Annotated in this window: 100 protein-coding genes, 22 tRNA genes, 2 rRNA genes, 1 riboswitch and 1 other annotated feature; of the genes, 33 read left to right on the top strand and 91 right to left on the bottom strand. The window is 41.1% G+C overall.

The features are described from left to right. Positions 1-103: 103 nt before the first annotated feature. From murC to LC091_RS04145, 5 genes are all read right to left on the bottom strand, one after another. Complete coding sequence (murC, locus tag LC091_RS04125) at positions 104-1,414, bottom strand: UDP-N-acetylmuramate--L-alanine ligase (RefSeq protein ID WP_226680523.1); 1,311 nt, start codon at positions 1,412-1,414, stop codon at positions 104-106. A gap of 322 nt (positions 1,415-1,736) precedes the next feature. Then, a complete protein-coding gene (locus tag LC091_RS04130) occupies positions 1,737-2,822 on the bottom strand; it encodes a nicotinate phosphoribosyltransferase (protein ID WP_226680525.1) in 1,086 nt (361 codons plus the stop codon). Between the two features lie 129 nt (positions 2,823-2,951). Next, entirely contained in the window at positions 2,952-5,384 is a 2,433-nt protein-coding gene (locus tag LC091_RS04135; protein ID WP_226680529.1) for a DNA translocase FtsK, read from the bottom strand. Positions 5,385-5,487: 103 nt separating this feature from the next. Further along, positions 5,488-6,099, bottom strand: a complete 612-nt coding sequence (gene ytpR / locus LC091_RS04140; RefSeq protein ID WP_226680668.1) for a YtpR family tRNA-binding protein — start codon at positions 6,097-6,099, stop codon at positions 5,488-5,490. 183 nt (positions 6,100-6,282) lie between these two features. Continuing rightward, positions 6,283-7,092 (bottom strand): DUF1444 domain-containing protein, encoded by an 810-nt coding sequence (locus tag LC091_RS04145; protein ID WP_226680532.1) that lies wholly within the window; start codon positions 7,090-7,092, stop codon positions 6,283-6,285. Between the two features lie 655 nt (positions 7,093-7,747). Between LC091_RS04145 and LC091_RS04150 the strand changes: the two genes are divergently transcribed. Further along, positions 7,748-12,133: a S8 family peptidase gene (locus tag LC091_RS04150; protein ID WP_226680533.1), complete on the top strand. Its 4,386-nt coding sequence runs from the start codon at positions 7,748-7,750 to the stop codon at positions 12,131-12,133. 56 nt (positions 12,134-12,189) lie between these two features. Here LC091_RS04150 and LC091_RS04155 read toward each other — a convergent pair whose 3' ends face one another. Together LC091_RS04155 and LC091_RS04160 are read right to left on the bottom strand one after the other, a co-directional pair. After that, positions 12,190-12,501 (bottom strand): thioredoxin family protein, encoded by a 312-nt coding sequence (locus LC091_RS04155; RefSeq protein ID WP_226680535.1) that lies wholly within the window; start codon positions 12,499-12,501, stop codon positions 12,190-12,192. Between the two features lie 5 nt (positions 12,502-12,506). Further along, complete coding sequence (locus tag LC091_RS04160) at positions 12,507-13,520, bottom strand: PTS transporter subunit IIC (protein WP_226680537.1); 1,014 nt, start codon at positions 13,518-13,520, stop codon at positions 12,507-12,509. A 203-nt stretch (positions 13,521-13,723) separates the two neighbouring features. On the opposite strand from LC091_RS04160, the gene LC091_RS04165 reads away from it, so the two are divergent. Further along, a complete protein-coding gene (locus LC091_RS04165) occupies positions 13,724-15,886 on the top strand; it encodes a methyl-accepting chemotaxis protein (protein ID WP_226680538.1) in 2,163 nt (720 codons plus the stop codon). Positions 15,887-16,299: 413 nt separating this feature from the next. Here LC091_RS04165 and LC091_RS04170 read toward each other — a convergent pair whose 3' ends face one another. Continuing rightward, entirely contained in the window at positions 16,300-16,818 is a 519-nt protein-coding gene (locus tag LC091_RS04170) for a hypothetical protein (RefSeq protein WP_226680541.1), read from the bottom strand. Between the two features lie 170 nt (positions 16,819-16,988). On the opposite strand from LC091_RS04170, the gene LC091_RS04175 reads away from it, so the two are divergent. Further along, positions 16,989-17,429 (top strand): YtoQ family protein, encoded by a 441-nt coding sequence (locus tag LC091_RS04175; protein WP_226680543.1) that lies wholly within the window; start codon positions 16,989-16,991, stop codon positions 17,427-17,429. Positions 17,430-17,437: 8 nt separating this feature from the next. On the opposite strand, the gene LC091_RS04180 is transcribed toward LC091_RS04175, so the two are convergent. Then, complete coding sequence (locus LC091_RS04180) at positions 17,438-17,977, bottom strand: DUF84 family protein (protein ID WP_226680545.1); 540 nt, start codon at positions 17,975-17,977, stop codon at positions 17,438-17,440. A gap of 449 nt (positions 17,978-18,426) precedes the next feature. Further along, entirely contained in the window at positions 18,427-19,497 is a 1,071-nt protein-coding gene (locus tag LC091_RS04185; RefSeq protein ID WP_226680547.1) for a M42 family metallopeptidase, read from the bottom strand. Between the two features lie 246 nt (positions 19,498-19,743). Between LC091_RS04185 and LC091_RS04190 the strand changes: the two genes are divergently transcribed. Beyond that, positions 19,744-20,055, top strand: coding sequence for a PepSY domain-containing protein (locus LC091_RS04190; protein ID WP_226680550.1), 312 nt, complete (start codon positions 19,744-19,746; stop codon positions 20,053-20,055). 37 nt (positions 20,056-20,092) lie between these two features. On the opposite strand, the gene LC091_RS04195 is transcribed toward LC091_RS04190, so the two are convergent. Further along, positions 20,093-20,941 (bottom strand): YtnP family quorum-quenching lactonase, encoded by an 849-nt coding sequence (locus LC091_RS04195; RefSeq protein ID WP_226680552.1) that lies wholly within the window; start codon positions 20,939-20,941, stop codon positions 20,093-20,095. Positions 20,942-21,308: 367 nt separating this feature from the next. Then, entirely contained in the window at positions 21,309-21,950 is a 642-nt protein-coding gene (trmB, locus tag LC091_RS04200) for a tRNA (guanosine(46)-N7)-methyltransferase TrmB (RefSeq protein WP_226680554.1), read from the bottom strand. A 143-nt stretch (positions 21,951-22,093) separates the two neighbouring features. On the opposite strand from trmB, the gene LC091_RS04205 reads away from it, so the two are divergent. Further along, on the top strand, positions 22,094-22,372 hold the full coding sequence (locus tag LC091_RS04205) for a YtzH-like family protein (RefSeq protein WP_226680556.1): 279 nt from the start codon (positions 22,094-22,096) through the stop codon (positions 22,370-22,372). Here LC091_RS04205 and LC091_RS04210 read toward each other — a convergent pair. From LC091_RS04210 to thpR, 6 genes are all read right to left on the bottom strand, one after another. Then, entirely contained in the window at positions 22,367-23,167 is an 801-nt protein-coding gene (locus tag LC091_RS04210; RefSeq protein WP_226680669.1) for a phosphotransferase family protein, read from the bottom strand. The two genes, LC091_RS04205 and LC091_RS04210, sit on opposite strands and share 6 nt — an antisense overlap. Before the next feature lie 170 nt (positions 23,168-23,337). Next, positions 23,338-25,488, bottom strand: coding sequence for a type I pullulanase (pulA, locus tag LC091_RS04215; RefSeq protein ID WP_226680558.1), 2,151 nt, complete (start codon positions 25,486-25,488; stop codon positions 23,338-23,340). 102 nt (positions 25,489-25,590) lie between these two features. Continuing rightward, on the bottom strand, positions 25,591-26,532 hold the full coding sequence (locus LC091_RS04220; protein WP_226680560.1) for an NERD domain-containing protein: 942 nt from the start codon (positions 26,530-26,532) through the stop codon (positions 25,591-25,593). A gap of 16 nt (positions 26,533-26,548) precedes the next feature. Beyond that, positions 26,549-27,238: an LrgB family protein gene (locus tag LC091_RS04225; RefSeq protein WP_226680562.1), complete on the bottom strand. Its 690-nt coding sequence runs from the start codon at positions 27,236-27,238 to the stop codon at positions 26,549-26,551. After that, the gene (locus tag LC091_RS04230) at positions 27,228-27,614 is read right to left on the bottom strand and encodes a CidA/LrgA family protein (protein WP_226680566.1); all 387 of its coding nucleotides are present in this window, start codon (positions 27,612-27,614) and stop codon (positions 27,228-27,230) included. Before LC091_RS04230 ends, LC091_RS04225 begins: the two co-directional genes overlap by 11 nt. Positions 27,615-27,638: 24 nt before the next feature. Beyond that, complete coding sequence (thpR, locus tag LC091_RS04235; protein WP_226680568.1) at positions 27,639-28,196, bottom strand: RNA 2',3'-cyclic phosphodiesterase; 558 nt, start codon at positions 28,194-28,196, stop codon at positions 27,639-27,641. A 182-nt stretch (positions 28,197-28,378) separates the two neighbouring features. On the opposite strand from thpR, the gene cysK reads away from it, so the two are divergent. Further along, positions 28,379-29,317, top strand: a complete 939-nt coding sequence (gene cysK, locus LC091_RS04240) for a cysteine synthase A (protein ID WP_226680671.1) — start codon at positions 28,379-28,381, stop codon at positions 29,315-29,317. Positions 29,318-29,624: 307 nt separating this feature from the next. On the opposite strand, the gene LC091_RS04245 is transcribed toward cysK, so the two are convergent. The 4 genes from LC091_RS04245 to LC091_RS04260 form a co-directional block, all read right to left on the bottom strand. Continuing rightward, entirely contained in the window at positions 29,625-30,803 is a 1,179-nt protein-coding gene (locus LC091_RS04245; protein ID WP_226680570.1) for an MFS transporter, read from the bottom strand. Between the two features lie 108 nt (positions 30,804-30,911). After that, a complete protein-coding gene (gene pepV / locus LC091_RS04250; RefSeq protein ID WP_226680573.1) occupies positions 30,912-32,327 on the bottom strand; it encodes a dipeptidase PepV in 1,416 nt (471 codons plus the stop codon). 7 nt (positions 32,328-32,334) lie between these two features. Further along, on the bottom strand, positions 32,335-33,471 hold the full coding sequence (locus tag LC091_RS04255; protein ID WP_226680575.1) for an ABC transporter permease: 1,137 nt from the start codon (positions 33,469-33,471) through the stop codon (positions 32,335-32,337). Beyond that, entirely contained in the window at positions 33,468-34,181 is a 714-nt protein-coding gene (locus tag LC091_RS04260) for an ABC transporter ATP-binding protein (RefSeq protein ID WP_226680577.1), read from the bottom strand. Before LC091_RS04260 ends, LC091_RS04255 begins: the two co-directional genes overlap by 4 nt. Before the next feature lie 297 nt (positions 34,182-34,478). Here LC091_RS04260 and LC091_RS04265 point away from each other — a divergent pair, with 297 nt between their 5' ends. Next, positions 34,479-34,700 carry a DeoR family transcriptional regulator gene (locus LC091_RS04265; protein WP_010195377.1) on the top strand — a complete coding sequence of 74 codons (222 nt, stop codon included), beginning with the start codon at positions 34,479-34,481 and terminating at the stop codon, positions 34,698-34,700. A gap of 70 nt (positions 34,701-34,770) precedes the next feature. On the opposite strand, the gene LC091_RS04270 is transcribed toward LC091_RS04265, so the two are convergent. The 3 genes from LC091_RS04270 to LC091_RS04280 form a co-directional block, all read right to left on the bottom strand. After that, complete coding sequence (locus tag LC091_RS04270; protein ID WP_226680579.1) at positions 34,771-35,481, bottom strand: pseudouridine synthase; 711 nt, start codon at positions 35,479-35,481, stop codon at positions 34,771-34,773. Between the two features lie 51 nt (positions 35,482-35,532). Next, on the bottom strand, positions 35,533-37,146 hold the full coding sequence (locus LC091_RS04275; RefSeq protein ID WP_226680581.1) for a putative polysaccharide biosynthesis protein: 1,614 nt from the start codon (positions 37,144-37,146) through the stop codon (positions 35,533-35,535). Between the two features lie 77 nt (positions 37,147-37,223). After that, positions 37,224-37,604 carry a hypothetical protein gene (locus tag LC091_RS04280; protein ID WP_226680583.1) on the bottom strand — a complete coding sequence of 127 codons (381 nt, stop codon included), beginning with the start codon at positions 37,602-37,604 and terminating at the stop codon, positions 37,224-37,226. A 128-nt stretch (positions 37,605-37,732) separates the two neighbouring features. Between LC091_RS04280 and LC091_RS04285 the strand changes: the two genes are divergently transcribed. Next, on the top strand, positions 37,733-39,010 hold the full coding sequence (locus LC091_RS04285; RefSeq protein WP_226680675.1) for a BaiN/RdsA family NAD(P)/FAD-dependent oxidoreductase: 1,278 nt from the start codon (positions 37,733-37,735) through the stop codon (positions 39,008-39,010). Here LC091_RS04285 and LC091_RS20330 read toward each other — a convergent pair. After that, positions 38,996-39,118 carry a hypothetical protein gene (locus LC091_RS20330; RefSeq protein WP_264179224.1) on the bottom strand — a complete coding sequence of 41 codons (123 nt, stop codon included), beginning with the start codon at positions 39,116-39,118 and terminating at the stop codon, positions 38,996-38,998. The genes LC091_RS04285 and LC091_RS20330 overlap by 15 nt on opposite strands. A 158-nt stretch (positions 39,119-39,276) precedes the next feature. Next, positions 39,277-39,456 (bottom strand): sporulation protein Cse60, encoded by a 180-nt coding sequence (locus tag LC091_RS04290; protein WP_010195371.1) that lies wholly within the window; start codon positions 39,454-39,456, stop codon positions 39,277-39,279. A 214-nt stretch (positions 39,457-39,670) separates the two neighbouring features. Between LC091_RS04290 and LC091_RS04295 the strand changes: the two genes are divergently transcribed. Further along, positions 39,671-40,159 carry a hypothetical protein gene (locus LC091_RS04295; protein ID WP_226680584.1) on the top strand — a complete coding sequence of 163 codons (489 nt, stop codon included), beginning with the start codon at positions 39,671-39,673 and terminating at the stop codon, positions 40,157-40,159. 78 nt (positions 40,160-40,237) lie between these two features. Here LC091_RS04295 and LC091_RS04300 read toward each other — a convergent pair whose 3' ends face one another. The 9 genes from LC091_RS04300 to LC091_RS04340 all read right to left on the bottom strand — a co-directional run bounded on the left by LC091_RS04300 (position 40,238) and on the right by LC091_RS04340 (position 50,147). Further along, the gene (locus tag LC091_RS04300) at positions 40,238-40,876 is read right to left on the bottom strand and encodes a hypothetical protein (RefSeq protein ID WP_226680586.1); all 639 of its coding nucleotides are present in this window, start codon (positions 40,874-40,876) and stop codon (positions 40,238-40,240) included. A gap of 67 nt (positions 40,877-40,943) precedes the next feature. Then, entirely contained in the window at positions 40,944-41,882 is a 939-nt protein-coding gene (locus LC091_RS04305) for a nuclease-related domain-containing protein (protein ID WP_226680676.1), read from the bottom strand. A 472-nt stretch (positions 41,883-42,354) separates the two neighbouring features. Beyond that, on the bottom strand, positions 42,355-42,660 hold the full coding sequence (locus LC091_RS04310; RefSeq protein ID WP_226680588.1) for a rhodanese-like domain-containing protein: 306 nt from the start codon (positions 42,658-42,660) through the stop codon (positions 42,355-42,357). A gap of 122 nt (positions 42,661-42,782) precedes the next feature. Next, positions 42,783-45,200, bottom strand: coding sequence for a leucine--tRNA ligase (gene leuS, locus LC091_RS04315; protein ID WP_226680590.1), 2,418 nt, complete (start codon positions 45,198-45,200; stop codon positions 42,783-42,785). Between the two features lie 280 nt (positions 45,201-45,480). Then, positions 45,481-45,729: a binding site (T-box leader), on the bottom strand. 100 nt (positions 45,730-45,829) lie between these two features. Beyond that, positions 45,830-45,970 carry a hypothetical protein gene (locus tag LC091_RS04320; protein WP_226680592.1) on the bottom strand — a complete coding sequence of 47 codons (141 nt, stop codon included), beginning with the start codon at positions 45,968-45,970 and terminating at the stop codon, positions 45,830-45,832. A gap of 52 nt (positions 45,971-46,022) precedes the next feature. Beyond that, a complete protein-coding gene (locus tag LC091_RS04325) occupies positions 46,023-46,214 on the bottom strand; it encodes a hypothetical protein (RefSeq protein WP_226680593.1) in 192 nt (63 codons plus the stop codon). A 179-nt stretch (positions 46,215-46,393) separates the two neighbouring features. Further along, on the bottom strand, positions 46,394-47,170 hold the full coding sequence (locus LC091_RS04330) for a 3-hydroxybutyrate dehydrogenase (RefSeq protein ID WP_226680596.1): 777 nt from the start codon (positions 47,168-47,170) through the stop codon (positions 46,394-46,396). Positions 47,171-47,199: 29 nt separating this feature from the next. Next, positions 47,200-48,522 carry a GntP family permease gene (locus LC091_RS04335; protein ID WP_226680597.1) on the bottom strand — a complete coding sequence of 441 codons (1,323 nt, stop codon included), beginning with the start codon at positions 48,520-48,522 and terminating at the stop codon, positions 47,200-47,202. Positions 48,523-48,776: 254 nt separating this feature from the next. Then, the gene (locus tag LC091_RS04340; RefSeq protein ID WP_226680599.1) at positions 48,777-50,147 is read right to left on the bottom strand and encodes a sigma-54 interaction domain-containing protein; all 1,371 of its coding nucleotides are present in this window, start codon (positions 50,145-50,147) and stop codon (positions 48,777-48,779) included. A 134-nt stretch (positions 50,148-50,281) separates the two neighbouring features. Between LC091_RS04340 and LC091_RS04345 the strand changes: the two genes are divergently transcribed. Further along, positions 50,282-52,048: a dihydroorotate dehydrogenase gene (locus LC091_RS04345; RefSeq protein ID WP_226680600.1), complete on the top strand. Its 1,767-nt coding sequence runs from the start codon at positions 50,282-50,284 to the stop codon at positions 52,046-52,048. A gap of 58 nt (positions 52,049-52,106) precedes the next feature. On the opposite strand, the gene LC091_RS04350 is transcribed toward LC091_RS04345, so the two are convergent. From LC091_RS04350 to LC091_RS04370, 5 genes are all read right to left on the bottom strand, one after another. Further along, positions 52,107-52,487, bottom strand: a complete 381-nt coding sequence (locus LC091_RS04350) for a VOC family protein (protein ID WP_226680602.1) — start codon at positions 52,485-52,487, stop codon at positions 52,107-52,109. Between the two features lie 556 nt (positions 52,488-53,043). Continuing rightward, the gene (htpG, locus tag LC091_RS04355; RefSeq protein ID WP_226680604.1) at positions 53,044-54,924 is read right to left on the bottom strand and encodes a molecular chaperone HtpG; all 1,881 of its coding nucleotides are present in this window, start codon (positions 54,922-54,924) and stop codon (positions 53,044-53,046) included. Positions 54,925-55,092: 168 nt separating this feature from the next. Beyond that, positions 55,093-56,292: an MDR family MFS transporter gene (locus LC091_RS04360; RefSeq protein WP_226680678.1), complete on the bottom strand. Its 1,200-nt coding sequence runs from the start codon at positions 56,290-56,292 to the stop codon at positions 55,093-55,095. A gap of 392 nt (positions 56,293-56,684) precedes the next feature. Continuing rightward, positions 56,685-56,849 (bottom strand): glycogen biosynthesis protein GlgD, encoded by a 165-nt coding sequence (locus LC091_RS04365; RefSeq protein ID WP_148966909.1) that lies wholly within the window; start codon positions 56,847-56,849, stop codon positions 56,685-56,687. Positions 56,850-56,864: 15 nt separating this feature from the next. Further along, positions 56,865-57,128 (bottom strand): YtzC family protein, encoded by a 264-nt coding sequence (locus LC091_RS04370; RefSeq protein ID WP_010195299.1) that lies wholly within the window; start codon positions 57,126-57,128, stop codon positions 56,865-56,867. A gap of 155 nt (positions 57,129-57,283) precedes the next feature. On the opposite strand from LC091_RS04370, the gene LC091_RS04375 reads away from it, so the two are divergent. Then, positions 57,284-58,252: a TIGR01212 family radical SAM protein gene (locus LC091_RS04375; RefSeq protein ID WP_226680605.1), complete on the top strand. Its 969-nt coding sequence runs from the start codon at positions 57,284-57,286 to the stop codon at positions 58,250-58,252. Further along, complete coding sequence (locus LC091_RS04380; protein ID WP_226680607.1) at positions 58,249-58,821, top strand: class I SAM-dependent methyltransferase; 573 nt, start codon at positions 58,249-58,251, stop codon at positions 58,819-58,821. The genes LC091_RS04375 and LC091_RS04380 overlap by 4 nt, the downstream gene beginning before the upstream one ends. A gap of 97 nt (positions 58,822-58,918) precedes the next feature. On the opposite strand, the gene LC091_RS04385 is transcribed toward LC091_RS04380, so the two are convergent. Next, positions 58,919-59,989 (bottom strand): tetraprenyl-beta-curcumene synthase family protein, encoded by a 1,071-nt coding sequence (locus LC091_RS04385; RefSeq protein ID WP_226680608.1) that lies wholly within the window; start codon positions 59,987-59,989, stop codon positions 58,919-58,921. A gap of 2 nt (positions 59,990-59,991) precedes the next feature. Beyond that, positions 59,992-60,783, bottom strand: coding sequence for an alpha/beta hydrolase (locus LC091_RS04390; protein ID WP_226680610.1), 792 nt, complete (start codon positions 60,781-60,783; stop codon positions 59,992-59,994). Between the two features lie 81 nt (positions 60,784-60,864). On the opposite strand from LC091_RS04390, the gene LC091_RS04395 reads away from it, so the two are divergent. The 5 genes from LC091_RS04395 (at position 60,865) to abc-f (ending at position 65,698) form a co-directional block, all read left to right on the top strand. After that, entirely contained in the window at positions 60,865-61,383 is a 519-nt protein-coding gene (locus LC091_RS04395; RefSeq protein WP_226680612.1) for a gamma carbonic anhydrase, read from the top strand. 320 nt (positions 61,384-61,703) lie between these two features. Next, a complete protein-coding gene (locus LC091_RS04400; RefSeq protein ID WP_404819656.1) occupies positions 61,704-62,246 on the top strand; it encodes a phosphatase PAP2 family protein in 543 nt (180 codons plus the stop codon). 17 nt (positions 62,247-62,263) lie between these two features. Then, positions 62,264-63,406, top strand: a complete 1,143-nt coding sequence (locus tag LC091_RS04405) for a glycosyltransferase family 4 protein (protein WP_226680614.1) — start codon at positions 62,264-62,266, stop codon at positions 63,404-63,406. Positions 63,407-63,528: 122 nt separating this feature from the next. Next, positions 63,529-63,660, top strand: a complete 132-nt coding sequence (locus LC091_RS20335) for an RAxF-45 family protein (RefSeq protein WP_263290307.1) — start codon at positions 63,529-63,531, stop codon at positions 63,658-63,660. A gap of 151 nt (positions 63,661-63,811) precedes the next feature. Beyond that, the gene (gene abc-f / locus LC091_RS04410; RefSeq protein WP_226680615.1) at positions 63,812-65,698 is read left to right on the top strand and encodes a ribosomal protection-like ABC-F family protein; all 1,887 of its coding nucleotides are present in this window, start codon (positions 63,812-63,814) and stop codon (positions 65,696-65,698) included. Positions 65,699-65,765: 67 nt separating this feature from the next. On the opposite strand, the gene metK is transcribed toward abc-f, so the two are convergent. Continuing rightward, positions 65,766-66,965 (bottom strand): methionine adenosyltransferase, encoded by a 1,200-nt coding sequence (gene metK / locus LC091_RS04415; RefSeq protein WP_148987974.1) that lies wholly within the window; start codon positions 66,963-66,965, stop codon positions 65,766-65,768. Positions 66,966-67,142: 177 nt separating this feature from the next. Then, a riboswitch (SAM riboswitch) is annotated at positions 67,143-67,309 on the bottom strand. 409 nt (positions 67,310-67,718) lie between these two features. Here metK and pckA point away from each other — a divergent pair. Further along, a complete protein-coding gene (gene pckA, locus LC091_RS04420) occupies positions 67,719-69,305 on the top strand; it encodes a phosphoenolpyruvate carboxykinase (ATP) (RefSeq protein WP_226680683.1) in 1,587 nt (528 codons plus the stop codon). A 656-nt stretch (positions 69,306-69,961) separates the two neighbouring features. Here the strand turns inward: pckA and LC091_RS04425 are convergent. Next, entirely contained in the window at positions 69,962-70,774 is an 813-nt protein-coding gene (locus tag LC091_RS04425; RefSeq protein WP_226680616.1) for an alpha/beta hydrolase family protein, read from the bottom strand. 81 nt (positions 70,775-70,855) lie between these two features. On the opposite strand from LC091_RS04425, the gene LC091_RS04430 reads away from it, so the two are divergent. From LC091_RS04430 to LC091_RS04440, 3 genes are read left to right on the top strand one after another with little or no spacing between them, the layout of a single operon-like run. Continuing rightward, positions 70,856-71,851, top strand: a complete 996-nt coding sequence (locus LC091_RS04430) for an ABC transporter substrate-binding protein (protein ID WP_226680618.1) — start codon at positions 70,856-70,858, stop codon at positions 71,849-71,851. Positions 71,852-71,862: 11 nt separating this feature from the next. Further along, on the top strand, positions 71,863-72,642 hold the full coding sequence (locus LC091_RS04435) for an ABC transporter ATP-binding protein (protein ID WP_226680619.1): 780 nt from the start codon (positions 71,863-71,865) through the stop codon (positions 72,640-72,642). Next, complete coding sequence (locus LC091_RS04440) at positions 72,620-73,426, top strand: ABC transporter permease (protein WP_226680621.1); 807 nt, start codon at positions 72,620-72,622, stop codon at positions 73,424-73,426. The genes LC091_RS04435 and LC091_RS04440 overlap by 23 nt, the downstream gene beginning before the upstream one ends. A 17-nt stretch (positions 73,427-73,443) precedes the next feature. On the opposite strand, the gene ytkD is transcribed toward LC091_RS04440, so the two are convergent. The 3 genes from ytkD to LC091_RS04455 all read right to left on the bottom strand — a co-directional run bounded on the left by ytkD (position 73,444) and on the right by LC091_RS04455 (position 74,815). Further along, positions 73,444-73,917, bottom strand: a complete 474-nt coding sequence (gene ytkD, locus LC091_RS04445; protein WP_226680623.1) for an RNA deprotection pyrophosphohydrolase — start codon at positions 73,915-73,917, stop codon at positions 73,444-73,446. A gap of 105 nt (positions 73,918-74,022) precedes the next feature. Then, positions 74,023-74,343 carry a hypothetical protein gene (locus LC091_RS04450; RefSeq protein ID WP_060666887.1) on the bottom strand — a complete coding sequence of 107 codons (321 nt, stop codon included), beginning with the start codon at positions 74,341-74,343 and terminating at the stop codon, positions 74,023-74,025. 73 nt (positions 74,344-74,416) lie between these two features. Further along, positions 74,417-74,815, bottom strand: coding sequence for a phage holin family protein (locus LC091_RS04455; protein WP_226680624.1), 399 nt, complete (start codon positions 74,813-74,815; stop codon positions 74,417-74,419). A gap of 147 nt (positions 74,816-74,962) precedes the next feature. On the opposite strand from LC091_RS04455, the gene LC091_RS04460 reads away from it, so the two are divergent. Next, entirely contained in the window at positions 74,963-75,199 is a 237-nt protein-coding gene (locus LC091_RS04460) for a hypothetical protein (RefSeq protein WP_226680626.1), read from the top strand. A 64-nt stretch (positions 75,200-75,263) separates the two neighbouring features. Here the strand turns inward: LC091_RS04460 and LC091_RS04465 are convergent, their stop codons facing one another. Continuing rightward, entirely contained in the window at positions 75,264-75,704 is a 441-nt protein-coding gene (locus LC091_RS04465; RefSeq protein ID WP_226680627.1) for a Dps family protein, read from the bottom strand. Positions 75,705-75,863: 159 nt separating this feature from the next. On the opposite strand from LC091_RS04465, the gene ytzI reads away from it, so the two are divergent. Next, entirely contained in the window at positions 75,864-76,019 is a 156-nt protein-coding gene (gene ytzI / locus LC091_RS04470) for a YtzI protein (RefSeq protein ID WP_226680629.1), read from the top strand. Positions 76,020-76,146: 127 nt separating this feature from the next. Here ytzI and LC091_RS04475 read toward each other — a convergent pair whose 3' ends face one another. Together LC091_RS04475 and LC091_RS04480 are read right to left on the bottom strand one after the other, a co-directional pair. Then, entirely contained in the window at positions 76,147-77,151 is a 1,005-nt protein-coding gene (locus LC091_RS04475; protein WP_226680630.1) for a TIGR03943 family putative permease subunit, read from the bottom strand. 18 nt (positions 77,152-77,169) lie between these two features. Continuing rightward, positions 77,170-78,180 (bottom strand): permease, encoded by a 1,011-nt coding sequence (locus LC091_RS04480; protein WP_010195251.1) that lies wholly within the window; start codon positions 78,178-78,180, stop codon positions 77,170-77,172. Positions 78,181-78,405: 225 nt separating this feature from the next. Between LC091_RS04480 and LC091_RS04485 the strand changes: the two genes are divergently transcribed. Further along, positions 78,406-79,578: an FAD-dependent oxidoreductase gene (locus tag LC091_RS04485; protein ID WP_226680632.1), complete on the top strand. Its 1,173-nt coding sequence runs from the start codon at positions 78,406-78,408 to the stop codon at positions 79,576-79,578. Between the two features lie 32 nt (positions 79,579-79,610). Here LC091_RS04485 and LC091_RS04490 read toward each other — a convergent pair whose 3' ends face one another. Then, complete coding sequence (locus tag LC091_RS04490) at positions 79,611-80,084, bottom strand: S-ribosylhomocysteine lyase (protein ID WP_010195244.1); 474 nt, start codon at positions 80,082-80,084, stop codon at positions 79,611-79,613. A gap of 139 nt (positions 80,085-80,223) precedes the next feature. On the opposite strand from LC091_RS04490, the gene yidD reads away from it, so the two are divergent. Continuing rightward, entirely contained in the window at positions 80,224-80,451 is a 228-nt protein-coding gene (gene yidD, locus LC091_RS04495) for a membrane protein insertion efficiency factor YidD (RefSeq protein WP_226680634.1), read from the top strand. Here yidD and LC091_RS04500 read toward each other — a convergent pair. Continuing rightward, positions 80,448-81,014, bottom strand: a complete 567-nt coding sequence (locus LC091_RS04500; protein ID WP_226680636.1) for a beta-class carbonic anhydrase — start codon at positions 81,012-81,014, stop codon at positions 80,448-80,450. The genes yidD and LC091_RS04500 overlap by 4 nt on opposite strands. Positions 81,015-81,182: 168 nt before the next feature. On the opposite strand from LC091_RS04500, the gene LC091_RS04505 reads away from it, so the two are divergent. Next, positions 81,183-82,367, top strand: a complete 1,185-nt coding sequence (locus LC091_RS04505) for a GTP-binding protein (RefSeq protein WP_226680638.1) — start codon at positions 81,183-81,185, stop codon at positions 82,365-82,367. Between the two features lie 92 nt (positions 82,368-82,459). Continuing rightward, entirely contained in the window at positions 82,460-83,584 is a 1,125-nt protein-coding gene (locus tag LC091_RS04510) for a metal ABC transporter solute-binding protein, Zn/Mn family (RefSeq protein ID WP_226680639.1), read from the top strand. A gap of 48 nt (positions 83,585-83,632) precedes the next feature. On the opposite strand, the gene LC091_RS04515 is transcribed toward LC091_RS04510, so the two are convergent. Next, on the bottom strand, positions 83,633-84,598 hold the full coding sequence (locus LC091_RS04515) for a CobW family GTP-binding protein (protein ID WP_226680641.1): 966 nt from the start codon (positions 84,596-84,598) through the stop codon (positions 83,633-83,635). Positions 84,599-84,850: 252 nt separating this feature from the next. On the opposite strand from LC091_RS04515, the gene LC091_RS04520 reads away from it, so the two are divergent. Together LC091_RS04520 and LC091_RS04525 are read left to right on the top strand one after the other, a co-directional pair. Continuing rightward, positions 84,851-86,203, top strand: coding sequence for a cytochrome ubiquinol oxidase subunit I (locus tag LC091_RS04520; protein WP_226680642.1), 1,353 nt, complete (start codon positions 84,851-84,853; stop codon positions 86,201-86,203). 14 nt (positions 86,204-86,217) lie between these two features. Further along, the gene (locus tag LC091_RS04525) at positions 86,218-87,246 is read left to right on the top strand and encodes a cytochrome d ubiquinol oxidase subunit II (protein ID WP_226680644.1); all 1,029 of its coding nucleotides are present in this window, start codon (positions 86,218-86,220) and stop codon (positions 87,244-87,246) included. Positions 87,247-87,274: 28 nt separating this feature from the next. On the opposite strand, the gene LC091_RS04530 is transcribed toward LC091_RS04525, so the two are convergent. Further along, positions 87,275-87,559 carry a DUF2325 domain-containing protein gene (locus LC091_RS04530; protein WP_010195229.1) on the bottom strand — a complete coding sequence of 95 codons (285 nt, stop codon included), beginning with the start codon at positions 87,557-87,559 and terminating at the stop codon, positions 87,275-87,277. 186 nt (positions 87,560-87,745) lie between these two features. Here LC091_RS04530 and LC091_RS04535 point away from each other — a divergent pair, with 186 nt between their 5' ends. Beyond that, positions 87,746-87,901, top strand: coding sequence for a DUF1540 domain-containing protein (locus tag LC091_RS04535; protein ID WP_226680646.1), 156 nt, complete (start codon positions 87,746-87,748; stop codon positions 87,899-87,901). A 96-nt stretch (positions 87,902-87,997) separates the two neighbouring features. On the opposite strand, the gene menC is transcribed toward LC091_RS04535, so the two are convergent. The 6 genes from menC to LC091_RS04565 form a co-directional block, all read right to left on the bottom strand. Then, a complete protein-coding gene (menC, locus tag LC091_RS04540; protein ID WP_226680648.1) occupies positions 87,998-89,110 on the bottom strand; it encodes an o-succinylbenzoate synthase in 1,113 nt (370 codons plus the stop codon). After that, complete coding sequence (locus LC091_RS04545) at positions 89,097-90,593, bottom strand: o-succinylbenzoate--CoA ligase (RefSeq protein ID WP_226680649.1); 1,497 nt, start codon at positions 90,591-90,593, stop codon at positions 89,097-89,099. The genes menC and LC091_RS04545 overlap by 14 nt, the downstream gene beginning before the upstream one ends. Before the next feature lie 97 nt (positions 90,594-90,690). Then, complete coding sequence (gene menB, locus LC091_RS04550) at positions 90,691-91,512, bottom strand: 1,4-dihydroxy-2-naphthoyl-CoA synthase (RefSeq protein WP_148988000.1); 822 nt, start codon at positions 91,510-91,512, stop codon at positions 90,691-90,693. A gap of 24 nt (positions 91,513-91,536) precedes the next feature. After that, a complete protein-coding gene (menH, locus tag LC091_RS04555) occupies positions 91,537-92,346 on the bottom strand; it encodes a 2-succinyl-6-hydroxy-2,4-cyclohexadiene-1-carboxylate synthase (protein ID WP_226680685.1) in 810 nt (269 codons plus the stop codon). Then, a complete protein-coding gene (gene menD, locus LC091_RS04560) occupies positions 92,346-94,109 on the bottom strand; it encodes a 2-succinyl-5-enolpyruvyl-6-hydroxy-3-cyclohexene-1-carboxylic-acid synthase (RefSeq protein ID WP_226680651.1) in 1,764 nt (587 codons plus the stop codon). Before menD ends, menH begins: the two co-directional genes overlap by 1 nt. Next, positions 94,106-95,512, bottom strand: coding sequence for an isochorismate synthase (locus tag LC091_RS04565; protein WP_226680653.1), 1,407 nt, complete (start codon positions 95,510-95,512; stop codon positions 94,106-94,108). Before LC091_RS04565 ends, menD begins: the two co-directional genes overlap by 4 nt. Before the next feature lie 261 nt (positions 95,513-95,773). On the opposite strand from LC091_RS04565, the gene LC091_RS04570 reads away from it, so the two are divergent. After that, a complete protein-coding gene (locus tag LC091_RS04570) occupies positions 95,774-96,715 on the top strand; it encodes a 1,4-dihydroxy-2-naphthoate polyprenyltransferase (protein WP_226680654.1) in 942 nt (313 codons plus the stop codon). A gap of 97 nt (positions 96,716-96,812) precedes the next feature. Further along, positions 96,813-97,556 (top strand): TraR/DksA C4-type zinc finger protein, encoded by a 744-nt coding sequence (locus LC091_RS04575; protein WP_226680656.1) that lies wholly within the window; start codon positions 96,813-96,815, stop codon positions 97,554-97,556. Between the two features lie 49 nt (positions 97,557-97,605). On the opposite strand, the gene LC091_RS04580 is transcribed toward LC091_RS04575, so the two are convergent. Further along, positions 97,606-98,031 carry a DUF1801 domain-containing protein gene (locus LC091_RS04580; RefSeq protein WP_226680658.1) on the bottom strand — a complete coding sequence of 142 codons (426 nt, stop codon included), beginning with the start codon at positions 98,029-98,031 and terminating at the stop codon, positions 97,606-97,608. Between the two features lie 147 nt (positions 98,032-98,178). Between LC091_RS04580 and LC091_RS04585 the strand changes: the two genes are divergently transcribed. Next, positions 98,179-98,916, top strand: coding sequence for a lipase family protein (locus LC091_RS04585; RefSeq protein WP_226680660.1), 738 nt, complete (start codon positions 98,179-98,181; stop codon positions 98,914-98,916). A 393-nt stretch (positions 98,917-99,309) separates the two neighbouring features. Here LC091_RS04585 and LC091_RS04590 read toward each other — a convergent pair whose 3' ends face one another. From LC091_RS04590 to LC091_RS04730, 29 genes are all read right to left on the bottom strand, one after another. Further along, a complete protein-coding gene (locus LC091_RS04590; RefSeq protein ID WP_226680661.1) occupies positions 99,310-101,715 on the bottom strand; it encodes a glycogen/starch/alpha-glucan phosphorylase in 2,406 nt (801 codons plus the stop codon). Next, positions 101,705-103,156 carry a glycogen synthase GlgA gene (gene glgA / locus LC091_RS04595; protein ID WP_226680663.1) on the bottom strand — a complete coding sequence of 484 codons (1,452 nt, stop codon included), beginning with the start codon at positions 103,154-103,156 and terminating at the stop codon, positions 101,705-101,707. Before glgA ends, LC091_RS04590 begins: the two co-directional genes overlap by 11 nt. After that, entirely contained in the window at positions 103,153-104,169 is a 1,017-nt protein-coding gene (locus tag LC091_RS04600) for a GlgC family sugar phosphate nucleotidyltransferase (RefSeq protein WP_226680664.1), read from the bottom strand. Before LC091_RS04600 ends, glgA begins: the two co-directional genes overlap by 4 nt. Positions 104,170-104,205: 36 nt before the next feature. Then, positions 104,206-105,363, bottom strand: coding sequence for a glucose-1-phosphate adenylyltransferase (locus tag LC091_RS04605; RefSeq protein ID WP_226680666.1), 1,158 nt, complete (start codon positions 105,361-105,363; stop codon positions 104,206-104,208). 4 nt (positions 105,364-105,367) lie between these two features. Continuing rightward, positions 105,368-107,251: a 1,4-alpha-glucan branching enzyme gene (gene glgB / locus LC091_RS04610; RefSeq protein WP_226680686.1), complete on the bottom strand. Its 1,884-nt coding sequence runs from the start codon at positions 107,249-107,251 to the stop codon at positions 105,368-105,370. A 529-nt stretch (positions 107,252-107,780) separates the two neighbouring features. Further along, a tRNA-Glu gene (locus tag LC091_RS04615) sits at positions 107,781-107,852 on the bottom strand. Positions 107,853-107,860: 8 nt separating this feature from the next. After that, a tRNA-Ser gene (locus LC091_RS04620) sits at positions 107,861-107,951 on the bottom strand. Between the two features lie 5 nt (positions 107,952-107,956). Next, positions 107,957-108,031, bottom strand: a tRNA-Asn gene (locus tag LC091_RS04625). 20 nt (positions 108,032-108,051) lie between these two features. Beyond that, positions 108,052-108,128, bottom strand: a tRNA-Ile gene (locus LC091_RS04630). 7 nt (positions 108,129-108,135) lie between these two features. After that, positions 108,136-108,209 (bottom strand) — tRNA-Gly (locus LC091_RS04635). A gap of 7 nt (positions 108,210-108,216) precedes the next feature. After that, a tRNA-His gene (locus LC091_RS04640) sits at positions 108,217-108,289 on the bottom strand. Positions 108,290-108,314: 25 nt separating this feature from the next. Next, positions 108,315-108,390: transfer RNA gene (locus tag LC091_RS04645), tRNA-Thr, on the bottom strand. A 15-nt stretch (positions 108,391-108,405) separates the two neighbouring features. Next, positions 108,406-108,478 (bottom strand) — tRNA-Phe (locus tag LC091_RS04650). A 9-nt stretch (positions 108,479-108,487) separates the two neighbouring features. Beyond that, positions 108,488-108,563: transfer RNA gene (locus tag LC091_RS04655), tRNA-Asp, on the bottom strand. Between the two features lie 3 nt (positions 108,564-108,566). After that, positions 108,567-108,643, bottom strand: a tRNA-Met gene (locus tag LC091_RS04660). Between the two features lie 185 nt (positions 108,644-108,828). Further along, positions 108,829-108,921, bottom strand: a tRNA-Ser gene (locus LC091_RS04665). Positions 108,922-108,936: 15 nt separating this feature from the next. After that, positions 108,937-109,013: transfer RNA gene (locus tag LC091_RS04670), tRNA-Ile, on the bottom strand. A gap of 4 nt (positions 109,014-109,017) precedes the next feature. After that, positions 109,018-109,094, bottom strand: a tRNA-Met gene (locus LC091_RS04675). 34 nt (positions 109,095-109,128) lie between these two features. Then, positions 109,129-109,201 (bottom strand) — tRNA-Ala (locus LC091_RS04680). Positions 109,202-109,226: 25 nt separating this feature from the next. Continuing rightward, positions 109,227-109,303 (bottom strand) — tRNA-Pro (locus LC091_RS04685). Positions 109,304-109,307: 4 nt separating this feature from the next. Next, positions 109,308-109,384: transfer RNA gene (locus tag LC091_RS04690), tRNA-Arg, on the bottom strand. Positions 109,385-109,420: 36 nt separating this feature from the next. Beyond that, positions 109,421-109,509, bottom strand: a tRNA-Leu gene (locus LC091_RS04695). A gap of 14 nt (positions 109,510-109,523) precedes the next feature. After that, positions 109,524-109,598, bottom strand: a tRNA-Gly gene (locus LC091_RS04700). A 16-nt stretch (positions 109,599-109,614) separates the two neighbouring features. Then, positions 109,615-109,695 (bottom strand) — tRNA-Leu (locus tag LC091_RS04705). An 8-nt stretch (positions 109,696-109,703) separates the two neighbouring features. Next, positions 109,704-109,779, bottom strand: a tRNA-Lys gene (locus LC091_RS04710). A 5-nt stretch (positions 109,780-109,784) separates the two neighbouring features. Further along, positions 109,785-109,860 (bottom strand) — tRNA-Thr (locus LC091_RS04715). Between the two features lie 38 nt (positions 109,861-109,898). Next, positions 109,899-109,974: transfer RNA gene (locus tag LC091_RS04720), tRNA-Val, on the bottom strand. Positions 109,975-109,982: 8 nt separating this feature from the next. Further along, a 5S ribosomal RNA gene (rrf, locus tag LC091_RS04725) occupies positions 109,983-110,099 on the bottom strand. A gap of 124 nt (positions 110,100-110,223) precedes the next feature. Further along, positions 110,224-110,392 (bottom strand): 23S ribosomal RNA (locus LC091_RS04730); the annotation flags it as partial.

Here is a 110,392-nt window from a genome sequence, read left to right on the forward strand (position 1 = left end):
TCTCTACTAATTTTCACCCTACAGAGGTCTTCATATCTATTCGCCAATATTAAAAAACCGGCTTCCCCTCTATCTAAAGGAAAGCCGGTTCTTATAAACACTACTATTCCACTTCATGCTGAAGGGATTTCTCGTACGCTTCTTGGAACTTCGTAACATCCCCGGCTCCCATGAAAATAATGACGCTATTCTCATGCTTAGACAATAAGGCCGTTCCTTCTTCCGTCAGGATTTCTGCACGGTCAATTTTCTCCAATAGATCATTGATTGTGAGCTTCCCTTGATTTTCGCGGGCAGAACCGAAAATATCACATAGGAACACATGATCAGCTCCGCTTAGACTTTCCGCAAATTCATTTAAGAAGGTTTGAGTTCTTGTAAAAGTATGCGGTTGGAATACGGCAATTACATCGCGATCAGGATACTTTTGGTTCGCTGCATCAATAGTAGCACGGATCTCAGTTGGGTGATGTGCATAATCATCAATCAATACTTGAGAGCCTATTACTTTTTCAGAAAATCTCCGTTTAACTCCTTCGAATGTAAGCAACTGGCTTTGAATCACATCTACTGGAATCTCCTCATAATGACATAATGCGATTACAGCCAAGGAGTTCATGATGTTGTGGTCACCATATCCATTGATTTTAAATGTAGCATAATGGTTGTTACGTACATATACATCAAATGTGGTACCTTCTGTCGACTTTTCCACGTGACGCGCTTGAAAATCATTTTCTTCGCCAAAACCGTAGTATATCACTGGAACTTTTGCATGAATTTTTTGCAGGTACTCATCATCTCCACAAGCGATGATTCCTTTTTTCACTTGCATAGCCATCTCCTGGAATGCGGAAAATACATCATCGATACTGCCGAAATAATCCGGGTGATCGAAGTCAATGTTTGTCATGATTGTATAATCAGGATGATAGGACAAGAAGTGTCTTTTGTACTCACATGCTTCGAATACAAAATATTCACTATCCTCTACTCCTTTACCCGTTCCATCTCCAATAAGATAGGAAGTAGGCTTTGCCCCTTGAATGACATGAGAGAGCAATCCAGTTGTAGAAGTCTTACCGTGTGCTCCTGTAACGGCAATACTGGTGTATTTCTCCATAAACTGACCTAGGAATTTCGGGTAGCGTATAACCGGTACATTAAGTGCTTTTGCCGCTTCTATCTCCTCATGTGTGTCAGGAAATGCATTACCGGCAATAACCGTCATATCTTCCGTTATATTGTCCTTATCAAAAGGAAGGATGGTGATTCCTTTTTCTTCGAGACCTTTTTGTGTAAAGAACCTCTTCTCAATATCTGAACCTTGTACTTGACAGTGCATATCGTCCAAAATTCCGGCAAGGGCACTCATTCCTGATCCTTTTATACCAACAAAATGATAAATGGTCATGAAAAAACCTCCAACATTTATCTATATATAATTCGCTTATTTTGGTAAACGAACTGAATAATAGTTTTTATTTTTGTACCAAACGTAGTTTTCTCCGCATAGATAATCCATTATATGATTAGCGTCTAAAAATGCTAATTCGTTTATTCCCTTAAGTTTAAGGATTCAAACCATATGTAGAAAAGACTTTTCTTAACAACGACCTATTATAGCACTAATTCAGTATTTACTCTACCTAGCCGTCATGAATCGGAAGATCACAGGAAAAAACTGATAGACCTTTCCCCTACCAGTTTCGCCATATATCACATACTGCTATACTTCAATCCACTTTTTCTAGTCGTTCATTAAAGCGGTATTTTCTTCCGGCCTTGGCTTGCAGTTCCCCGTTTAACACAACATTATCTCCCGTAAAACCAATATGGATCTTCAGCAGGCTTCCTCCCACACCATAAATATCCACTGGCACATTCTGCTCTTCGAATTCTCTGATGCGTTGCTCACTGAAACCACCGCTTACCACAATCTTCACATGTTGGAATCCTTCTTTATCCAATGCTTCACGCAGTGCGAAAACAAGCGGGGCATTTACACCACGTGGGTCAAAGGTCCCCAGTACATCTTGATGGCGGATAAAATGCTGATCAATCATGGTTCTGGATGTATCGACTCGGACTCCCTTTAGCTTATCACCGAATTCTCTTGCCACTCGCAATGCATCTGTTATGACATCGTTGTTGTAGTCTACCAAGACCAATAAGTCATCCTCAGGGAATTTCGCATGGTAAGCTTTAGAAGCCTCTACAACATCCCCATTAAATAGCTGGATGAGGGCATGCGGCATCGTACCCATCCCTTTTTTCCCCCACCATTCATTCATTGCATGAGTTGCTTGGGCTGTGGAACCTCCGATATGAGCTGCATATCCGTCTCCAGCTTGTTGTGTATAATGATCATCACGATCTCCCATGAAAATGACTGGCTTTTGCCCTGCAGCTTTCACTACATTATACACATTCGTAGATACCGACGTTCTTCTGGCCAGAATACCATCAATAACTCCTTCTAAGAACCCAAAATTCTGATATGGGCCAGTTATTGTTAGTACCGTTTCAAACGGCGCAATTTTGTCTCCATCTTTTAAAGAATAAATTTCAAGAGATTCCGGATCATCAGCAAAAGTCTTAATCAATGCAATTACTTCATCCGTTCCGCATAACACCGCATGATCTTTTTGAAAAAATTGCATTGTCACAATGTTATCTGGTTTAAACTCTCTCACGATTTCTCGTGTTTTTAAGAAATATACAGCTGAAAACCATCCTTCTTTAACACGCTCGTCAAATTTAAACGTGCGATTGGTCAGCCTTTTTATTTTACCTTGCAGCTTTAACTCAATTTCTTTCATCCTCTTAAAAGCTCCTTAAGACCCTGTTTTCGGGTTACTGTCTTGCCGGATATTCCGACTCCTATTGTTTACTAGTATTAATAATAATAGAAGATTGTATCCATTTACAACAACTTCAGTTAAGGAGCATTAAAAGTCAGAATCTTGCATACTGACAAGCTCCTCTTCTGAAACAAGTACATCTCTTGGTTTACTGCCCTTTGGACCCGATATCACACCTTGGTCCTCCATCATTTCCATTAAGCGGGCAGCCCGGTTATAGCCGATACGGAATCTTCTTTGCAAACTGGAAGTGGAAGCTCCGCCTTGATCAATTACAAATTGACACGCCTCTAAAAAGAGCTCATCTTCATCTTGGATGGTGCTCTCTTTTAGCAATTCGCTCTGCTCAAACAAATAATTAGGTTTTTGTTCTTTTCGAACATGGTCAACCGCTCTCTCTATCTCTTCATCTGATACAAAGTTCCCTTGTACCCTGATAGGTTTTGGTGCACCGTTTTCAAGCAACAGCATATCCCCGCGTCCCAGAAGGCGCTCAGCACCACCAATATCAATGATTGTTCTTGAATCAACTTGAGAAGAAACAGAGAATGCAATCCGTGTAGGGATATTTGCCTTGATCAGTCCTGTAATAACATCAACGGACGGACGCTGTGTGGCAATCAGTAAGTGCATTCCGCAGGCACGTGCTTTTTGAGCAATTCGACAAATGGCTTCCTCCACATCACTTGGAGCAACCATCATCAGGTCAGCCAATTCATCAATGATGATGACCATATATGGTAATGTCTCTTGGTTATGCTTTTTCGCCGTTTCATTGTACTTTCCAATATCTCTAACCCCTGCATGAACGAACAATTCATAACGGCGTTCCATCTCTTCCACTGCCCATTTCAACGCAGCCGTTGCTGCCTTTACATCTGTGATAACCGGGCTGACAAGGTGGGGAATATGGTTGTAAGGCGTTAGTTCTACCATCTTTGGATCAATCAATAAAAGTTTCACTTCATCTGGTGTACTTTTGTACAACAAACTCATAATGATAGAGTTCACACAAACACTTTTTCCGGATCCCGTTGCACCGGCAATCAATCCGTGCGGCATTTTCTGCAAATCCAACACCACAGGTTGACCTGAGATATCCAGTCCTAAAGCTACCGTCAATGGTGAACTATTTTGTATAAAAGATGGGTGGCGAATAATTTCTCTAATAAATACCGGCTTGCTTACACGATTCGGCACTTCAATTCCTATCGTGTTTTTCCCTGGTATAGGTGCCTCCATCCGTATATCACGTGCTGATAGACTCAGTTTAATGTCATCACTTAAGTTGGTGATTTTGTTCACTTTCACCCCAGGCTCTGGTTGCACTTCAAATTGGGTAACAGATGGCCCTTGTGTTGCTTTTACCACTTTGGCACCGACTCTGAAATGATGTAAGGTTTCATCCAACAATTGCTTTTGCGCTTCTACCCAGTCCTGATCTCCCTGAGAATGCTGTGGCGGGATGGCAAGCAACGTGATAGGCGGCTTTCTGTAATAGGGTTGTGGCGCTTCTTCTTTAGATAATAGTTGCTGTTTTCTTTCTAATGAACGTTTATCCTGTTTAAGCATAATGACATTAAACGGTATGTTCTGTTTAGAAGGATTCTCCTTTTTTCTGTTCACTTCTGTGTTTTGTTTTTCTTTCGGCTTTTCTACAGGCTCGCAATACTCCAAAGTTGCTGCGGATTCCTGTTCATATTCAGAAGCATTATCTTTTACTTCATTTTCTTCAACATTTTCTTCTAATACTTCAACAGCCTCTCTTTCCTCAAATTCTTCTTTTTCTCCTATTTCTTCTATTTCTTCTATTTCTTCTATTTCTTCGTCTTCCAATTGTTCTTCATTTATAGCTCTGTCAATCAATGAGGTTATGGGATTTTCGTTTTCTGAGCTGTCTACTGAAATATCGTTCTCTTCTATTAATTCATCACTAAAGGCCTGTACCTTTGACACATCTTTGTTTGTAAGTTCTTCAAAACTTGCACTAGTGTAGCTTTCAAGTGGATTTAATTCAGCTATCTCACTAGCGTTTGATTCTCTACTGAGCAACTCAATCTCCGGAATATACTCTTCCTTTTTCTGTATAAGTGGACGTTGTTTATAGCCATAGATAGGAGACACCACTTCAGTAGGGTGAAAAGGTTGTTTATTTTTATTTGTTACTTTTTCAAAAGCTTTGACTGTGCTTTTCTTCTTGGCCGGTTCTTGCTTTTTCAATGGCTCTTCCGTTGCTTTTTTATGTTCTACTTTTATAGGTTCAGGCTTGTTTTGTTTTGTTGGTTTACTAGGTTGTTGAGCTTTCGACTTTTGTCTTTTTTCCTGTCTCGGTTTCTGTTCTTGTTTGCCTTCATCTGGTATAAGCGGAAAGCGAAATTTCCCAGTAGGGTATTGATAAGCAATTTTTGCAGTTGGTTGTTTTTGCTTATTTTCCGGTTTCTTAGCGTAATCTTGCTCAATGGCTTTTTCTTCCTCGTCACTTAGCTGAGCAAACAGCTTTTTCAACCAGTTCACATTCATCACACACTTTCTTTGTTGTTGGTAACCTGTTCTTTTAACAGGTTCGGTAGGAAAAAAACCACTAGAGGGCATCTAGTGGTGAAAATGGAAAGACATCTTGGAATTAACCTGAAAACGGTTGTCCTGCTTCATATTTCCCAGCTTCTAAAACAAGAATGCCTTTTTCTGCCGGGGCATTCGGAAGGTCGAGTTCTTTCGCAGAACAAATCATTCCTGAGGATGCAACGCCTCTCAGTTCTGCATCTCTAATGACAAGTCCGCTTGGCATAACTGCTCCAACCTTTGCCACTACGACATATTGTCCGCTATCTACATTTGGTGCACCACAAACAATCTGAAGTACTTCTGTTCCTACATCTACTTTACATACACTTAGTTTATCTGCATTTGGATGTTTTTCTTTTTCCGTCACGTGGCCGACGACGAATTTGGGACTTAGATCGGGATTAAGTGTTTCCTTTACCCCGTTTTCGTTCAAAGCCTTATTAAGTTCTTCAATTAATTCTTCTGTAAGATTGACTGGACCTTTAAAGTCGTTTACTGCTAAATATTTCGATGCGTTGAAAAGGTTGTATCCTGCTAATTCTTTTGTTTCTTTATCTATAATCTTCGCAACGTCCCCGGTTTTTTCTACCATTCGATTGTTTAAATTGATTTCTTTTATGTAGATTAGTAGTGTGTCGCCTATGCCTTCTTGGTTATAGTACACGTTAATGGTCATGTTTTTCTTCCTTTCTTTTTAGGGATAGCTTTGACTTCCAGTTTCCTTGCGTTCCAGGTGTTCGCTTATCCAGAGGACGGTGCTTGAGCCTCCTCACTTCGTTGCGGGGTCTCAACCAACCTTTTCTCCCCCGCTGGAGTCTCACACCTTGCACTTCAGTCAACTGGAGAAATTTTTTTATTTATTCTTCTTGTTGTCTTTTCCTAGGATGAATATTGGTTCTAGTTCTCCTTCTTCATATAGGAAGGATAGCGCAGTGATTGGTATTTTGCCGTTTACGAAAAAGCTCATGGTCAGTTCGGCAAGAATATCATAGCCTACTTCGTTTTTAATATCGGAAAGTATCAAAACGTCCTGATGAGGAACAGATACAGTCATTGTTCCGGATACTTGATTTTTAAACGAATCTAAGAAAGAATCATTTAGTATTCTGCTTGCATCATATCCATCATTGGAACGGACAAAATAAAAGGTATTCCCTGCAACCACATCTTCTTTCATATTTGTCGGAAGCGACCTCACATTAAACATGGCCATTTCTTTGATCGTATTCTTGGTTAAGTTCTCTCTTTGAAGAAGTTGCTCATCAATCAATTTATAGGACTTTCCTAAATCCACCGCATAGTAAATTCTAGTTTCCGCTGTATGGTCATCATAAACCAACGGAATGTCATTACTTGTCGTAGGGAAGGAAGTAGAGCGGATAACAGGATAGATATGTCGTTCCGCACCATTCAATTGAACAGGCATTTTCATGCTTGTTAGAGCTTCCTTGACATAATACACGTATTCTTCAATTGCATTTAGATCATTTGCTTGTTCGTATTTTGAAAGCACACCTTGGAGTGCAATAGAGATTCCCTTTTGTGTTTCCTTGTCTTCAACCCTTAAGGATTCTTTTTCTCGATCATATGTAAATACCCAGTTTGGATGGGATAATTTTTCTTCCATCAATCTTTTAATTTTAAGTACTGTCATTTTTTCCATGAGAAACAATCCTTTCTCTTATTGCTTACCCTTTATTGTACAACAAATCAATGAAAGAATGTAATTGTCGAAGTCTGTTTTGTAAAAAGAAGGCGATACCTATCAGAGCATTGCTTATTTTTTCTTCATATTGACTTCATACCCCTTTCTACCTGTACTTCATCCACCAAAAGGCCTTACATACTCTAGGACCGCCTGAAACTTAGTGCTCAAATTGGCATCCTTTATTCTTTTAGGAATAGAGAGGCTAGTAGATTTTGCTTGTTTTTGGGGGGTGTGTAAAATAATGGAGCCCACTAGGACGTTTCCACTATTAACCATAATTCAGATAAATATGGGGATAAATTTGGAAAAACCCTATCACATAGAATTATTTTACAATTTTACTTTGTTTTGTAACTTGATATCCAACCTCTACCAATCTCCTATATTAAAAAAACTGTCTCAAACTAACGGACTATTTTTTGAATATTCTGATACTTTTCTTTCTTTTTCGACACTATTCTTCTACACACTTTATTAATCTTTAATTGTCACCGAGATACTCCTACATAGTGCAAGAATCTACCTTCCCTAGTGGCAGGTAGACACTTTCTAAATGAAAAGGGGGGAAATTCATCGGTTTTTTGTATTTCATTTTAAAGGGGGATGTTGAATGAGTAGGAAGAACAAACGTAATTTTGCTAGAGTATTCAGTATCATTATGTGTTTATTACTGATCGCCCCAAGCTTTATCCCTGGCACCGCTTCTGCACAAGGGAACAAAGCTTCCGTCTCTTTGGGTGAATCTAAAGAAGTGATGGCAAGTAAAATACCAGATCGATTATCTACACAGTTTGCAAATGATGGGGAAAAAGTTACCTTCCTTATCAAATTTAAAGAACAGGTAGATACTCAGGCAGTAGCAGCTAAGGCTGTGGAAGCAGCCAAGTCGCAAAAAGCTTCTGCTGGACAAGAAAAACTGATGAAACGTAATGCTGTTGTCTCTGAATTAAGAGCAACATCAATCGAAACCCAAGCAAATGTAAAAGAGTATCTTGAAAAAGCGGTAGCAGATGGAAAAGCAAAGGACATCCAATCATTCTACGTAGTAAACGGTATGGCCGTTACTGCTACGAAAGAAGTAATGGAAGAGCTTGCTAGATTCCCAGAAATCGAAAAGCTTCTACCAAACGAAGTACGTCAGTTGGATCCTGCTGCAGAAGCAGCTGCGACAACTGAAATTGCAGTAGAGGAAAAGCCTGCTGCTGGTCTTGAGAACATCGAGTGGGGCGTTGCTCAAATCGGTGCACCTCAAGCATGGGAAATGGGTGTTGACGGTCAAGGTACTGTCGTTGCCAGCATTGATACCGGTGTCCAGTGGGATCACCCGGCATTAATGGAAAAATATCGCGGCTATAATGCTGGAACTGGTAATGCAAGCCATGAATACAACTGGTTTGATGCAACTCCTGCAAACCAATCTACTCCTTACGATGATGACGGTCACGGTACGCACGTAACAGGTACGATGGTTGGTTCAGAGTCGAACGGATCCAATCAAGTTGGGGTTGCTCCTGGAGCAAAATGGATTGGCGTTAAAGCATTTACTCCATCCGGTGGTACGGACGTTGCCCTTCTTGCAGCTGGTGAGTGGATTCTAGCTCCGAAAGATGCTAGCGGAACTCCAAACCCTGCGATGGCTCCGGACGTTGTTAACAACTCATGGGGCGGCGGACCTGGCTTAGATGAGTGGTATCGTCCAATGGTTCAAGCATGGGTTGCAGCTGATATCTTCCCTGCATTCGCAGCTGGAAATACGCGCATCGGAAACCCTGGTGGTCCTGGATCTGTTTCCACTCCTGGTAACTATCCGGAATCTTTTGCAACTGGTGCAACGGATGTGAACATGAACCTTGCTAGCTTCTCTTTACAAGGTCCATCTCCTTACGATGAAATCAAGCCTGAAGTATCCGCACCTGGAGTTGGAGTTCGTTCTTCCTTCCCTGGAAACAGCTATGGTGCTGCTAGTGGAACTTCCATGGCAAGCCCGCACGTAGCTGGTGTGGTTGCGTTACTAAAGCAGGTTAACTCTAACCTGACTGTAGCAGACATTGAGGAAATCTTAATGACAACTGCAACGGAAAGAACAGATTCCAATTTCCCTGACTCTCCAAACAACGGATATGGACATGGTATTATCAATGCATTTGATGCTGTATCTTCCATCATTTCCGGTCTTGGAAAAATCAAAGGGCAAGTTGCAAAAGATGGAGAGGATAGCGAAGCTCCAACTTTCGAACATACAGCACCTGCTGAAACGTATGCTGGCATGAACCTGCCTTTAAGCATTCATGTTCAGGATAATGTAAGTATTTCTTCTGTAACATTGCAATATCAAAATGTTGCTGATGAGTGGGTAGATCTTGCTGCAGAGCGTGCTTCTGGCTCATACAATGACGCTACTTACACAGTTAGCATCCCTGGTGATGACATTGGTGAACCTTCTGTATCTTACCGCTTTCACATTGTTGACTTTGGTGGCAATGAAGTAACATCTGATACGTACGAGGTTAGCGTTCAACCAGGTATTTCCGTTGGATATTCCACAGACTTTGAAACAGATCCTGTGGGTTGGTATTCTTTCGGAGCAGAAAACACATGGCAATGGGGTGTACCATCTGCTGGTCCGGCTGAGGCAAACTCCGGTGAAAAAGTATATGGAACAAACCTTGAAGGAAACTACGGTAACCGTGCAAACATGACACTTGTGATGCCTCCTATCGACCTACCTGAAGATAGTGGTGCATATCTTCAGTTCATGAACTGGTTCAACCTGGAGACTCGTTACGATTTCGGTCATGTATTCGTTTCTACAGACCAAGAGAACTGGACTCAACTTCTGCGTTTCGATGGTATCAGCGAAAGCTGGACTGCTAGGGAAGTTGACCTTTCTGCATATGCTGGTCAACGTATTTACATCGGTTTCAACGTTACAACAGACGGTAGTGTTGTACGTACAGGTTGGTACATTGACGATGTAGCATTATCTGCAGAATCTAATGCAACAGAGTCTGCTTCCACTCAGCTTGAAGTTACGAAAGAAGAGAAAGTGGAAGTAAAAGAGGAACAAGTAAATCCTGATAAAATCCATCCGGTTGCTACTCCTGAAAAAGAAGAAGCAGTGAAAGAAGATGCTAACCCTGCGGCACTTCCATTACATGCACAAGTCACTGTATTGGAAACAAACCGTTCTGTAAACACAAATCCTGCGAACGGACAATACGAGTTGTTACATGCAGCAGGCACATTCACTGTACAAGCTGCAGCTTATGGCTTCCATCCAGCTCAACAAACGGTTGACATCCCTGCAGACGGTGAGGCGACTGCAAACTTCGTATTAGAAGAAATTGCACAAGGAACCGTTAGTGGTACTGTAACAAACAGCGCTACAGGGGAACCTGTTGGCAACGCAACATTGATGCTCGTTGAGGATGCTGCTATTGCACCTGTAACAACAGATGAAAACGGAAACTTCTCTATTACTGCTTATGAAGGCGACTACACACTTCGTGTCATGGCTCCTTCTTATTACAGTGAAAATGTGGAGATTTCCATTGAAGGAGACGCTACAACAGAACTTGACATCGAATTACGCCCATTCATCGGATATCCTGGTGAAATCGGCTATGACGATGGTACTGCTGAGAATGCCCGTGCATTCTATGATGCCGGAAATGGTTGGGCAGTAAAAATGTCTCTACCTGAAGGTCAAAACAGTGCACTTGTTACCGGTGGATTATTCCGATTCTGGGATACTACATGGCCAACTCCTGGTGGTACAGACTTTAAAGTAGAGGTTTGGGATGCATCTGGCACTGATGGAGCTCCTGGTTCAAAGCTTGCTGGACCATTTGATGGAACGGCACTTCGTACAGGAGAATGGACAACAGTTGACTTAGCTGAGCATGGAATAATCGTAGAACAAGACTTCTACATGGTTTACATTCAGTCTCAACCAAATCCAAATGCTCCTGGACTTGGAACTGACGAAGATGGACCAAACGCTGGACGCAGCTGGCAATATGTAGGTGGAGCATGGTCTCCTTCTCCTGAAGAAGAAGGAAACTACATGATCCGCGCTTTGGTGAATTTTGAAGTAACACCACCTACTATTACTTCTCCTGCCGATGGAACTTACACAAATGAATCTACTGTAACGGTGGAAGGTAACGCATCCCCGACAACAACGGTTCATGTATTGAATAACGGCGAAGAAGTTGCAACTGCTACAGCTTCTGAAGAAGGAACGTTTGCAGTGGATATCGAGCTTGCTAACGGCGAAAACGTGTTAACGGCTAAATCTTCCACTGAAACAGGCGAGACAGAAGAATCTGCACCTGTAACAATTGTTCTTGATCAAGCTAAACCTGAGCTTGCCATTACAAGCCCTGAAGATGGTTCCAAAACGAACCGCGAAACGGTTACCGTAACAGGTACAGTATCCGATGAGAACCTTGATTTTGTAAAAGTCAACGGAAAGAAAGCTACTGTTGAAGATGGCACTTACTCTTTAAGAGTAATGCTTGAAAACGGAGAAAATAACATTCGCGTTGTTGCTCAGGACTTAGCTGGAAACCGTAAGAGACAAGATGTAACGGTATACGCTAACTATGATGCGCCTGAAATTACAAACCTAAAACCAGAGGAAGATAAGCACTTAAGCGCCGGTGAATCTGTAAAGATTGAGTTTAGCAGTGAAGAAGGCCTTCGTGCAACATTCTCTATCCGTATGCCATTAACAAATGCTTCCATGATGATGCAAGGAAACGACGTAAACAATGAAGTAAGCAATGCGGTTGAACTTCCATTGATGGAACAATCTCCTGGCTATTATGTAGGATATTGGACTGCTACTTCCAGCGTCGTGGCAAGTGGAGCAGAAATCGAGGTTAAAGTATCTGATGACTTCGGTAATGTAACTCGTGCCATTGCAGATGGTAAGCTGTTCATCAATGATGAAAATGATGGTAGTAAAAAAGGGAAAAAGAAAAAGAACTAAGTAGATAAAAGGAGCAGGCACCCACGGGACACCGTGATCGCCTGCTCCTTTATGAATTATAAGGAAGCAACAAATGCTTCAATTTCTTCTTGTGTTTTGCGGTCCTTACTTACAAATCGTCCTGCTTCTTCTCCATTTTTAAAACCAACAAAGCTTGGAATTCCAAATACGCTTAATTCAGCGCAAAGGTCAATAAATTCGTCTCTATCCACGTAAATAAACGTATATTCATTAAACTTCTCCATGATTTGGGGCAAGACTGGTTCAATGACACGGCAGTCCGGACACCAATCTGCAGAAAACATGAACACAACATCTCTTTCATTTTTTAATTGATTAAATTGCTCCATTGATTGTAGCTTTTCCATATTCGTTACCCTCCAATATTTATTTTCATATCGCCTTCTTTAATGAAAGCTTTCTTTCTCATCCATTCTGATATTGCTAAACTTACCACAGCAGGTCCCACAATGTGAAGTAACAAGACTTTTATAAGAACTGACACAGAGAACCCCATAGCAGTAAAAGTCATAATCTGACCGACCAATCCGCTTGTCCCCATTCCAGCCCCCTCTTTTACATTCGTCATTTGAAATATTGTCGTCCCTAGTGGTGCAAATACTATACCTGCAATAGTTGGTGGTATGATAATCATCGGATTTTTGATAACATTTGGTACTTGAAGCATGGAAGTACCTATACCTAATGCTAATAGCCCTGACATTTTATTTTCACGGTAACTGCTAACAGCAAATCCAACCATTTGAGCTGCACATCCAATCGTAGCCGCTCCCGCTGCAATTCCTTCAAGTCCCAACATCAAAGCAATTGCCGCACTTGATATAGGTGCTGTCAAAGCCCACCCCATCAGAACTGCCACCAAAATCCCCATTACAATAGGCTGCTGTTCAGTGGCCCACATGATTAAAGATCCCAGTGAATTCATCCCAGCATTAATCGGAGGTCCAATAAAGGTTGCAACAAGAAATCCTGTCAGTATTGTTATGAAAGGCGTAACTAGAATATCGACTTTTGTTTCTCTTGAAACCATCTTTCCCACTTCTGTAGCCAATAATGCTGCAACAAAACTTCCGGCAGGTCCGCCTAATTGAGCACCGGCAGCTCCTGCAATAAGGGCAGAAAACAGCACCAGTGGAGGTGCCTTTAAACCATAGGCTACAGCCGCCCCTATCGCCGGACCCATCAAACTCATTGCTAAAATACCCATGTCTGTAAAGAGCGTCCAACCTGCTTGATCCCCGATTGTTTTAATAATAAGACCGATAATTAGCGAGGAGAACAGCCCGAGCGCCATAAAGCTTAGACCATCAATAAAGTAAACTCTTGGCGATAGCGATACTCCTTTTTTATGTAGAAAAGATTTCATATTCTCACTCTTTCCTTATATATTTCCTACCAGCTTTACATTAATAATACCGAATCATGGTCGATATATACTAGTAGGTATTCAAGATTTTGTTAAAAGGTTGTTGTGAATTTTGTAGATATATGTCTATAATTACTTTAAAATATCAGACTTTTAACAAAATATATAAAATTCGAAAGTCTTTTACGCTTTAGGGGGGTAACATGAAAACAATTAGAGGTAGAGTTAGATTTATTTTATTGACTGCCATTACAGGACTCATCATTGTACTATTATTCAATTTCTTTTTCTACTTTACGCAATCTGCTGAGAAAGAGCAAGAAGCAGCGTTGTTTGAAGCGGTAAATGGAAGCAAAGAAATAAAGTTTGCTTTTTCAGATACTCGGAAGAATGAGCAAGAATTTTTAAGAATACCAAGTGACGAAACATCCGTTGCAATAAAAGAAAACTTGGAAAACATTAAGCTGGATGCAGCTAGTTTGCAACAACAGTTCGGAGAATATGAGGAAATTGCCACTCGTTTTGAACAAATTGAATCGGCAGCTACTAACTATTTGAACGAATTTGTCCCACTTGAAGAATTATATAAAGAAATGGGATATACAGAATTTACAGGATTGCAGGGAGAAATGAACGGAAATGTTCGTAATCTGGTTATTAATGTGCGCGGGGCCAATCGCGAAGAATTAAATGCCACGTTGATGAACCTTCGACTTTATGAACAGCAATACTTGGCCACAAAACAAGAAGCAAGATATAGAGATTTCATGAAAAGTGCCGAAACGTTCAAAGAACAACTGGCGGAAACCGATTTGCCAGATTCACAAAAGAATGGTCTGTTGGAACTTTACAACCCATATGTTCAGGCTATGACAGACTTATATAATAACTACAATTCCTCTTACGGCTTTGTGAGGAATTTTGAAGAAATAAGTAATGGCGTTGAGCAGAGTGTGAATGAGGTGGAAGCTGCGGTAACAGATTTGCAGTCTACTATACAAGCAGAAGCCAACAAGAAGTTGCAGACGATCATGCTGCTAACTTTAATCATAAGTGTCCTTTTATTAATATTCTTAAGCACCACTGGCTATTTCTTAAATAGAAAAATAGCCTCCTCCATCCGCTCGTTAAAAGATGGTGCATCAAAAATCGGAGAAGGCAATTTTGCGTATAGGGTACCAATCACCACGAAAGATGAGATGGCTGACTTAGCGGTAACCTTTAATGCGATGGCCGAGAAGGTTCAAGTTTCCCTATTAAAAGTGATGGAAGCGACAGATAAGTTGCAGTCTTCCTCACAAAACCTTGCCGCCATTTCAGAAGAGACGACTGCCCAATCCACAGAAGTGAACGAAGCCATTAAACAAGTGGCTATAGGGTCAAGCGAACAGGCACTTCATCTCGATGAAAGCACAGATATCTTGAAGCGAGTAAAAGCCGCAGTAGAACTGGCAAACCAATTGAGCATTGACATTAAGACAAAGGCCGATCATGCAAGAACAATGGGAGAAGATGGCCTAACTGTGGTAAAGGATTTATATAACTCGTCCGAACAATTCCTTGAGCTTGCCAACCATCTTACGGAGCGAGTGCAACAAGCTACAAAGCAATCCCAACAAATTAATTCCATTGTTGGCACCATCCAGGAAATTGCAGAAAACACGGACCTGCTTGCACTGAATGCTGCAATTGAATCTGCTCGTGCAGGTGATGCTGGTAGAGGTTTTGCAGTGGTGGCCCAAGAGGTTCGAAAATTGGCCGAACGTTCCAAACATGAAGCATTGTCCATTAAAAAGCTAGTAACAGAAATGGGCAAACAAATGGGCAAGCTTTCAGACGATGCACTACAATTTAATGAATACAGAGATCTCCAACAGGAATCCGTTAATCAAACGAAAACATCTTTTGAAAAAATTGCAGGCAATGTAATGGAGATCAACCATAAAGTAGATGATGTGCAGGAAGCAATTGTTCATGTAACTGAATCAAACAAACAGCTTGAAGAAAAATTATCAGAAGTACATTATATTTCTGAAGAGGCAGCCGCTACTTCTGAACAGGTAAGTGCATCAAGCGAACATCAAATAATCGCAATTGAGCAAGTCAACGAAGCTGCAATCTCCCTATCGGATATTGCCAATGAACTTCAAGAAGAGGTTAGTCAGTTTACAGTAGAAGATGATAAGGCAACTCCTATAGAAGAAACAGAATATGTGGATGAACAACTTGATTCAGAAGAAATAAAAGATGAACCTTCATCTAACTATACAGATGACGAAGAAAGCCCAGAAAAAAAATGGATACACGATGAAGTTGCTGCCTCAATCGAACAAACCGCAGCCACGGGAGAACAAGAGAATAAATAAAATAAAAAAGGTTTGCCTTCTTGTTGGAGGCAAACCCTTTTTAGTAGGAACGCTACCTAAACCCACGCCCCTAGCACCAAGGGCTTCATATTGGCGATGAGGACCTCTCTTCTCCTGATTTTTCTTCACCAAGGTCTTCATAACGGTTATGAGCACCTCTCTCCTCCTGATTTCTCCTCACAGAGGTCTTCATAACGGCAATGAGGACTTCTCTCCTCCTGATTTCTGGTCACTAAGGTCTTCATAACGGCGATGATGACCTCTCTCCTCCTGATTTTTCGTCATTGAGGTCTTCATAACGCGATGGCGATCAAGAATTATTCTGAAAACTATCCACAATTTGATTATTTTATAATTTACTAAACAAAAAAAAAGAATACTCCAGGTTTCCCCTTCGTATTCTTTACTTACAATTATTTAATTTTGACAGAAGAGATAATCTCCATCATACTCTTCGTACTCGCTTCCATATTGCCCGTATCTGTTACCGTTGTCATCTTCACTCCACCTAAGCCTACAGTCACTTCATATAACTCTTCCTCTTCCCCATCAACTGGAGAAATCAACAAGTAACCTAAACGGTTATCCTCTGTAACTGTATGATCTACCAATAATTCAGAAAGGTTCACCTTTGTAGAATCATATAATACCTCTGAATCTTTTGGTTCGAAAGGGTTTACAAATAAAAGGTAGGTTTGCTCGTCCTGTGTAAGAACAATATTGTTTTCCGATTGGGAATCAATGGAAAACCCAGTGGGCAAGTGATATGCAAATATATCTGTATCCTCAGAAGTCTCTGGTGGTTGTGCTTTAAATGTTTCCTCAAAAGTATCAACAGATTTTTGTGTGGCGTCTTCAATTGAGACAGAACAACCTGTTAAGAATAGTAATGATAAAAATAAAATAGAAATAATAGCTCTTCCAAAAGTCAAACTCTCCACTCCCTTTAGTACAATAAGACTAGAAAACACACACTAAACTTATCATACCTATAAATCTTTACCCGTGACAAGGATAAGTTGGAATTATCACTTAATTCCCCTATTTTATGATAGACTAGGAAATAGGGGAATTACAAGAGGTACTATTTGGAGGGATTGTCATGAAATTTACTGTTTACCTTGCTGGTGAAATCCATACTAGTTGGCGAGAAGAATTAATAGACAAAGCACAAGCACTGGATCTTCCATTACAGTTCGTTGGACCGATGACGGACCATGAGCGTTCAGACAACATAGGAGAAGCGATCATGGGAACGCAGCCAAGTTCCATTGCGAAGGACGAAGCAGCTTCTCAAATTAATAATCTTCGTACAGAACTTTTAATGAAAAAGTCTGATCTTGTCATTGCATTATTCGGAGAGAAATATAAGCAGTGGAACACGGCAATGGATGCAAGTGCAGCTATCAGTCTTCAAAAGCCACTTATCTTAATTCGTCCGGAAAACCTTCATCATCCATTAAAAGAGTTATCCAATAAAGCAAATGTCACGGTTGAAACGGTTAATCAAGCTCTAAAAGTACTTACATATGTATTAGATTAAAAGCAGGCCTAAGCCTGCTTTTTCCCATTCAATCTCCATTGCCCAATCAACAGCTTACTAACATGCTGGAACATTTCCATCCTTGAAACAGCCCCATCTGTAAAGATTCCCAATGCACCTTCCTGTTTCCTGATGTCTTTTCGCTGACAGTACTCATCCATTAAGTCACCGAGCTCTTTACCTGCTATGAGCTCCTCTTTAAAAGCTTCAGGCAAAGGAATCCTAGCACCACCAGCTATGTACTCCCTACCGTCTTTAGAAACGAGCGCCCCCCAATTACAGACCATTACTCCAGAGGTTGGTGAAGCCCCCAGAACCACGCCACCTTCAAGGCCAATTGCAAAGTCTGCATCTACATTACTCGCTAACGCATTCCTCGCTCGTTGCATTGCTCCACTAACAGTTTCTTCATCTGATAATGGCTGATTACTTACCCCCGAATCTACATCTAATGCGACGATCTCACAGTTTTCAAATCCAAGATTAATCAGTTCCTGTTGAACCGCCTTATATTTAGCAGGGTTCCTTGATCCCACTATCACTTTCATCTTTCTCGCACCTTTCCATTTGACTATAGTAGTTTGGTTAGACTCCGCTGTTTCCTTTCCGCAAATGGCTTCGCTTTCCGCGGGGCGACCTTGAGCCTCCTTGGCAAGCATGCGGGGTCTCAACATTGTCGCTACTCCCCCACAGGAGTCTTCGCCATTTGCTCCAATCTACAGCTAGAAATTCAAAAAAGCTATAATGTTTTTTCTAGGTTGGATAATCTTCCTTAACCTTTTGAAAATGAAATACCTTGTTGATTGCAGTGGAAGGCGCGCAGACGCCCGCGGGAGGAAGTGACAGGTGAGACCCCACAGGCTGCAAGCCGAGGAGGCTCACGGACCGCCCGCAGGCAAGCGAAGCGCCTGGAACGGAAATCAACCGTTTTATATACTTCCATCTCTTTTAAAAAGAAAAACGATGAGGATTCCCCATCGCTTCTCAACATTTATTATTATCTGCTTCTAATAGAGTCTACTGTAGATTGATCCGCAGATTTTACAAGTTTGACAATGAGCTCTCTTGCTGCAGCATAATCATCTACATGGACCATGGAAGCATGTGTGTGGATATAGCGGGAACAAATTCCCACCACCGCTGACGGTACTCCTTCATTGGATGTGTGAACACGACCTGCGTCTGTACCACCTTGAGAGATGAAATACTGGTAAGGTATGCTGTTTGACTCTGCAGTATCCAATACGAAATCTCGCATACCAGTGTGTGTCACCATGGAACGGTCATAAATGCGCAGTAATGCACCCTTGCCTAAATGGCCGAACTCTTTTTTATCGCCAGTCATATCGTTTGCAGGTGAAGCATCCAGTGCAAAGAAGATATCAGGCTTGATCATGTTCGCTGCCGTCTGTGCTCCACGTAGACCTACTTCTTCTTGAACAGTAGCTCCTGAGTAAAGGACATTTGGTAATGTCTCACCTTTAAGATCTTTCATAAGTTCAACAGCTAGTCCGCATCCATAACGGTTATCCCAGGCTTTAGCCAGAATCTTCTTCTCATTTGCCATTGGTGTGAACGGGCAGATAGGAACAATCTGTTGACCTGGTTTAATGCCGATGTTTATCGCGTCTTCTTTGTTGTCGGCTCCGATATCGATTAACATATTTTTAATGTCCATTGGCTTGGCACGTTTCGCTTCATCCAAAAGATGTGGAGGAATCGATCCAATAACACCAACAACTGGACCATTGTCTGTCATTACTTGCACACGTTGAGCTAGTAAGACTTGGCTCCACCAACCACCAAGAGTTTGGAATCTTAACATCCCGTTTTCTGTAATGGAAGTGACCATAAAGCCGACTTCATCCATGTGGCCTGCGACCATGACAGTAGGGCCGGTTTCGTCGCCTCTTTTCACTCCGAAAATACCACCAAGGCGATCTTGTACCACTTCATCCGAGTACTTTTCCAATTCACTGCGCATAAAGCGGCGAACATCATGCTCAAATCCAGGTGCACCTTGCAACTCCGTTAACGTTTTAAATAAAGTCAATGTTTCCTGATTCAACTAAGTCAGCTCCTTTTTTTCCAAACCTATATGTAGAAATATTCATTATACTTCGTTAGATTATCGAAATATTTTAACTATATTGTATCGAACTTTCTCTATTGTTTCCAGCTTTAGCATGACATTTATTTGTTTTACAAGTTATACTATTAGTAGGATAGGCAGAATCAATTCAACTCATCAGCTACTCCCATTTGAAAAGGCTTACGTAAAATTAGAGTATGATATATGGAAGGATGATACGATATGAAATGGAAAGCACTTCTCATCGGTGCTGGAATTGGTGCAGCAGCCGCATATCTTTTTACTGAAGCATCGAAGAAGCAAGCCATCAAACCTGAAAAAGCTTTAAAAATTGCCAAGGAAGCTTTTAAAAAGCGTGGCCCTGTTGATGGCTCCTGGATTCAGATGGTGCCTGAAACGATTATACGAAATGATATGTCCTACTCCATCTACAGAGGCGGCATTTCCCGTAGAATAGAGGACGTATTGGAGCAATATGAATTTATTGTCGATAAGAATACGGGAGTCATATTGGATGTTAATCAATTAAAATGAACTCATGCCTGGCAGCTAAAAAACTGCCAGGCCTTTTTTAGCTTTCTCGTTCTACTTTTTCTTGTATTTCATAAGATTCAGTCCATTTTACTGCGCGGTAAAATGCATCATGATAAAAGGTAAACCACGAATTACGTCTTATTCCCTCTTTAATCCACTTCTCTTTTGCTTCTATTGACGTCATTGGATAATCATCATAAGCCAGGACCCATAAAGATGGGGAATGGGCGTGTGTGGGCATTAGATCTGCCATATGAATAAGGCATTCTTCCCCTTGTATCATTTCAATGATGGCATGTCCATCACTATGTCCACCAGTATGTATCATTTTTATCCCATTGATGATGGTTATCTCTTCTTGAAAGGTTTTTACCTGTTCTTCAATGCCTTGCCAATTCATTTCCCAATACGTATTTCTTGAACGAATATTAGGGTTTCTCATTTCATTCCATTCTGTCTCAGAGACATAAATGGTTGCATTGGGAAATACAGTTACATATTTATTTTGTGCTGTGTCCCATTTTGTAAGGCCGCATACATGGTCAAAATGCAGATGAGTCATGATGATGGTATCTATGTCTTCTGGTGTTAAACCAAGTTTTTGGAGGTCTTCTTCTACAGACGACTCTTCTGTTGCTCCGAAATTGCGTCTTTGCTTGTCGGAAAGCTTTCCTTTACCAAGTCCTGCCTCGATCAGAATATTGCGTTCACCCGTTTGGACAAGGATTGGATCCGTTCTTAGCTCTATTTGATTTTTATCATTTACAGGATACCTTTTGGACCACAGGGCCTTTGGTACCACCCCAAACATTGCCCCACCATCTAGGTGCGTTACTCCCCCGTTCAACCAAGTCAGCTTCCACTCACCAAATGTTAGCGTTTCCATTTCTGCCATCTCCCTCTTTGTTTCATACTGTAAAGTATGATCTTATTGTAACAAAAAAAGCGCCCTCTCCGCGAATTTCTTTATGATGGTATCATGATGACAATTTCATTCCATCTTTCAGCTTGAGATTGTCTTCATCCACCCTATGATGACAATTTCATCCCATTTTTCAGTTTGAGATTGTCTTCATCCACCCTATGATGACAATTTCATCCCATTTTTCAGTTTGAGATTGTCTTCATCCACCCTATGATGACAATTTTATCGCATTTTCCAGTTTGAGCTTGTCTTCATTTTTCTGGTTGTTTCATACTCTTAACCGTAAAAAAAAGCGCCCTCTCACTAACGGAAAAGGACGCTTCGGCAATTATTCTGGGTATTTAACCTCACAACGATAGATAGGGAATCCCTTGCTAGAGAATTTCTCTTCATATTCAGTCATAATATTGCCTTCAAACTCACTATTATGAAGATCTAGGCTAACATACTTTAACAGTAACCCGTACTCAGAAAAGCTCATCAACGAATACTCAAAAAGACCACGGTTATCTGTTTTAAAGTGGATTTCACCTTGTGGAACTAAAACTTCTTTATACAGGTCCAAGAACCCTTTGTACGTTAATCTTCTCTTTTCATGTCGAGTTTTCGGCCACGGATCAGAGAAGTTCAAATAAACTCTGTCCACTTCGCCGGCATCAAAGTATTCCGCTAGCTTTTGGGCATTTACATTCAACAGTTTCACGTTAGGAATATTTGCTGCTACTGCTTTTTCTAAAGCTTTTACAATAACACTTTCAAACAATTCTATGCCGATATAATTGATGTTCGGATTTGCTTTTGCCATTTCCGTAACAAATGTTCCTTTTCCCGTTCCCACTTCAATGTGGATTGGGTTATCGTTACCAAAAAGTTCACTCCACTTTCCTTTATGGTTTTCAGGATTTGGAATTGCATAAAAAGAATTATCGGCAATAAAATCTGCTGCCCATGGTTTGTTTCTAAATCTCATGTCGTTTGGTCACCTCGGTGTTTTATTTGTTTATAGTCGATGACAGAAAAAAACCGATCGCGATGGACCGATTCTTTTGTCGTGTATAAGAATGATAAATAAACAAAGGCTAGTACATATATAAAATAAAGGAGTGCTGACACATGCCGTTAAATTATCATGATCAAATACATCTTCTAAAGGATATTTTGGCGGATCATCAAATTGATTGTTGCGGTTCTGTTGCTGAATATGAGCAGTTGGAGCGAGTCATCAAATCATTAATGGTCAATAATGAGATTGATCAGAATGTAAAAAACATTCTACAGGACATCTATTCCTATAGCCAGGGTGGCATCAATTCTAGTAATGATCATGATCATAATCAACTACATCAATCTAAATTCACCAATTGGATCGATAGCATCGACCAATACTCATAGTTCAACCGGTAAAAGTCTTTCTAGATAATTCAACCAGTTTTGTTTCTCTTTTTCAATATCTTTATGGTGATACCATTGTACGGATAGAATGGTCTGCGCTATCACGTACCAATGCATACGGTGGCGCAAATCGTCAGTCAATGGTATCCCGTATGTGGAAAGCCAGTCATTCCACTCTTGTTCTGGGATATACCAATATAATAACATGCATAAGTCAATGGCCGGGTCTGCTATAACTGCTCCGTCCCAATCAATTAAGAAGAGTTCCTGATTATCGGAAAGCAACCAATTGTTATGATTCAAATCACAATGACAGACAACTTTATCTTTGAATTGGACATTTTTTATTTCCTTTGTCAGAAAATCAAGTGATTTTTGAATCACATCCATAGAAAAGAGATCTAATGCCATGCCATTTTTTATATCTTCCAATATAGTTGATGGCTCCACAGGTTCTTTCCCCAATCGAGTAAGCATATCTAGCAACTCTTTGGAGTGGTGAATCTTGTGTAGAAGCTGAGCCACTCTTTCCATATTCATATCGTTTGGTTTGAGCTCTCTAGCACTTATCCAATGCTGGGCCGTAATAACATCTCCATTTTCCAGGCGTTTTGTCCAGACCAATTTCGGGACAATCCCCTCTGCTGAAAGAACAGCCAAAAATGGCGATGAATTTCTTTTAAGGAAGAGCTTTTTCCCTTCATTTTGAGCGAAATACGCATCTCCCGTCAAACCACCCGCAGGACTGATTTTCCACTCATCACCTAATAAATGTTCCAACCATTTCACCTTCAATTTCAACACAACTTTTCATTATCAAATATTAGAAAAGCGCAAGCGCTATACAAGAATTTTTCATATTCATATCTTTTTTAAGCAAAAAAACAGCTATTGAACAATTTCACAATAGCTATCTTTTAAATTTTATCGTTATTTCCCAATTAAATCAAGTCCTTGTGTAACAATTAATATTGTGCCAATACAACCGTGCAGATAGGTGGCACTTGTATTTCTTTGTTAACTTTACGAATTGGCGAATCTCCTGCTATACTGCCTTCAACAAGAACTTCCCACTCTCCTGACAATGGAAGCGATACGTTTTCCGTATTCGCCCCGTTATGGAAAACAATTAGGAAATGGTTGTACTTTCCATACTGTTTCACGTCACTAAGATGATACATGAGCATACTTCCTTTTTCATAAGGAAAGCGCACATGTTTTTTTATTTCCGTAACTGTCGATAAGCGAAAAGCTTTATGTGCTTTTCGAAGCGAGATCAGACCACTAACAAAATCCACATTCTCTGCATAAAGCTTTTTTCTTTCCCAATCCAAACTATTGACGGAATCTGGGGACTTATAGCTGTTTTCCTCCCCGCCTTTTGTACGGAAAAACTCTTGACCTGCATGAAGAAACGGTATGCCTTGAGACAAGAGAACGACGGAAGTGGCAAGGCGATGACGCTTTATTCTTGTTGCTTCCTCTTCATGATTATTGCAGACTGCCATTTTGTCCCACATGGTGTGGTTATCATGGGATTCAACATAGTTGATCGATTGCGTAGGCTCCAGAAACAGTCCTTTATTGGTTGGATCGATTTGTACACTACCTGCAAGCGATTGTTTCAATAACGTTGTTTTATGGGTATTGCCAAGCGCAAACCCTCTGTCAAACAAATTAAACGTACTACCTTTTATGGAATCACGAACCATATCATTAAAGAATGAGATCCCCGGCATCTTCTTTGCATTTAGAATCATTGCCTTACGATCGGCAGCTAACGGGGTATTTAATTCCCACCCTTCCCCAAGGATAATCGCTCCTGGTTTAATGATGGATACCTCCTCTTTTACTGCGTTCATTGTTTGAACGTCCAATATTCCCATCAAGTCAAACCGAAAACCATCGACATCATATTCCTGCAACCAATAGCGTATGGAATCCAGGATAAACTTACGTACCATTCTCCGTTCAGAGGCGATGTCATTTCCTACTCCAGTCCCATTAGAAGGCATACCATGCTCATCATGACGAAAGTAATAACCAGGCACTATTTTTTCAAAAGAGGAGTCTTCTCGAACATACACGTGATTATAGACGACATCCATAATCACCCTCAGGTTTTTATGGTGCAAGCTGTTAATTAGATTTTTAAGTTCCAAAATCCTTGAGTAAGGATCAGCCGCATCGAGCGCATAACTTCCTTCAGGCACATTGAAAAGAAGTGGATTATAGCCCCAGTTATAGTCCCTGTCAGGTTCTTCCTCGTCCACTCCACCAAAATCATTTAGTGGTAATAACTCAATATGCGTCACGCCGAGACTTTGGAGATAAGAAACGCCTGTGATTCCAATATCGGACTCTTCTACTTGATCTTCTGTAAAAGCGGCATATTTGCCTTTATGTAACATACCGCTTTTTGGGTGAGAGGAAAAGTCACGTACATGCAACTCGTAAATAATGGCATCCGTTGCATCCATAAATGGAAGCATGGATACTTTTGGAATGTTTATTCTCTCTTTATCAATAATCACAGCCGCCTCACTATTTAAAGTAGAGGCAATCGCATAAGGATCGACCGCTTCCCTCCATACAAGGTTCACGCAAACAAGGTAGGTGTAATGAAAACCTTCTAAATCTCCTTGCACCGTAATTCGCCATATCCCCTTTTCCTCAAGGATGAGGCTATAGAAGATGCCCTCTTTACTTTTGGGAGCTATCAGTTTTATTTTCACTGCAGATGCTGTGGGTGCCCAAAGGGTAAAGGTAGTTTCCCCTTTATGGTATTGCGCTCCAAGATCATCCTTTTCATAAAAGAAGGCATCATCAAATGCTTCCGTGCGAATAACTGCCCCTATTTGTAAATCTGTCTTTCGGCCATGTTCATCTAGGATCATATATTTGGAACCGATGGTGATCGGCGTATTTGTTTTACATATATATTTAACAGAATTCTGGAGTGATTTTCTATCTATAATCTCAAGTGGGTAGGTAGATTCTTGGTGTGTAAGGGTAAAGAAAGATGATTCTCCGTTATAACTTCCGCTGGGTAAAAGAATAGTGATTTTATCCATTTCATCTAAATAGGCGTCAAATTCTCTTTTGATGAAAATCATGCATTTCCCTCCCTGTCTTCAATAATGCGCTTCCAATAGACCATTATATATATTATTCAGGTAAAGTGCTGAGCTTGACATATATATTCATACAATTTTCCATTATTGCCATTCTGGTCTGTCTATATAAGTGGACTGGCAATGAGAAAGCAAAGCCCCGGCCGCTTTTAACTGACTATGTTTCAAAGGGAGTTTATTAGCCCGCATTTTCTCAAACCATTTTCCATATGTACGTTTATCTACCACTTGTACATCTGTCGGCCCATCTGTTATGTCAATATATCCTTTTGGATGCAACAAAAGTTTGGTAACAGGCAAGCTTACATTATAGAGAGGAAGGATATTTTTAATTATGGACCCCATCCGGTTCAAACTGATTGTGGGATTTACTATTTTTCTTTCCTTTTCCTTCTCACGGATGGACCAGAAACGCTCGTTATTTCCTAAAACCACACTCTCTTCTTGTTCTTCCATATAAAAAAGAGCCATGATTTCGTTTGGGGTAACTAGAATAATTTCAAGTTCTACAGGCGCCTGTTTTACTAGAAAGATAGGTTTATACATGACAAAAAATGTATCTGGAAACCTTTGCAAAAAGTACTTCAATAACGTTTCACGTTTATAATTCTTCTGCAGATAGGACATTTCCCGGATGGTGGAACTTGCCCATTTTAGCTGGAGTGGAAGAATCGAATCAAGAAATTGTTGTTTTCTCTCCTCAGGTGTCTTATTGCCTGTTATACTTGGTAGTTCCCACTCTTCATCAAGCTTGGAATCAATGGGAAGAAGTTTACCTGTAAACAACTCTTCTTCTTGTTCCTTTTTCTTGAAAGACTTCATAAGGCTAATTAGTTTACTGTCTTTTGAGGAGGTATCTTCCGTCTGAGCAATATGGGAAGGACCTTGTGTCCCAACCGGGTTTCTCAACATCTCTTCATACGTCTTCCATTGTTGCTTTTTCAACCTGATATATTGATTAGGATAGCGATATATATCGGCTTCATAACGTGTGATATAATCTTGTAATTTTATTAATTGTGCCAATGGCGGTCACTCTTTTCTATAATAAATAATGAATAGCAACAGGCAGTATCAATGCATAAAGTAAGGCGGAAAGGGTCATGCTGATGGAACTGAATGCCGCTTCTTCTTCCCCATATTCCATCGCTTTAGCAGTCCCAATCCCATGTGCAGCACTGCCAAGTCCTACTCCTACCCCTAAGTAATGGGTTATCCCAAGAAGCCTCATTAAGCTGGGACCGAACAGTGCACCGAAGATACCGCTTAATATTACAAGTGCTGCCGCTAAGCTTGGTATTCCACCGGTAAGACCTGCAATTTCCATTGCAATGGGGGATGTCACAGACTTTGGAAGAAACGAAGAGGAGTACATAGAAGGCAGGTTCGCCACCTTTACATAAATAAATCCAGTAACTATGCCGACAACTATTCCAGAAGTTAATCCTGCAATTAACGGAACCCGATAACGTAGAATTTTTGCACGTTGATGGTAAAGTGGGTATGCAAGCGCGACAACCGCAGGGCCGAGAAGTTCCTGGATCCACCAGCCTCCCAGCATATATGTATCATAAGATATATCAGTCAAAAGCAAACCGATAATAATTAATAGAGTTGTAGTGGCAACAGGGTTGAATAATGGCATACGAAATCGATTATAAACATGCCGCATTGCGAGAAAAACTAGATAGGTGATAAGGATGAACAAGAAACCAGTCCAACTAATCATCATCCATCACTCCCGTCGCCTCTGTCTTATTATCGACGGATGCAGCCATTTTTTGAGCAACCAACCCTGAACTTATCAGAACCATAATGGTTCCTACTAAAAGGGCAAGCAACATGATTAGCCCTTCCGCTCTTGATAAAAAACCAAAATGATTCATGACACCTACTGTAGCAGGGACAAAAAACAACGGGAGATATAATAGCAACACATTCGCTCCCCCTTGCAAATACCTTTCCTTCACTACTCCTGTCAAAAGCAGGATAAGCAACAAAACCATTCCGATAATGCTACCTGGAACCGGGATATCAAAAGTATTTTGTAAAACTACCCCAATTTGATAAAACAAATAAAATACTGCTAATTGAATTAATAGTTTCATTCCCCTCATTTTCTAATCCTACTCCTATACTAATGAAAAAATTTCCTTTTCTTCATATTTTGGCAATCTGTTAAGATGTGTTTCATATAAGATGATTTCGTTCACACGAAAAGTCTCTTTCTGCGAACTGTGTGCAGGAAGGAGGCTATGGTCAATTGATCCCGGTCCCTTCCACTTCCTTGCTATGGTGATATGCGGATGAAATGGTCGTGAATCGAGCTGCAATCCAACCATTTCACATGCGTCATATACCGACTTTCGAAGCTGATTCAGGCCCATGGATTTTTCAATACCGTACCAAAAAATCCGTGGTGACTGAGGGTTCCCAAATGTGCCAAGCTCACTTAACGTGAGCGAAAAACGTTGATGATTTGTTGTAATTTCAGCGAGCAGAGTTGTCAACTTATCTTTTTGACCTACTTCCAAATCACCTAAAAATGCGAGCGTGATATGAAGGTCATCCGGATGCACCCACCTTGTAAACGGAAAGTGACTTTTTAATTCTTTCATATATAAATGAAACGCTTCCTTTAACGGTTGTGGAAGAGGTACAGCAATAAAATAATGAGTTTGTGTTGTCATTTTCTCACCCTTCTTATTTTACCAGATATCTTCTATTGTCTTGCATATTATCTTAGCACCAAACAGACGATATAGTTAGTTTTATATTAATCCCATCATAAGCCATGTGCTTAGTCCGTTTTAATATTTTATGATACAATACGGATTATTAGAGTCATGAAAGAGAAAGGTTGTGCGTAGTCGTGAAAGTTGTTTCAAATATGGCTGACTTAATTGGAGATACTCCACTTGTCAAGTTGAACCGCATTGTGCCTGAAGGAGCGGCAACAGTATATCTAAAATTGGAATTCCAAAATCCTAGCGGCAGCGTAAAAGACCGAGCTGCGTTTAATATGATTATCCAAGCGGAAAAAGATGGCCTTATCAAACCTGGAGCAACCATCATTGAACCAACTAGCGGTAATACTGGGATTGGTTTGGCGATGAATGCCGCAGCAAGGGGATATAAAGCCATTTTAATCATGCCAGATACCATGTCAAAAGAGCGGATTAATTTACTAAAAGCATATGGTGCAGAGGTAGTATTAACACCAGGTGATGAAAAAATGCCAGGTGCAATCAAAAAAGCGCAGGAATTGGTGAAAGAAATTCCAAACAGTTTTATGCCGATGCAGTTTGAAAACCACGCCAACTCCGATGCACACAGAAAGTCTACAGCACTCGAAATCATGAATGGGATGGAACAAATCGGCAAGCCATTATCCGCTTTCGTTGCCACTGCCGGTACAGGAGGAACTATTACTGGGACAGGAGAAGAGTTGAAAAAGCATTATAAAGGATTAACTGTTCATGTCGTGGAACCTGCGGGATCACCTGTTCTTTCCGGTGGGAAACCTGGGAAGCATAAGCTTGTTGGAACCAGTCCTGGGTTCATTCCAGATATCTTGAATCAGGAAGTATATGATGAGATTTTCAAGATTAAAGATGAGGATGCATATGAGACTACTCGTAAGCTTGCTCGTCATGAGGGCATATTGGTTGGACCATCTTCAGGTGCTGCTTGTTATTCTGCGATTGAGGTGGCTAAAAGGTTAACTCCTGATGATGTTGTTGTATGTATCGCGTGCGATACGGGGGAAAGATATTTGTCTACGGACCTTTTTGATTTTGAAAATGAATAAACGAAAAGACCCTTGGCTGCAGTAGCTGAGGGTCTTTCGCTACAGAGTTTTTAAACACCGCTGTGGCTTTCCACAAATGGCTTCGCCTTCCTAGGGGCGCTGCTGGAGCCTCCTCGGCTACGCCTGTGGGGTCTCCACCTAGCGCTATCTCCCTCAGGAGTCTTCGCCTTTTGCTCCAATCCACAGCTAGAAATCACTCTATATTTCTGTTTTTCAGAGTCTGTCTTCGCCTGTAGGGTCTCAAGTCTACCGCTACCTCCCGCCGGAGTCGAGTGCCTTCCGCTCCAATCCACTCATTTTTATAAACTTATGATGCTTGTGCGAGTTGTTTTTTCTCGGCTTGGTTGATCATCATGATGAAGAAGAGTCCGCACATTGTAAGGAGGCCGAAGAACAAATAGACATGTGCAACGGAATAATACTCTGCAATAAAGCCGCCAAAGAACGTACAGAACCAACTTCCCAGCCCGTTACCGACAGCAGTGTATAAAGAAACCGCTGTAGCACGAGCAGAGGTTGGAGCAATATCCCGAACAAACTGGAGTGCTGCAGGAATGAAAAGCCCAACAGAGAATCCTTGTGCAATGGTCGTCGCGTATACCACATACAACGGCGGCTCGAAGAAATAAAGCACCCAACGTATCATCGCAATCGAAGCAGCACTAATCATGATTGTGTGAAGTCCAAAGCGGGCGATCCACTTTCCTGCCACCCTCATAAATGGCGCCTCACTTCCGGCAGCGAGCAAGAAGGCTATTCCGACACCTGTCACCGTTCCACCGATATCAGTTATGAATAATCCAAAATAAAAATTATTAGCAAAAACCGGACCGAAAATTAGGAAAGTCGTCACAAGGAACATCACAAATTTAGGCAACTTCATGAGCGTTCCAATACCATCCCGAACATTTACACTGATTGCTTGACTTTCTTTCGGCAGGAAGCTCGATACCACCGTACCTAGCAATAAAGCTATCGCAAAAGTAAAGAAAATTACTTTTAAGGAAAAGAAATCAGAAAGCCACCCTGCCACGAGGACGGCGACTGCAAAACCTATCGCTCCCCATAATCTGATGGAACCGTAATTCCCTTTTGTCCTCTGAACATAATTAAGGGTGATGCTGTCTGAAATGGGAACAAGGGCACTCTGCGTAACAGCCAACAGAAACGCCACGGCAAGAAGTGCTCCATAGCTTTCCATAAAGGAAAAGGCGATCCCTGTTACCGCTGTGAGAAACAGCGTCCAGAGGAGAATTTGTTTTGGTCTTTGGGTATAGTCACTAAAGACTCCCCACAAAGGCTGCACGAATATCATTACAACAGGACTAATCGACATAATCATCCCAATTTGTGATCCGCTTAATCCCACATCTTCTTTTAAATATACGGTCAGCAATGGGAATAGAGCCCCAAAGCTGAAAAATGTTAAAAAGTAAAAACTGTAAAAATAGCGAGTTGTTTTGTCTTTCATAGAGGCAGTACTCATGATAAATCCTTCTTTCTTCTCGTCAAGTAAAGGAAAAAGTAAAAGGCTACCGCCCCCTTGGGGAAGTAACCTTTACATTCTACCATATTTATACTTCGGATAAATATGTTATTTCGCTAATTCATAGATAGCTTGTGCATAGATGGCAGTCGCCTTGATGAGATCCTCAATGAAAATATGCTCATCTTTTTGATGCGCTACATCCTCCCTGCCAGGGAAAAGCGGACCAAAGGCCACCCCAGCTTCAAGCGATCTCGCATATGTTCCACCACCGATGGACAATAACTCTGCCTTCTCCCCCGTTTGTTCCTCATAAACCTTTTGAAGAGACTGGATAAGCTCGTGATCCTGTGGCACATGATGCGCGGGAGAAACATTGAATTTATTCACGTCAAAGCAATACGCCTCTGCCTCTTTACGCAACTGCGCTTCCACTTCCTTTGTATCGCATGTAACAGGAAAGCGAATGTTTACCCCTAAAGTGCCGACAGATGCTTCACGGTCATAACGGTAAACACCTGTGTTGATGGTGAGGTCTTCTGTAACCTCGTCATGGAAGTTAATGTTTAGCTTCTTCCCGCGGGAATCAAATGCCAGCTTTTCACTAATAAAACCAACATAGGATGCGCCACTTGCATCGAGTCCTACAGAATGGAGGAAGTTCGCTAAGTGGTATCCTGCATTTGTACCATTATCCGGTTCCATTGCGTGAGCAGAAACACCTTTAATGTTAAGGAACAGAGCACTTCCTTCCTTCGTAAAGCCACCCTCAATTCCTTTTTCTGAAATGTAATCATTAAAAGCGTGAGTGATTGTGTCCATTCCCTCAGCTACTTCAAGTGAGGCTTTAGCATGATCTGGCACCATATTCAATCGGCGGCCTGATTCAAACGTCAACAAAGTGTTCTTTGAAGATACCATCTCCTCTTTGAAATTAAGCCGGAGTTGGATATCCCCTATTCCTTTTTCCGCATAGATAATCGGAAAATCTGCGTCAGGCGCAAACCCCATTGTAGGCATTTCTTCATGTTTAAAATAATGGTCAACACACTGCCAGTTGCTTTCCTCGTCTGTACCGATAATGATGCGCACACGTTTAGATAAAGGTAGATCCAGGTCTTTGACTATTTTTAGAGCATAATAAGCCGCCATGGTTGGGCCTTTATCATCCATCGCTCCACGTGCAAAGATTTTCCCATCACGAATGGTGGCACTGAACGGTTCATCTGTCCAGCCATCCCCCTCTGGCACTACATCCACATGACAAAGGATCCCAACAAGTTCTTCTCCTTTGCCGTGTTCGATATGACCAGCATAATGGTCAACATTTTTTGTAAGAAAGCCATCCGCTTCCCCTTTATGTAATAAAAATTGAAGTGCCTCTTCTATTCCTTTTCCAAAAGGAGCTTCCGGGCTTGCTTCTTCTTCATTCAAGACACTATTAATTTGTAAGAATTCCTGTGTATCTTTTATTAAGGTATCTTTTCTTTTCTCCACTTCTTCTAACCAATTGATATTTCCCATTTAATCATCACCTCATTAGAAAATGAAATAGCGTATTCATCATAAGCACAAAACCGACCAATCCGACAGCCGGATAATACAGCCATCTTGTTACCAGATCTTGATAGTGCTCTTGAATCAGCTTCTTTCCCTTATGCATATTCAAAAAGGGATGTCCCACCAATTCATCATATACTATATTTAACCATTCTTTTAGAAAAAAGAAAAACGCCATAAACAAGCCAAATGTCATCCACAACGGTAGATACCCCATGACAGCAACCGTGATACCGATAATTTGCAAGTACGAAAATATATGACGGGAATTCCGCAACAGGTATTTAAAGAATAATTCCGTCAAGGCACTGTGCGGACTCCTGTCTTCAATTATCCTTTGCGAACGTCTGAAGAATAAAGGCTTGGTCCGCTCTGAAGAACGCGGAACATGCACATATTCTGACGCATAGAAAATCATCCCAACATATTTTTGCCGGATCTTTTCATTATGTGCCATATCCACCATAAAACTCTCCGTTCGCAAGTAAAGGATAAAAAAGACGATCAACCCGAGCAGAAGGAGAACAGTCGATACGATCCACATATATTGATCAACCGTCAGGTAAACAAGTAGTCCTAGAAATAGAAACAATGTAAAAGTAATAACCTTCCGCTTCCACCCTGACCAATGCAAATCTATCAATTTTCCCAGCATGGTAATGAATAGAAACAGCACAAGATAAAACGTTATCCATTCCAATAACGGCAGTTTATACGGACTGATTGCCTCTATTAACAAATATGTAAGAATAGCAATTAGAACGGCTTTTATAATATTCAATCCCGTGCTCGCTATCACACCCCACTTTTTCAACCCTAGCAATAAATCTCTTCGGTGGATAAAAAAGTACATATCCGCCCGTTGATAAAATACTCGAATGGTCCCCGTCCAAGCAAGATAATAGATAGCAAAAAGCGTTAATCCGTATGGCATTTCCTGAAGCAATTCAATGAAACTCGGAAACATATCATAAATCATGGCGGCAACGAATAATAATGTAAGGAAAATATAGACCAAGATCGTCCAATCAATAACAGCTTTGGTGTTTTTCCACTGATACTGACGCTCTTGTTTAAGTCGCTCCTTGTATAAGTGGAATGCCGTCATTTTTCCTGTTCCCTTGCAGATAAGGTGTAGAAACAATCTAGCAGGGAAGCACGTGGAAGTTGGCAATTTGATTGTATGTCATGTAGGGTCCCTTCTGCTTTCTTGCGCCCGTCAGCCAATAGAATGAACCTGTCACAAATCTTTTCCGCCGTATCCAGAACATGGGTACACAACAAGATGCCGACACCCCTAGCCTGTTCCTGATGAAAAAGCTCTAGAAGCTGCTTAGTAGCAATCGGATCAAGCCCAATAAAAGGTTCATCCACAATGTATAAAGAAGGCTTAGACATGATGGCAAAAATCAACATCGCTTTTTGCTGCATCCCTTTTGAGAAGGTAGCCGGAGACTCATGAATGACTTCTTCCAGACTGAACAAATTCAATAGTTCCTCCACTCGTTCTTTCCACACCTTTTCATCTATCTCTAGTAAAGATGCCATCAAATCTATATGCTCCCATAACGTCATATCATAATAAAATACTGGTTTCTCAGGAATATAGGCATATGATTTATCAGGAGGAAGTGATATCTCTCCTTCAAAAAAAGGATTTAACCCAAGCAAGGTCTTGATAGTCGTACTTTTACCAGCACCGTTTGGGCCAATCAATCCTACCATTTCACCTTTAGAAACCGTAAAATCAATATTCTGCACAACAGACATATCATCATCATATCCTGCTTTTTCTAAAAGTAATGTTAGTAGTTCCATATCGGCTCTCTCCTCTCATCTGTCTAATACGATGCTTTAGGTCAAAAGTTTCATATTTTTCTAACAATTACTAGCAGAAAGTTGTCGAGTAGTGTAAAATAATGTATATAGATTCATAATCTATTCTTTTTCTCTTAACACATCCAAGACTAAATGTTAATATTGTGTAAATTGCATCATTATTCTAGAATTTTTTCCACAAAATCGTGTACAATATAAACTAACTTAATACCTAACACCTATCATCAAGAATTTAGCGAGTAGTACCATGTTAAATACCGGATAAGGAGTGGTTTTTTGAAGCCTTCAACTAACCGTATGCTAACCCGTATTAAAGCCGTCTACATGTTTATTCATGAAAAGGGAACTGTCTCCACACAGCAGTTGGTCGATGAATTTGGGATCACACCCCGAACCGTCCAACGTGACTTAAATGTGCTGGCATTTAATGACCTGGTTCAAAGTCCAACGAAAGGTAAGTGGACTACTACGCAGAAAAAAGTTAGGTTGACTTCATAAGACTACATATAAAATTAATCAGATAACAATAAAGCCCCATTCCTTTTATTCGGAATGGGGCTCTTCATTTTTATCTTCGCTGCAATAGTTCCAATTCTTCATCTGTCAGTTCCCGGTACTCACCAAGTTCAAGGTCTTCATCAAGTTTTAGTTCTCCCATGCTCAGACGTTTCAAGTAAGTTACTGTCTTCCCAACCGCTTGGAACATCCTTTTCACCTGATGGAATTTGCCTTCAACGATGGTGATCTCAATTTGTGATTCAGGACCTGCTTCAAGAATTTTCAGCTCAGCAGGCAATGTTTCGTAACCATCATCAAGCGTGACACCTTGTCGGAATGCTACAATATCCTCTTCCGACACTTCGCCATCAATTTTGGCATAATACGTTTTCGGTACATGCTTTTTCGGCGACAGCAATTGGTGCGCAAGCTGCCCGTCATTTGTTAAAAGAAGTAAGCCCTCTGTATCTTTATCCAATCGTCCAACCGGAAATGGCTCAAAGATTTTATCCTCTTCCTGCAAGATATCAACCACCGTTTCTTGACGGTGATCTTCTGTTGCAGATAACAGTCCAGGAGGCTTGTGCATCATCAGATAAATGAACTCACGGTACTCCACGACATCATCATGTACCGTTACTTCCTGCACCTCCGGATCCACATGCACCTTCGCATCCTTTATTACATTTCCATCCACTTTTACCACACCGGTTTTCAGAAGCTTTTTCACTTCTTTTCGCGTGCCAAACCCGCTATTGGCAAGCATTTTATCCAATCTCATATTTCGTGCCGCTCCTTTCATAGGGAAAGAGGCCCCTCTGACACGAGACCTCTATTCTCTTTCTTTTCTATTTAAAAACGAAAAACGATTTCCGAACAAATACATTAACAGGTTACTTCTGTAGCTGAGTAAGAAGTAGATGCCCGCTCCGACTAATCCACTGACACCCACAACTATAATGGCTTGTAGACGGCCTTCGCTGTAAGGGACAACGCCTTCTAATAGTTGAAGAACTACTAGTACTGCAGCAATCATGATGACGTTGAAGATGGTCATGAGAAAACCACGTCTTAGCACCATGGAGTAATCAAATTCAGTAAATTTCTTAATAGCCCATAGATTTATCACAACACTGGCTGTATAGCCAATTGCCGTTGCAATGATAGAACCTTCCGCACCCATCAACAAAATAAGCGGATAATTTAGGACCAGTTTCAATAGCAATCCAATCGCAAGTCCTACAACCGTATATTTCTGTTTGTTAATTCCTTGCAATACCGAGGCAGTAACGGTGAAAATTGCCAATGGTATTGCGGTCGGCGCATACCAAGTCAATAATTGCCCACCTAATTCATCATAGGAAAAGAATGCTGCATATGCTGGTCCTCCGAGTAGGGATAATCCTATACAAGCCGGTACAGTCAAGAAAAGCAATATTTGCAAAGTCACACTAAGCTGTTTTTGCAAACTTTGTTGCTGACCATTTGTAAACGACTTTGTTATAGCAGGAAGGAGACTCAGTGCAAAAGCAGTTGCAAGAGTAATTGGAATCATTATCAACTTCTGACCATAGTTGTTGATAATTCCAAATGCGGTGTCTGCGTAGGTTGCAGTAAATCCTGCTAACACCATTGCATCATTAAAAGAAAATGTATCTATTAATTGATAAAGGGGCATGGCCAATCCCACGAAAACGAATGGCATGGCATAGGAAATCAGTTCCTTATACATATCTTTATAAGAAAGATCCACTGTCTCCGGGTCTTTTTCCAGCATAGAGTCCAAATTCTTTTTCCGACTAAACCAGTACCAAACTAATACGACAAGACCTCCAACGGCCCCAATAAAAGCAGCAAATGTTGCAAAGCCAATCGCAACAGTCATATCCCCTTTTAAAACTTCGAGTATGAAATATAGACTTCCCAATAGGAAAACAATTCTTACTAGCTGTTCCACAACTTGAGAAATTGCCGTTGGGCCCATGGATTCATACCCTTGAAAAAACCCACGAATCAAACTCATGATAGGAACTACCAGCAAAGCCACGCTAACCATTCTAACGACAAAAGTAATATCTTCATAACTATGTTTACCTTCTTCTATGATCAGAGGAGAAAGGTATGGTGCCAATAGAAACAACGTTAAAAACGAAACAACTCCTGTAATACTCATGACCAAAATACCAGAACGGAAAAGTTTCCTGCCAACACTATACTCTCCTAAAGCATTATACTTTGCGACAAACTTGGAGACTGCGAGCGGAACACCGAGTGTGGCAATACTTAAGAAAACAGAATATAACACATACGCATACGAATAAAGAGCTCCTCCATCATTACCAACCATAGCATGAAACGGAAAGATATAAACTAGACCAAGTACCCGTGACAGCATCGTTCCAACTGTCAAAATCAAGGTACCTCTCAATATATTAGATGTTGACATAAAATCCCTACCTACTATTTGTAACTTTTTGTCTAACCTTTGTATTTTAGCACACTTCTTATTGCAGAAGCACTATTTTACCATCCCGCCAGTAAACTTCTAGTTAGTGAAATCTTTGGAAAAGATAGATATGGCGTATCCTCTTTCAGATTCTCCATATGCTCTGCTGTGATGACTACAGTAAATTCGCTATACGCATCCGCATCCAGTAAGAGGACACCTGCTTCTTTTTGACTGAAGATAAGTCCGAATTCTTCTTGATTGTTTAGTTGGATACAAAGAACATAGGCTTCCATTTCCTTTTCATAAAGCCATGTATAAGAAAACTTATGTATATTAGTGGTCATTTCTATGGGAAGGGTCGGGACCGAGAGCAACAGGACGGGGATTCCATTTTCCTCTGTCCAGCCACCGTCATACGGAATGTGTGCTTCTGAAAGATTTGGTGAATATGTCATGGGATACCCCTTTTCTTTAAATTGTAATCTACTTGAAAATCATACGGAATGTTGCTCTTTTTGTCCAACAAGAGAATAGAGGGTATAATAGGCAACATGTAAGCAAAATATAGTTGGTTGGTGAAAAAATGAAATACGATGTAATTATTATAGGCGGCGGTCCATCAGGGCTTATGGCCTCCATCGCTGCAGCAGAACAAAAAGCAAGAGTATTACTTATAGATAAAGGAAACAAACTTGGGCGGAAGCTTGCCATTTCAGGAGGCGGTCGCTGTAATGTGACGAACAGGCTACCTGTAGACGAAATCATCAAACATATCCCTGGTAACGGGAGATTCCTATATAGTGCATTTTCTGAGTTTAATAATGAAGATATCATCAAATTTTTTGAAAAGCTTGGGATACAGTTGAAGGAAGAAGATCACGGCCGAATGTTCCCTGTTTCCGACAAAGCACAAAGTGTGGTTGACGCCTTGTTGAATAGAATGAAAGAGTTGCGTGTGGAGATGCGGACCAATACTTCTGTAGAGACGGTGGAATATGATGAGGAGCGTACACGTGGCGTATTATTGAAAACGGGAGAATTTTTGGAATGCAGCTGTGTGGTAATTGCAGTTGGCGGGAAATCCGTGCCACATACCGGCTCCACCGGGGATGGATACCCTTGGGCACGTAAAGCTGGACATACCATTACAGATTTATTCCCGACAGAGGTTCCGTTGAATTCACAAGAAAAATTCATCCGCGAGAAAAGATTGCAAGGGCTGTCCCTGCGCGATGTAGCTCTGAGCGTGTTAAATCCTAAAGGGAAAGTGGTAAAAACGCATCAAATGGATATGATTTTCACCCACTTCGGTGTATCTGGTCCTGCAGTATTGCGATGCAGTCAGTATGTTGTAAAGACGATGAAGAAATTCGGTGTGGATAGAGTAACGATGAATTTGGATGTTATGCCTTCCTTGAATGAAGAAGAAGTATTTCAGCAACTTAATAAAGCATTGAAGGATGAACCAAAAAAAGCCATCAAGAATGTTCTTAAAGGGCTTGTACCTGAAAGATATTTATTGTTTTTGTTAGAAGTTTGCGGGATCGATGAACAGGAAATCGGCGCAACTTTAGCTCACGAGAAAATAAGGGAACTTGCGAAAATGTGCAAACAGTTCCGTTTTGAGGTATCCGGCACCCTTTCCATTGAAAAGGCATTTGTAACAGGAGGAGGCGTTTCGGTAAAAGAAGTTCACCCGAAAGAGATGTCCTCCAAAATGAAAGACGGATTATACTTTTGCGGAGAAGTACTTGATATCCATGGATATACTGGTGGTTATAATATCACCTCGGCCTTGGTGACAGGAAGACTTGCAGGCCTGAACGCCGGGAAAAAGGCGGCAAGCCTACGTCGTTACTAGTAATACGAAAGACATTATAAATGCTAGTCCTACTCCATACATGCCAAACTCGTTGATAAATGATTTACTTTCTTCTTGAAGTACCTCGTTTTGTGTGTGGTGGTTCATCGTGAATACATCCTTTCTGTCTTTTAGTTTCTGTTTATATGACCTGTTACTAATTAGACGTATGGTGTTACGAAAATGTTTCAATTATTTATAATTTGTTTCGGATAATTATCTATACCCCAAAAAAAGAACCTGATAAACGTCTTTTTAAGATGTTTTCAGGTTCTAAATATTACCATTGCAGAGAAGCAATAGATCTGTTCTTCTTCGTCATTAATACACCCGACCTGATACTTGATGTCGATTACATCCCTGTCTGACAACCCTTTAAGAAAATCATTAACCGCATCCTCAAGGTCCCGCTCATGCTCCTCATCAAACACCCTGATCTGCACCAACCATCACACCCACTTTCCATGGTTAATAGAGCTTGTTTTTTATTACTATGTATAGGTCGAATATTTTGGTTTTATACTTGACTTTTCGTGAAAATGAAGGAAAAGAGCAGAAAAAAACCCTTTTGGGGTCAGACCCCCAAAGGGTTTTTCCTCTTTCCGTTGAATATAATAGGGTTGGAGATTAAATGGATATATGGGTTAGGATGTGATTGTATTGATTCAGTTTGTTCGGAGGAAGCCTGTGGTGGTTGGCGGGTTGTTGATTCTATGTTTGGCAATTGCACTTGCGTATCATGGTATGAGTTGGGAAAAGACGAAGAAGTATAATGAGGAGCTTGATGCTTATTTTTTTGCAGATGATAATGGGGAATACCTGAACATAACGGTTCGTTTGGAAGACACCTTACGAGATGAGCGAAATTATCTTGTTATTGATAATCCATATGATGATTTGTATATTGATTACCGTAGCTTGATTTCTTCCAACATTACTCTAGACTCTGAACGTTCCTCTCGCGGCAGCATAGTGTTTGAGATAAATGATTACGAGGATCGCACTTATTCGCTTCGCTTTATTAGGCATACAATTGAAGAGACTGAGTATGATAAAGCCGTGCCACTACTCTACATATACTCAGAAAAAGATTGGATGGTAATGCAGGATACTTCATCTATTCCTGTAAGACATATTGAGCAAGAATAACGGGTAGCCCAAATAAATGGTTTTTTCATGAAAGATGAAAGGAGCTTTGCTTTTAAATTAGCAAGGCTCCTTCTATGTTTAAAATCCAAGCAACTGCATGCTTCCAATGTATATGGAAATTGCTGCTATTATCAGTGAAATTTTGTTGAATTTAAAGAAAGCGATAGGTGGTCTTTCATCACGGAGATCCCCGACTACTTCCTTTATAAAGTCCTTATCAACGAAGTTTTGGAACTCTACCTCTAAGCCGCTTGTTTCAAGATCCTTCCACTTTATTTTGATGGTTTGATCAGAATCATCTAGATGATACATCGTGATATAGTTGCTGCTCATATAATCTTCATTTGCTTTGATATCTTTTTTAAAGGAATATCTTTTGTCGTCAAGGTTTCTCTCTAAAACATCCATCGCATCTTGTGGGTCATATTTTTTTATATGTATTTCGTCTTTTTTTCTTTGCATGATCATCATGATAAATGGTACAAGGATGGGAATTAGGGCGATATAAAGTGAGTTAATATCCCAATATTTATTAGAAGTCGTGTACACCAAAAGTCCAAGCGTTATGACCCCTGTCATTAGAATTCCTTGAAATCTATTACCCGTGGAAATTGATGAAACTCCTTTTTGTTGGTAACTTGTAACTGCATCCATGATGAGTAATACCCCTATCATAAGAAGTAAAAGTGGAAACATGTTTTGGTCAATGTAGTCCATGGTTGGGGTGGCCTCCTTACTAGCTGATGGTCTGTGTATTAATATACGGATGAGTTTGGGAATTGTTTCAAGTTTTTGTTAGGAGTGGGGTGAGGTTGTAGGTGCGGGATTTGGTTCCTCCTACAAATTCAATGTTAAGGTTTTTCAGTAGTCTGATAATGGTCAATCTATTTTCTATTCCTAAATACTTCTTTAACTCTCTCATAGTGATGAACGGACTTATTAACAGGGCATAATCCACTAGTGCGGCTCTATGTGCGTCATCATATTTCCCTCCACAATAAAGGCACTCCCATGTACCGTAAATTCTTTTCATAATTTTATGGGGACTACAACAGGGACATAATACACCTTTTATAATATCTGAAGGCAAAACCCCATACTGAAGAATGGGAGAAGAGTTATCTTGTGTATGATCTTTAAGTAATTGTTTTATTAGCTTTTTTATAAACTTTTTGTCCAGTGGCTCGGAGGTATGTCGTTTTAGTAGCATATTTACTTTAGCAGAGAGGGCGGGGCTTTTTACTACATTTCTATCAACTACGCTAGGAGAGGAAAGGACTTTCGTAATAACTTTAGGGTTAGTTAGTACTGCTAGCTTTTCACAGGGAACATCAGGCAATTGCCTCGTTCTTAGCCATGACTGTAATTTGGAGCATTGATTAGAAGCTTGCAAGATAGGGTCTGGATATACTTTAAGTGGATTATCATCTACTTCTTGTAAAAGTTGATAGTTTTTCGGATCAAAGTAGAGAGTTCCTTTAAAAAATTTCACTTCTAATACTAAAAAGAAATTTGAAAATAAGATGAGGGTATCCATTTGAAAGAAGGTATCCCTAAACGGTAGTCTTAGTCCGTGGAATATGTAGTAGGGGTGCTCTGTTTCTGGGAGAAGTTTTAAGTAGTAGTCTAAAGATTGTTCACCGTAGATTCCTGCTTCTTTTCTACCTAATTCATTTAGAAAGTCTTGGTTTTTTTCATGATTAGGTCGAACTCGCCTTTTCATTCCTCTCAAAATATGCACTCTTAAGGGGATGCATCTTGCTTTTTTTATCAAAAAATCACCTCTTTTATAGGATAAGAGTATCATTTGACATCTTTCTACAAATCTCCTTCTTTTCTGCAAAATTTTTTTGGTAATTTCATCTTTTTATTAAATAGCAAGGGCGCCCATCTTACATAATATGGATTATTGATAATTTGAAGAGGTTTTTTGACTAATTGGAGGAGTTTTTCGTATAATTGGATAGTTTTTTTGACTAATTCAGCTCGTTTTTTGACTATTTCCTTTTTGAGCTTTAATTTCGCTTCACCACGAGAAATAACTCACTCGTTAGACAGCTATTACTAGCAGCAACCCTTAATTACCTACTTTTGAAAAAGACAGAACCTTAACCCCAGTCACTTTCAAAAAAACAAAAACCACCAACCAGCGGCCTATTTCTCGCCCACTGGTCAGTGGTCTCACAAAAATCAAATTATTCTACTTCGCCTTCCCACTCTAACATTCCGCCTTCCATGTTGCGGACTTTGTAGCCTTGGTCTTGCAGGTAGTGGCATACGTTTTCGCTGCGGCGTCCGGAGCGGCAGATAACGATGTATTCTTTGTCTTTGTCGAGCTTGTCTAGATTTTCTGGAATATCACCCATGCGGATGTGTTCTGCTTGTTTGATTTTGCCCATTTCGATTTCTTCGTCTTCGCGGACGTCGACTAGGTAAAGCTCTTCGCCAGCGTCAAGTTTCTTTTTTAGCTCATCAGTCGTAATTGTTTGGATTTCTGACATGTATGAAAACCTCGCTTCTATGTAGTGTAATGCTATTACCCTCTATTTTAACAAAAAGAAAACAAGACTGCCAATCGGACGTCGGCAGTCTTGCAATCTCATGCTAATTTTCCGTATAACTCTTAGTTCGCAACGATGTTCACAAGTTTACCTGGAACAGCGATTACTTTGCGTACTGTTTTGCCTTCAATGCTTTCTTTTACAGCGTCATCGGCAAGTGCAATTTCTTCCATTTTTTCGCGGGTAGCGTCGGATGGAACATAAAGTTTCGCTTTAAGCTTTCCGTTTACTTGGACAACGATTTCGACTTCATCTTCTACTAGTTTGGATTCATCGAATGTTGGCCACGCAGCATATGTGATGGTTTCTTCATTCCCTAGTTTCTCCCAAAGCTCCTCAGCGATATGCGGGCAGACTGGGGAAAGCATTTTAACGAAACCTTCCACGTAATCTTTGGCAATGGTGTCTGCTTTGTAAGCTTCATTGATGAAGACCATCATTTGAGAGATAGCTGTGTTGAAACGTAAACCTTCGTAGTCTTCCGTCACTTTTTTCACGGTAGCATGGTACGTTTTCTCAAGTGTGTCCTCTTCTGTTACTTCCACAACCTTAGAGCTAAGCTTGCCGTTTTCTTCCACAAACAATCTCCACACACGGTCAAGGAAGCGGCGGGATCCGTCTAGTCCGTTGGTGGACCAAGCAATGGATGCTTCAAGTGGTCCCATGAACATTTCGTAAAGACGAAGCGTGTCAGCACCATGGGATTCCACGATATGATCAGGGTTTACGACGTTCCCTTTGGATTTACTCATTTTTTCGTTATTTTCTCCAAGGATCATTCCTTGGTTGAAAAGTTTTTGGAATGGCTCTTTTGTTGGAACCACACCGATATCGTATAAGAATTTGTGCCAGAAGCGTGCGTATAGCAAGTGAAGTACGGCGTGCTCTGCTCCACCGATGTAGATGTCAACCGGCAACCATTCTTTTAGTTTTTCAGGATCAGCAAGTTGTTCGCTGTTTTTCGGATCGATATAGCGCAAGTAGTACCAGCAGCTTCCGCCCCATTGTGGCATCGTGTTTGTTTCACGGCGGCCCTTTTTACCCGTTTCAGGGTCTACGACATTTACCCAATCTTCAATGGCTGCAAGTGGGGATTCTCCTGTACCGGATGGACGGATTTCTGTTGTTTTTGGTAATACAAGCGGAAGCTGATCTTCCGGTACAGCTGTGGTTGTGCCATCTTCCCAATGGATGATTGGAATCGGCTCGCCCCAGTAGCGCTGACGGCTGAACAACCAGTCACGAAGGCGGTAAGATACTTTCTTTTCGCCTTTTTCATTGGCAGCTAACCATTCGATCATGTTGGAGATTGCTTCTTCTTTTCCAAGACCGTTCAAGAAGTCGGAGTTAACGTGTTCTCCGTCACCTGTGTAGGCTTCTTTTGTAACATCGCCACCTGCAACTACTTCTACGATTGGAAGCTCGAATTTAGTTGCGAATTCCCAGTCGCGCTCATCATGTGCAGGTACGGCCATAATTGCTCCAGTACCATAGCTCATCAACACATAATCCGCGATCCAGATTGGCAATTTCTCGCCGTTAGCAGGATTTACTGCGAATGCACCAGTGAACTCACCAGATTTTTCTTTGGAAAGCTCCGTACGTTCAAGGTCGCTTTTGCTTTGAACTTTTGTGATATACGTTTCAACTGCTTCACGTTGTTTATCTGTTGTAATTTTTTTCACTAACGGATGCTCAGGAGCCAACACTGCATAAGTTGCACCGAAAAGTGTGTCTGGGCGTGTCGTGAAAACAGTGAAGTTCTCATCCGTACCGTCGATGTTGAAATGTACATTCGCACCTTCCGAACGTCCGATCCAGTTGCGCTGCATATCCTTTAAGCTTTCCGGCCAATCCAATTCGTTCAAGTCTTCCAACAGGCGATCTGCGTATTCTGTGATTCTTAGGATCCACTGTCGCATTGGACGGCGTTCTACCGGATGTCCGCCCCGCTCAGATTTTCCGTCAATTACTTCTTCGTTTGCTAAAACCGTACCGAGTGCAGGGCACCAGTTCACAGGTACTTCATCGACATATGCCAAACCTTTTTCGTACAGCTTCAAGAAAATCCATTGAGTCCATTTATAGTATTCAGGATCTGTTGTGTTTACTTCGCGATCCCAGTCATAAGAGAAACCTAGGGACTTTATTTGTCTACGGAATGTATTGATATTTTGTTCTGTGAATTCTGCAGGATCGTTACCAGTGTCTAAAGCATATTGCTCTGCAGGTAGACCGAATGCATCCCATCCCATTGGATGAAGGACGTTTTGTCCTTGCATACGCTTCATGCGGGAAAGGATATCTGTTGCTGTGTAACCTTCTGGGTGACCTACGTGCAAGCCTGCGCCAGATGGGTAAGGGAACATGTCTAGTGCATAGAACTTTTCTTTCCCTTTTTCTTCATGTGTTTTGAATGTTTTGTTTTCTTCCCAATACTTTTGCCATTTTTGTTCAATGGACTGATGTTGAAATGACATCTTTTCTTCCTCCTGTTAACTCAAATGAATTGGCTGTTTCTCTTAAATAATTTGTTTGTTAATTTGAAGATTGATCGTTACTTTCCGCTGCAGGCACTCGCTTATCCAGAGGGCGACCTTGAGCCTCCTCGTGCTTCGCCCTGCGGGGTCTCAACATTGTCGCTACTCCCCCGCAGGAGTCGAGTGCCTTCCGCTCCAATCCACTCAAATGTTTTACTTTAGAGTAAGCAGTAATTTTTTTTGAAACAGCCGATAAAATACAAAAAACCCCTCATCCCAATAAAGGGACGAGAGGTTTGAATATACTTAACCTACCGCGGTACCACCCAGATTACTATCACAATATAATTGTGATAATCACTCGAATCCTTAACGCGGATGATACGGCGAAATATTACTGCCTTCAAATATGAAGGGTTCACACTTGCTACTCCAAGGTGAGTTCATGTCCGATCGTTTGTTGACTTCCACCACCCGTCAACTCTCTATGCTCGTTTCGTCCATTACTAATCCTTTTCAACGTATAAGTTTTAGTTGTTAGTTTGTATTTTAATGAATTTACTAAAAAACTGCAAGGGGTATTTTCACTAATAATCATTATGGACGTTTTTCTAAAATGTATTCAATCTTTAGCAGCAAATTGATGTTGCTTCTTCGCAACAATTTTCAAGTTCTGCTTCCTTGCAGCAAGCCTGATTTTGTTCTTCCTTTATCTCTACAATATCCACTCCACAACAAGTTAAATCTTTTTTCTTTAAAAATGAAAACATATCTTTTCCTCCTCTGTCATTAAATCAATTTTTATTGATTAAAAAATCATAATTAATTTTGTGGGCAGCATGAATCATGCTGGTGGTTATGATTCTGAGTAAAAACTTTGGCATAGAAGTTTTGAAGTTTGCTTAGAATGCTTTTTCCTCTGACCTTGGAAGTAATGCTAAGTTGAATGTCATTTTGCAAACTAGCTAGTTTCTGTTCGTTCAATTTGGAAAGTGTATAAAGATGTGTATTCATGTTTAGTCCTCCTATAAATCAAATTTTATTGATTAACTAATTTTATTATATGCACGGAGGAAAAATTATGCAACTAATAAATCAAAAATATTTGATTTATTATTCGACATTTCATATAAAAAGCCCCAGGCCCTCTCATTAATAGGAGAGAGAAACCTGAGACTCAGCTTCACAAAAAACTATTGAACAGTGTAGCCACCATCGATCACGACTGCTTGACCTGTAACCCCCCCAGCCGCATCGCTGCTTAAAAACATGGCATAATCGGCAATTTCCTTCACTTCCAATAGCCTGCGCTGCGGAACCAATGGGTAGATGACTTCTTCCAACACCTTTTCCAATGGTACCTTTCTTGTTTCGGCAAGATCTTTCAGCTGTCCTCGGACAAGCGGTGTATCCACGTATCCAGGACATAGTGCATTCACGGTGATTCCATCTGCCGCTCCCTCTAAGGCAGAGACCTTTGTCAGACCGATCACTCCGTGTTTTGCGCTGTTATATGCTGCTTTTCCTGCAAATCCAACCAAACCATTGATGGAAGCCATATTCAAAATTCTTCCGAATCCTTGGGCTTTCATCACTGGAAAAGCATGCTTTGTCGCGACAAAAGGAGCTACAAGCATTACCCGGGTAAGGAGCTCAAATTTTTCAGTCGGGAAGTCCTCCAACATGGAAACATATTGTAATCCTGCATTGTTGATCAATACATCCAGCCGTCCGAATTCAGAAACCGTGGCATCAATAACAGATTTTAACTCTTCCTCTGACGTGACATCACACTTTAGTCCTCTGGCAGTCAATCCAAGGCGGTTCAATCCTTCTCCTGCCTCTACTACATTCTCTTCATGCAAATCAGTTAGCATGACCTTTGCCCCAGCTTCGGCAAATTGTTTTCCTATTTCGTATCCTATTCCTTGAGCTGCTCCCGTGATGAGTACAACTTTATCTTTAACCACTGCTCTAAACTCCTTTCAGGAAAAAATTATTAGATTCCTAGTCCCATAGAGAACAATGCGATAGCAATAGCCAAACCAATCAACGGAACGATGACTGTCAATGCTGCAACTGGGCCATAAGCCGCCTGATGCGTTTCCCCACAGATTGCTCGAACAGTTGTTACTACATATCCGTTATGCGGTAATGAATCAAGCGCACCAGATGAAATGGCGACGGTACGGTGAAGCGCTTCAGGATTGACGCCCATATCCATGTAATGTGGCGCAATCAATGGCAAAGCGATAACCTGACCACCAGAAGCAGATCCTGTCATACCTGCGATTACGCTGACTGCAATTGCCGCCCCTATAAGCGGGCTTCCCGGGATGTTTGTCATGGCCTCAACGACCGTGCCAAATGCAGGCACCGCCTTGGCAACTCCGCCAAATCCTACTACTGCCGCCGTGTTACCAATAGCAATCAAAGCACCCATCGTCCCTTCGGAAATGGCGTTCCAGAAGTTTTTGAAGTACTTTCTTCCAAGCACATAAGTTGTGATGATACCACCTAGTAAAGCGATAATTAGAGCAGATTGCTTCAAATCATCATGGAAAATATACGAGATTACTAGTACCACAACTAGTGGAATAAAACTCAAAAACGGATTTGGCAATGGTCTTTCACTATCCATTGTCGGATCGCTATCTCTCGAAACAAACGTTTCTCCGCGTCCAACTGCCTTTGAAATCATACGTTTCAACCACCAGTAACCGAAAATCATCATAAACACGGCCACTAGTGCACTTACTTCCGCTCCAGCATACGGACTTGTGTCCAAATATTCAATCGGAATCCAGTTTTGGATCTCTGGAGACCCTGCAGAAGTCATTGTAAACGTTACAGAACCAAATGCCAGTGCAGCCGGAATGAAACGACGCGGCAGGTTTGCCTGTTTGAACAAGCTAATTGCCATAGGATAAACAGAGAAGGCAACAACGAACAAGCTTACTCCCCCGTAAGTCAAGATGGCACAAGCTGCAACAATAGCCAGAACAGCAAATTTCATGCCCAGCTTATCTACAACCAATCTGGAAACGGAATCTGCCGCTCCGCTATCCTCCATTACTTTTCCAAAAATGGCACCAAGTAAGAACATTAAGTACCAGGAAGTCACAAAGGACGAGAAACCGCCCATATAACTGCTGACAAAGTTCACTTCCCCTTCAGCGACCAGTTGTGGAAATAACGGCATTCCACTTAATAGAGCTACAAATAGTGCTGACAATGGACCTACTACTAGAAGGTTCATGCCTCTCATCGTTAAAAAAATTAATAATGCCAAACCACCGATAAGACCAATCATACTCCACATCTTTCTTTCCCCCTTTTTCTCCTTTTGGTAAACGCTTACAAAATAACGTAAACTTTTTACCAATAATCTTTACGTTCCATATTTATCAATGCAAGAAGCGTGCCAACTTGCAAGTTTAATTGTTTCAATATTTTGAACAAAAGGTTATTCCGGGAATCTGGACAAAAACAGACGAACTGCCATAAAACAAAGGAGTCCAGATATCTGGAACGAATTCCGAATATCTGGACTCTAAAACAACCTTGCTTAATTGGCTATTGTATCCCAAACTTCTTTAACTTTTCATAAAGGCTTGATTTACTGATGCCAAGTTGCTTTGCCGTCACCAATTTATCATTTTGACACTTTTCCAGTGTTTGAATAATAGCCTGTTTTTCCGCATCCTCTAACGTTTCTTTCAATGGTTTAGAGCCAATTGGAATGGAATAGGAATCCCTCAAGTAGTCAGGAAGCACTTCCACTGTCAGCTTTTCACCGGTAGATAAATGTACAGCTGCCTGGATGACATTCTCAAGTTCCCTTATATTGCCCGGCCAACGGTAACGCGACAGTGCATAAAGGGCATCCTCTGTTACGGATGTGATTCTCCTGCCTGTCCGCTTACAGATTTTCTGAATAAAATGTTCGACAAGAAGCGGAATATCTTCTGTTCTCTCCCTTAATGATGGAATCTGAAAAGGTATTACATGGATGCGATAATATAGATCATCCCTGAAACGCTTTTCTTCCATCATTTTTTCTAAGGGGCGATTGGTCGCTGCAATGACCCGCACATTTACTTGTATTGGCTTTACAGCACCGACCGGCTCCACTTCTCCTTCTTGCAACGCACGCAGCAGTTTGATTTGCATCGGCAAAGACATATCCCCGATTTCATCAAGAAATAATGTCCCTCCATCGGCAAGCATAAACTTCCCCTTTTTCCCGCCTTTTTTTGCTCCTGTAAAGGCTCCTTCTTCGTAACCGAACAACTCGGATTCTAGGAGATGCTCTGGGATAGCTGCACAGTTCAATTTGATAAAAGGCATTTGACTTCGGTTGCTTAGCTGATGGATACTATGCGCAAACAGCTCCTTTCCTGTTCCGCTCTCTCCGCGAATCAGAATGGATACGTCACTTGCAGCAATCTGCTTTACCTTTTCTTTTAAAAGTTTGATAAGCTTAGAGTTTCCGATGATATCCTCTAACGTGTATCTCACACCTGTTTGCTGCTCGTACTCCTGCAGATAGTTTCGCATTCTGCCAAGCATGCTTTTCACATGACTGTTCATTTTGTCCCATTCACTTGTGTCTCTGAAAATTACCGTCCCGTATGCACCGATTACTTCCCCGCTTTTATTAAAAATTGGTACACGATTAGCAATCATATAGTTTCCTTTTATATATTGAAGGTCGGCAAGCTCTTCCTTTCCCGTCTTAACAACTTCATGCATACGTGTGTTTTCAATGACTTCTGTAACATGTTTGCCTATGACTTCTTTATTGTCCACCCCTATAAAATCACAATAACTATCATTCATGTAAATAATGTTACCTTCATGATTGACCACCACAATCCACTCGAACGCATTTGCAATGATGGTATCCATCATCTCATCTGTAAGTAAGCTTTCTTTTACTCCCATCTATACCCCTCCTGCTTATCTGAAATAAATATATCACAAAAATCAGATACTGATGAGAGCGTTTTCATAAATATATAGTTTGCAAGTTTGTTACAATAATAGTAACGAATGTTTTTGAATGTGAGGTCTAGCATATGCCAGATTGGTCTTATCATGGAATCTTCAAGCCGATATTAATGAAACTGCCTCCTGTTGTTTCAAGGGAGTTTATTCATCGCGGCATGAATACGATCGCTTCTCTTCCTTTGGGTGTAGGAGGAACGATTATCAACTTTCTTGGAAGGGAAGAATGCTCCCCTTATCTTCAAACCGAACTGATGGATGTTCCTTTTCGAAACCCTGTTGGCCTGTCAGGAAAACTGGACCCAAACCTTAGCGGAACTCGCGCATTTTCCAACCTTGGCTTCGGGTTTATAGAAGTGGGTCCGGTGACGTGGGAACCCACACATAGCAATGAGACTCTATTTGTGCAAGAAAAAACAGAAACCATTCATTTCCCACAAGAAACGATTGGATTCCAGAAAGCTTTAGAAAAAATTAAAAATACTCCTGTAAAACAGCCTCTCTTTGTCCGGGTACTAGGTACAACAGAGGAATTGGAAAAGATGGCAAATGGGTTCGAACATCTGGTTGCAGGTTTTATTGTGGAATCACCCGATGTTAAAAGTTTAGGACATAAGGATAAACCCATTCTCCTTTCTTTAAAGAAAGTCGGATCACTTCCTCTATCTGACCTTGTCCACTTCTCCGGTCTAGTTATAGAAGAAACGAATGGGAAGGAAAATCTCCTGAAAGAGATACAACTTCTGAGAAAGATGGGATGGGAGAAAACCATCATCAGTTCAGGAGGAATTAACACTCCCACTGATGCTCTAGAAATGAGTGATGCTGGAGCTGACCTGCTCCTTTTAAAAGAAGGGTATGTATTTTCCGGACCGGGACTAACCAAGCGGATTAATGAGGCATTATTGGATAGAAAAGAAGTTGCTCCCCACATACAAGAAGGATGGTTTGCTTATTGGCTGTTTGGAATGTTTATATTTCTTGGAGGAATTTTAGCTCTTCTTTTCAGTATCACTTCTATCATTTTACCTTATGACGAACATTTCCTTGGGGTGAAAAAAGAAGAAATCTGGTTGTTCAATGAACGAATCATGTTATTTATGGCACATGACCGAATGACCCTTGCAGGAACGATGATTTCGGGTGGAATTGTGTATATGCAACTGGCAAGATACGGGGTCAAAAGAGGGTTAAAATGGGCTAAGCAGGCTATTGATATTGCTGCTATACTAGGCTTTCTCGGTATCTTCGCTTTCATTGGTTATGGATATTTTGACTGGTTGCACCTATTATTCTGGTTGGTTTTGTTGCCTGTATATCTCTATGGTTTTTGGAAAACCAAACATATTTCTGGAACCCCTGCCTCTCCTAACCGTCAAAACGACAATGCTTGGAAGCTTGGTATTTATGGACAATTGGCCTTTGTCCTATTAGGGTTTTCTTTTGTTCTTGGGGGAATCATCATTTCTTATATTGGTGTATCAAATGTTTTTGTTTCTACTGACATCCAATATATTTGTATGCCGCCTGAGATGCTTGAGAGTTTCAATCAAAATTTAATACCTGTATTAGCTCATGACCGGGCAGGATTTGGGAGTGCTCTTTTAAGTGTCGGCTTATTGGTATTGACTCTTTCCCTTTGGGGCTACCAACAAGGGAACAGATGGGTATGGTGGACTTTTCTTATTGGAGGGCTGCCGGCTTTCATTGCGGGAATCTATGTTCATTTTGCTATAGGCTATACCACGTTCGTCCACTTGGTTCCAGCTTATATCGCTTTAGGGTTATATATTGTGGGATTAGTATTGTCGTGTAAGTATTTACTTAAAAATAAATAAGTCTTTTAGTGCTTGCCGATGAAGTTATTAACTTCATCGGCTTAATTTTTTCATAAGGTTAGCAATTACAAATCATGACCACGTTACCGTCTGGATCTTTGATATTAAACCAAGCCGTTTCTCCTACCCGTTCAATCTCCCGAACAATTTCAATGCCTTTTGCTTGGATATATTGATAAGCTTCATTGATGTCTGGTGCATAAAAATTGAACAAAGGTGCGTCTGTTGGCATATATTTAAACCCTGGATCAAAGGTATGATCATCAAGGGTCAAGGAGCTACTTCCAACTAAGGGGATATTGTAGACAGGAGATTGTACTGAATCTAGATTAAGGTCCAACCCTAGTAATTCAGAGTACCACTGGGCGGATTTTTTTAGATTAGATACGTGAATGAAAACACCATTCATTTGATTTTTGATCGGTAACGTTTTTTGCATGTTTTTTCTCCCTCCTTTTTATGTTCACTCGTTTACTATTCGGTATTTTAAGGAAAAGTCCTTTGAAAATAAATTTGGAATGTTGGAAGCAAATGAGAAAAAACGAGTAAGAAACATTAGTTTGTGGGTAATCGCCGCTGTTGATTTCCGCAAATGGCTTCGCTTTCCGCGGGACGGTGCTTGAGCCTCCTCACTTCGTTGCGGGGTCTCAACCTACCGTTACTCCCCCGCTGGAGTCTTCGCCTTTTGCTCCAATCCACAGCTATAAATTTCAAGGATGATACGTTAATACTTTCACGGTTAACTCGTTTAGACTCCCATTTATAAATCCATTGTTAATTGAAGAAACTTTGTTGATTGGAGTGGAAGGCGCGCAGACGCCCGTGGGAGGAAGGGACAGGTGAGACCCCGGAAGGCGAAGTCTGAGGAGGCTCACGGACTGCCCGCAGGCAAGCGAAGCGCCTGGAACGGAAATCAACTGTATTATCCACTTTCCAAAACAATAAAAGAAGCCAATCCCACTCATCAGAGAACTGGATTGGCTTCTATTATATTCTTACACCATCACTTTACAAATATCGTTAGTAAACTCAACAGGATCTTCAAGTGGCAGTCCTTCAATCAGCAACGCTTGGCTGTAGAGCAGGTTTGTGTACAATGCAAGTTTCTCACGGTCACCCTCATGAGCATTTTTCAACGCAGTATACACTTCATGGTTTGTGTTGATTTCAAGAACCTTATTAGCCTTAATATTTTGATTATCCGGCATCGCGCTTAGGATTTTCTCCATCTCAATGGTTACTTCCCCTTCAGTTGAAAGGCAAACTGGGTGTGTTTTTAAACGCTTAGATACCTTTACTGCTGAAACCTTATCAGCAAGGATTTCCTTCATCGCTTCGAACAATTCCTTGTTTGCTTCCTGCTCGGATTCCGTTTGTTTGTCATCTTCTTCAGAATCTATGCCAAGATCACCGCTTGATACGTTTTTGAATTCTTTTTCTTTGTAGTTCATCAGCATCTTGATAGCAAACTCATCAATGTCCTCTGTGAAGTAAAGCATTTCATACCCTTTGTCAGATACAAGCTCGGTTTGCGGAAGTTTTTCGATTCTTTCTTTGGACTCACCAGTTGCATAATAGATATACTTTTGGTCCTCTTTCATGCGGGAGATATACTCATCCAACGTCACTAGTTTCTTCTCTGTAGAAGAATAGAACATCAGCAAGTCTTGTAACTGCTCTTTGTTAGCGCCGTATTCTGCATAAACTCCATACTTCAATTGGCGGCCGAATGCTTCAAAGAATTTCTCATATTTCTCGCGCTCGTCTTTCATCATGCCAAGCAAGGCACTCTTGATTTTCTTTGCCAAGTTCTTCGCGATGAATTTCAGCTGACGATCTTGCTGTAGCATTTCACGAGAGATGTTAAGAGACAAGTCCTCAGAATCTACCAATCCTTTTACAAAACTAAAATGATCAGGCAGTAAGTCGGCACACTTGTTCATAATCAAAACGCCACTTGAATAGAGCTCCAATCCTTTTTCAAATTCTTTTGAATAGTAATCAAATGGAATGCTCTCTGGAATATAAAGAATAGAGTTATAGCGGATCGTACCGTCTACACTAATATGAAGATGCTTTAATGGTTTGTCAAAACCATAGTGCTTTTCATTATAAAATTTCTCATAATCTTCGTCTGTAAGTTCAGATTTATTTTTACGCCAAATCGGCACCATGCTGTTAATGGTTTGCTCTTCTGACACTTCTTCTAGTTCCTCTTCATTGTCCGCTTTCGGTTTGGAAGTTGTTACATCCATCTTAATTGGGTAGCGGATGAAGTCGGAATACTTTTTGATGATGGACTTTAATCTGTACTCTTCTAAGTACTCATCATAGCTTTCGTCTTCTGTATTCTCTTTTATTTTCAGAACGATTTCTGTACCAACAGTTTCTTTTTCGGTTGGCTCGATTGTGTAGCCATCTGCGCCTTCCGATTCCCATCTGTACGCTTCATCGCTGCCAAGTGCTCTACTTGTTACGGTTACGACATCCGCAACCATGAATGCCGCATAGAAGCCGACACCGAATTGGCCGATGATGTCATGTCCATCCTTGATTTCGTTTTCTTTTTTAAATGCCAGAGAACCACTTTTTGCAATAACACCAAGATTTGCTTCTAGTTCTTCTTTTGTCATCCCAATACCTGTATCCACAATGGTTAAGGTTCTATTTTCTTTATTTGGGATAACTTTTACAAAATAGTTGTCCTTATCAAATGTAAGAGAATCATCTGTCAATGCGCGATAATAAATCTTATCCATTGCATCACTTGCATTGGAGATAAGCTCTCGTAGAAAAACCTCACGCTGGGAGTAGATGGAGTTGATCATCATTTCTAGCAGTCGTTTAGATTCAGCTTGGAATTCTTTCTTTGTCATGTTCTGATTTCTCCTTCCAATTATGTATGATTATATTTTAGCACTCTCAGACCAAGAGTGCTAATACTCTATAAAATAATTATCATATTTGGATATTTTATGTCAATAGAAATCTACGAAAAAACGGTGTGACTCAGATAAAAGAATCACACCGTTTAGGTTGTTTATTTAAGATGCACTTTTAGATAGTTCAGGTACATTTGTTGCAGTTACTTTTAATTTTCGATCATATATTGATGTGGTAAAAATAGCTACCAACATGAAGGCCATTAGGACTCCAAACAACATTCCCATGCCGGAAAGGTCCACCAATACTCCACCCATGAAAGGTCCAAGCATTCGTCCGCCTGTTGCCGTTGAGTTAACAATTCCTTGATAGAATCCTTCACGCCCTTTTGGAGCTAGCTGGTTCGCGACAGTCGGAACGGCCGGCCAGACGAACATTTCCCCAATGGTAATGATAATCATGGCTGTGACGAAAGCTGTGTACTGCTCTGCCACTCCCACGACCGCAAAGGAAATAATGAAAATAACTAAACCGACAATGATTTGAGTCTTCAGCGTTTTAGTGTACTTTTTGACTATCCACGAAATGATGGGTTGTGCCAACACAATCATTGCTCCGTTGATTGTCCACAAAATACTGTACTGTTTAAGCGATATGCCTAGCGATTGGGTATGTGTCGCGATGGTCGTCTGCCACTGCACATAGCCCATCCAACAAAGCAAATAACCAATACATACCGTTAACAAAGCATAAAGTTTCGTATGGTCTTTTACTTTCTTTTTCTGATCCAGAATAGAAGTCTGACTTGTAGGGTTTGCCTGGATTTTTCTATATCCCAATAGCGCTATTGTAAAAAACACCGCATATGTGACTGTATTCGCAAGGAATATGTAGTCAAAACGGATGTCCGCAACAAGCCCGCCTAGTGCCGCACCGATTGCCACGCCAAGATTTTGAGACACATACATGGCATTAAATGCTTTACGTCCGCCTTCCTTCCAGACAGATCCTGCCATCGCGTACATAGAGGGAAAGACTATTCCGGATCCAAACCCAATGATGGTGAGGTATACGACATAAAAGGTCCATGAGTGATTAATGGTCATCCCGATCAATGCGGTGATAGTGATGGAAATACCTAATAAAATTGACCGGTAGCCACCGATTTTATCAAAAAGAATTCCACCGATCAGGTTGCCGATGACACTTGCACCAGCATTGACCATCAGAACAAGCCCCGCTACAGACAGGGATTTTCCGAGAATGTCATGAATGTATATTGTATTTAACGGCCATAAAAAAGAAGCCCCTGTTACGTTTATTGCCATTCCAATAACTAATAACCAAAGGGCTCTGGGCATTTTTCGCATTTCTACATGCCCTCCTTCAACCAAATTATTTCGAAATCCAAAATAATTGTAATCCGTTTTGGAGGGAGTTTCAATATAAAAAACTTCAATTTTGAAAGTGTATGTATTCTGACTTTTGGGACGAACAAAAAAGCAGCGCTTAGGCTGCTTTCAGACTGTCGATAAACTATAAACTAGTTAGGTTATCTGTGGAAGAGTTGATCTCCGTTACAGGAGCTTCGCTTTCCGCGGGCAGTCCGGAAGCCTCCTCGGGCTTCGCCCTGCGGGGTCTTCCATGTCCTTTCCTCCCGCAGGAGTCTTCGCTCCTTCCACTGCGATCAACTAGAGACTATTATTATTTTAAGCTTTGTCTACACACTGAAAGCAGCGCTTAGGCTGCTCTTCTACTCGTTTTCGCTATGATTTTTGGAGCGGACTGGTTGGGACTTCTTAAGATTCTTTTGCTTAACTTCTTTAACCGGATTATACTCTGCACCCATTTCGACTGCTGTGTTTTCGGCATTTCTCGTTTTTTGTTCCGGGTTATTTTGCTTAGAGCGTTTTTTCATAAATGGAAGCCTCCCTTAATGTCTCAATAATGTCATTTCATTTTGCAGGTTTTGCAATTGAAGACGCATGCGGTTCAATTGCTCACGTTGCTGTGCGTTACAACTTTGGGAAAGGTGCATCAAGTCATTGTAAGTTGCCTCAATCTGCTCTTGAGCGCTCGTAAACTCTGTATCATTGTAGTGTTCCAGTTGTTTTGCTTCTGTGTATTGTGCATGTGCATTGCGCAGTGCATCTTCACATTGTTGAATAAACTGTTCAACAGATTCTCTTGTTGCCATGATTCCATTCACCCCACATTTTTTCTGTGTACTCGGCTTTATTTTGCTCATTTTTTTTAAGTCCATGCTAAAAAAATGAGCAGCATTGAAGCAGAAGCAATTTACATGCTAAAATGGTTTGTTAGAACTATTGGATAAAAAGAGGGGGAGTACGGATGAACAACCTAAAAAAGCAAAATCCGTTTCCATATTCCGTTGAAGATAAACGATATCACACTTGGAATTATCATTTACGCAATCATTTTGGACACAAGGTGTTCAAAGTGGCGTTAGATGGGGGCTTTGATTGCCCTAACCGTGATGGCACAGTAGCGCATGGCGGATGTACTTTTTGCAGTGCAGCAGGTTCTGGTGATTTTGCCGGAAATCGGGCTGATGACCTGGTCACACAGTTTAATGAAATAAAAAATAAAATGCATCATAAATGGAAAGACGGTAAATACATGGCTTATTTTCAGGCTTTCACCAATACTCATGCACCTGTTGAAGTTCTTAGGGAAAAGTACGAAACAGTGCTGAAGCAAGAAGGTGTAGTCGGACTTTCCATTGGTACACGTCCTGATTGCTTGCCAGATGATGTGGTTGAATATTTGGCAGAACTGAATAAGCGCACTTATTTATGGGTGGAGCTTGGCCTGCAAACCGTTCATGAACGCACGGCGCTATTGATCAACCGTGCACATGACTTTGAAACGTATGTGGAAGGAGTTAACAAACTTCGTAAACACGGTATTCGTGTCTGTTCACATATTATTGATGGCCTGCCACTTGAAGATAACAAGATGATGATGGAGACTGCAGAGGCTGTTGCGAAGCTAGATGTGCAGGGGATTAAAATTCACTTGTTGCATCTTTTAAAGGGTACTCCAATGGTGAAGCAATACGAAAAAGGGATGCTTGAGTTTCTGTCCTTTGAAGATTACATCCAGCTTGTTTGCGATCAGCTTGAAATTTTACCTCCCGAGATGATTGTCCACCGCATTACAGGAGACGGTCCTATTGATATTATGATTGGTCCTATGTGGAGTGTGGACAAATGGTCTGTCTTGAATGCCATTGATGCAGAGTTGAAACGACGAGATAGCTTTCAGGGCAAATATTATAACAGTGGTGATGGATCATGAAATTGGAACGCGTACTGCCTTATAGCAAAAAAATAATGAAGCTCGCGTTATCTGAGGGGGATATAGCTGTGGATTGTACGGTCGGAAATGGCCATGACACCCTCTTCCTTTCAGAGCTTGTGGGAGAACACGGTCATGTATATGGCTTTGATATTCAGGCGGAAGCACTTTCGAATACCAAAACATTGCTAGAAGAACATGGGGTAGAGTCGCGGGTTACCCTATTTGAAGACAGTCATGCCGAAATTTTGGAGCGCATTCCAACAGAAAAACATCGTTTAATCAGGGGAGCCATTTTTAACCTTGGCTACCTTCCTGGTGGGGACAAAGAAATTGTGACGGTTCCAGAAAGTACAATTGAAGCAGTGGACAGCCTATTATCTGTGATGGAAAAAGAGGCGGTAATCGTCCTTGTCATCTATCATGGACATCCAGAAGGCCAAGTCGAACGCGACGCCCTCCTGGACTACGTTACCAAACTAGACCAGAAAAAAGCCCACGTCCTCCAATACCGCTTCATGAACCAAATCAACAACCCACCATTCATCATCGCAATCGAAAAAAAATAAAGGAACCGGCATGGGTGAATGTCGGTTCCTTTATTGCATTAACGCATTGAGGGTCAGACCCCTCGTTACTTCTTTAAATCACTAAAGTCCTTTCTCTTTATGCGCCGCGCCAGCTTTGGAATTTGCGGTAGGCTCGTCCATTCATGTAGAAGAAGTAGGCGGTGCCGCCGCTTGCTTTGATGATGCTTTTGGCCATGGAGGCAATGTCTTTACAGTCATGGACTTTACGGTCTGAAAGGTAGACGCCGAGCAGACCCCGATTAATCAAGCGGTGAAACTTCTCATAAGGCAAACCCGCTGTATAAACGTCCGCCTGCTCCATAAAATGCCGTAACCTGTCCATAAACACAGACTCACTTTCATAATAACTACAGAAATTGAGGTCCCCGCCATCTATGTCCTCTTCCTGGTCAATGAAATAATCCAAAAGTATATGTAATCCCTGAATATAAGGGAAATAGCCACCTACTATTTTCTCGGCATGTGTTGAAGTAAAGGATTCGCGATATGCTTGAGAAACCAAACAAAAAATCCCAAGAGTGGACCCTGTACAAGCAGAGAATTCATACCATTCCATTGGTGGCAGCTCCTTCTTATAAAGAGCGAACCATTCTTCAAGCCTTGGCACCCGATCTTCCTCGATCACATGCTTATGCACCTGCAGATCACAATAATAACCGGCAAGCCTTACTAGGTGTGGAGCTATTTTTTCATAATTTCGATGAGCCCCCAGCACTTTCTGACAGGTCGTCACTAAGCTCGCCAAATACCCTCCATCATCCTGTTCTTCCCGAAACCGATAATATTCTTTCAAAGGTGCTCCTACAGTCAACGCGTCCGGCATGGATTCATGCAGTGCAGCGAAATCTTCAGGATCCAAGGATGTGCTTCTGTCACATAAGTTATCCAAATAGTCACTGATTGTCTGATATGCAACGATAAACTTCACCGCTTCCCGAAAATCGGAACCTGCAAGCAAAGACAGAATCCCGCCACCTTCACAATGGAAAGCTTTTGTCTCAATACTAGCTAACGCCTGTTTGCGAAGTTCCTCGTCAGGAATAATAGAAGCCCTATTTTTCCAATGCTCTAACTCCTCATAGACAACGGGAAACACATCTCGATACACTCTTTTCATCAAAGAAAAGGGATGGGTGGGTACCTTCAAATTTAGTCACTTCCTTCTAATTGTAAGTCCACAAAAGCTTTGGCAAAGCGAAACACACAATCCCGTTCTGGTTCATTAAATATTTCATGGTAAAGACCCTCCCACTCCTTATACGTTTTCTCTTTAGCAGAAAGGGAATTAAACCATGTTTCAGATGCAAATTTATCGACAATCAAATCATCTCCTGCTTGCAAAAGCAAAACAGGAAGATTTGGAAACTTTTCTATTCCAGTAAAAGCTTGGTTCATTGATTGAACAAGTTCACGATACCATCTAACTGACACTTTCGTGATATATAGCTCATCTCCTGCAGCACTTCTTCTCATTTCTTCATTTCTTGTCGCTTTATCTATCGTCAAACCTGTCTTGAACTTTGTTTTCGGCAAGACAAAGTTTAGCCCCTTGGAAAGTACATCGAGCCCTTTCGCTGGATGATGCAATAGTTTCAAACACGGTGACGAAAGTATAACACCATCCACCATCAAAGGTTTCTTTTCCTGCAGTGTACGGATAACTGCCAACCCTCCCATGCTATGGCCAATAACAAAGACCGGCGGCTTCAAGAGGTAGGCTTCTTTAATCCACTTTTCCACTTCTTCTATATATTCATCAAAATTATCGATATGTCCTCTTCTACGTGTGGAAAGACCCTGCCCAGGCAAATCCCCCATAATGACATTAAATCCGTTTGTTTTCCACTGATCCAACAGCCATGTGTATCTCCCATGATGCTCCTGAGCCCCGTGGACAATGACAATGGTACCCTTAGGATTTTCAGCCTCCCATTTCCACATTTCAAACACTCCCTTAAAAAAATAAATTTCTTTCTGATATAATAAAATAAAACATTGATCTCTTACAAGCTGGAGGAACTTATGTATAAAATATACCCATATCTAGATAAAAAACCACAAATTGACCAAACTGCCTATCTGGCAGACTTCTCCGTCATCACCGGTGATGTGACCATCGGAAAAGAAAGCAGCATCTGGTTTCATACCGTCATTCGTGGTGATGTTGCACCGACCATTATCGGAGACAGAGTAAACATTCAAGATCAATCCCTGCTTCATCAAAGTCCAAACAAACCTTTGATAATTGAAGATGATGTCACAGTTGGGCATCAATGTACACTACATAGCGCATTTGTTCGCAAAAACGCCTTAATTGGCATGGGCTCCATCATTTTAGACGGAGCTGAAATCGGAGAAGGCTCCTTCATCGGTGCCGGCAGCCTAGTCCCTCCTGGAAAACGCATTCCTCCAAACTCTCTCGCATTTGGCCGTCCCGCCAAAGTAGTCCGAGAACTAACAGAAGAAGACAAACTAGACATGGCCCGCATACGTAGAGAATACGTCGAAAAAGGCCAATTCTACAAATCTGTACAGAAGTGATAGGAATACCCAGTTGATCGCAGTGGAAGGCGCGCAGACTCCTGTGGGAGGAAGGGACAGGTGAGACCCCTGAAGCGTTGTGAGGAGGCTCACGGACCGCCCACTGGAAAGCGAAGCGCCTGGAACGGAGATCAACAGTTAATGCAACATTAATAATCTACACACCACCCCAAAACCCGGGTGGTCTTTTTTTATTCTAAAATTTCTGTAAATTTTCCACCACCAAATTCTTACCCTTTCTTTACATAGACTTATAACTTCCTAAATATTTTCCACCTAAAATAAAAATAAGAATAAAACCTAGCTAAAAAGGAGCCCTGATGATGGTCAAATTACTAGCTAATTTCTACGAATTCGAATGCAATCTGTTTCGCAGTGTAAATCGTCATTTTGACAGAAAATCTTTGAATTTCTTTTTCCGCAACATCACACATGCAGGCGGAGCCACATTTACCATTTGCAGCCTCTTACTTTTAATTATTTTCAGCAATCATTCCCTTAAACATACAGCAATTGCTGCGGGTCTATCATTGGCGCTTAGTCATATTCCTGTAGCCATTGCAAAGAAACTTTATCCAAGACGCAGACCATATCTTGCACTTGCTGAAATTAAGGTCGCGACAAACCCGCTAAAAGATCATTCCTTTCCATCTGGTCATACAACAGCCATTTTCTCAAGTATTATTCCTTTTGTCTTATATTTCCCGCCACTGGCCATTCTAGCAATTCCTCTGGCGCTAAGTGTAGGAGTTTCAAGGATATATCTAGGACTTCATTACCCATCTGATGTTGCAGTCGGAATGATACTCGGAAGCACTACAGCAATCGTATCCTATCTATTAGTTGTTCCCCTATTCACATAAAAAGAAGGAGGCTCACTATGAAAATTGCCATTTTTACTGACACTTTTGCACCAGATGTCAATGGTGTCGCTAAAACTCTAAAAAGATTCACCAACTATTTGGACAAAAAAGGACTGGAATATCGTGTATTTGCACCAGAAAGTACAAATAAAGATCTTTTTTCCAGCCAGGTCCATCGCTTTGCAAGTCTTCCATTCTTTCTATATCCCGAGTGCCGACTTGCATTGCCTAATATGCTGTCCGTGAAGGCCGAGCTTCTAAAGTTTAAGCCCGACCTCATTCATGTTGCAACTCCCTTTAATATAGGCCTTTGCGGACTTCACTATGCAAAAAAATTCGACATTCCGGTTGTTGGATCCTACCACACTGACTTTGACAAATACCTCGAATACTATGACCTTCAATTTCTGACAAAAGTGCTTTGGAGATATATGCGTTGGTTCCATCGACCTTTGCGCAAGATTTTTGTTCCATCCACTGACACCCAGAACCACCTCAATAAACATGGATTCACCAATACTGCCATCTGGCCTAGAGGGGTGGACTGTTCCGTCTTCCATCCTGGAACCTCCTCTGAACTATTAAAAAATAAATTCAACATCAAAGAAAAACATATCCTTACCTACGTGGGCAGGCTTGCCCCTGAAAAAGATGTAGCCTTACTTCCAAAAATCCAATCTTCCTTGCCTCCATCTATACGTCACGATGTACATTGGCTAATAGTAGGCGACGGACCCTTAAAACAAGAAATGCATAAAAATGCCCCTGACAATATGAGCTTCGCGGGCTTTCAGTCTGGACAAAGTCTGGCAGAGATTTATTCCGGATCTGATATATTTGTCTTCCCTTCTGCTACCGAAACCTTTGGGAATGTGGTGTTAGAAGCATTGGCATCCGGGACACCTGTTGTTGGTGCCAATGCTGGAGGTGTCAAAACAATCATCAAACAAGGGTTGACAGGCCATCTGTGCAACCAAAATGATGCCGTTTCGTTTTCTTCTGCCATCACCAGTCTTATAGAAGACGATGAAAAGCGAGAACAAATGGGATATGCCGGCCGCCAATATGCCTTAGAGCAGTCTTGGGACTCCATTTTCGAAAGGCTCCTTAACGATTACCAACGTGCTTTAGCACCAGAAAAAATACAAATACTTGCGTAAGAAAAGGAGGCCATTTCGCCTCCTTTTTCTTTTGACCTATTAAGTTTTATAAAAATTTGCAACATTAAAACGGAATATTATATAATATATCTATCTTAACTGTTCGGAAGGAGGGAAAAAAGATGTTACTATCTGTAAATGCTCGCACACAATACATGGCATACTTGCATATTTGTCGTGCAATTTTTCATGATTCAGCTATCAACGGGACACGTATGTCCATTTTTAGACAGCTGAATAGAAAAGACAGATAGTAAGAGATCTTTTGCCCTAAAGCACACTATATCCACAGAGTACTCATTTTTCGTTGAGTACACATGTGCCTAGATAAAAACCATGGCAAAGAAGGCTTCTTCTTACTCATGGTTTTTTTGTGCGTTTAAATTCTGAAGGAGTGAACAAAACATGATGATATGTACATTAAATAATATAAGTAAAAGCTTTGCAGGCACGATGATTTTTGAGGATGTTTCGATGGAAATCCAGGCAAACGACCGCATTGGACTTGTTGGAAGAAACGGAAGTGGAAAGACGACACTCTTTCAACTGATCAGTGGAATAGAAGCACCTGATAAAGGAGCTATTCATATAAAAAAAGGTGCTAAAATTGGATACCTTGCTCAAATCCCCTCCTATCCTGACGGGACAACAGGAGAAGATGTATTGCAGTCGGCTTTCAAGGAAACTGTAGAATTGCAACATAAGCTTCGGGCAATAGAGAAGCAAATGGCTGAGGTTGTTGAAGAAAACAAATTAAACAGGATTATGCAGGAATACGGCGTATTGCAAGAACGATTCGGTTTTATGGGAGGGTACGAAATGGATGCCTCCATTCAGCGTATTGCGAACGGATTAAAGATTGCCCATTTACTCCCTCAGCCATTCTCAAGCTTGAGTGGCGGAGAGCAGACAAAGATATGCTTAGGATTTATCCTGTTACAAAACCCGGATGTTTTATTGCTTGATGAACCGACAAACCATCTTGATATTTTTTCTGTAGAGTGGCTGGAGCAATATCTCAAAGATTATGATGGGACAGTTGTTGCCATCTCACATGACCGCTATTTCCTTGATGAAGTAGCGACGAAAATAATTGATTTAGAGGACGGCGAGATTCACACTTACCACACTAACTACAGTGGTTTTCTAAATGAAAAAGAAGAACGTCTGCTGTTGGAGTTCTCGGCCTATCAAGAACAACAGAAAAAAATCAAAAAAATGAAAGATGCGATCAAACGATTGAAGGAATGGGCGAATCAGAGCAACCCGCCTAATGCTGCCATGCACCGCCGCGCGAAAAGCATGGAAAAAGCACTAAATAGAATGGAAAAATTAAAGCGTCCTATTCTTGAAAGAAAGGCAATGGGTCTTCAATTTGATGCCGCAGACCGCAGCGGAAAAGATGTTGTCACAATGGAAAAGGTAAGTAAAGCTTTTGGTACGAAAGCTCTTTTCCATGAAGTTGATCTTGCGGTTTATTTTAGAGAACGGGCTGCCATTGTTGGTCAGAATGGTACGGGTAAGTCTACTCTTTTAAAGATATTACTTGGAGAACTAGATGCGGATAGTGGGTTTGTGAAACTTGGCAGCAATGCCAAAGTCGGTTATCTTTCACAACACATTAAGGCGAGTAACCCAAACCAAACATTGATTGAAGCTTTCCGTGAGGATATTTCCATCACCTTGGAACAAGCAAGACATGTGTTAGCCAAATTCTTATTCTATGGACCTGCTGTATTTAAGAAGGTGGAAAATTTAAGCGGCGGCGAAAAAATGCGCCTGCGCCTTGCACAACTTATGCACCAAGACATCAATCTTCTGATATTAGATGAGCCGACTAACCACCTGGACATAGATTCCCGCGAAGTACTAGAAGAAGCATTAGAGGAGTTCGACGGTACTATCCTCGCTGTCTCCCATGATCGCTACTTCTTAAATAAGTATTTTGAGAAAACTTGCTGGTTAGAAGATGGCGAGCTCGTTACCTATGAAGGGAACTATCAGTATGCGCGGGAGAAGCGGGAGGAATTGGAGAGGCAAAAGGTTGTGACCATTCCTAAAATCAGAGATATGGAGAAAAACAAAAAGCAAGCAGTTCCAACCGTGAATGATGATAAAAGCTACGAAAAACTTGAAATGGATTTAGAAGATTTGGAAACAGAGATTGTAAAATTGGAAACACTAATGGTAAATGAAGAAGATTTACTTACACTTCAAAAACTACAAGATGAACTTACCGTTTTAGAAAAAGAAAGAGATTCTTTATATATGAAGTTAGAAGAAATCCTTTAAAACTAAAACCGCCCTAGATGAGAGCTCTTAAAGAGCCTCATTCTGGGCGGTTTTTTTATAAAATATATTAAGCGTTCGCTTGCTCTTTCAAAGCATCTGCCTTGTCTGTTTGCTCCCAAGGAAGATCCAGATCATTACGACCGAAGTGGCCGTAAGCTGCAGTTTGCTTGTAGATAGGACGACGAAGGTCTAGCATTTTAATGATTCCTGCTGGACGAAGGTCGAAGTTGTTGCGTACCAATTCAACTAATTTCTCTTCAGAAACTTTACCAGTTCCGAAAGTATCCACTGCAATGGATACTGGTTGAGCAACACCAATCGCGTAAGCCAATTGAACTTCACACTTGTCAGCAAGTCCGCTAGCTACGATGTTCTTAGCCACATAACGTGCAGCATATGCACCAGAACGGTCTACTTTTGTTGCATCTTTACCGGAGAATGCTCCACCACCGTGGCGAGCGTAACCACCGTAAGTGTCTACGATGATCTTACGTCCTGTAAGACCTGCATCCCCTTGTGGTCCACCGATTACGAAACGGCCAGTCGGGTTGATGAAGTATTTTGTGTTCTCGTCAATCAATTCAGCAGGAACTACCGGCTTGATTACATATTCCTTGATGTTGCGTTGAATACGCTCCAAGGAAACCTCTGGGTGGTGCTGAGTAGAGATTACGATTGTGTCAATACGAACTGGTTGGTCATTCTCATCATATTCTACTGTCACTTGCGTTTTACCGTCTGGACGTAAGTAAGGAAGAACCTCATCTTTTCTTACTTCTGTTAAACGACGAGAAAGTTTGTGTGCCAGTGAAATAGGTAACGGCATTAATTCTTTTGTTTCATTACAAGCAAATCCGAACATTAGACCTTGGTCTCCAGCTCCGATTGCTTCGATTTCTGCATCTGACATTTGACCTTCACGAGCTTCTAGAGCTTGGTCAACACCCATTGCGATGTCAGCAGACTGCTCATCGATGGAAGTAAGTACTGCACAAGTTTCCGCATCAAAACCGTATTTTGCACGAGTATAACCGATGCCTTGGATTGTTTCACGAACGATTTTAGGGATATCTACATAAGTGGAAGTTGTAATTTCTCCAGCTACCAATACCAATCCAGTAGTAACGGATGTTTCACACGCTACACGTGCATTCGGATCATTTGTTAGGATTGCATCCAGGATAGAATCGGAAATTTGGTCACAAATTTTATCTGGGTGCCCTTCCGTTACGGACTCAGAAGTAAATAAACGACGTTGTTTAGTCATTAAAAAAAGTTCCTCCTTTTTGTTTATGAAAAGCGTTTGACTTCTCTTCACGTACAGCAGTTATATTTGATACGGATCTCAGTTCCTATTGTGATGTTCTATGTTATCTTGTGTAAAAATAGAAAAAACCTTCCCACAAAATTGAGGAAAGGTTTGATGTCGAGAATTAGCCTTTCACTCTTATCGGTCAAGGTCATAGCCTTGCTCAGGTTTAGCACCTTTTCTCAAGCGACCAATACTATGGCCTAATACAAAACAGCGGCGTGCTTTTTCGCGCTCGCTCATCCTTTGAGCAGGTTGCTGGGTTTCATAGGGCCTGTCCCTCCACCAGCTCGGAATAAGAGTATCCGTTCAAGGTTCTATATTAGCGCACTAAAACCTTTCATGTCAACAAAAAAGAGAAATAATTCGACATCAATTTACAGGAAATAATTGCTTCCTTATATATAGATATTTTATCTTTAGAAATCACCTTATCATTTCCTTTTACTTCTGCATGTCAGGGTTTATAATGAGATAGGGCGTTAAAGAAAAAATTAACGTGGACAAGCATAAAATTGGTAACGCTTTCACATGGGCAATAGAAGCTTTTCCACTTGGATGAGCCTCTTTTTCACAAAACGTTAACGAAATTCTATTATTTTTCATAAAATAAGCTAATTAGTATGGACTATTAAGTTTAATGTGTTATACTTTTTAACAGATGAGAAAAATAATTAAGTAAATCACATAATTGAAGGAGAGTTATCCATGATGAAAACGGTTGGGATTGATAATGGGTTAACAAAATTAATTTACGGAAGCAACACACATGTTCAACTGTCTGTTCCTCAATTGGTAGAAAAGATATTAAACCGTAACGAAGGCTGCCTGACCTCAACTGGTGCAGTACTCGCAACGACTGGCAAATACACGGGTCGCTCCCCTAAAGATAAATTTATTGTAGAAGAAGAAATCAGCAGAGATAAAATTGACTGGGGATCCGTCAACGCTCCTATCTCTGAAGATGTATTTGATCGCCTATATAACAAGGTTCTCACTTACTTAGAAAACAAAGAAGAAGTATTCGTATTTAAGGGATTTGCAGGCGCAGATGAAAAATATCAATTGCCAATCCAGGTAATAAACGAATTCGCATGGCACAACCTTTTTGCACAACAATTATTCATTAAGCCAAACGAAGAGCAATTGGCTAAACATGAAACCGCATTCAGCATTGTTTCTGCTCCAAACTTCAAAGCGGATCCTGCTGTAGATGGAACAAATTCAGAAGCATTCATCATTATCTCCTTTAGCAAACGCATTGTACTAATCGGTGGTACAGAATATGCAGGGGAAATGAAAAAGTCCATTTTTTCTGTGATGAATTATCTTCTACCGGAAAACGGCATCATGCCAATGCACTGCTCGGCAAACGTGGGCCGCGAAGGCGATGTTGCACTATTCTTCGGACTTTCCGGCACAGGTAAAACGACGCTTTCTGCTGACCCTAACCGCAAACTTATCGGTGACGATGAGCACGGCTGGTCTAACACAGGAGTATTTAACATTGAAGGCGGTTGCTATGCTAAATGCATCGGCTTGACTCGTGAAAAAGAACCACAAATCTTTGATGCGATTCGTTTTGGCTCCGTCCTTGAAAATGTAGTCATTGACGGTCAATCCAGAATTGCTGACTATGAGAATTCAACGTTAACTGAAAATACACGTGCAGCTTATTCATTGGATGCAATGGACAATATCGTTCAACCTAGCATTGCCGGTCACCCAAATACGATCGTCTTTTTAACAGCAGATGCAACAGGCGTATTGCCTCCAATCTCTAAGCTTTCTAAAGAACAAGCGATGTTCCACTTCTTAAGTGGTTACACAAGTAAACTTGCAGGTACAGAGCGCGGAATCACATCACCACAGGCAACTTTCTCAACTTGCTTCGGTTCCCCATTCCTGCCACTTCCTGCTACCACTTATGCAGAAATGCTTGGGAAGAAAATTGATGAACATAACGTACAGGTTTACCTTGTTAACACAGGCTGGACTGGCGGGGAATACGGCGTTGGAAACCGCATGAAGCTTTCTTACACAAGAGCAATGGTACAGGCGGCACTTGAAGGTGACTTGACAAATGTGGAAGTGGAAACAGACCCATACTTCGGCGTTTCCATTCCAGTACACGTTCCTGGTGTTCCTGACGAAGTGTTACAACCAAAGAAAACATGGCATAACGAAGAAAAATACGACCAGTTTGCACGCGAGCTAGCTGGAAAGTTCAAAATGAACTTCAAGAAATTTGAAAATGTACCTGCGGAAGTCCTAGAGTTAGGCGGACCTACGGTGTAATAATTGTTTTAGGCCAACCAAGGCTTTGAGAGCCTTGGTTGGCTTTTTGGTTTCTGGGGGACGTTTAGAGCCCCCTTTTTTGACTCTTTTCATGTTTTTAGTCGGTGTTTGAGCATATAGAACCGTTCTATTTGACCGTTTCTCTCTTTATTACAGGCGTTCGGGCGTATAGGAATTTGTCTCTGTTAACGTTTTCCCTTTCCGCAATCCGGTTCGGGCGTTGAGAAGCCCCCTCTGTTACCGTTTTCCCCTTTCACATGGCGGTTCGGGCGTTGAGAAGCTTCCTCTGTTACCGTTTTTCCCTTTCACATGGCGGTTCGGGCGTTGAGAAGCCCCCTCTGTTACCGTTTTCCCCTTTCACATGGCGGTTCGGGCGTTGAGAAGCTTCCTCTGTTACCGTTTTTCTTTTTCGCATGGCGGTTCGGGCGTTGAGAAGCCCCCTCTGTTACCGTTTTCCCTTTCGCATGGCGGTTCGGGCGTTGAGAAGCCCCCTCTGTTACCGTTTTTCCCTTTCACATGGCGGTTCGGGCGTTGAGAAGCCCCCTCTGTTACCGTTTTCCCCTTTCGCATGGCGGTTCGGGCGTTGAGAAGCCTCCTCTGTTACCGTTTTCCCTTTAGCAATCCGGTTCGGGCGTTGAGAAGCCTCCCCCTATCAGTCACTGATCCTTCATCCACCTCGTCAACCGTTCCACTATCCTGCGATTCTCCCTAGGCGGAAAATAATGCGTGTACTCAGGATAATACCACGCCTCTACCTTCTTACCCATCTCCTTCGCACACTTTTCCAATCTATAAGAATGCTCAATAGAAACGTTTTTGTCCTGTTCCCCATGAATAATCAATATAGGTGCATCCAGTCGCTCAAGCTCCAGTAAGGGTGTCCTCCATTCATACCGTTCTGGATACTTATTTGGAGTCCCTCCAATTACCCGCTTCATCATCCGGCGCAAATCTACTCTTTCCTCGTAAGTCAGAAACATATCAGACACTCCGCCCCAGGATACAACCGAACAAACTTCAGGAAACTCAATTCCTGTCATCAGGGCCATCACACCGCCACGAGAGAAACCGAACACATGAATGCGATCTGCCTTCACTTTTTCATGGCCTGCTAACAGCTTCAAAGCAGAAAATGCATCCTCCCTGTCATCTCCTGCAAAGTCCTCATTTCCCTCGCCACCTTGATTTCCACGGTAAAATGGCGCCATCACCACAAAGCCTTCTGAGGCAAATTGAACAATTCGACCGACACGAACCTGTCCGACATTTTTTATGCCGCCTCTTAGATATAAAAACCCATCATAATTCCCTTCCGCTTTCGGTTCAGCAAGCAGCCCCTTCACCTTCAAGCCATCGCTAAAATAGGTGACCGTAAAGACATTTATATGCGGACTTGGTGATGGATATGGAGTTTTTTCAACAATCAGACCGTCTTGCAAAATATTGCCCCCTTTTGACGCACTAGGCATTCACACATATTTAGCCCAAATCATACGCTAATCTATAAAAACATACAAAGCATATGCCCACAATTTCTGAGGAGGTAGAACATGAAAGGTTTAAGAATAGCATTAAGCATTTTATTATCTTTTACTTTAATTGCTGCCCTTGCAGCATGCGGTGGCGGCAAAACAGAAAAGGTTCGGATTGCCGAAGTTACCCGATCTATTTTTTATGCTCCCCAATATGTTGCGATTGAAAAAGGATTTTTTGAAGAAGAAGGATTGGAAGTGGAATTGACCACGACTTGGGGTGGAGACAAAACGATGACCACATTATTGGCTGATGGTGCTGATGTGGCATTGGTGGGTTCTGAGACATCCATTTATGTGTATGCACAAGGCTCCAATGACCCAATTATCAACTTTGCCCAACTGACACAAACAGACGGAACTTTTTTAGTGTCCAGAGAAAAATTGGATAAGTTTACGTGGGAAGATTTAAAAGGCAGTACATTCCTTGGGCAGCGTAAAGGAGGCATGCCTCAAATGGCTGGGGAGTTCGTACTTAAAAAACACGGCATAGACCCGCAAAATGATTTGAATCTCATCCAAAACGTCGACTTTGCCAACATTCCTAGTGCCTTCGCTTCCGGCACAGGTGAATTCGTACAGCTATTCGAGCCTCAAGCAAGTATTTTTGAAGAAGAAGGCATCGGATACATCGTTGCTTCCTTTGGAGAAGAGTCGGGCCACCTGCCATATACGACCTTTATGGCAAAAGAAAGCTATCTAAAAGAGAATCCTGAGACAGCAGAAAAATTCACCCGTGCGCTCTACAAAGCACAACAATGGGTGGAAAACAACCCAGCATCTGAGACTGCCAAAGTTATCCTGCCATACTTTGAGGATACATCGGTAGAATTAATCGAAACCGTTGTGGACCGCTATAAGAGTCAAGGCTCTTTCGCCACTGACCCAATCCTTGATCAAGAAGAGTGGGATAACCTTCAAAACATCATGGATACAGCCGGGGAACTTCCGCAATACGTGGAATACGGCACGTTAGTAAATACAACCATTGCAGAAGAGGTAATGGAAGAATAGGATGATGAACGATGAGTTTATTATCAATCAATAATATAGAACACATCTATTTCACACCAGAACGGGCTACAAAAGTTTTAGAAGATATCTCTATCTCCATCGAGGAAGGGGAGTTTATCTCCTTCCTCGGCCCTAGCGGCTGTGGGAAGACGACACTTCTATCCATCGTTGCAGGCCTGCTAAAACCAACAGAGGGTTCTGTACTTTTAGGCAACAAACCTTCCAAGGACTGCGTAGCGGACATCGGCTATATGCTTCAGCAGGATTATCTTTTCCCATGGAAGACCATTGAGGAGAATGTACTGCTTGGGTTGAAAATTGCAGATAAACGAACAAAACCTAATATTCAAAGGACCCTGCAACTGTTAAAAGAAATGGGACTGCCGGACGTGGAAAAATTATATCCTTCTCAACTGTCAGGTGGAATGAGGCAACGCGCAGCACTTGTCCGAACGCTTGCCACCGACCCTCAACTCCTACTTCTGGACGAACCATTTTCAGCCCTAGACTACCAGACGAAGCTAAAGCTTGAGGATTTAGTTTTCACTACACTCAAGTCTTTTAAAAAAACTGCGTTGCTTGTCACCCATGATATCGGGGAAGCCATCGCGATGAGTGACCGAATCTTTCTCTTAAAAGCGAATCCTGGTCGCTTGGCGAAAACTTTTATTGTCCCGGAAGAGTTAAGAAATATGATTCCATTTGAAGCAAGGCAGCATCCGGATTTCTCCTCCTTGTTCCAAAAGATTTGGAAGGAGCTGGAGCAACTTGAACAAGAAAGCGAACATTGATTTCCTTCATCAAGGCTATTTAAAACAGCGTAAAAAGGTGACCTATCAGGTAAGGCTGTATCAGCTGGTTATCTTCATCGTCTTTTTTTCCGCTTGGGAGCTCGCCGGTAAAAACAGCTGGATCAATCCGTTACTGTTCAGCTATCCAAGCCGAATCTGGAATCTGTTCATGGATAAAATAAAAGATGGTACTTTGCTTTCCAATATCAGCATCACCGTAACCGAAACCATCTTCGGATTTATTCTTGGAACACTGATTGGAACAATTATGGCTGCCATCCTCTGGTGGTCGCCGATGATTTCCAGAGTGCTTGAGCCTTATCTAGTCATTCTCAATGCAATGCCTAAAGTCGCCCTTGGCCCTATTTTGATTGTAGCTATAGGCCCAAATATGGGATCGATTATCACAATGGGAGCCATCATTTCGGTTATCATCACAACCATTGTCGTCTACACCGCGTTTAAGGAAGTAGATGATAATTATCTAAAAGTGCTGAGAACCTTCGGAGCAACCCGCAGGCAACTATTTCAGCAAGCAGTCCTCCCAGCGTCGTATCCTACTATTATTTCCACCCTTAAGGTGAACGTTGGTTTGGCTTGGGTTGGAGTCATTGTCGGGGAATTTTTGGTCAGCTCCAAAGGCCTTGGCTATATGATCATTTATGGCTTCCAAGTGTTCAATTTCACTCTCGTCCTATTGAGCTTACTGATTATCGCGGTGTTTGCGACTATCATGTATCAATTAGTCGAATACCTTGAAAAAAAGCTAGTCAAACATACGTAAACAGAAAGAGCAACTCCTCAAATGGAGTTGCTCCTCTTTATTTTATCGAGACAATGTGTAAGAACATCATCTTTCATAATGAAACTATATCGATTATCTTTTTTTATGTTTCCTGGTATCTCGTTCATTAGGACAGGCCCATTCGTTTCAAAGTATGTAGACTGCTTTTCTAACTTATCAATTACGGCAAAATAAACATTCTTAATAATGACTTTTTCTCTTCCATCTACTTTATACTGACCTATGTATTTCAACTGGGACACATGTCCGCCTGTTTCTTCCTTTACTTCCCTGATTGCACCTTGATCGGCAGTCTCCCCATCTTCCACTTTTCCGCCTGGAAACTCCATTCCCCTGTTTTTATGACTGGTCAAAAGCCACTGATTTTGGTAACGGCAAATTACCCAAACGTGTTTGGGGTCTCGAGAAAAAGGATGGTCTTCAAAGGATAACATCACTCGGTTGTTATAAATATCTTCAAACTCATACATACTATCGAAACTCCAATATCTCTTTTTTCTTATTTATCTTATCATAGTAGCATCGAAAATGTGAGAGTCAAGTACCCTATTTAGACCATCATTCTAAAAAAACTTCTATTCAATTAGATCATCCATAAGACCCTGATCTTTAATATGAGCTTTTGTTGCTTCATCACCAAGTTCATAAATCATTTTGAACGCCTGTTGCAATCCGTTATCATATGCATCATTTGTTTTGTCAAAATGATATTGTACATACGGTATGTGGGCCCGCCAAAAACCTTGCCAATCAGAAGAATAATTTTGATCAAATATTTCCCTTAAATGCGTTATTTCATCATCTGTTGCCTGTATTTGATAATCCCAAGAAGATGCTGTACTCACTTGTGAAATTGAACCCTCTGCCAGTGAAATGTAGTATGTTTTACGCTCCATGTATCTTCACCCTTTCCAATATCTTCTCTTATTTTCACACAAAATCTATTCTTTATTCTTTTAGCTTCAGCTGTTACGGATCCGCCTTTTTCTTAATGGCATCGATAACCTTTTTTAAGATGTTTGGAATCGGCACACCCAATCGTGATGCATTTTCCATAATGGAAATAAATTCATTCACTAAATAAAATAAAATCGTAACATCTTTTATCAGATTAGTACCTAAAATAATGTCCAACACGTGGGCAATGCTTACCAATGCAAAAATAAATACCTTTTGTGCAATCCCCTTAAAACCCACTCGGCTTGACAACCGTTTTTCCACATATGCAGCCATAATTCCTGTTAAATAATCTACGACGACAAACATAATTAAAAACATCAATAGTGAGCTGAAGCCTCCGTACAAAAACGAAGCCATAGATCCCACAAATGATACAGATCCAAGATAGATTAAGTTGTACTTGTCCATGACAAATCCCCCCTACACATTCATTTTTTCTATATTGCATTGTATGCAAATTGCTAACTTCCCGTTACGAAATAGTAGAGTTTTGTGTATGAACTGATTAAATTGGAGGAAACTAATCATTATTTTACTAGAGGAGATAGAAAAAATATGAAAACATTTGAGACGTTCGTAAACAAATATCATAAAAAATGGATTAGGGATGATGAAGATATTGATGCAGTGGCATATTCGATCGTTAACAGTTTTACACGGGAGCAATGCATCGATCTTATAGCGGAATTATCAGATGAAGATCTTCATCAAGTGGTAGCGGAATTGGTGATGGAACAGGTGAAGGAATTATTGATAAGTGGAGGTGACGGGGACGAGGGCCTGCTTCATTAACTTGTCTCATTAAAATAGCCTGATGCCAGGACTCCGTACTAGTCCTAACACCAGGCTATTTGTTTTATTTACCTAAGAATGCATGCAGCATCCAATTGTGTTTCTCCACGCTCTGGTGGATAGCTAGAAGCATGTCTCCAGTGGTTTCATCTCCCACTTGGTCCGCAATCTCCATGCCTTCTTTTAACTCTTCAATCAGGGTGGAGAAATCACTCGCAATGGATTGTACCATCTGCTCTGCCGTTTCTTTTCCTTCCGCTTCATGGATAGTAGCTATCTCTAGGATTTCTTTCATCGTTCCAACTGGAGTTCCCTCAATTGCTAGTAGGCGTTCTGCCAATTCATCAATATGTGTCGCAGCCTCCCCGTACAATTCTTCAAACTTCTCATGAAGTGTGAAAAACTCCGGTCCTTTTACAAACCAATGATAATTATGTAACTTAATAAAAAGAACACTCCAGTTTGCTACTTGCTTATTTACTACATCCGTTAATTGTTTAGACATATTGCTAAATGACCTCCTTCAAATATTTCAACATAATATATAGACTTTTTACCCCTTTTAGATTCCCCCTAAACAATGGACTTATGCCTTGATATGTTTTTGTTCGAAGGTAATAATGATATATAATGAAAATTAATTTATTCGGAGGTGTTCACCACCATGATGACCATCCTAATCATCTGCATCATCATCGTATTAGTCGTGCTTTTCCTAACCCTACTCTCCACCAACAAAGCATACAAATACGAACACACCATAGACCCAATCGAAGCAACCAAAAACGACACGGATCCTGCTGAAGAGGAGAAGAAATAAAGAAGTTTTAAAAAAATTTTAAAAAGGGGTCAGACCCCTAAAGGAGTTTTGCACATAACGTCGAAACCCCCTGAGCGATGAGCTCAGGGGGTTTATTGTCTTCTCTATTATTGTTTGTATGTCTCAGTTAGTAGTATTCGTAGATATAAGGTGAATCTGGTTGCTCTACCTTTTCTAGTGTGTCTATTTCAACATATGGAAGGGTCCAGTTGTTGTATTGGGTGGTGGTCAGGGTTCCACTCACTTTCACCCAGTCATCATTCTGAAGGTCCCCTGCCCCGCTCATATTGGACAATGTCCCATAAACACTGGCATCCGCTACACAGCAAGACAATCCAAAACGTGCGACAACAAACTGATTCTCCGTAAAGTCCGCTTCACGGTATACAAAACCAACCATTTCAATTTTCTTACCAACAAATTCATCAATGCTCATATCTATGATATTCATCATCGGAATATATCTTTCATCATCGACGACAATGGTATCCATCTTAAGCATTTCAGCCTTCAGCTCTTCATAATATCCTTCTGGAGGTTCCTGCAATTCAAACCCTTCCGGATGCTCTAAAGGTGCATCCGCTAACTGTTCATCAATGGTCGGTTGCCCATTTTCCTGACCTTCCATATACCCTTCCGGATCATCCAAGTAAGCTTCCGCTCTAGATGTGTCAGTATCGGATTCCCCGCTAGCACCTTCCCCACCGACAGACGGACCGTCAAACGCACCCGCCTGCTCACGTTGTTCCACAATCATCTTGGAATTCGTAAATCCTCGCTTATCAATAATCGAGCTGTCCAAAATGTTTTCTGGGAACATAAATCCTGTCACAACGGGCAACACAAACATCGAATAAATCAAGATTGATTGAATGGGCGTGGAAGACTCGCCATGGTCAAATCCACAATTACAAACAAGTTCTTCTTTATTCTTTGAGCCACTGCGCCATATCTGCACAATTCCAAGAATAAACAAAGTCCCTGCTGCAAAATACATGAACGGCATCATTCGTGGAGCAATGAAGTTTGTTATATTTCCGGTGACTAAAAGTTTAAAGAACAAAAGAGTAAATCCTAGCAATATAATTCCACGCAAGTAGATGTGGAATCCATAATCACGATTGCTTTCCATCTATTATCATCCTCTCTCCTACAGCACAAGCTGCTGGAAAATAAGTATGGCGGCGAACACAACAATCGTCACAACTGCCATAAATACAAGTACAAATTTCGTACGGAAATAAGCAAAAAGCATAAAAGTATTTTTCAAGTCTAACATCGGTCCATAAACCATAAATGCTAACAATGATCCTACGGTAAAAGTTGAACCAAAGGATGCAGCTACAAAAGCATCTGCTTCCGAACAAAGTGAGAGAACAAATGCAAAAGCCATCATGACTGCTGGCGACAACACTTCATTTTGTCCAAGCGCCATCAATACACTGCGGTCAAGGAACGTTTGGAATAAACTCGCAATAAACGCACCGGCGATCAAGTATTTTCCCATGTCAAAAAACTCATCACTTGCATGATAAAATGTTGCTTTCCATTTATTCTGCTGAAGTGCAGGCTGCTCAAGCTCTAAGTCTTGTCTACCCTGCAGTTCGCTTTTCGTCCAGCGCAGTTGATTTTTATTATCAAAAAGCAACAACATCAGAAAACCGATGACAATACACAAAATAAAGGCAAGTCCAAATCTACCATATAAAATGGTAGGGTCCCCGTTAAAGGCAAAGTATGTAGAAGCTACAACTACCGGGTTAAGGATTGGCGCCCCCACAAGCAATACCACCCCAACATGAAGCGGCATCCCTTTTTTAATTAATCTGCGAACAACCGGAATAATCGCACATTCACAGATTGGTAGAATGACTCCAAGTAACGCTGCCGGAATAATCGCACCAATGGGACTTTTAGGCAAATATTTTTTTATTTTTTCCTCTGAGACAAATGTTTGAATCAATGCAGAGGCGAATACACCCAGTAAAATAAACGGTATGGCTTCAATGACAATACTAAGGAAAATCGTATTTACATTCAGCCATGAGCTTGGAATATCAAGCGAGATTTCCTTGAAGTCTATAAAAAAGAATAGGTATAGGAAAACTCCAATCAAAGCAAGCCCAATCAAATCCTTCAAAAGACTACTGCTTTTCCTCATTCTTCTACTCCTATCATATTTTCTATTTTGTATTATAACATATCAAACTTTCAAAGCTTTATCTTTGTTACTAGCAATATATGTCTAATCTATTAACAGTATGATAGAAAAGTTTGGAAAGGTTATGAAGTGTTTTCTTCTTGATTCCTCATGAATATTCCTATACTATTTGTAATACCAATAATCGTAATGATTACTATTTGCAAACAAAGAGGAGTGTTCACTATGCATCAATGGGTTATCATTGGTGGAGGCATCCAAGGTTTAACCGTTGCCACCTTTTTATTAAAAAAGAATAAAACCACTATAAATCAATTAAGAATCATTGACCCAAATCCTAAGCCATTGGAAAATTGGAAAAGATGTACTTCCACCATTTCCATGCCGTACCTGAGATCGCCCTCTGTTCATCATTTAGATACAGAACCATTTAGCTTGCAAACTTTCTCCAAAAAAGAACATAAATATCAACCTAACACAGACTTTTATGGTAGATATAAAAGGCCATCCTTGCATATGTTCAATGACCACTGTGATCACCTAATCGGTGATTTAGATATTCAACAAGCTTATATTCCTTCAAAGGTGCGTCATGTAGAAAAGGCAGATGGGTATTGGAATGTGTATCTTCAAAATGGAGAAGTGTTAAAAACCGAAAAAGTCGTAATCGCCATTGGAATCAGTGATCAGTTGCATCTCTCTGAATGGGCTATTCGTTTAAAGGAGGAAAGTTCAAAATCCTTATATCATGTCTTTGACAAAGAACTTCCTCCATTTGAAAAGCAGGGTGGTCCGTTTGTTGTTATCGGCGGTGGGATAACTGCCACACATCTAGCAATCAAACTCGCTTCTTTGTTTCCAGGCGAAGTGACCATGTTAAAGCGTCATTCTTTTAGAATCCACGATTTTGACAGTAATCCTGAATGGCTTGGTCCAAAAAAGCGACAGCCTTTTATCAAATTAAAAGATTATGAACAAAGGCGTAATGCCATAAGATTTGCAAGGCATAAAGGCTCCATCCCTGCAGAATTGAGAAACAAGCTTAGCCATTTAGTCCGAACAAAAAAGTTGAGCATGAGAGATGGAACCGTAATAGATTATATGATAGATTCCAACACGACACAGTTGTTATTAGACAATAAAACATCTATTAAAGGTAGCTCCATTCTTCTGGCTACAGGGTTTGAGCAAGGTCTTCCAGGCAAGGAATGGCTCGAACCTGTCATAAAACAAGAGAACCTACCATGTGCAAAGTGCGGATATCCCATCGTTAACCACATGTTAGAATGGGCACCAAATCTCTATGTAAGTGGAGCACTAGCAGAACTTGAGGTTGGTCCGATTGCCCGAAATATATCAGGAGCAAGAGTAGCGGCTAACATCATATCTTCCACTTAAAAAAGGATGACCTCAAGAGTCATCCTTTCCTTTTATCCAAATACTTTTTTCAAGTCTTCTTTATCCTGCTCTAACCAGAACTTCATCAAACGCTTCGCACCTTCAAGGTCATGAAGCTTTGCTTGACCGCACTGCTTTTCGTTTGAAGCTGGAATTTCTTCTACTTGGATACCATCTTTTAACGTGTCTTCCATCAAATCCACAATTTCATCCACTGTCGGCTCTCCACTTACCACTAGGTAGTAACCAGTTTGGCAGCCCATTGGAGAAATGTCGATAATATCGAAATGACTGTACTTTTCCGCATGTGTGCGAATGTTGAATGCCAATAAATGCTCCAATGTGTGAATAGCATCTGGCTTCATCGCTTGTTTGTTTGGTTGGCAAAAACGAATATCATATTTATTAACAACGCCGTCTGTTCCTACTTTGTGTACTCCACAATGACGAACATAAGGAGCTTTAACCGCATTATGATCTAGTTCAAAACTTTCTACTGAAGGCATAATTGCACTCTCCCTTATCTAAAAGTTAATTACAGTATAACACAGATTCAATTCCAATTAAATTCATCTGATTTATACGAATTTAATGTATTTTTGGTTTTACAAACTTTCGATTATAATTTACTTGAGGTGACAATAAATGAAACATATTTTTTTATCCATCATTCGTTTTTATAGAAAATTCATTTCCCCACTAACCCCGCCGACCTGCCGATTTTATCCCACGTGTTCCCAATATGGGATGGAAGCAATTGAACGTTTTGGAGCAATCAAGGGTGGATGGCTTACGATTAAAAGAATTCTTAAATGCCAGCCATTTCATCCTGGCGGCATAGATTATGTTCCTGAAAAGAAAGACAAAAATTAATTATGTTCATACCCATTAACAACAAGATCCAATTTACCTGTGTGAGGGTCAATTACTAGTCCATGCACAGGTACTCCTTCTGGCATTAGTGGATGGTTTGCAATCATTTCTACACTCTCACTGACGCTTTCTTCTACACTATCGAACCCTTTTAAGAAACCTTGTACATCAATACCCGCATACTTCAAGTCATCAATCGTTTCTTTCGTTACTCCTCTTGCTTCCATCTTTTCACGCATGCCTTCAGGATTGATTTTCCCCATTCCGCAATCATGATGGCCAACAACCAATACTTCATCTGCATTAAGCTCAAAAACTGCAACTAAGATACTTCTCATAATGCTTCCAAACGGATGTGATACAATCGCTCCTGCATTCTTAACAATCTTCATATCTCCATGTTTCAGGTTCATCGCCTTTGGCAACAAATCCATCAGCCTTGTATCCATGCAAGACAGGACAACTAATTTTTTATCAGGAAATTTAGTCGTCTGATATTGAATATACTCCTCTTTTTCAACAAACTCCGTATTATGTTCTAAAATTTCATCCAGTAATTTCATCTTTTTTTCCCTCTTTCTGAATAATAGTTTAGATTCCCTTCTTTCAATATGACAAACTCAAACCAAAATGACAATAAAAATAGCTTGTTTTCTTATCAGGATTTTAGTACTATTTTAAATGTAAATCGTAAAGGTTACGCTTTAAACGAGAAAGGAAGTACATATTTTATGAAAAAGAAGATACCTGTAACAGTATTAAGCGGTTACCTTGGTGCCGGAAAAACCACACTGTTAAACCACATTTTATCTAATAGACAAGGTTTGAAAATTGCTGTAATCGTTAACGATATGAGTGAAGTGAATGTAGATGCCGCACTCATCCAACAAGGCGGATTTTCTAGAACGGAAGAAAAGTTGATAGAAATGCAAAACGGCTGTATATGCTGTACATTGCGAGAAGACCTCATGAAGGAAGTCGAGCGCCTTGTTGATGAAGGGAACATTGACTATATCGTTATTGAGTCTTCAGGAATCAGTGAGCCAATTCCTGTTGCCCAAACTTTTACTTACTTAGATGAGGAGTTCGATATCGATCTCACAGAAAAGTGTCGCTTGGATGCGATGATTACCGTAGTCGATGGTTTCCGCTTTTATGATGACTATCAATCAGGAGAAAGTCTGCTAGATCGCAAACAGGGAACAGATGAAACAGATACCCGTGAAATTTCCGACCTATTAATTGACCAAATTGAATTTGCAGATATTCTATTATTAAATAAAACTGATTTACTAGAACCAGAATATGTAGTGGAATTAGAGGCATTGTTAAAAAAGTTGAACCCAGATGCGAGAATAATTCAAACAGTAAACAGCCAAGTGGAGTTGGAAGCTATTTTGAACACAGGGCTGTTCGACTTTGAGAAAGCCAGCCAAGCTGCAGGTTGGATTAAAGAACTGAACGAAGAGCATACCCCCGAAACTGAAGAATACGGCATATCTTCTTTCGTTTATCGCCGCAGGAAGCCGTTTCATCCTGAGAGATTTAAAGTATGGCTAGATAATTGGCCTAACGAAATTGTCCGTGCCAAAGGATTTTTCTGGCTTGCTTCTAGGAATGATATGGCCGGGTTGATTTCACAAGCTGGTGCCTCTATTATGATTCAAGGTGCTGGAGAATGGATCGCAAGTTACAGCGAAGAAGAGAAAAAGCTAACATTAGAAGAAGAACCAGAATTATTGGAAAGATGGGACGAAACATATGGAGACAGAATGTCAGAGTTAGTCTTCATCGGTATTGAAATGGAACAAACTCAGATTGAACGCTCACTTGACACCTGTCTTTTAACTGAAAAAGAAATGAATGAGGACTGGTCTAAGCTTGCCGATCCTGTTCCCGCTTTTATCGTAGAGTAATTGTAAAAATTTTATAACATTTACCTTTTCAGTTCTCAAATCGTAACTGTTACGATATAATGTGTTGGGATACAAAACGAGAGGAGAAAACAATGAAGACTAAATCTATTTTTATCGCAATGATGCTAGTATCTTTTACATTCCTAGTTGGATGTAATTCAGATAATCAGGCTTCTGACGGCAATGAAAAATTGACCATATATACGACCATCTTCCCTTTGGAGGACTTTACAAAGAAAATTGGTGGCGACCATGTTGATGTGAAGTCTGTGTTTCCTGCTGGTGCAGACGCACATACTTTCGAGCCATCTACTAAAACAATGAGCGAAATGGCTTCTGCTGATGCTTTTATCTATACAGGAGTAGGTGCTGAAGGGTTTGCGGATAAGGCTAAAGGCGTGCTGGAAAGCGAAGATGTCACAATTGTTGCGGCTGGAGACAGAATTGATCTTCATAATGAAGAGGAACATGGACATGAAAATGAATCTCATGAAGAAGAGCACAATCACGATAGTGAAGATGAAGCTCACGATCACGAGCATGAAGAAGATCACGATCATGAGCATGAAGGAGAAGCTCATGAAGAAGATCACGATCATGAACATGAGGAAGAGGCTCATGAAGAAGAAGCTCATGAAGAAGAACACAATCATGAGCATGAGGAAGAAGAAGGACATGAAGAGCACGATCACACTGATGGAGACCCTCATGTATGGTTAGATCCTTCACTTTCTATCACACTTGCTGAAAATATCAAAAACGCACTTGTTGAATTAAAACCGGAAGCAAAAGAAGATTTCGAAGCTAATTTTGAAACGTTGAAAAGTGACCTGGAAAAATTAGATTCAGAATTCAAAGAAACAGTAGATAGTGGGAAAACAAATAAGATTTTAGTTTCCCATGCAGCATACGGTTACTGGGAGAACCGCTATGGGTTGGAGCAAATCAGTGTGACTGGCTTATCTCCAACGCAAGAACCATCACAGAAACAACTGACTGAAATCATTAACACTGCAAAAGAAAATGAAATCCAATATGTTATTTTTGATCAGAACATCAGTGGCCAGATTGCTGAAGTGGTAAAGAAAGAAATTAAAGCAGAAGCTTTGGTATTGCATAACTTAGAAGCAGCAACAGAAGAAGACGTTAAAAATGAAGAAGATTACTTCAGCTTGATGCGTCAAAACTTAGAGACGTTGAAGAAAGCGTTGAATTAAATATAAATGGGAAGAGGCAGCCTACAATTGGCTGCCTCTCTATTTTGCCTACTTCTTCCTCAACGCTTCACAAAACTGCTCCACTTTCCTATCATCAATATCTTTTCCTATTAGTATGATAGAAGGGTTTCCGTCGGTTTTCTCGATTTTGTTCAATATTAAAGTTGATGCAGCATATTGAAACTCATACAAGCCAGGAGTTTCATCCAGCCGCACAATTCCTTTAGATCTTACTACCTGTTTAGATAGCTTCTTCAATTGTTTCTCAAGCACTACTCGATTCACCGGCTCAGAAAACGATACTTTGACAGCTTCGATGTGATGGTGATGGTGATGGTGGTGACTTTCGTGATCATGTCCAGCCCCTTCCCCATGCTTCTCCACCCTCACTTCTCTCATTTGCATTCTCTTTTCCAAAAGTATCTCCAATGGCACCTCACCATAGCTCGTCCGATATACAGGTATATGGTCCTCTAGTTCATCCGCAAGCTTGGACTCTACTTTGATTAACTCTTTTTCGGAGACAAGGTCCATTTTATTCAACACCAACAAATGAGCCGAAGTGACTTGTTCTTTCAATAAGCCTCGTATTTCTTTAGAACTGTTGAAAAAGCTTTGATACTCTAGATAATGGCTGGCATCTACAAGGCTGATCATGGACTGCAACTCGAAATGTTCCATATAAAATGGTGTCAACAAGACATCTTTAATTTCAAGTGGGTTTGCAACACCAGTTCCCTCAATGATTAAAACGTCCACTTTTTCACCTACATATTGATCGAGCGTTGACTTCAAATCATCCTGAATGGTACAACAGATGCAGCCATTCAGAAGTTCCACTACTCTCTCTCCCTGAAAGAGATGATCTTCCACATTTTCATCACCGAGTTCATTTAGAATGATTCCCGGCTTTAATTCCTCTTGTTTAAAGTGTTCTAACATATGTAAAAGTACGGTCGTTTTTCCACTTCCCAAAAATCCGCTTATAACGTAAACTGGTACTTTTTTGGACATCTTTTTAGCACTCCTAACGTTTCTACTTATTATTTTATTACCCATTATACAATTGCTTTAAAAGCAAACAAACTCAAAACAAATCGTAACCATTACGTTTTTATTTTATCTATAATTCTGTTATCTTTCAACAAAATTCATTCCCCCTTTTAGATATTTGCGAGAGGCATTTTTTCTCTAGTAAATTATGCATATTTTGTGGAAAATTGTGGACTCTAACTTTATATAATAGCTTGAAGGGACGTAACCAAAATGGAAGATGTAGTAATTGCACGGTCATTGTTTGGAACAACGATGGGGTTTCATATTATATTTGCAACACTTGGCGTTGGGATTCCGTTAATGATTTTAATTGCCGAATTAATGTATCAAAAAACGGGGAACCGTGAGTATGCAATTATGGCAAAAAGATGGACGAAAGCAAAAGCGGTGCTGTTAGGTGTCGCAATCCCTACAGGTACAATCGCAGGGGTACAGCTTTCTCTATTGTGGCCTGGTTTTATGGAGGTCATCGGTAAGGTCATGGCTCTCCCTTTTCAAATTGAAATATATGCGTTTTTCATTGAAGCATTATTTATATCCATATATGTGTATGCTGCAGACCGCATTTCACCGTGGATGCGGATTTTGAGTGTGACACTTGTTACGATTGGTGCGGCAGCATCTGCAGTTCTCATTACAAATGTCCATGCGTTTGAAGGAACACCGGCTGGCTTCCGAATTGAAAATGGCCAGATTGTCGATGTCGACCCTTGGGCCGCTTTTTTCAATCCTAGTTTCGTCGTGACAGCAGCACATGTGGCGGTATCCGCGTTTATGACCGGCGCCTTTGTCATTGCTTCTGTTGCAGCTTATAAAATGTTACGTAATAAACATGATGAGCGAGTTTATAAATTTCACCGTAAAGCTTTGATCATGGGGCTTGTAGTGGGGGGAATCTTTTCGTTTATGACGGCCATTAACGGCCATGAATCTGCGCAACTTTTGCATCAATACCAACCGGAAAAATTAGCTGCAGCAGAAGGACTTTTTGAAACCCAGTCTCATGCCCCTCTTGCAGTTGGAGGATTCACCGACCGGGAAACAAAGGAAGTTAAATGGGGCATTGAAGTACCTTGGGCTTTGAGTTTTTTAGCTGATGATCGTTTTGACACAGTTGTGGTCGGCCTCGATGATTTCCCAGAAGAATATTGGCCACCGTTATTTGTTCATACTCTTTTTAATGCAATGGTTGGAATTGGTTCACTGTTGATCATGCTATCTTTATTTGGGTTCTTTTGGAGCAAGATTCTCAAAAAAACCACCTATCCAAAATGGCTAATGTGGCTCTTTGTAGCAGCAGGTCCTCTTTCGATGATGGCTATTGAATTTGGATGGATTTTTGCTTGTACAGGAAGACAACCATGGGTGATTTACCGAGTGATGTTAACGGAGGATGCTGTAACAGGAAACCAAAATCTTGCCGCATTATTTATCGCCTTTGCAGGGATTTATGTACTTCTCGGAGTAGCAGTAGTATTAGTTCTTCGCTATTACTTTAAGCGACATCCGGTTGAGGACGAGTTGAACGATATTCCCCCATCTTCTAACGGGGTTCAAGCATAAGGAGGATTACCTTCATGACAGATGTAATATTGGCAATTACCGTCCTATGGGGCTTCATATTTATTTATGCCGTTATGGCGACGATGGACTTCGGAGCAGGTTTCTGGTCGATGCTCTATATTAAGAATGAAAAAACAAATGCAACCAATATTGCTAACCGGTATTTATCGCCAACTTGGGAAGTTACGAATGTATTTGTTGTAGCAGTTGTGGTCGCTATATACAGTTTCTTTCCAAGTGCTGCCTATACGCTAGGGACCATCCTACTAATACCGGGAAGCATTATTCTGCTTTTGCTGGCAGTACGAAGCGGGTTTCTTGTGTTCTCTCATATCGTGGATGATTACCATAAACCTTTAACCTACGTATCAGGAATAAGCGGTTTTATTATCCCAGCGTTTTTAATACTTGTTTTGCCAATTACACATGGTGGGTTTGTGGATAATATTGACGGGGTGGACACGTTAATGCTTGGCCGTCTACTGACAAGCCCGCACGCCCTCTCCTTTATCCTTTTTGCAATTAGCAGTACATTGTTCTTATCCTCTTTGTTGCTTGCGGACTTTTCTAAAGTCGCAAATGACAGGCATGCGTATGCTATTTATAGAAGAGATGCCCTAATATTAGGACCAGTTTCATTATTGGGCGCGTTATTAATCATGATTACGATGCGATATGAAGCAACATGGCTTTTTAATGGCATGATGGACTATATTGTATGGTTATTCATTTCTGCTGGTATGTTTGTCGTGACAGGCGTTGCTCTTGTGATTCCAGGAAAAAATGGATGGACCGGTCTACCGAGATTAGGTGTTGTATCTGCTTTTATCCAGTATGCGTTGGCAAGTTACGCATACGGACGAGCACATCTTCCCTATATCATCTATCCAAATGTCACAATCCAAAACGGATTTACCGACCCTGCTTCCTTTAGGGCGCTTTTCATCACCTATATTGTCGGGTTTATCATTTTATTTCCAGGATTTATCTACTTCTGGCGGTTGTTTATGAAGGACGAAAAATACATCAAAAGCGAAAATTAAGGTCAGGAGAGTGTTCCTGACTTTTTTTTTATTTTGAAAAATTACATAGTACTTTCTGAATAGAACTCCATGAACGTTTACAGTAGAAAACAGGCTTGTTACTCTCTTTTGCCTTTTGCTTGATCACTTTAGCAAGATTGTGGTTGATGTAATCAGTAAGTACCAAAATAATATCAATATGCTCAGGAATGCTTCTTTTCACTACTTGCACCTTTCTTCCGTCAATATGTAAGACATTTTCAAATCCTTGTGTGACAAGTTTTTCTTGAATGTTCCCTAGATGATCTGCGCCAACTACCATTAATGAAGCCATATTATTCTACTTCCTTTCCATCATTTAATTGAGAATAGTTCTCTTTTATAACTTTATAATAATTGAGAATGATTCTCTTTGTCAATAAAATTATAAAATATACCTAATTTTTATAATGAAGTATGAAATTTTTTTTATGGCTAACAATAGAAACGTATCTTCTGTACAAAAAAGGAGGACGTTAACATGGCAAAAGAAGTATTATGTGAAGTGGAAAACTGTAACTATTGGGGACAAGGTAACCTTTGTCAAGCTGATGCTATCTATGTGGTGAGCCATAAAGGGAACACTGCCCATGACTCGAAGGATACTGACTGTAAAACCTTCAAACCTACTCATTAAACGTTAAAACAAAGAGCCCAAGAGCTACGCGGCAGGTAACTCTTGGGCTTTTTTTGTTAATAAAATTCAAGTGTTTTGTCGGAATTTTTTTCAGGTTTACTTACTATGGTAGGTAGCTTTTCGTTTAGTAATTTGTTCTACAAACGGCTCATCCACTTTAAATCCGATGCCTGGACCTTCTGGTACCTTTACTTTTCCATCTTCCACTACCACTTCTGGGATAATAACATCCTTTTCCCAATAACGGCTAGAGGCAGAAAGGTCTCCCGGAATAGTAAAATTGGGCAAAGTAGCAAGGGCGATATGAAAAGCTCTCGAAATCCCCGTCTCCAACATCCCGCCACACCAGACAGGAATTTCATGCTCTGCACATAAGTCATGGATGTCAATGGCGTTAGCAAGTCCGCCAACCCGGCCAATTTTAATACTTATCACTTTACAGCTGCCAAGCTTTACAGCGTTTCTTGCATCTTGTAGGCTCACGATACTTTCATCCAAGCAAACCGGGGTTAATAACCCCCTTTGCAGTTCCGCATGCTCCACAATATCATCAGCGGCAAGCGGTTGTTCAATCATCAGCAAATTTAATGAGTCTAACTTTTTCAGCCGTTCCGCATCCTTAAGCGAGTAAGCAGAATTTGCATCTACAAGTAAAGCAATGTCCGGGTATGAATCTCTTATGACCTTAAGCATCTGGTAGTCGTTTGCCGGATCTATTTTCACTTTAATGCGTTCATACCCCTCGTTTATTCTATTCTCAATGGTGTTGAGCATCCTTTCCGGAGAATCCATGCTCACTACCACTCCCGCTTTCACCTCTTTAAGGACACCACCAATATACTCTGATAACGATATACCAGCCCGCTTTGCGAATAGATCCCATATCGCCATCTCTATACCTGCCTTGGCCATATGATTTCGCTTCCAATGTAGAAGAGTTTCATTTACTTCCCGCGGTGACGTCCACTCTTGTTCTAAGATAGTTGGGATAAAAAACTCAGTCAACATATGCCAGGCAGTTTCAATCGTTTCTTCTGTATACCATGGAGAAGAAAATGCAACCACCTCTCCCCAGCCAGAATGCCCTGTGTCATCTGTTACTTTAATTAAAATGCTTTCCCGATCTGTGACGGTTTCCTGATGTGTTCGAAATGGTTGAACTAATTTCATAGAAGTCAGGAACAAATCAACCTTCTCAATTTTCATCATTTCCCTCCAAACCAGGCACCATTTTCACTAATTCTCTGCGCATTAACTTGTTTGACGCATTTCTCGGCAGACATTCCACCACATATAGTTGTTTTGGTACTTTATAGCCTGCCAAACGCTCACGCACAAACGAAAGAAAAGATTCTTCCAAAAGCTCTTCTTTCCTATCAGTAACAACAAATGCCACTGGAACTTGTCCCCACCGATCATCCGGGATACCGGTAACTCCTGCGTCCTTTATAGAAGGATGCGAAACAAGAATCGCTTCAATTTCTGCAGGGTAGACATTCTCCCCGCCTGAAATGATTAAGTCGCTTCTTCTATCCACTACAAACAGAAAACCGTCCTCATCGACAAACCCTAGATCACCTGTATACAACCATCCGTCCTTTATTGCCTCATACGTGCTCTCTTCCCGGTTGTAATACCCAGCTGTTACGTTAGGACCTTTAACGATAATTTCACCTGTTTCTTTTGGTTCGGCTTCCGCTCCATCAAGCATTATCTTTAACTGGCAAGGAAATAGCGGTTTCCCAGCTGAACCTATTTTCGACATGGAAAAGTCAGGCGAGAGGGTGACAATTTGTGAACACGTTTCCGTCATGCCATAGGTCTGGTAGACTGGAATAGATTTTCTCATGCACTCTTCCAATATGGATCTGGGTACAGGACCGCCCCCGACAAGCATGCACCGAAACGATGGCGGATAAGATCGCGAACCAAGTTGCTCCAACAAGCCGCTTAGCATTGTCGTCACAACGGATACAATACTAACTTGCCGTTCCATCAAATCCTTATGTACGGCCTCGGCTTCAAAACGCCTATGGATAATGACTCTCATCCCATAAATCACGCTTCTCATTAAAATGGACAATCCACTGATATGAAAAATAGGCACCGAAAGCAGCCAACAGTCCTCTTCATGCAATCCCATATTCAGAGCCGAGCCTGTAGCACTCCAAAAGTGATTGCCATAGCTCTGTTTCACTCCCTTTGGAAAGCCCGTAGTACCACTTGTGTACATGATGGTATCAATTTCATCCAGAGAAAATTCTTCTACTAGAGTCCATTCACTCCCTTTTAGCCGAAGAAGCTTAGAGAAGGGTACGACCTTCTGAGTTCCTAAAAATTCTTTGCTTTTCTTAAGCCCTGGTTCTCTTTCGTCATCCACCAAAATGAATTGGGATGCTGCATCCTCTACTTGATAGGACAGTTCCTTTGAAGTTAATCTCAAATTATGTAATACAGTGATCGCCCCGATATTTTTCAACGCGAACAACAATTCTACCAGTTCGATGCTATTAGGCATGAAAATGGAAATGCGGTCCCCACGCTTTACACCCAGCTCTACTAATTTACCGCTTAGGGTCAATGAATTACTGTATAACTCTAAAAAAGTCATCCTTCTATCTTCCATCTCGAGAGCTATACGATCTGGAGTCAAGGCAGCACGTTTCATTAAAAAGTTCGGTAATACTGTCATAGTTTTTACCTCCTTACACCATTTTCCCCATAAAAAGAAGAGCAACCCAAAAGCCAAAAGCTCTTAGATTGCCCTCCAATCACCAAAAGTGTATTTATTAAGGGAAACGAGGGAATTGTCCAAAGTCCGGCTTTCTTTTTTCTTTAAAAGCATCGCGGCCTTCTTTTGCCTCTTCCGTAGTGTAATACAATAATGTCGCATCTCCAGCGAACTGTTGGATACCAGCCAAGCCATCAGTATCGGCATTCATTGCAGCCTTCAAGAAACGTAGCGCAGTCGGACTGTTTTCTAACATCTCTTCACACCATTGTACTGTTTCGTCTTCTAAACGCTCCAAAGGAACAACCGTGTTCACAAGCCCCATATCCAATGCTTCCTTCGCATCGTATTGGCGGCATAGGTACCAGATTTCACGAGCTTTCTTATGTCCAACGATACGCGCAAGGTATCCAGAACCGTAACCCGCATCAAAGCTTCCCACTTTAGGACCGGTTTGTCCAAATCGTGCATTGTCAGCAGCAATTGTTAAATCACATACTACATGCAATACATGTCCTCCACCAATTGCCCAGCCCGCAACCATTGCTACTACTGGTTTTGGCGTTACACGAATTAAACGTTGAAGGTCAAGTACGTTCAAGCGAGGAATCTCATCCTCCCCAACATAACCACCATGTCCGCGAACCTTTTGGTCTCCACCGGAACAAAATGCTTTGTCTCCAGCACCGGTTAAAATAATGACGCCAACACTTGAATCGTCACGTGCATACGCGAACGCTTCAATTAATTCCATTACTGTTTTCGGACGGAAAGCATTATGTACTTCCGGACGGTTGATCGTAATTTTCGCGATCCCGTTATATGTTTCATATAAAATGTCTTCAAATTGTTTTGGTCCTGCTATCCATTCTCTTGCCATGTTTTATTTCCTCCCTAACATAAATTAGTTCGACAAAAACTCACTTACTATTTTACCAAACTTTCGCGGTTGTTCCACATGAATTGCATGTCCCGCACCACTTATTTTCAAAAAAACCGATTTTTCTATCCTTTTTTTCATTTCCTGAGCAATAAGGACAAATTTTTCGTCCCATTCCCCTGCCGCCAGAAATACTGGACATTCAATTTTTTTAAGGCAATTCCAATTAGAAGGTTGCACTCCTGTACCAAGACCACGCAAGCTATTTGCCAGTCCCACAGGTGAATTATCCATGCGTTGCTGATAGATAGACTCTTGTTTTACAAAAGGTAATGATTTTTGTGATTGGAAAAGTGGGATGTCCGTCCAAAAATCAACGAAGGATTTCACCCCGTCAATTTCTATTCGCTCTGCAAGTCTCTCATCCGCTTTTATCCTTGCATTCCTGTCCTCCATCTCTTCCAAACCGGGAGACGCACTTTCAAGCACCAGTTTGGATACCAGCTCAGGATAAGCAACCGTAAAAGAAAGCGCCACCCTGCCTCCCATAGAATATCCATAAATAAATACCGATGAAATATTTAATCTATCCAAAATAGCCCTCAAATCAACAAGCACCTTTTCCATCCTATAGCGGTCATGGTGAGCCGGTGCGTCCGTTTTTCCATGCCCAAGCTGATCTACCAATATAAAAGTATAGTCTTCCTTATTTTCAAAGCCATTAATAAAGTCTTGAAAACTTCTTCCGCTTCCAGTAAAACCGTGCATCATAAGAACATGGTGGGCACCATCACCAATTTTCTCTACATGATAGTATACCCCGTTAATCTCCATCATTCTTCTTTCTCCATGATCGAAATCATTTCCTGGGAAACATTTTTCCACAATTTACGATGAATCTCTTCATTCTCTGCACGATTTGTCGGTACTTCAATTACTTTTAAGCCTTTATTGTTAATAGAATATGTCACTGCTTGTTGGAAAGCAGGCCAATTATCCGCTCTCATGTAATCGCCTTCGTATAACTTTACCGCGTGTTCAAAATTCATACCTGTCGGAGTGCCAAACAAGGCTTCAAAATGCTTTTCCACTTTGGACTGCGGAAGGAACGAGAAGATGCCTCCTCCATTATTATTTACAAGCACAATGGTAACGTTAAGCTTCAATAACTTGGCAGCAAGCAGCCCGTTCATGTCATGATAGAAAGATAAATCTCCAATAACCAAAACCAAGTTTTTGTAAGCTTTACTTGCTGCAAGTGCAGTGGAGACAACACCATCTATCCCATTTGCCCCCCTGTTTGCAAGCACCGTCACTTTTTTATCATCGCTATATAAAAAGGTATCCACATCTCGGATAGGCATACTGTTACCTACAAAAATGGCCGAGCTGTCAGGTAACATTGCTTGAAGTTCCGAAATAATCCTTCCTTCGAACATCCCGCTGAAATTGATTTCCTCTGAAAGTATCTTTTTTGTCACTTCATTTATCGATTTGATACCATCTATCCATTCAAAGGAATCTATCGCCGTGAGACTTTCCAATACTTTTTGGCAGAAAAGCGTTTCTTCTGCATGAACCATATAGCTTGCTTGCAGGGTGGGATCTCTCCACCCGCCGTCCCCGTCCACGACAATCTGTATCGCATTACTAGACTTGCTTATGTATTGCATCAAAAATTTCGATACTGGCATTGCTCCAAAACGGATGATAATCTCAGGTTCCAGGTTCTTTTGTACGTCAGCTGAACGCAAAAAGGCATCATAACCTTCTATTATCGAGTCTTTTTCATGTGCTCCAGTTCTCAGCCCTGATAATGGATCTGCGAATATGGGATACTGTAAGGTTTGTGAGAGTTCGGTAATGGCAGTGGAAAATGTATCTATCTTTGACTGCGCCATCTCTCCACAAACAATGATTCCTTTTTTCCGTTCGCTCATCAGCATGGCAAAAAAACGCGCCTGATCATCGGAAATGGAATATTCCCCTACATTTACTTCCACAATTGATTCATTACTTTCTTTATACTTGGACCAAAGCTCCGCAGCTTCAAGATCTGGAATCAAAGGTTCGCGTAGAGGAAAATTCAGGTGAACAGGTCCTTTAGGTGCGCTAAGGGAAGTGCCTGCAGCTCGAGCCGCCATCGTTCGCGCGTATCGAATCATGCTACTCGTATCTTCTGGTAGTGACATCTCCACAAACCATTTCACATAGTCTCCATACATTTTTAATTGATCAATCGCCTGAGGTGCGCCAACATCCCGCAGCTCATGAGGACGATCTGCTGTTAAGACAATAAGTGGAATCCTGGATTGATAAGACTCCACAATGGCAGGATAATAATTGGTTGCTGCAGTACCTGACGTACAAAGTATGGCGACAGGCTTATTCTTTGTCTTTGCAAGTCCCAGTGCGTAAAAAGCCGCAGATCGCTCGTCAATCAGAACCGTAATATTAACCTCTGGGTGTTCCGCCAAGAGAAGGGCTATCGGAGTGGAACGGGATCCGGGGCTTATTACTGCGTCCTCCATCCCACTTTTAACTAATTCATCTACAAATGCTGCAAGGTAATAAGTCATGTCATTCGTTGATTTCATTGTGTTGAGTTGCCCCCTAGTGCTGATAACATTGGACGGAATTTAATCTGTGTTTCTTGATATTCGCTTTCAGGATCGGAATCTCCGACAATTCCACATCCAGCAAACAAGGACGCCTCTCTTTCCTGAAGCAAACCTGAACGAATAGCCACCACAAACTCTCCATCTTCTTTCCAGTCCATCCAGCCAATTGGACCAGCATACCAACCTCTGTCCAGTCTTTCCACTTCCCTAATTGTTTGAAGGGAAATTTCTTGTGGAAACCCGCCTAGTGCCGGTGTTGGGTGTAGTAATTTTAAAAGATCTGAAAGGCTGCAATCATCGGTAGCTTCTGCCGTTACAGGTGTGTGTAGATGCTGGATATGTTTCATCTTGTAAAGATTAGGTTCTGATGGTGTTCGCACATTTTCACATACTTTTTCTAACGAAGCACGTATCATTTGTACAACAAGGTCATGTTCATGCATGTTTTTCTCATCCGTAAGTAAATCATTGCCTAGCTGTTCGTCCTCTTCCACCGATTCCCCTCTGGCAATCGAACCTGCTAAACACATGGACTGAACCTTCGTACCTTGTCTCTTCACTAATTGTTCCGGTGTCGCACCAAGGAAGCAATCTGTCCCTCTTTCAATCGTAAATAAATAACTGTTCGCCTGCTCTTCCATGAGGTTTTCCAAAACAGGCGCAACATTCACCTTATCTTGGAATAGAACTCGTAACTCCCTTGCCAGAACTACTTTATCCATCTGTCCTTCTGTTATTTTCTCTGTAATTTTAGAGATGGACTCCTTCCATTCCATTGGATCCATCTCTAAACATTTAACGATGGAAGTGGTGTTAACATGCTTAATAGAAGAGCCACTCAAAAGCTCCTCTTCCAGACTAACCAATTCTTTCAATACACTTTCATCACAATCACTCATATAATTGATGGTGATATATGTGTTCCCTTCAACCTTTGTAAGCATAAAGGTTGGTAAAATAAATAACGCGTCTGCAAATTGGTCCCATAGTTTTGTTTTTTCCTTTTTGGGATCAAAGGAAAAACCTCCATACATAACAGGACCAACCGAATGTGTATCTTCGTTGCAAACTTTATTGCAAACGGCCTGTTCAATAAAACGCTTCCATTGCGTTTCAATAGCATGATACCTGTCATCTTCTCCGTCTGCAGTAAATTCCGCTGTCACACCTGCACCGACCATCACATGGGAATGATCAGGGTTAGACCAAAAGAACCTTTGTCCTTCAAAGAATTGCTCACTTTTTCGAAAAAAATGCAAGGGATCTAGCTGTTCTATTTTTTTAGTATAACTAATTAAGACCGACTGGTTTATCGAGGCCGCTTTTACTTTCGCTTCCTCCCATAAACTCACTATATGATGAAATGGTATTGTAATCATGTAAGACTCCCCCCGAGGCCTTGTTACCGCAAGACTTTGTCTCGAAATTGCTTCCTTAAAGATACACCTCAAAACCTTTTTATGTCAACAAAATGAGCCGTTTTCTTTCGTGTTTCTTCCTTATAATAGATACATGTAAAATCTTCCTGTGTTTCTTCTGAAAAACCGTTGACACCTTTTGTCCCTTTACATACACTTATATTGTATTTATAATATAGTGTTTTCGTTTTTATACTGCCATAATAGATGGAGGGGTCACATATGCAACCTCAGACAATACAAACAGAGACAAGCTTTCAAGCACCTACAGAAAAAAGATGGAAGGTATGGTGGAACCTACTGCGTCCACATACTTTAACAGCAGCGTTTGTTCCTGTATTTATCGGGACAGCACTTGCTCTTTATGACACCAGCATTGATTGGCCTTTATTCTTTGCCATGTTATTGGCCAGCCTGTTAATACAGGCAGCAACTAATATGATCAATGAGTATTACGACTATAAAAAAGGACTCGATAATGAAAATTCAGTAGGCATCGGTGGCGCCATTGTAAGGCACGGCGTTAAACCTTCCACTGTACTTCAATTGGCATTTGCATTCTTTGGAATAGCTACATTACTTGGTGTGTATATTTGCATGAATAGCACATGGTGGTTGGCCGCCATCGGAACAGCCTGTATGGCAGCAGGGTATTTCTATACAGGAGGTCCCTACCCTATTGCATATACCCCATTTGGAGAAATTGTAGCAGGATTCTTTATGGGATTTGTTATTATCCTTATTTCCTTCTACATTCAAACAGGGTTCATTTCAGATACTGCGATGTTGATCTCCATTCCAATTTCCATTCTAGTCGGAGCCATTTTATTAGCAAATAACATACGTGATATTGTAGGCGACAAAGAGAATGGCCGGAAAACAGTGGCGATATTACTTGGCAGAAAGAATGCCATCCTGCTTCTAGCTACCATGTTCATTGTGTCTTATGCCCTTATTGTACTCTTTATTGCACTTGGTTACGCGTCATTTTGGTTATTATTAGTTTTCTTATCTGTCGCCAAACCACTTTCTGCAATAAAAGGATTTACAAACAATATCAGCAATGTGACGATGATGCCGGCAATGGTAGCAACGGCAAAAACGAATACCATTTTCGGCTTTTTGCTCGGAATCGGCCTTGTAATTGGTTACTTTGCAAACTGACTCTTATGACGGAGTCAGTTTTTTTAATTGGCAATCATGATTTTCAGAATGAACGCTCATAATACAAATAGACAGGATTTGAAAGGAGTCTATCTGTATGTTATCCTCTGATAAAATAAATCAGTTAAAACAACAACTAGAAGATACAAAACAAACACTTCAAGCACACCTTGACCAGAATGATCATTACCAGATGGAACAGGAACATCCATATGAAACAGTTAGTGAGCTCTCTGCTTACGATAACCATCCTGGTGATCTTGGAACCGAATTATACGAAAGAGAAAAAGACTTAGCATTAAATGAACATGCCGAAAAAGAAATGAAAGATATTAATCATGCACTTCAAGCTATGGCATCTGGCACGTATGGAGTATGTGAGGTATGTGGAAAAGAAATAGACGAAGATCGTTTAGATGCTATTCCAACCACCACTTATTGTAAAGAGCACAGTCCAGATCAGGTTGTTTCACATGACCGACCTGTAGAAGAAAATGTTTTGATGCCTCCATATGGACGATTTGAATACGATGAATCAGAAGGCGTGGCCTTTGACGCGGAAGACACATGGCAAATTGTACAAAGATATGGAACGTCCGAGAGTCCTTCCGACTTTTCAGATGATGTGGAGAATTATGACCGCACATATGTGGAAAGCGAAGAAAATGAAGGTTATGTAGAGGATTACGAGAACTTTGTAGGAACAGATATGTATGGTCAAAACGTTACTGTATATCCATCCATTAAACATGAGGCCTATGAAGATGCCCTTGATGAAGAAGGCATTATGACTTCCTTCGGTGACTTACATGGATATGAGAAAGATCCTTATACAGAGTAAATGTAAAAAGGAAGCCCGAAAGCAATTTTGCAATCAGGCTTCCTTTTTATTATTTGGAAGGATACATTTCCTGCAAAAACGTCACAGACTGCCTTATTAATTCCTTTAATACTTCTACGTCAATATCTGCTACTTTATTTATGTACACACATGCCTTGCCCGTTGTATGCTTGCCGAAATTCTTCAACAATTCTTCCCTTTTTGAATCACCAGTTGCAAAATATAAGCTTATTTTTGCTTTTCTTGGTGAAAAACCAACAAGCATGAAATCCCCTTCATGACCTGTTGGATATTTATAGTGATAAGAACCGAACCCAATAATGCTTGGTCCCCACATTTTCGCCTCATAACCTGTCGTTTCTGTGAAGATTTCTAACAGTCGATAAGCATCCTCCCGCTTTTTAGGACTTTCCACCGTTTCAATAAATTCAATGACACTGTTATCCGTTTCCTTAGTTTTTAATTCATAACCCAAATTTAGCTCCTCCTAACTTTATAAATCATCCTTTATTAATTCCACATTTCAACTTGTTTCCCTTTCCCTTTATCAAATAAGCACCACTTTCTTGCAGAGTCCATACATTATCATAGGCCTTTATCATGAAAGTGAGGGATATGATACATGTACACTAGAGATATTTTCTCCAAGGATTGGGCAGTTTTCCTAGCAGAATGCTGCCAGCTAGCCTATGATCAGTATCATCAAAATGGCATTTTCTCTATACCTAACGGCTTTAATTTGGTAAAAGAATTCAAAGGTGTATCTTTTCATAGCCTGGAATGGTTCGGGTTTATTTTAGAATCAGAGGATGCAATTATCGTTAGCTTTCGCGGCACACAAACAGATCCTGACTGGATTGCTGATGCGGAAATCTTCCAGCAGCCTTTTCCATATTGTGACACAGGTAATCAACTACTTGTACATGGTGGTTTCCTTTCGGTATATGAATCAATGAGGGAAGAGTTGTTGAATTGCCTACAAAAAGAGCTATCCTCTAGCAAGACATTATTCGTCACAGGTCATAGTCTCGGAGGAGCACTAGCTGCCCTATTTTCACTCGATTGTGCTACAAATACAACATTCAGCTCGCTATTTATGTATAGTTATGGTGCCCCGCGTGTTGGGGATGAAGCTTTTGCAAACCTGTACAATGAGTACGTTCCGGGTTCCATCCGTTTTGTTAACCTGGCCGACCTCGTCCCTTTTGTACCACCAACAAAAGTCGTAGCACCTTTAAGTAAAAGAACATGGAACTACAAACACACCATGACCCCCTCCCGCTTCTTACTAACAGAAGGCTCCATCATCAAAAACCACAGCATAGAAACATACATCAAAGCAATGAGGGAGAAGTTCTGAAACGAAAAAAACCGAAGCAAGAAATGCTCGGTCCTAACTAAATTATAGTTGATTGGTGGAACGTCGCTGTTCCTTTCCGCAAATGGCTGGGCTTTCCGCGGGGCGACCTTGAGCCTCCTCGGCTAGCCTACCGGGTCTCAACATTGCCGCTACTCCCCCGCAGGAGTCTTCGCCATTTGCTCCAATCCACAGCTAGATTTTACGCCTTTTCCTTAACCTATAGTGCAGCCACCTTGTTGATTGAAGTGGAAGGTTCGCAGACGCCCGCGGGAGGAAGGGACAAGTGAGACCCCGGAAGCGTTGTGAGGAGGCTCACGGACCGCCCGCAGGCAAGCGAAGCGCCTGGAACGGAAATCAACTGCTTTTATGCCTTCTTACCTTGCCCTCTTTCGCTTATCGCTTGCTGTAGCTTGGTTCTAGGCCCCAGATTTCGTTGGCGTATTGTCTGATGGTGCGGTCGCTTGAGAAGAAGCCAGAGTGAGCGATGTTTTTTGCGCTCATCGTTAGCCAGTGAGTACGGTCACGGTAGGCTGCGTCCACACGCTCTTGTGCATCTATATAAGACGCAAAATCCTTCAAGACGAAATACTCATCGTTTTGCATAAGCAGGGAATCATGAATTGGCTCAAAGTGGTCATCCACGTCCGGGAAGAATCCGTTGACAAGTTGCTCGAGAACCTGCTGGATCCTCTTATCATGATGGTAATACTCACTCGATCTATAACCACCATTTTGATAATAATTCAGAACCTGTTCTGCGGTTAGGCCGAAAATGAACATATTTTCTTCTCCGACCTCTTCTTTAATTTCAATGTTGGCACCGTCAAGCGTGCCGATCGTCAAGGCCCCATTCATCATAAATTTCATATTACCAGTACCTGAAGCTTCCTTACTAGCAGTAGAAATTTGTTCACTTACATCCGCTGCAGGGAAAATATCCTCAGCCAATGAAACTCGATAGTTTTCTAGAAAGATAACCTTTAACCGTCCGTTAATGGAAGGATCATTATTCACCTTATCCGCCAGAGAGTTTATTAATTTAATTACTCTTTTAGCATAATAATAACCTGGAGAAGCTTTGGCTCCAAAAATGAACGTTCTGGGATGGATATCAAAGCTACTGTCTTCTTTTAAACGGTTATATAAATACATGATGTGAAAAACGTTTAATAGCTGACGTTTGTATGCATGCAGTCTTTTTACTTGAACATCAAAAATACTGTCTGAATCAATAACGATTCCTGTTTGCTTTCTAATGCGCTCTCCAAGAATCTGCTTCCGTTCCCGTTTCACTTGATCTAACTTCTCCAAAAAAGCGGAATCGTTTGCATATACATCAAGCTGACGAAGTTGTGTCGTGTCTTTCATCCATCCATGACCAATCGTATCCTGAATGAGCGAGGTTAGTTGGGGATTTGCTTTCAATAACCATCTGCGGTGTGTAATTCCATTCGTTTTATTATTGAATTTATCAGGGAAAGCTTCATAAAATAAACGCATCTCACGATTTTTCAATATCTCGGTGTGTATTTTTGCCACGCCGTTGACACTGAAGCTACCAACCACCGCTAAATGAGCCATCTTCACTAAGCCATGCGCAAGAATTGCCATCTCTTCAATTCGACTCCATTGTCCGGGGTACTTTTTCCATAAATCTGCACAGAAGCGCTCATTGATCTCTTCTACAATCATATATATACGTGGCAGCAAAGGTTGAAAAATATTAGTCGGCCATTTTTCCAATGCTTCAGAAAGAGTTGTATGGTTGGTATAAGAGATGGTATGAGAGGTAATTTCCCAAGCCTGTTCCCAGCTCATATCTTCTTCATCCAAAAGAATCCGCATCAGTTCTGGAATTGCCAGCACTGGATGGGTGTCATTGATGTGAATGGTCACTTTTTTATGAAAATCTATTAGACTACCATTCTTCTTCCGATAAGATCGAATAATGCTTCCGATACTTGCCGCAACAAGAAAATATTGTTGTTTTAAACGCAAGATCTTTCCTTCATCATGGGTATCATCCGGATAAAGAAATTCTGAAACTGCTTCTGTATCTCTTTTATATTGCATGATATCCTTGTTTGTTGGAAAAGGCGCCGGCTCGGCACTCCAAAGCCGTAACATATTGACCGTATCCGTTTGATAGCCGACAACTGGCATATCATATGGAACAGCTGTGATGGCCTCTCCTTTTGCATGCCTGAACTTCTCTTTTCCGTCCTCTTTATAAGACTCCACCTTGCCCCAGAAATTGATTTCCACCGCCTGATCTGGCTTTCTTACCTCCCAGACGTTTCCATGCCTAAGCCATTGCTCAGGCAATTCCACTTGGTAGCCGTCCACAAATTTCTGGTCAAATAAACCATGTTTATAACGAATGCCACACCCATGACCAGGAAGGTCTAAAGAAGCGAGTGAATCTAAGAAACAGGCTGCCAGACGACCAAGTCCACCATTTCCAAGGCCTGCATCCGCTTCAATTTCCTCAATGGCAGAGAAATCAAGCCCTAGTTCTTTCAGGCCCTCTTCCACCACCTCTTGGATTCCAAGGTTCAGGAGATTACTTCCCAATAATCTCCCCAACAAAAATTCAATAGAAAGATAGTACACTTGTTTTTCATCAGCCGCTCGATTTCGTTCGTTGGTGGCAATCCAGTTGGAACTGATATATTCTCTTACCATGTTACCGAGTGTATGATAATGATCTCTTGAGGTTGATTCCTGGAAGCTCTTTCCGTACATACTCTCCAATTTTCTTAAAAAAGCAGCCTTGAATTTCTCTTTATTAGAGAACATGCACTCCACTCCTAGCCATTAGTGTTGAATACAATTGATTGTATTTAAACGCCGATTTAGCCCAGCTATAATCGCGCTCCATCGCTTCTTTCATAATACCTTTCCACACTTCTGGCTGCTCATACATGCTTATGGCACGCCTAATGGTATGAAGCATATCATGGGCATTAAAGTTAGTGAAAGAAAATCCGTTTCCTTCCAACGTCGTTTCATCATAAGAATGGACCGTGTCATTTAATCCACCGGTTTCGCGTACGACCGGTATCGTGCCGTAGCGCAAGGCTATAAGTTGACCAAGACCACACGGTTCAAACTTTGACGGCATTAAAAACATATCTGCACCTGCGTAAATCTGATGAGCAAGCGGTTCATCAAAGCCAATGAACGTCTTCACTTTTTCAGGATATTGATAGGATAACTCCCGGAAGTAATGCTCAAACTGAGGTTCACCTGTTCCAAGCACGACAACCTGTACATCCTCATTCAAGACTTCATGCAACACACATGTAACAAGGTCCAACCCTTTTTGCTTAGTCAACCTGCTTACCATCGCAATAATCGGTGTTTCCTCTTTTACAGGTAGTCCGCATAGTTTTTGCAAGGCTGCTTTATTCACTTTTTTATTGTCCATTTTACTGACGGAATAATTTGCTTCAATGTACTCGTTGGTTTCAGGACTATATAAATCATCATCAATTCCATTAATGATGCCGACTAACGCATCATTTCTATGACGGAGAACTCCATCCAGTTTTTCGCCAAAATAAGCGGTCTGAATTTCATCCTTATAAGTGGGACTTACCGTCGTAATGTATCCGGATGACACTAATGCTGCTTTCATGAAATTAACATTTCCGTAAAACTCCAGCTCATCAGCATGGAAATGTTTACTGTCAATACGCAATAAATCATGCAGGATACTTGGCGGAAATACACCTTGGAATTGAAGGTTATGGATAGTAAACACACTTTGAATATGCTCAAATCTTGGATTTTGTTTGTATTCTCGCTCTAAAATGAAATTGACCATCCCTGTGTGCCAGTCATGGCAGTGAATGACATCCGGAATGAAATCAATAGCCGTCATGCTTTCCAATACGGCACGACAGAAAAAGGAAAAGCGTTCCCCGTCATCAAAGTGACCGTACAGGGAATCGCGGTTAAAGTAGTATTCATTATCGATAAAATAATAGGTTACATTATCGTGTACCAATTTTTCCACGCCACAGTATTGATGACGCCAGCCCACATCTACAAATGTGGTCTGGACTCTTTTCATTTTGTTTTTAAACACTTCGGGGATTTGCCCATATTTCGGCAAGATAACCCGTACATCCGTTCCAAGTTTCTTTAACTCCTTAGGCAATGCTCCCGCAACATCGCCTAAGCCACCGGATTTTACAAATGGGACACATTCTGAAACGACAAACAATACTTTCACGAATTCATCAGAGCTCCTTGTACCGATCCTTTTTTCACTAAATACGGGGAATCTGTTTTCCCGGTTAATCTTGTACCGTCTTCTACCTTAACATCTTTGTCTAAGATGACGGAATCTAAAACACAATTCTCTCCGATAACGCCTTTTTGCATGACAATACTGTTTTTCACTACCGTACCTTTTCCAATTTTGACACCACGGAAAATAATACTGTTCTCGACATGGCCTTCAATAATCGCACCATTTGCAATCATGGAATTTTTTACGAAAGCATCTTTAGAGTAACTTGTTGGAGGCTCGTCTTTAACTTTTGTGAAGACAGGTTGATCCTTCACAAACACTTGCTTCCATACAACAGGATCCAACAGTTCCAAACTATGCTCATAATAACTTTCCAATGAATCTATCACTGCTGCATAGTTGCTATATTCATAATTACAAATTTTATACCCGCTTGTTATATCCTCTACCACATCCATGATACTTCTATACCCCGTTTGTTCATGGTTCATGAATAATTTTACAAGCAGTTCTTTTTCAAGGACATACATATCCAATGTTTCATCTTCTTTTACCACATGGGTAATATCACATCTGTTTTGAATATGACGATCAAGAATTAGTTTGTAATTCATATTGGATACGGTAAAACTATTTGCAATCACGACATATTTCTGACTGCTGCGCCCGAAAAAGTCCTCATTCTCTTTGAAATGCTGGAAAGAACCTGTGTTTTCATTTTCGGAACTTGGGAAAAAGAATAACCCATCGCGTTTACGATCCAGATCCCACTGCTTTCCTGAACCAAGGTGATCCATTAGAGAGCGATATTGATACCGGGGGAAAATCGCAACATTTTGGATACCGGAATTGACCATATTGGAAAGGACAAAATCAATCAGTCTATAGCGTCCCCCAAAAGGAACTGCTGCTATGGAACGCTTTAACGTTAACTCCTGCATTTCTTCATTATGGATTGTTGCATCGATGATTCCTAACATTGATTTATTCATAAATGGACACCCTTCCTGTGTTTGATTTTCCGTCTTTTATCGGGTTGTAGAGAAAATCCCTTTATCCATCATTTCCTCTGTTACTAAAATAATCTCGTCTTCATTTTTCTCCGGACAAATGACCGCACCATCTGGAATTTTTATCCCTGAAGGAATAATTGCCTTGTTCACATAGACATTTTCACCAATGATGGCATCCGGCATGATTACTGAGTTTTGAATTACTGAGTTTCTCCCCACATTCACACCTTGGAATAAGACGGAGTGATCAATTTTCCCTTCAATGAAACATCCTTCATTTACAAGCGAGTCCTTCACGTCTGCATATGGTGCAATAAATTGAGGCGGCTGGTTTGGATTAACAGAATAGATGCGCCAGTCATATTCAAAGAGATTCAATTCACAATCCTCTTTTAATAAATCCATATTGGCTTCCCACAAGCTCTTTACCGTTCCAACATCCTTCCAATATCCCTTAAAAGGATAGGCTACCAATCTTTTATTCTCTTCCAATAACAAAGGAATAACATCCTTGCCGAAGTCATGACTGGACTCAGGGTTTCTATCATCCATTTCAAGATATTCCTTTAAGATTGACCACTTAAAAATATAGATTCCCATAGAAGCCAGGTTACTCTTTGGATGCGCAGGCTTTTCATCAAACTCCACCACTTCGAGCTTATCGTTTGTATTCATGATTCCGAACCTGCTTGCTTCTTCCCAAGGAACTTCCACAACTGAAATGGATACATCCGCATCCTTCTTAACATGGTAGTCTAGCATTTCCTCGTAATTCATCTTGTAAATATGGTCACCAGAAAGAATAAGGACATATTCTGGATCATATTGAGTGAGATAATTAATATTTTGGTAGATAGCACTTGCTGTACCTGTATACCATTTCACACCTGAAGACTCGGTGTAAGGAGGCAATACCGTCACCCCTCCATTTTTCCGATCCAAGTCCCAAGTGCTACCTATCCCAATATAGGAATTCAAAACTAGAGGTTGGTATTGAGTCAGTACCCCAACAGTAGTAATACCTGAGTTTGTACAATTACTTAAAGCGAAATCAATAATTCTATACTTTCCTCCAAATGGAACAGCCGGCTTCGCCAACGTTTTTGTTAAGGAACTGAGCCTGCTCCCTTTTCCCCCTGCCAATAACATTGCTACACACTTATTTTTCGCCATCGCGTTATCTCTCCCCTCTAATTTTCTTCGGACGCCATATACTTACTCCAAATGATGCAACATTGACCATCATATGATAGTCCTTTCCGTGATATGCTCCTTCTTCAGCACTAACTTCCTGCTCATTTATCCGGCCGTTTCCACCGAATTCTTTTGCATCAGAACTAAATACTTCTTCATATTCTGTTAGATAAGGCACGCCAATTTTAAATTCTTCGTAAGATGCCCCTGTGAAATTACAAATTACTACTAGCGTATCTGCAGGTTTCTTTCCTTTTCGGATAAAAGAAAAAACACTTTGCTCTCGGTTATCTGCATCAATCCATTCAAATCCATTCGGATCATGATCCAATTCATACAAGGCTTTAAATTGCTGATAAAATGCCAACAGCTCCTTGAAATAATGATGCATCTGTTGATGGGATTCATATTGGTCTACTAAAAACCAATCCAACTGTTCTAGGTCCTTCCATTCATCAAACTGTCCAAACTCTCCGCCCATGTAGAGCAGCTTCTTTCCTGGGTGTGTGAAGAAGAAGCCGTACAGTAAACGTAATTGCGCAAACTTCTCTTCATATGAACCTGGCATTTTGTTTAACAGCGACTTTTTGCCATGTACCACTTCATCATGGGAAAAAGGCAAGATGAAATTCTCGGAAAATGTATATACGATGGAGAAGGTCACTTTATCGTGTAAATGTTTCCTTTGCTCTGGGGCAGCCTCCATATAACGCAGGATGTCATTCATCCAACCCATGTTCCATTTATAATTGAAACCAAGGCCTCCACTAGAAGTTGGGGAAGTAACTAACGGCCAATCTGTAGAATCCTCTGCAATCATTAGTGCACTATAATCTTGTTCAAATACCGCTTCATTCAGCTTTTGCAAAAATTCCTGTGCAAAAGGGTTCGCGTGCTCTTCCTGTGTATTTGGCCAATAAAGCATGTTGGCCACCGCATCCACCCTAAAGCCGTCAACATGAAAATATTCCATCCAGAACAAAGCATTTGATATTAAAAAGCTCCTTACTTCTGGCTTTCCTAAATCAAAGTTTGCCGTTCCCCATACCTCATTTTCGCGGTCATGATAGTTCTTATATTCAAATACTGGTGCCCCATCAAACATATATAGGCCATGCGCATCTTTGCAAAAATGACCCGGAACCCAGTCAAATATCACACCTATGTCCTCTTGATGGCATGCATCAATAAATGCCATTAACTCTTTAGGATTTCCATACCTGCTTGTCGCAGCATAATACCCCGTGCCTTGATAACCCCATGAGCGGTCATATGGATGCTCTACTAAAGGAAGTATTTCTATATGTGTAAATCCATGTTCTTTAACATAAGGAATTAACTCCTCAACCAGTTCTGTGTAGGAGTACAGCTCTCCATCATCTTTAACTTTCCATGAACCAAGGTGTAGCTCATAAATAAACATCGGTTTTTCATAAACCAGTTTCCGTTTCTTTTTCCTGCGCCAATTCTGATCTTTCCATTTGAATCCCTCTAGGTCATACACCACTGACGCTGTATTAGGTCTGACTTCTGCATGAAAAGCGAATGGATCTGCTTTATGTAATACTTCTCCGGATTGTGTAACAATTTCGTATTTATATAAATGACCAGATAGGTTCTCATCTATTTGAATACTCCAAACACCTTCATTATTTAATTTTTCTAGTGGATGCATCTCACCATTCCACTCATTAAAAGAGCCCATCACACGTACCTTTTTCGCATTAGGAGCCCATACAGTGAATCTTGTTCCTACCACTTTTTTACGATGCCGTACTAAATGAGAGCCAAAAAGCTCATAACTTTTATACAGAGTACCTTCATGAAAAAGGTGCAGCTGAAAATCCGTCGCACTCGTAGCAATCAATTTTTTCACCCTTCCATCATTCCTTATAAAAAAGAATATTGTTATACACTACTATTCTCTTTTTTATAATATTCTCCTTTATCCGACAAGTAGAAATCGTGTGACATAAATCAACAATATTTATTTTTATAGATTTTAATGTAAAATATATACACTATAAGGAAACCGTTTTCATTGTTGATATGCTTGAAATTGCGTAGTAACAGCTTTTTTGGAAGGGTTTACATTTTATAAAGAACCGACTAAATATTAGGAGGAGGAATGTTGTTTTTTGTCGAAAAGTTTTTATATCGTATATAGCATATAAGTATAAATGTACACGCTTACATAGATAAACTATATCAAAATAACGAATTTACTTTTCAAAATGTGGTTTTACTTAGATCAGAGAAGGGTATTGTATGAGTTAGGGATTTCAATTTAGACGGGAACAATCTATTCAATTTCAAGAGACTTTCGTAGTGTTTTTAGAGAGGATTTTGGACAAATAAAAAAAGCCATAGTATTTATAAAATACCACAACTTTTGATGACCCGTACGGGATTCGAACCCGTGTTACCGCCGTGAAAGGGCGGTGTCTTAACCGCTTGACCAACGGGCCAGATATTCTGGCGGAGAAGGAGGGATTTGAACCCTCGCGCCGCTTACACGACCTACACCCTTAGCAGGGGCGCCTCTTCAGCCACTTGAGTACTTCCCCAGAAATGGCTCCACCAGTAGGATTCGAACCTACGACCCTTCGGTTAACAGCCGAATGCTCTACCGCTGAGCTATGGTGGAATAAAACGGTATATAAAAAATGGTGGGCCTAAGTGGACTCGAACCACCGACCTCACGCTTATCAGGCGTGCGCTCTAACCAGCTGAGCTATAGGCCCACAAAAATGGAGCGGGTGATGGGAATCGAACCCACGACATCAGCTTGGAAGGCTGAGGTTTTACCATTAAACTACACCCGCTAAAAAGGGCGACTGATGGGAATCGAACCCACGAATGCCTGAACCACAATCAGGTGCGTTAACCACTTCGCCACAACCGCCATAACAATATTTACTTAGTAAAGATGGTGCCGGCGATAGGAGTCGAACCCACGACCTACTGATTACAAGTCAGTTGCTCTACCAACTGAGCTACACCGGCAATTAAAAATCAAAGTGGCTCGGGACGGAATCGAACCGCCGACACATGGATTTTCAGTCCATTGCTCTACCAACTGAGCTACCGAGCCAAACAAAAATGGCGGTCCCGACCGGGATCGAACCGGCGATCTCCTGCGTGACAGGCAGGCATGTTAACCGCTACACCACGGGACCATTTGGTTGCGGGGACAGGATTTGAACCTGCGACCTTCGGGTTATGAGCCCGACGAGCTACCGGACTGCTCCACCCCGCGATAGTAATAATAAAGTTTTATCTCTCATGCATATTAAAATCAACTGTCCCAATCTCTGAAAGTAAATTCAGTGATGTGTGTCGATTGGTACAACTCGAAGTTTATACTAGAAGCTAATGCTCGTTGCTCCACCCCGCGATAGTAATATATATTTCTCTATACTCACCATATCATCTAAAATAATATGGCGGAGGAAGAGGGATTCGAACCCCCGCGGGCTTTGACACCCCTGTCGGTTTTCAAGACCGATCCCTTCAGCCGGACTTGGGTATTCCTCCGCGTATAGAAAGAACTGGTGGACCTTGTAGGACTCGAACCTACGACCGGACGGTTATGAGCCGTCTGCTCTAACCAGCTGAGCTAAAGGTCCTTTTTGGTAGCGGCGGAGGGGATCGAACCCCCGACCTCACGGGTATGAACCGTACGCTCTAGCCAGCTGAGCTACACCGCCAAAAAGATAAAGTATTTCATTAAAAGTATTAAAGTGGAGCCTAGCGGGATCGAACCGCTGACCTCCTGCGTGCAAAGCAGGCGCTCTCCCAGCTGAGCTAAGGCCCCAAATTCTAAAAGGGATTTAATTTAATGGTCGGGAAGACAGGATTTGAACCTGCGACCCCTTGGTCCCAAACCAAGTGCTCTACCAAGCTGAGCTACTCCCCGATAATGGCGCGCCCGAGAGGACTCGAACCCCTAACCTTTTGATCCGTAGTCAAACGCTCTATCCAATTGAGCTACGGGCGCATATAAATGAAAGTTGTTTTACTGCTGTAAAAACTGTGGTGCCGAGGACCGGAATCGAACCGGTACGGTAGTCACCTACCGCAGGATTTTAAGTCCTGTGCGTCTGCCAGTTCCGCCACCCCGGCAGGGGCAAGTCTATTGGAGCGGAAGACGGGATTCGAACCCGCGACCCCCACCTTGGCAAGGTGGTGTTCTACCACTGAACTACTTCCGCTAATATAAAATTACAATGCGGGTGAAGGGACTCGAACCCCCACGTCAAAGACACTAGATCCTAAGTCTAGCGCGTCTGCCAATTCCGCCACACCCGCAAGATAAATGGTGTGCCATGAAGGACTCGAACCTTCGACCCTCTGATTAAAAGTCAGATGCTCTACCGACTGAGCTAATGGCACAAAAGTGGTGCCGGCGATAGGAGTCGAACCCACGACCTACTGATTACAAGTCAGTTGCTCTACCAACTGAGCTACACCGGCATATTATTATGATTTAATACTGTATAAAAAAGTATAAATGGTGGAGGATGACGGGATCGAACCGCCGACCCTCTGCTTGTAAGGCAGATGCTCTCCCAGCTGAGCTAATCCTCCATATATATGCCTGGCAACGTCCTACTCTCACAGGGGGAGATCCCCCAACTACCATCGGCGCTGAAAAGCTTAACTTCCGTGTTCGGTATGGGAACGGGTGTGACCTCTTCGCCATCATTACCAGACAAATAATATTATACAAAATTGAGAAAGAAAATCAAGATGTTTTTACATCTTTCTTGTTCCTTCAAAACTAGATAATGTCTTCCTATCAAGATATTCATATCGCTCACTTATTTCGATACTTATTGGGTTAAGTCCTCGATCGATTAGTATTCGTCAGCTCCACATGTCGCCATGCTTCCACCTCGAACCTATCTACCTGATCATCTTTCAGGGATCTTACTTACCGAAGTAAAAGGAAATCTCATCTTGAGGGGGGCTTCATGCTTAGATGCTTTCAGCACTTATCCCGTCC

This window comes from Sutcliffiella horikoshii (assembly GCF_020524325.1).
Taxonomy (GTDB): Bacteria; Bacillota; Bacilli; order Bacillales; family Bacillaceae_I; genus Sutcliffiella_A; species Sutcliffiella_A horikoshii_D.

Bases quoted from the DNA above. Each gene is read 5' to 3' on its own strand.
- murC (WP_226680523.1), bottom strand. From the start codon at position 1,414: ATGACCATTTATCATTTTGTTGGTATAAAAGGATCAGGAATGAGTGCC.
- LC091_RS04130 (WP_226680525.1), bottom strand. From the start codon at position 2,822: ATGAAAGAAATTGAGTTAAAGCTGCAAGGTAAAATAAAAAGGCTGACC.
- LC091_RS04135 (WP_226680529.1), bottom strand. From the start codon at position 5,384: ATGAATGTGAACTGGTTGAAAAAGCTGTTTGCTCAGCTAAGTGACGAG.
- LC091_RS04145 (WP_226680532.1), bottom strand. From the start codon at position 7,092: ATGGAAAAAATGACAGTACTTAAAATTAAAAGATTGATGGAAGAAAAA.
- LC091_RS04150 (WP_226680533.1), top strand. From the start codon at position 7,748: ATGAGTAGGAAGAACAAACGTAATTTTGCTAGAGTATTCAGTATCATT.
- LC091_RS04155 (WP_226680535.1), bottom strand. From the start codon at position 12,501: ATGGAAAAGCTACAATCAATGGAGCAATTTAATCAATTAAAAAATGAA.
- LC091_RS04160 (WP_226680537.1), bottom strand. From the start codon at position 13,520: ATGAAATCTTTTCTACATAAAAAAGGAGTATCGCTATCGCCAAGAGTT.
- LC091_RS04165 (WP_226680538.1), top strand. From the start codon at position 13,724: ATGAAAACAATTAGAGGTAGAGTTAGATTTATTTTATTGACTGCCATT.
- LC091_RS04175 (WP_226680543.1), top strand. From the start codon at position 16,989: ATGAAATTTACTGTTTACCTTGCTGGTGAAATCCATACTAGTTGGCGA.
- LC091_RS04180 (WP_226680545.1), bottom strand. From the start codon at position 17,977: ATGAAAGTGATAGTGGGATCAAGGAACCCTGCTAAATATAAGGCGGTT.
- LC091_RS04190 (WP_226680550.1), top strand. From the start codon at position 19,744: ATGAAATGGAAAGCACTTCTCATCGGTGCTGGAATTGGTGCAGCAGCC.
- LC091_RS04195 (WP_226680552.1), bottom strand. From the start codon at position 20,941: ATGGAAACGCTAACATTTGGTGAGTGGAAGCTGACTTGGTTGAACGGG.
- trmB (WP_226680554.1), bottom strand. From the start codon at position 21,950: ATGAGATTTAGAAACAAACCATGGGCAGCAGATTTTATTGCCGATAAT.
- LC091_RS04205 (WP_226680556.1), top strand. From the start codon at position 22,094: ATGCCGTTAAATTATCATGATCAAATACATCTTCTAAAGGATATTTTG.
- pulA (WP_226680558.1), bottom strand. From the start codon at position 25,488: ATGATTTTCATCAAAAGAGAATTTGACGCCTATTTAGATGAAATGGAT.
- LC091_RS04225 (WP_226680562.1), bottom strand. From the start codon at position 27,238: ATGATGATTAGTTGGACTGGTTTCTTGTTCATCCTTATCACCTATCTA.
- LC091_RS04230 (WP_226680566.1), bottom strand. From the start codon at position 27,614: ATGAAACTATTAATTCAATTAGCAGTATTTTATTTGTTTTATCAAATT.
- thpR (WP_226680568.1), bottom strand. From the start codon at position 28,196: ATGACAACACAAACTCATTATTTTATTGCTGTACCTCTTCCACAACCG.
- LC091_RS04245 (WP_226680570.1), bottom strand. From the start codon at position 30,803: ATGAGTACTGCCTCTATGAAAGACAAAACAACTCGCTATTTTTACAGT.
- pepV (WP_226680573.1), bottom strand. From the start codon at position 32,327: ATGGGAAATATCAATTGGTTAGAAGAAGTGGAGAAAAGAAAAGATACC.
- LC091_RS04255 (WP_226680575.1), bottom strand. From the start codon at position 33,471: ATGACGGCATTCCACTTATACAAGGAGCGACTTAAACAAGAGCGTCAG.
- LC091_RS04260 (WP_226680577.1), bottom strand. From the start codon at position 34,181: ATGGAACTACTAACATTACTTTTAGAAAAAGCAGGATATGATGATGAT.
- LC091_RS04270 (WP_226680579.1), bottom strand. From the start codon at position 35,481: ATGAGATTGGATAAAATGCTTGCCAATAGCGGGTTTGGCACGCGAAAA.
- LC091_RS04275 (WP_226680581.1), bottom strand. From the start codon at position 37,146: ATGTCAACATCTAATATATTGAGAGGTACCTTGATTTTGACAGTTGGA.
- LC091_RS04280 (WP_226680583.1), bottom strand. From the start codon at position 37,604: ATGACATATTCACCAAATCTTTCAGAAGCACACATTCCGTATGACGGT.
- LC091_RS04285 (WP_226680675.1), top strand. From the start codon at position 37,733: ATGAAATACGATGTAATTATTATAGGCGGCGGTCCATCAGGGCTTATG.
- LC091_RS20330 (WP_264179224.1), bottom strand. From the start codon at position 39,118: ATGAACCACCACACACAAAACGAGGTACTTCAAGAAGAAAGTAAATCA.
- LC091_RS04300 (WP_226680586.1), bottom strand. From the start codon at position 40,876: ATGGACTACATTGACCAAAACATGTTTCCACTTTTACTTCTTATGATA.
- LC091_RS04305 (WP_226680676.1), bottom strand. From the start codon at position 41,882: ATGAAAAGGCGAGTTCGACCTAATCATGAAAAAAACCAAGACTTTCTA.
- LC091_RS04310 (WP_226680588.1), bottom strand. From the start codon at position 42,660: ATGTCAGAAATCCAAACAATTACGACTGATGAGCTAAAAAAGAAACTT.
- leuS (WP_226680590.1), bottom strand. From the start codon at position 45,200: ATGTCATTTCAACATCAGTCCATTGAACAAAAATGGCAAAAGTATTGG.
- LC091_RS04320 (WP_226680592.1), bottom strand. From the start codon at position 45,970: ATGTTTTCATTTTTAAAGAAAAAAGATTTAACTTGTTGTGGAGTGGAT.
- LC091_RS04325 (WP_226680593.1), bottom strand. From the start codon at position 46,214: ATGAATACACATCTTTATACACTTTCCAAATTGAACGAACAGAAACTA.
- LC091_RS04335 (WP_226680597.1), bottom strand. From the start codon at position 48,522: ATGTGGAGTATGATTGGTCTTATCGGTGGTTTGGCATTATTAATTTTT.
- LC091_RS04340 (WP_226680599.1), bottom strand. From the start codon at position 50,147: ATGGGAGTAAAAGAAAGCTTACTTACAGATGAGATGATGGATACCATC.
- LC091_RS04345 (WP_226680600.1), top strand. From the start codon at position 50,282: ATGCCAGATTGGTCTTATCATGGAATCTTCAAGCCGATATTAATGAAA.
- LC091_RS04350 (WP_226680602.1), bottom strand. From the start codon at position 52,487: ATGCAAAAAACGTTACCGATCAAAAATCAAATGAATGGTGTTTTCATT.
- htpG (WP_226680604.1), bottom strand. From the start codon at position 54,924: ATGACAAAGAAAGAATTCCAAGCTGAATCTAAACGACTGCTAGAAATG.
- LC091_RS04360 (WP_226680678.1), bottom strand. From the start codon at position 56,292: ATGCCCAGAGCCCTTTGGTTATTAGTTATTGGAATGGCAATAAACGTA.
- LC091_RS04365 (WP_148966909.1), bottom strand. From the start codon at position 56,849: ATGAAAAAACGCTCTAAGCAAAATAACCCGGAACAAAAAACGAGAAAT.
- LC091_RS04370 (WP_010195299.1), bottom strand. From the start codon at position 57,128: ATGGCAACAAGAGAATCTGTTGAACAGTTTATTCAACAATGTGAAGAT.
- LC091_RS04375 (WP_226680605.1), top strand. From the start codon at position 57,284: ATGAACAACCTAAAAAAGCAAAATCCGTTTCCATATTCCGTTGAAGAT.
- LC091_RS04380 (WP_226680607.1), top strand. From the start codon at position 58,249: ATGAAATTGGAACGCGTACTGCCTTATAGCAAAAAAATAATGAAGCTC.
- LC091_RS04390 (WP_226680610.1), bottom strand. From the start codon at position 60,783: ATGTGGAAATGGGAGGCTGAAAATCCTAAGGGTACCATTGTCATTGTC.
- LC091_RS04395 (WP_226680612.1), top strand. From the start codon at position 60,865: ATGTATAAAATATACCCATATCTAGATAAAAAACCACAAATTGACCAA.
- LC091_RS04400 (WP_404819656.1), top strand. From the start codon at position 61,704: ATGATGGTCAAATTACTAGCTAATTTCTACGAATTCGAATGCAATCTG.
- LC091_RS04405 (WP_226680614.1), top strand. From the start codon at position 62,264: ATGAAAATTGCCATTTTTACTGACACTTTTGCACCAGATGTCAATGGT.
- LC091_RS20335 (WP_263290307.1), top strand. From the start codon at position 63,529: ATGTTACTATCTGTAAATGCTCGCACACAATACATGGCATACTTGCAT.
- abc-f (WP_226680615.1), top strand. From the start codon at position 63,812: ATGATGATATGTACATTAAATAATATAAGTAAAAGCTTTGCAGGCACG.
- metK (WP_148987974.1), bottom strand. From the start codon at position 66,965: ATGACTAAACAACGTCGTTTATTTACTTCTGAGTCCGTAACGGAAGGG.
- pckA (WP_226680683.1), top strand. From the start codon at position 67,719: ATGAAAACGGTTGGGATTGATAATGGGTTAACAAAATTAATTTACGGA.
- LC091_RS04425 (WP_226680616.1), bottom strand. From the start codon at position 70,774: ATGCCTAGTGCGTCAAAAGGGGGCAATATTTTGCAAGACGGTCTGATT.
- LC091_RS04430 (WP_226680618.1), top strand. From the start codon at position 70,856: ATGAAAGGTTTAAGAATAGCATTAAGCATTTTATTATCTTTTACTTTA.
- LC091_RS04435 (WP_226680619.1), top strand. From the start codon at position 71,863: ATGAGTTTATTATCAATCAATAATATAGAACACATCTATTTCACACCA.
- ytkD (WP_226680623.1), bottom strand. From the start codon at position 73,917: ATGTATGAGTTTGAAGATATTTATAACAACCGAGTGATGTTATCCTTT.
- LC091_RS04450 (WP_060666887.1), bottom strand. From the start codon at position 74,343: ATGGAGCGTAAAACATACTACATTTCACTGGCAGAGGGTTCAATTTCA.
- LC091_RS04455 (WP_226680624.1), bottom strand. From the start codon at position 74,815: ATGGACAAGTACAACTTAATCTATCTTGGATCTGTATCATTTGTGGGA.
- LC091_RS04460 (WP_226680626.1), top strand. From the start codon at position 74,963: ATGAAAACATTTGAGACGTTCGTAAACAAATATCATAAAAAATGGATT.
- LC091_RS04465 (WP_226680627.1), bottom strand. From the start codon at position 75,704: ATGTCTAAACAATTAACGGATGTAGTAAATAAGCAAGTAGCAAACTGG.
- ytzI (WP_226680629.1), top strand. From the start codon at position 75,864: ATGATGACCATCCTAATCATCTGCATCATCATCGTATTAGTCGTGCTT.
- LC091_RS04475 (WP_226680630.1), bottom strand. From the start codon at position 77,151: ATGGAAAGCAATCGTGATTATGGATTCCACATCTACTTGCGTGGAATT.
- LC091_RS04480 (WP_010195251.1), bottom strand. From the start codon at position 78,180: ATGAGGAAAAGCAGTAGTCTTTTGAAGGATTTGATTGGGCTTGCTTTG.
- LC091_RS04485 (WP_226680632.1), top strand. From the start codon at position 78,406: ATGCATCAATGGGTTATCATTGGTGGAGGCATCCAAGGTTTAACCGTT.
- LC091_RS04490 (WP_010195244.1), bottom strand. From the start codon at position 80,084: ATGCCTTCAGTAGAAAGTTTTGAACTAGATCATAATGCGGTTAAAGCT.
- yidD (WP_226680634.1), top strand. From the start codon at position 80,224: ATGAAACATATTTTTTTATCCATCATTCGTTTTTATAGAAAATTCATT.
- LC091_RS04500 (WP_226680636.1), bottom strand. From the start codon at position 81,014: ATGAAATTACTGGATGAAATTTTAGAACATAATACGGAGTTTGTTGAA.
- LC091_RS04505 (WP_226680638.1), top strand. From the start codon at position 81,183: ATGAAAAAGAAGATACCTGTAACAGTATTAAGCGGTTACCTTGGTGCC.
- LC091_RS04510 (WP_226680639.1), top strand. From the start codon at position 82,460: ATGAAGACTAAATCTATTTTTATCGCAATGATGCTAGTATCTTTTACA.
- LC091_RS04515 (WP_226680641.1), bottom strand. From the start codon at position 84,598: ATGTCCAAAAAAGTACCAGTTTACGTTATAAGCGGATTTTTGGGAAGT.
- LC091_RS04520 (WP_226680642.1), top strand. From the start codon at position 84,851: ATGGAAGATGTAGTAATTGCACGGTCATTGTTTGGAACAACGATGGGG.
- LC091_RS04525 (WP_226680644.1), top strand. From the start codon at position 86,218: ATGACAGATGTAATATTGGCAATTACCGTCCTATGGGGCTTCATATTT.
- LC091_RS04530 (WP_010195229.1), bottom strand. From the start codon at position 87,559: ATGGCTTCATTAATGGTAGTTGGCGCAGATCATCTAGGGAACATTCAA.
- LC091_RS04535 (WP_226680646.1), top strand. From the start codon at position 87,746: ATGGCAAAAGAAGTATTATGTGAAGTGGAAAACTGTAACTATTGGGGA.
- menC (WP_226680648.1), bottom strand. From the start codon at position 89,110: ATGATGAAAATTGAGAAGGTTGATTTGTTCCTGACTTCTATGAAATTA.
- LC091_RS04545 (WP_226680649.1), bottom strand. From the start codon at position 90,593: ATGACAGTATTACCGAACTTTTTAATGAAACGTGCTGCCTTGACTCCA.
- menB (WP_148988000.1), bottom strand. From the start codon at position 91,512: ATGGCAAGAGAATGGATAGCAGGACCAAAACAATTTGAAGACATTTTA.
- menH (WP_226680685.1), bottom strand. From the start codon at position 92,346: ATGGAGATTAACGGGGTATACTATCATGTAGAGAAAATTGGTGATGGT.
- menD (WP_226680651.1), bottom strand. From the start codon at position 94,109: ATGAAATCAACGAATGACATGACTTATTACCTTGCAGCATTTGTAGAT.
- LC091_RS04565 (WP_226680653.1), bottom strand. From the start codon at position 95,512: ATGATTACAATACCATTTCATCATATAGTGAGTTTATGGGAGGAAGCG.
- LC091_RS04570 (WP_226680654.1), top strand. From the start codon at position 95,774: ATGCAACCTCAGACAATACAAACAGAGACAAGCTTTCAAGCACCTACA.
- LC091_RS04575 (WP_226680656.1), top strand. From the start codon at position 96,813: ATGTTATCCTCTGATAAAATAAATCAGTTAAAACAACAACTAGAAGAT.
- LC091_RS04585 (WP_226680660.1), top strand. From the start codon at position 98,179: ATGTACACTAGAGATATTTTCTCCAAGGATTGGGCAGTTTTCCTAGCA.
- LC091_RS04590 (WP_226680661.1), bottom strand. From the start codon at position 101,715: ATGTTCTCTAATAAAGAGAAATTCAAGGCTGCTTTTTTAAGAAAATTG.
- LC091_RS04600 (WP_226680664.1), bottom strand. From the start codon at position 104,169: ATGAATAAATCAATGTTAGGAATCATCGATGCAACAATCCATAATGAA.
- LC091_RS04605 (WP_226680666.1), bottom strand. From the start codon at position 105,363: ATGGCGAAAAATAAGTGTGTAGCAATGTTATTGGCAGGGGGAAAAGGG.